At 62.7% G+C, this 112,811-nt stretch carries 117 protein-coding genes, 1 tRNA gene, 1 pseudogene and 1 riboswitch (2 of these 120 running past the window's edge); of the genes and pseudogenes, 45 read left to right on the forward strand and 74 right to left on the reverse strand.

What is annotated here, in order from left to right:
* On the reverse strand, positions 1–34 hold the 5' portion of the coding sequence (gene rfbF, locus FHS92_RS07445) for a glucose-1-phosphate cytidylyltransferase (protein WP_184079162.1). Its footprint begins 734 nt before the window's first position; only the first 34 of its 768 coding nucleotides appear in the window; its start codon is at positions 32–34; its stop codon lies off the left edge, out of view.
* 215 nt (positions 35–249) lie between these two features.
* Here rfbF and FHS92_RS07450 point away from each other — a divergent pair.
* A pseudogene (locus tag FHS92_RS07450) lies at positions 250–1,070 on the forward strand (transposase family protein).
* A gap of 83 nt (positions 1,071–1,153) precedes the next feature.
* Here FHS92_RS07450 and FHS92_RS07455 read toward each other — a convergent pair.
* The 5 genes from FHS92_RS07455 to FHS92_RS07475 form a co-directional block, all read right to left on the reverse strand.
* Entirely contained in the window at positions 1,154–5,065 is a 3,912-nt protein-coding gene (locus tag FHS92_RS07455; protein WP_184079165.1) for a rhamnan synthesis F family protein, read from the reverse strand.
* Entirely contained in the window at positions 5,062–6,009 is a 948-nt protein-coding gene (locus FHS92_RS07460) for a phytanoyl-CoA dioxygenase family protein (protein WP_184079167.1), read from the reverse strand. The genes FHS92_RS07455 and FHS92_RS07460 overlap by 4 nt, the downstream gene beginning before the upstream one ends.
* Positions 6,006–6,698, reverse strand: a complete 693-nt coding sequence (locus tag FHS92_RS07465; protein ID WP_246351861.1) for a DUF5672 family protein — start codon at positions 6,696–6,698, stop codon at positions 6,006–6,008. The genes FHS92_RS07460 and FHS92_RS07465 overlap by 4 nt, the downstream gene beginning before the upstream one ends.
* 113 nt (positions 6,699–6,811) lie before the next feature.
* Positions 6,812–8,218, reverse strand: coding sequence for a glycosyltransferase family 2 protein (locus FHS92_RS07470; RefSeq protein WP_343056691.1), 1,407 nt, complete (start codon positions 8,216–8,218; stop codon positions 6,812–6,814).
* A gap of 894 nt (positions 8,219–9,112) precedes the next feature.
* On the reverse strand, positions 9,113–9,706 hold the full coding sequence (locus FHS92_RS07475; protein WP_184079171.1) for a hypothetical protein: 594 nt from the start codon (positions 9,704–9,706) through the stop codon (positions 9,113–9,115).
* On the opposite strand from FHS92_RS07475, the gene FHS92_RS07480 reads away from it, so the two are divergent.
* Positions 9,705–10,157: a hypothetical protein gene (locus FHS92_RS07480; RefSeq protein ID WP_184079173.1), complete on the forward strand. Its 453-nt coding sequence runs from the start codon at positions 9,705–9,707 to the stop codon at positions 10,155–10,157. The genes FHS92_RS07475 and FHS92_RS07480 overlap by 2 nt on opposite strands.
* Before the next feature lie 51 nt (positions 10,158–10,208).
* On the opposite strand, the gene FHS92_RS07485 is transcribed toward FHS92_RS07480, so the two are convergent.
* Positions 10,209–10,853, reverse strand: coding sequence for a hypothetical protein (locus FHS92_RS07485; RefSeq protein ID WP_184079175.1), 645 nt, complete (start codon positions 10,851–10,853; stop codon positions 10,209–10,211).
* A 250-nt stretch (positions 10,854–11,103) separates the two neighbouring features.
* Here FHS92_RS07485 and FHS92_RS07490 point away from each other — a divergent pair.
* Positions 11,104–11,177, forward strand: a tRNA-Gly gene (locus tag FHS92_RS07490).
* A 46-nt stretch (positions 11,178–11,223) separates the two neighbouring features.
* Here FHS92_RS07490 and queE read toward each other — a convergent pair.
* From queE to FHS92_RS07620, 26 genes are all read right to left on the reverse strand, one after another.
* Positions 11,224–11,856 (reverse strand): 7-carboxy-7-deazaguanine synthase, encoded by a 633-nt coding sequence (gene queE / locus FHS92_RS07495; protein WP_184079177.1) that lies wholly within the window; start codon positions 11,854–11,856, stop codon positions 11,224–11,226.
* On the reverse strand, positions 11,853–12,548 hold the full coding sequence (queC, locus tag FHS92_RS07500) for a 7-cyano-7-deazaguanine synthase QueC (RefSeq protein WP_184079179.1): 696 nt from the start codon (positions 12,546–12,548) through the stop codon (positions 11,853–11,855). The genes queE and queC overlap by 4 nt, the downstream gene beginning before the upstream one ends.
* Positions 12,549–12,593: 45 nt before the next feature.
* Entirely contained in the window at positions 12,594–13,013 is a 420-nt protein-coding gene (locus FHS92_RS07505; RefSeq protein WP_184079181.1) for a DUF3617 domain-containing protein, read from the reverse strand.
* A gap of 159 nt (positions 13,014–13,172) precedes the next feature.
* Positions 13,173–14,081, reverse strand: coding sequence for an Hsp33 family molecular chaperone HslO (gene hslO, locus FHS92_RS07510; protein ID WP_246351906.1), 909 nt, complete (start codon positions 14,079–14,081; stop codon positions 13,173–13,175).
* A gap of 87 nt (positions 14,082–14,168) precedes the next feature.
* Positions 14,169–15,098: an ornithine carbamoyltransferase gene (gene argF / locus FHS92_RS07515; protein ID WP_184079185.1), complete on the reverse strand. Its 930-nt coding sequence runs from the start codon at positions 15,096–15,098 to the stop codon at positions 14,169–14,171.
* A 14-nt stretch (positions 15,099–15,112) separates the two neighbouring features.
* The gene (locus FHS92_RS07520) at positions 15,113–16,312 is read right to left on the reverse strand and encodes an aspartate aminotransferase family protein (protein WP_184079187.1); all 1,200 of its coding nucleotides are present in this window, start codon (positions 16,310–16,312) and stop codon (positions 15,113–15,115) included.
* Positions 16,313–16,449: 137 nt separating this feature from the next.
* Positions 16,450–16,845 carry a flagellar export chaperone FliS gene (locus tag FHS92_RS07525; RefSeq protein WP_184079189.1) on the reverse strand — a complete coding sequence of 132 codons (396 nt, stop codon included), beginning with the start codon at positions 16,843–16,845 and terminating at the stop codon, positions 16,450–16,452.
* A 23-nt stretch (positions 16,846–16,868) separates the two neighbouring features.
* Entirely contained in the window at positions 16,869–18,269 is a 1,401-nt protein-coding gene (gene fliD, locus FHS92_RS07530) for a flagellar filament capping protein FliD (RefSeq protein WP_184079191.1), read from the reverse strand.
* A gap of 89 nt (positions 18,270–18,358) precedes the next feature.
* Entirely contained in the window at positions 18,359–18,790 is a 432-nt protein-coding gene (locus FHS92_RS07535) for a hypothetical protein (RefSeq protein ID WP_184079193.1), read from the reverse strand.
* A gap of 214 nt (positions 18,791–19,004) precedes the next feature.
* Positions 19,005–19,478 carry an NUDIX domain-containing protein gene (locus tag FHS92_RS07540; protein WP_184079195.1) on the reverse strand — a complete coding sequence of 158 codons (474 nt, stop codon included), beginning with the start codon at positions 19,476–19,478 and terminating at the stop codon, positions 19,005–19,007.
* A 153-nt stretch (positions 19,479–19,631) separates the two neighbouring features.
* Positions 19,632–20,777, reverse strand: a complete 1,146-nt coding sequence (locus tag FHS92_RS07545) for an EscU/YscU/HrcU family type III secretion system export apparatus switch protein (RefSeq protein WP_184079197.1) — start codon at positions 20,775–20,777, stop codon at positions 19,632–19,634.
* Between the two features lie 3 nt (positions 20,778–20,780).
* Positions 20,781–21,563: a flagellar biosynthetic protein FliR gene (fliR, locus tag FHS92_RS07550; RefSeq protein ID WP_184079199.1), complete on the reverse strand. Its 783-nt coding sequence runs from the start codon at positions 21,561–21,563 to the stop codon at positions 20,781–20,783.
* A 17-nt stretch (positions 21,564–21,580) separates the two neighbouring features.
* Positions 21,581–21,856, reverse strand: a complete 276-nt coding sequence (gene fliQ / locus FHS92_RS07555) for a flagellar biosynthesis protein FliQ (RefSeq protein WP_184079201.1) — start codon at positions 21,854–21,856, stop codon at positions 21,581–21,583.
* Between the two features lie 10 nt (positions 21,857–21,866).
* Entirely contained in the window at positions 21,867–22,661 is a 795-nt protein-coding gene (fliP, locus tag FHS92_RS07560) for a flagellar type III secretion system pore protein FliP (protein ID WP_184079203.1), read from the reverse strand.
* Complete coding sequence (locus FHS92_RS07565) at positions 22,651–22,911, reverse strand: FliO/MopB family protein (protein ID WP_184079205.1); 261 nt, start codon at positions 22,909–22,911, stop codon at positions 22,651–22,653. Before FHS92_RS07565 ends, fliP begins: the two co-directional genes overlap by 11 nt.
* Complete coding sequence (gene fliN, locus FHS92_RS07570; RefSeq protein WP_184079207.1) at positions 22,911–23,237, reverse strand: flagellar motor switch protein FliN; 327 nt, start codon at positions 23,235–23,237, stop codon at positions 22,911–22,913. The genes FHS92_RS07565 and fliN overlap by 1 nt, the downstream gene beginning before the upstream one ends.
* A 10-nt stretch (positions 23,238–23,247) precedes the next feature.
* Positions 23,248–24,117, reverse strand: a complete 870-nt coding sequence (locus FHS92_RS07575; protein ID WP_184079209.1) for a flagellar motor switch protein FliM — start codon at positions 24,115–24,117, stop codon at positions 23,248–23,250.
* A 54-nt stretch (positions 24,118–24,171) separates the two neighbouring features.
* A complete protein-coding gene (locus tag FHS92_RS07580; RefSeq protein WP_184079211.1) occupies positions 24,172–24,816 on the reverse strand; it encodes a flagellar basal body-associated FliL family protein in 645 nt (214 codons plus the stop codon).
* A gap of 30 nt (positions 24,817–24,846) precedes the next feature.
* Positions 24,847–26,535, reverse strand: coding sequence for a hypothetical protein (locus tag FHS92_RS07585; protein WP_184079213.1), 1,689 nt, complete (start codon positions 26,533–26,535; stop codon positions 24,847–24,849).
* Positions 26,532–26,960, reverse strand: coding sequence for a hypothetical protein (locus tag FHS92_RS07590; protein WP_184079215.1), 429 nt, complete (start codon positions 26,958–26,960; stop codon positions 26,532–26,534). Before FHS92_RS07590 ends, FHS92_RS07585 begins: the two co-directional genes overlap by 4 nt.
* The gene (locus FHS92_RS07595) at positions 26,957–28,285 is read right to left on the reverse strand and encodes a FliI/YscN family ATPase (protein WP_184079218.1); all 1,329 of its coding nucleotides are present in this window, start codon (positions 28,283–28,285) and stop codon (positions 26,957–26,959) included. The genes FHS92_RS07590 and FHS92_RS07595 overlap by 4 nt, the downstream gene beginning before the upstream one ends.
* Positions 28,282–28,917, reverse strand: coding sequence for a FliH/SctL family protein (locus FHS92_RS07600; RefSeq protein ID WP_221230964.1), 636 nt, complete (start codon positions 28,915–28,917; stop codon positions 28,282–28,284). The genes FHS92_RS07595 and FHS92_RS07600 overlap by 4 nt, the downstream gene beginning before the upstream one ends.
* Positions 28,910–29,932, reverse strand: coding sequence for a flagellar motor switch protein FliG (gene fliG, locus FHS92_RS07605; RefSeq protein ID WP_184079220.1), 1,023 nt, complete (start codon positions 29,930–29,932; stop codon positions 28,910–28,912). The genes FHS92_RS07600 and fliG overlap by 8 nt, the downstream gene beginning before the upstream one ends.
* Before the next feature lies 1 nt (position 29,933).
* Positions 29,934–31,724, reverse strand: a complete 1,791-nt coding sequence (gene fliF / locus FHS92_RS07610; RefSeq protein WP_184079222.1) for a flagellar basal-body MS-ring/collar protein FliF — start codon at positions 31,722–31,724, stop codon at positions 29,934–29,936.
* 6 nt (positions 31,725–31,730) lie between these two features.
* Positions 31,731–32,087 (reverse strand): flagellar hook-basal body complex protein FliE, encoded by a 357-nt coding sequence (gene fliE, locus FHS92_RS07615; protein WP_184080235.1) that lies wholly within the window; start codon positions 32,085–32,087, stop codon positions 31,731–31,733.
* 25 nt (positions 32,088–32,112) lie between these two features.
* Positions 32,113–33,381, reverse strand: a complete 1,269-nt coding sequence (locus FHS92_RS07620) for a sigma 54-interacting transcriptional regulator (protein WP_184079224.1) — start codon at positions 33,379–33,381, stop codon at positions 32,113–32,115.
* 372 nt (positions 33,382–33,753) lie between these two features.
* Here FHS92_RS07620 and FHS92_RS07625 point away from each other — a divergent pair, with 372 nt between their 5' ends.
* Positions 33,754–34,629 carry a flagellin N-terminal helical domain-containing protein gene (locus tag FHS92_RS07625; RefSeq protein WP_184079226.1) on the forward strand — a complete coding sequence of 292 codons (876 nt, stop codon included), beginning with the start codon at positions 33,754–33,756 and terminating at the stop codon, positions 34,627–34,629.
* A 490-nt stretch (positions 34,630–35,119) separates the two neighbouring features.
* Here the strand turns inward: FHS92_RS07625 and FHS92_RS07635 are convergent, their stop codons facing one another.
* From FHS92_RS07635 to FHS92_RS07645, 3 genes are read right to left on the reverse strand one after another with little or no spacing between them, the layout of a single operon-like run.
* Positions 35,120–35,455, reverse strand: a complete 336-nt coding sequence (locus FHS92_RS07635; RefSeq protein ID WP_184079230.1) for a 2Fe-2S iron-sulfur cluster-binding protein — start codon at positions 35,453–35,455, stop codon at positions 35,120–35,122.
* A gap of 27 nt (positions 35,456–35,482) precedes the next feature.
* Positions 35,483–36,619 (reverse strand): cysteine desulfurase family protein, encoded by a 1,137-nt coding sequence (locus FHS92_RS07640; protein ID WP_184079232.1) that lies wholly within the window; start codon positions 36,617–36,619, stop codon positions 35,483–35,485.
* Positions 36,589–37,641: an aminotransferase class V-fold PLP-dependent enzyme gene (locus tag FHS92_RS07645; protein WP_184079234.1), complete on the reverse strand. Its 1,053-nt coding sequence runs from the start codon at positions 37,639–37,641 to the stop codon at positions 36,589–36,591. The genes FHS92_RS07640 and FHS92_RS07645 overlap by 31 nt, the downstream gene beginning before the upstream one ends.
* Positions 37,642–37,756: 115 nt before the next feature.
* Here FHS92_RS07645 and FHS92_RS07650 point away from each other — a divergent pair, with 115 nt between their 5' ends.
* Positions 37,757–38,413, forward strand: coding sequence for an alpha/beta hydrolase (locus FHS92_RS07650; RefSeq protein WP_184079236.1), 657 nt, complete (start codon positions 37,757–37,759; stop codon positions 38,411–38,413).
* A 91-nt stretch (positions 38,414–38,504) separates the two neighbouring features.
* Here FHS92_RS07650 and FHS92_RS07655 read toward each other — a convergent pair whose 3' ends face one another.
* The 5 genes from FHS92_RS07655 to FHS92_RS07675 are packed head-to-tail and all read right to left on the reverse strand — an operon-like array spanning position 38,505 to position 45,306.
* Entirely contained in the window at positions 38,505–40,148 is a 1,644-nt protein-coding gene (locus tag FHS92_RS07655) for a long-chain-fatty-acid--CoA ligase (RefSeq protein WP_184079238.1), read from the reverse strand.
* Positions 40,135–40,440, reverse strand: a complete 306-nt coding sequence (locus tag FHS92_RS07660; protein ID WP_184079240.1) for a DUF4387 domain-containing protein — start codon at positions 40,438–40,440, stop codon at positions 40,135–40,137. Before FHS92_RS07660 ends, FHS92_RS07655 begins: the two co-directional genes overlap by 14 nt.
* A complete protein-coding gene (locus tag FHS92_RS07665) occupies positions 40,433–41,815 on the reverse strand; it encodes an acyclic terpene utilization AtuA family protein (protein ID WP_184079242.1) in 1,383 nt (460 codons plus the stop codon). Before FHS92_RS07665 ends, FHS92_RS07660 begins: the two co-directional genes overlap by 8 nt.
* A 7-nt stretch (positions 41,816–41,822) precedes the next feature.
* On the reverse strand, positions 41,823–43,106 hold the full coding sequence (locus FHS92_RS07670) for a CitMHS family transporter (protein ID WP_184079243.1): 1,284 nt from the start codon (positions 43,104–43,106) through the stop codon (positions 41,823–41,825).
* Positions 43,107–43,140: 34 nt separating this feature from the next.
* The gene (locus tag FHS92_RS07675; protein ID WP_184079245.1) at positions 43,141–45,306 is read right to left on the reverse strand and encodes a TonB-dependent receptor; all 2,166 of its coding nucleotides are present in this window, start codon (positions 45,304–45,306) and stop codon (positions 43,141–43,143) included.
* Between the two features lie 103 nt (positions 45,307–45,409).
* Between FHS92_RS07675 and FHS92_RS07680 the strand changes: the two genes are divergently transcribed.
* Together FHS92_RS07680 and FHS92_RS07685 are read left to right on the forward strand one after the other, a co-directional pair.
* Positions 45,410–46,606 (forward strand): citrate synthase, encoded by a 1,197-nt coding sequence (locus FHS92_RS07680; protein ID WP_184079247.1) that lies wholly within the window; start codon positions 45,410–45,412, stop codon positions 46,604–46,606.
* Positions 46,607–46,705: 99 nt separating this feature from the next.
* Positions 46,706–47,050: a glycine zipper 2TM domain-containing protein gene (locus FHS92_RS07685; RefSeq protein ID WP_184079248.1), complete on the forward strand. Its 345-nt coding sequence runs from the start codon at positions 46,706–46,708 to the stop codon at positions 47,048–47,050.
* Between the two features lie 39 nt (positions 47,051–47,089).
* Here the strand turns inward: FHS92_RS07685 and FHS92_RS07690 are convergent, their stop codons facing one another.
* Positions 47,090–47,479, reverse strand: coding sequence for a cupredoxin domain-containing protein (locus tag FHS92_RS07690; RefSeq protein ID WP_184079250.1), 390 nt, complete (start codon positions 47,477–47,479; stop codon positions 47,090–47,092).
* 193 nt (positions 47,480–47,672) lie between these two features.
* Between FHS92_RS07690 and FHS92_RS07695 the strand changes: the two genes are divergently transcribed.
* Positions 47,673–48,137: an Hsp20 family protein gene (locus FHS92_RS07695; RefSeq protein WP_184079252.1), complete on the forward strand. Its 465-nt coding sequence runs from the start codon at positions 47,673–47,675 to the stop codon at positions 48,135–48,137.
* A gap of 175 nt (positions 48,138–48,312) precedes the next feature.
* Here FHS92_RS07695 and FHS92_RS07700 read toward each other — a convergent pair whose 3' ends face one another.
* The 8 genes from FHS92_RS07700 to FHS92_RS07735 all read right to left on the reverse strand — a co-directional run bounded on the left by FHS92_RS07700 (position 48,313) and on the right by FHS92_RS07735 (position 54,600).
* Positions 48,313–49,053: a FliA/WhiG family RNA polymerase sigma factor gene (locus FHS92_RS07700; RefSeq protein WP_184079254.1), complete on the reverse strand. Its 741-nt coding sequence runs from the start codon at positions 49,051–49,053 to the stop codon at positions 48,313–48,315.
* A gap of 15 nt (positions 49,054–49,068) precedes the next feature.
* Positions 49,069–51,225 carry a flagellar biosynthesis protein FlhA gene (gene flhA, locus FHS92_RS07705; protein ID WP_184079256.1) on the reverse strand — a complete coding sequence of 719 codons (2,157 nt, stop codon included), beginning with the start codon at positions 51,223–51,225 and terminating at the stop codon, positions 49,069–49,071.
* A 9-nt stretch (positions 51,226–51,234) separates the two neighbouring features.
* Positions 51,235–52,056, reverse strand: coding sequence for a lysozyme family protein (locus FHS92_RS07710; RefSeq protein WP_184079258.1), 822 nt, complete (start codon positions 52,054–52,056; stop codon positions 51,235–51,237).
* 119 nt (positions 52,057–52,175) lie between these two features.
* Complete coding sequence (locus tag FHS92_RS07715) at positions 52,176–52,484, reverse strand: hypothetical protein (RefSeq protein WP_184079259.1); 309 nt, start codon at positions 52,482–52,484, stop codon at positions 52,176–52,178.
* Entirely contained in the window at positions 52,484–52,777 is a 294-nt protein-coding gene (gene flgM, locus FHS92_RS07720; RefSeq protein WP_184079260.1) for a flagellar biosynthesis anti-sigma factor FlgM, read from the reverse strand. Before flgM ends, FHS92_RS07715 begins: the two co-directional genes overlap by 1 nt.
* A 44-nt stretch (positions 52,778–52,821) precedes the next feature.
* The gene (locus FHS92_RS07725; protein WP_246351863.1) at positions 52,822–53,364 is read right to left on the reverse strand and encodes a flagella basal body P-ring formation protein FlgA; all 543 of its coding nucleotides are present in this window, start codon (positions 53,362–53,364) and stop codon (positions 52,822–52,824) included.
* Positions 53,365–53,452: 88 nt separating this feature from the next.
* Positions 53,453–53,935 carry a flagellar motor protein MotB gene (locus tag FHS92_RS07730; protein WP_184079261.1) on the reverse strand — a complete coding sequence of 161 codons (483 nt, stop codon included), beginning with the start codon at positions 53,933–53,935 and terminating at the stop codon, positions 53,453–53,455.
* On the reverse strand, positions 53,932–54,600 hold the full coding sequence (locus FHS92_RS07735) for a motility protein A (RefSeq protein WP_184080237.1): 669 nt from the start codon (positions 54,598–54,600) through the stop codon (positions 53,932–53,934). Before FHS92_RS07735 ends, FHS92_RS07730 begins: the two co-directional genes overlap by 4 nt.
* 285 nt (positions 54,601–54,885) lie before the next feature.
* Here FHS92_RS07735 and flgB point away from each other — a divergent pair, with 285 nt between their 5' ends.
* The 14 genes from flgB to FHS92_RS07805 all read left to right on the forward strand — a co-directional run bounded on the left by flgB (position 54,886) and on the right by FHS92_RS07805 (position 65,960).
* On the forward strand, positions 54,886–55,242 hold the full coding sequence (flgB, locus tag FHS92_RS07740; RefSeq protein ID WP_184080238.1) for a flagellar basal body rod protein FlgB: 357 nt from the start codon (positions 54,886–54,888) through the stop codon (positions 55,240–55,242).
* A 17-nt stretch (positions 55,243–55,259) separates the two neighbouring features.
* Positions 55,260–55,652, forward strand: a complete 393-nt coding sequence (flgC, locus tag FHS92_RS07745) for a flagellar basal body rod protein FlgC (RefSeq protein WP_184080239.1) — start codon at positions 55,260–55,262, stop codon at positions 55,650–55,652.
* Entirely contained in the window at positions 55,649–56,287 is a 639-nt protein-coding gene (locus tag FHS92_RS07750) for a flagellar hook assembly protein FlgD (RefSeq protein ID WP_184079262.1), read from the forward strand. The genes flgC and FHS92_RS07750 overlap by 4 nt, the downstream gene beginning before the upstream one ends.
* A 28-nt stretch (positions 56,288–56,315) precedes the next feature.
* Positions 56,316–57,146, forward strand: coding sequence for a flagellar hook-basal body complex protein (locus tag FHS92_RS07755; protein WP_184079263.1), 831 nt, complete (start codon positions 56,316–56,318; stop codon positions 57,144–57,146).
* Positions 57,147–57,189: 43 nt separating this feature from the next.
* Positions 57,190–57,933: a flagellar basal-body rod protein FlgF gene (gene flgF / locus FHS92_RS07760; protein WP_184079264.1), complete on the forward strand. Its 744-nt coding sequence runs from the start codon at positions 57,190–57,192 to the stop codon at positions 57,931–57,933.
* Between the two features lie 25 nt (positions 57,934–57,958).
* Positions 57,959–58,747, forward strand: a complete 789-nt coding sequence (flgG, locus tag FHS92_RS07765) for a flagellar basal-body rod protein FlgG (protein ID WP_184079266.1) — start codon at positions 57,959–57,961, stop codon at positions 58,745–58,747.
* A gap of 8 nt (positions 58,748–58,755) precedes the next feature.
* The gene (locus tag FHS92_RS07770; RefSeq protein ID WP_184079268.1) at positions 58,756–59,433 is read left to right on the forward strand and encodes a flagellar basal body L-ring protein FlgH; all 678 of its coding nucleotides are present in this window, start codon (positions 58,756–58,758) and stop codon (positions 59,431–59,433) included.
* Positions 59,434–59,456: 23 nt separating this feature from the next.
* Entirely contained in the window at positions 59,457–60,569 is a 1,113-nt protein-coding gene (locus tag FHS92_RS07775) for a flagellar basal body P-ring protein FlgI (protein WP_246351908.1), read from the forward strand.
* Positions 60,566–60,919: a rod-binding protein gene (locus FHS92_RS07780; protein ID WP_184079272.1), complete on the forward strand. Its 354-nt coding sequence runs from the start codon at positions 60,566–60,568 to the stop codon at positions 60,917–60,919. Before FHS92_RS07775 ends, FHS92_RS07780 begins: the two co-directional genes overlap by 4 nt.
* Positions 60,916–62,253: a flagellar hook-associated protein FlgK gene (flgK, locus tag FHS92_RS07785; RefSeq protein ID WP_184079274.1), complete on the forward strand. Its 1,338-nt coding sequence runs from the start codon at positions 60,916–60,918 to the stop codon at positions 62,251–62,253. Before FHS92_RS07780 ends, flgK begins: the two co-directional genes overlap by 4 nt.
* A 17-nt stretch (positions 62,254–62,270) precedes the next feature.
* On the forward strand, positions 62,271–63,116 hold the full coding sequence (locus FHS92_RS07790) for a flagellin (RefSeq protein ID WP_184079276.1): 846 nt from the start codon (positions 62,271–62,273) through the stop codon (positions 63,114–63,116).
* A 198-nt stretch (positions 63,117–63,314) separates the two neighbouring features.
* The gene (gene motA / locus FHS92_RS07795; protein WP_184079278.1) at positions 63,315–64,178 is read left to right on the forward strand and encodes a flagellar motor stator protein MotA; all 864 of its coding nucleotides are present in this window, start codon (positions 63,315–63,317) and stop codon (positions 64,176–64,178) included.
* Between the two features lie 3 nt (positions 64,179–64,181).
* Positions 64,182–65,249, forward strand: coding sequence for a flagellar motor protein MotB (locus FHS92_RS07800; RefSeq protein ID WP_184079281.1), 1,068 nt, complete (start codon positions 64,182–64,184; stop codon positions 65,247–65,249).
* A gap of 96 nt (positions 65,250–65,345) precedes the next feature.
* The gene (locus FHS92_RS07805) at positions 65,346–65,960 is read left to right on the forward strand and encodes a murein L,D-transpeptidase catalytic domain-containing protein (protein ID WP_184079283.1); all 615 of its coding nucleotides are present in this window, start codon (positions 65,346–65,348) and stop codon (positions 65,958–65,960) included.
* A gap of 9 nt (positions 65,961–65,969) precedes the next feature.
* On the opposite strand, the gene ald is transcribed toward FHS92_RS07805, so the two are convergent.
* The gene (ald, locus tag FHS92_RS07810) at positions 65,970–67,085 is read right to left on the reverse strand and encodes an alanine dehydrogenase (RefSeq protein WP_184079285.1); all 1,116 of its coding nucleotides are present in this window, start codon (positions 67,083–67,085) and stop codon (positions 65,970–65,972) included.
* 62 nt (positions 67,086–67,147) lie between these two features.
* On the opposite strand from ald, the gene FHS92_RS07815 reads away from it, so the two are divergent.
* From FHS92_RS07815 to FHS92_RS07845, 6 genes are all read left to right on the forward strand, one after another.
* Positions 67,148–67,705, forward strand: coding sequence for an Lrp/AsnC family transcriptional regulator (locus tag FHS92_RS07815; RefSeq protein WP_221230965.1), 558 nt, complete (start codon positions 67,148–67,150; stop codon positions 67,703–67,705).
* Between the two features lie 48 nt (positions 67,706–67,753).
* Positions 67,754–68,950, forward strand: a complete 1,197-nt coding sequence (locus tag FHS92_RS07820; protein ID WP_184079287.1) for a glycosyltransferase family 4 protein — start codon at positions 67,754–67,756, stop codon at positions 68,948–68,950.
* Between the two features lie 241 nt (positions 68,951–69,191).
* Positions 69,192–69,539, forward strand: coding sequence for a DMT family protein (locus tag FHS92_RS07830; RefSeq protein WP_184079291.1), 348 nt, complete (start codon positions 69,192–69,194; stop codon positions 69,537–69,539).
* 184 nt (positions 69,540–69,723) lie between these two features.
* Complete coding sequence (locus FHS92_RS07835) at positions 69,724–70,116, forward strand: PRC-barrel domain-containing protein (RefSeq protein ID WP_184080243.1); 393 nt, start codon at positions 69,724–69,726, stop codon at positions 70,114–70,116.
* Between the two features lie 72 nt (positions 70,117–70,188).
* Entirely contained in the window at positions 70,189–70,527 is a 339-nt protein-coding gene (locus FHS92_RS07840) for a hypothetical protein (RefSeq protein WP_184079293.1), read from the forward strand.
* Positions 70,528–70,529: 2 nt separating this feature from the next.
* Entirely contained in the window at positions 70,530–71,132 is a 603-nt protein-coding gene (locus tag FHS92_RS07845; protein ID WP_184079295.1) for a type 1 glutamine amidotransferase domain-containing protein, read from the forward strand.
* Positions 71,133–71,150: 18 nt separating this feature from the next.
* Here FHS92_RS07845 and FHS92_RS07850 read toward each other — a convergent pair whose 3' ends face one another.
* Positions 71,151–71,471 (reverse strand): hypothetical protein, encoded by a 321-nt coding sequence (locus FHS92_RS07850; RefSeq protein ID WP_184079297.1) that lies wholly within the window; start codon positions 71,469–71,471, stop codon positions 71,151–71,153.
* 138 nt (positions 71,472–71,609) lie between these two features.
* Here FHS92_RS07850 and FHS92_RS18535 point away from each other — a divergent pair, with 138 nt between their 5' ends.
* Entirely contained in the window at positions 71,610–71,741 is a 132-nt protein-coding gene (locus FHS92_RS18535; protein WP_281377775.1) for a hypothetical protein, read from the forward strand.
* 27 nt (positions 71,742–71,768) lie between these two features.
* On the opposite strand, the gene FHS92_RS07855 is transcribed toward FHS92_RS18535, so the two are convergent.
* From FHS92_RS07855 to petA, 8 genes are all read right to left on the reverse strand, one after another.
* The gene (locus tag FHS92_RS07855) at positions 71,769–72,332 is read right to left on the reverse strand and encodes a hypothetical protein (RefSeq protein ID WP_221230966.1); all 564 of its coding nucleotides are present in this window, start codon (positions 72,330–72,332) and stop codon (positions 71,769–71,771) included.
* Positions 72,333–72,450: 118 nt separating this feature from the next.
* Positions 72,451–73,089: a hypothetical protein gene (locus FHS92_RS07860; protein ID WP_184079301.1), complete on the reverse strand. Its 639-nt coding sequence runs from the start codon at positions 73,087–73,089 to the stop codon at positions 72,451–72,453.
* A complete protein-coding gene (locus tag FHS92_RS07865) occupies positions 73,086–73,496 on the reverse strand; it encodes a RusA family crossover junction endodeoxyribonuclease (protein WP_184079303.1) in 411 nt (136 codons plus the stop codon). The genes FHS92_RS07860 and FHS92_RS07865 overlap by 4 nt, the downstream gene beginning before the upstream one ends.
* Before the next feature lie 43 nt (positions 73,497–73,539).
* On the reverse strand, positions 73,540–75,423 hold the full coding sequence (gene thiC, locus FHS92_RS07870) for a phosphomethylpyrimidine synthase ThiC (RefSeq protein WP_184079305.1): 1,884 nt from the start codon (positions 75,421–75,423) through the stop codon (positions 73,540–73,542).
* Positions 75,424–75,455: 32 nt separating this feature from the next.
* Positions 75,456–75,561: riboswitch (TPP riboswitch) on the reverse strand.
* A 47-nt stretch (positions 75,562–75,608) separates the two neighbouring features.
* A complete protein-coding gene (gene fghA / locus FHS92_RS07875; RefSeq protein WP_184079308.1) occupies positions 75,609–76,454 on the reverse strand; it encodes an S-formylglutathione hydrolase in 846 nt (281 codons plus the stop codon).
* A gap of 297 nt (positions 76,455–76,751) precedes the next feature.
* On the reverse strand, positions 76,752–77,594 hold the full coding sequence (locus tag FHS92_RS07885) for a cytochrome c1 (protein ID WP_184079312.1): 843 nt from the start codon (positions 77,592–77,594) through the stop codon (positions 76,752–76,754).
* 14 nt (positions 77,595–77,608) lie between these two features.
* A complete protein-coding gene (locus tag FHS92_RS07890; RefSeq protein ID WP_184079314.1) occupies positions 77,609–78,895 on the reverse strand; it encodes a cytochrome b in 1,287 nt (428 codons plus the stop codon).
* Positions 78,896–78,906: 11 nt separating this feature from the next.
* Positions 78,907–79,479, reverse strand: a complete 573-nt coding sequence (petA, locus tag FHS92_RS07895) for a ubiquinol-cytochrome c reductase iron-sulfur subunit (RefSeq protein ID WP_184079316.1) — start codon at positions 79,477–79,479, stop codon at positions 78,907–78,909.
* 204 nt (positions 79,480–79,683) lie between these two features.
* Between petA and FHS92_RS07900 the strand changes: the two genes are divergently transcribed.
* Genes FHS92_RS07900 through FHS92_RS07910 form a run of 3 tightly spaced genes read left to right on the forward strand, consistent with a single transcriptional unit; the run spans position 79,684 to position 81,638 of the window.
* A complete protein-coding gene (locus FHS92_RS07900) occupies positions 79,684–80,142 on the forward strand; it encodes a tRNA (cytidine(34)-2'-O)-methyltransferase (protein WP_184080245.1) in 459 nt (152 codons plus the stop codon).
* A gap of 7 nt (positions 80,143–80,149) precedes the next feature.
* Positions 80,150–81,001, forward strand: a complete 852-nt coding sequence (hemF, locus tag FHS92_RS07905) for an oxygen-dependent coproporphyrinogen oxidase (protein WP_184079318.1) — start codon at positions 80,150–80,152, stop codon at positions 80,999–81,001.
* 16 nt (positions 81,002–81,017) lie between these two features.
* Positions 81,018–81,638: a GNAT family N-acetyltransferase gene (locus FHS92_RS07910; RefSeq protein ID WP_184079320.1), complete on the forward strand. Its 621-nt coding sequence runs from the start codon at positions 81,018–81,020 to the stop codon at positions 81,636–81,638.
* Between the two features lie 117 nt (positions 81,639–81,755).
* Here FHS92_RS07910 and FHS92_RS07915 read toward each other — a convergent pair whose 3' ends face one another.
* The gene (locus FHS92_RS07915; RefSeq protein WP_184079322.1) at positions 81,756–82,496 is read right to left on the reverse strand and encodes a hypothetical protein; all 741 of its coding nucleotides are present in this window, start codon (positions 82,494–82,496) and stop codon (positions 81,756–81,758) included.
* Positions 82,497–82,578: 82 nt separating this feature from the next.
* On the opposite strand from FHS92_RS07915, the gene lipB reads away from it, so the two are divergent.
* The 3 genes from lipB (at position 82,579) to FHS92_RS07930 (ending at position 84,404) form a co-directional block, all read left to right on the forward strand.
* Complete coding sequence (gene lipB / locus FHS92_RS07920) at positions 82,579–83,271, forward strand: lipoyl(octanoyl) transferase LipB (protein WP_184079324.1); 693 nt, start codon at positions 82,579–82,581, stop codon at positions 83,269–83,271.
* Positions 83,272–83,389: 118 nt separating this feature from the next.
* Positions 83,390–83,695 carry a hypothetical protein gene (locus FHS92_RS18300; RefSeq protein ID WP_246351865.1) on the forward strand — a complete coding sequence of 102 codons (306 nt, stop codon included), beginning with the start codon at positions 83,390–83,392 and terminating at the stop codon, positions 83,693–83,695.
* Between the two features lies 1 nt (position 83,696).
* On the forward strand, positions 83,697–84,404 hold the full coding sequence (locus tag FHS92_RS07930; RefSeq protein ID WP_246351866.1) for a hypothetical protein: 708 nt from the start codon (positions 83,697–83,699) through the stop codon (positions 84,402–84,404).
* Positions 84,405–84,481: 77 nt separating this feature from the next.
* Here FHS92_RS07930 and FHS92_RS07935 read toward each other — a convergent pair whose 3' ends face one another.
* The 9 genes from FHS92_RS07935 to FHS92_RS07975 form a co-directional block, all read right to left on the reverse strand.
* Complete coding sequence (locus FHS92_RS07935) at positions 84,482–84,967, reverse strand: hemerythrin domain-containing protein (RefSeq protein ID WP_184079325.1); 486 nt, start codon at positions 84,965–84,967, stop codon at positions 84,482–84,484.
* 102 nt (positions 84,968–85,069) lie between these two features.
* Positions 85,070–85,357, reverse strand: a complete 288-nt coding sequence (locus FHS92_RS07940) for a hypothetical protein (protein WP_184079328.1) — start codon at positions 85,355–85,357, stop codon at positions 85,070–85,072.
* The gene (gene rimM / locus FHS92_RS07945) at positions 85,354–85,833 is read right to left on the reverse strand and encodes a ribosome maturation factor RimM (RefSeq protein WP_184079329.1); all 480 of its coding nucleotides are present in this window, start codon (positions 85,831–85,833) and stop codon (positions 85,354–85,356) included. The genes FHS92_RS07940 and rimM overlap by 4 nt, the downstream gene beginning before the upstream one ends.
* A gap of 2 nt (positions 85,834–85,835) precedes the next feature.
* On the reverse strand, positions 85,836–86,360 hold the full coding sequence (gene rpsP / locus FHS92_RS07950; protein ID WP_184079331.1) for a 30S ribosomal protein S16: 525 nt from the start codon (positions 86,358–86,360) through the stop codon (positions 85,836–85,838).
* A gap of 54 nt (positions 86,361–86,414) precedes the next feature.
* The gene (gene ffh / locus FHS92_RS07955) at positions 86,415–87,899 is read right to left on the reverse strand and encodes a signal recognition particle protein (protein WP_184079333.1); all 1,485 of its coding nucleotides are present in this window, start codon (positions 87,897–87,899) and stop codon (positions 86,415–86,417) included.
* A 265-nt stretch (positions 87,900–88,164) separates the two neighbouring features.
* The gene (locus FHS92_RS07960) at positions 88,165–88,854 is read right to left on the reverse strand and encodes a hypothetical protein (RefSeq protein ID WP_184079335.1); all 690 of its coding nucleotides are present in this window, start codon (positions 88,852–88,854) and stop codon (positions 88,165–88,167) included.
* A gap of 228 nt (positions 88,855–89,082) precedes the next feature.
* Positions 89,083–93,333, reverse strand: coding sequence for a DNA-directed RNA polymerase subunit beta' (gene rpoC, locus FHS92_RS07965; RefSeq protein WP_184079337.1), 4,251 nt, complete (start codon positions 93,331–93,333; stop codon positions 89,083–89,085).
* Positions 93,334–93,486: 153 nt separating this feature from the next.
* The gene (gene rpoB / locus FHS92_RS07970) at positions 93,487–97,644 is read right to left on the reverse strand and encodes a DNA-directed RNA polymerase subunit beta (protein WP_184079339.1); all 4,158 of its coding nucleotides are present in this window, start codon (positions 97,642–97,644) and stop codon (positions 93,487–93,489) included.
* 343 nt (positions 97,645–97,987) lie between these two features.
* Positions 97,988–99,685 (reverse strand): methyl-accepting chemotaxis protein, encoded by a 1,698-nt coding sequence (locus FHS92_RS07975; protein WP_184079341.1) that lies wholly within the window; start codon positions 99,683–99,685, stop codon positions 97,988–97,990.
* Positions 99,686–99,877: 192 nt separating this feature from the next.
* On the opposite strand from FHS92_RS07975, the gene wecB reads away from it, so the two are divergent.
* The 3 genes from wecB (at position 99,878) to FHS92_RS07990 (ending at position 103,176) form a co-directional block, all read left to right on the forward strand.
* A complete protein-coding gene (gene wecB, locus FHS92_RS07980) occupies positions 99,878–100,990 on the forward strand; it encodes a non-hydrolyzing UDP-N-acetylglucosamine 2-epimerase (protein WP_184079343.1) in 1,113 nt (370 codons plus the stop codon).
* Between the two features lie 75 nt (positions 100,991–101,065).
* Positions 101,066–102,364: a UDP-N-acetyl-D-mannosamine dehydrogenase gene (wecC, locus tag FHS92_RS07985; RefSeq protein ID WP_184079345.1), complete on the forward strand. Its 1,299-nt coding sequence runs from the start codon at positions 101,066–101,068 to the stop codon at positions 102,362–102,364.
* Positions 102,365–102,471: 107 nt separating this feature from the next.
* On the forward strand, positions 102,472–103,176 hold the full coding sequence (locus FHS92_RS07990) for a fatty acid desaturase CarF family protein (protein ID WP_184079348.1): 705 nt from the start codon (positions 102,472–102,474) through the stop codon (positions 103,174–103,176).
* Positions 103,177–103,256: 80 nt separating this feature from the next.
* Here the strand turns inward: FHS92_RS07990 and FHS92_RS07995 are convergent, their stop codons facing one another.
* Positions 103,257–103,574 (reverse strand): hypothetical protein, encoded by a 318-nt coding sequence (locus FHS92_RS07995; RefSeq protein WP_184079350.1) that lies wholly within the window; start codon positions 103,572–103,574, stop codon positions 103,257–103,259.
* A gap of 73 nt (positions 103,575–103,647) precedes the next feature.
* On the opposite strand from FHS92_RS07995, the gene FHS92_RS08000 reads away from it, so the two are divergent.
* On the forward strand, positions 103,648–104,781 hold the full coding sequence (locus FHS92_RS08000; RefSeq protein WP_184079352.1) for a serine hydrolase domain-containing protein: 1,134 nt from the start codon (positions 103,648–103,650) through the stop codon (positions 104,779–104,781).
* A gap of 145 nt (positions 104,782–104,926) precedes the next feature.
* Here the strand turns inward: FHS92_RS08000 and FHS92_RS08005 are convergent, their stop codons facing one another.
* From FHS92_RS08005 to pdxH, 3 genes are all read right to left on the reverse strand, one after another.
* Entirely contained in the window at positions 104,927–106,039 is a 1,113-nt protein-coding gene (locus tag FHS92_RS08005) for a glycosyltransferase (RefSeq protein WP_184079354.1), read from the reverse strand.
* A 69-nt stretch (positions 106,040–106,108) separates the two neighbouring features.
* The gene (locus FHS92_RS08010) at positions 106,109–107,086 is read right to left on the reverse strand and encodes a cation diffusion facilitator family transporter (RefSeq protein WP_184079356.1); all 978 of its coding nucleotides are present in this window, start codon (positions 107,084–107,086) and stop codon (positions 106,109–106,111) included.
* Positions 107,083–107,664, reverse strand: coding sequence for a pyridoxamine 5'-phosphate oxidase (gene pdxH, locus FHS92_RS08015; RefSeq protein WP_184079358.1), 582 nt, complete (start codon positions 107,662–107,664; stop codon positions 107,083–107,085). The genes FHS92_RS08010 and pdxH overlap by 4 nt, the downstream gene beginning before the upstream one ends.
* A gap of 112 nt (positions 107,665–107,776) precedes the next feature.
* Between pdxH and FHS92_RS08020 the strand changes: the two genes are divergently transcribed.
* The 6 genes from FHS92_RS08020 to FHS92_RS08045 form a co-directional block, all read left to right on the forward strand.
* The gene (locus FHS92_RS08020; RefSeq protein WP_184079359.1) at positions 107,777–108,721 is read left to right on the forward strand and encodes a DnaJ C-terminal domain-containing protein; all 945 of its coding nucleotides are present in this window, start codon (positions 107,777–107,779) and stop codon (positions 108,719–108,721) included.
* Between the two features lie 130 nt (positions 108,722–108,851).
* Entirely contained in the window at positions 108,852–109,712 is an 861-nt protein-coding gene (locus FHS92_RS08025; protein ID WP_425506241.1) for a YihY/virulence factor BrkB family protein, read from the forward strand.
* Entirely contained in the window at positions 109,709–110,515 is an 807-nt protein-coding gene (gene fabI / locus FHS92_RS08030) for an enoyl-ACP reductase FabI (RefSeq protein ID WP_184079363.1), read from the forward strand. The genes FHS92_RS08025 and fabI overlap by 4 nt, the downstream gene beginning before the upstream one ends.
* On the forward strand, positions 110,512–111,582 hold the full coding sequence (gene aroC, locus FHS92_RS08035; protein ID WP_184079365.1) for a chorismate synthase: 1,071 nt from the start codon (positions 110,512–110,514) through the stop codon (positions 111,580–111,582). The genes fabI and aroC overlap by 4 nt, the downstream gene beginning before the upstream one ends.
* 134 nt (positions 111,583–111,716) lie before the next feature.
* On the forward strand, positions 111,717–112,232 hold the full coding sequence (locus FHS92_RS08040) for a hypothetical protein (protein WP_184079367.1): 516 nt from the start codon (positions 111,717–111,719) through the stop codon (positions 112,230–112,232).
* A gap of 119 nt (positions 112,233–112,351) precedes the next feature.
* Positions 112,352–112,811, forward strand: partial view of a dicarboxylate/amino acid:cation symporter gene (locus FHS92_RS08045; protein WP_184079370.1) — the start only. It continues 872 nt past the right edge of the window; only the first 460 of its 1,332 coding nucleotides appear in the window; the start codon lies at positions 112,352–112,354; its stop codon lies beyond the right edge, outside the window.

The following is a 112,811-nucleotide window of genomic DNA, read 5'->3' on the forward strand; positions in this document are numbered from 1 at the left end:
TTCCCAGCCCGCCAGCCAACAAAACTACTTTCATACTCAAAATCACCTCAAACTCGATGCGCACGCAGTCGGCAACGGCGTGGAACCCTATGCTTCTTTAAACGCAGCGACCCATGATGCAATTGCTTTTTAGCCTGCTCTAGGTGTTTGGCCCTAGGACGCGATGGTGTTAATTTTTCATCATTGCAGCACGGGACCTATAGGACTGGTTTACTCGGCAGCACAAAAACACCCGCCATTTGAGAAGCGATACAGCAATCTCAAGCTTCGGTCGTGAGTCTTGCGAAGCAAAATGGAAACAACGAGAAGACTGCCCTGAAAAAGCGCAAGAAATAGTCGGTGGAAGACTTGCCGATGGGGCGGAAGGAGCGCCGCAGCACCGAGTTTTCGCCGATGGGTGCAGCCGTCATTATGGCACTATGCGTGCTGCCACGTCTTCCGCTGGACTGCGTCTGCAATGCCCGGAAGGACGTGATCTGGCAGTTGACGCACTCGTGGCTGCACCGCTACCTACCACGGCGCAGTATCGATCGATTGCCAAAATCAGGTCGCAAGAAACCCAAAAAGTTTGAGGATTACGCAATCGGCTATTTCCAAATTGACATTGACGAACTGCCCTAAGACGGCGAGAAAGGCTTTTCGTCCGTCACAGTGGATCACACTTCGAAGGTAGTCTTCGTTCGCGTATATCGCAAGGCGACAAGTTGGTCGTCTCCGCTTTCCTCAAAGCGCTGGACAAAACCGTGCCGTACAGGATCCGCACGGGCCTGACCGACGATGGGGTCCCATTCGTAGTTCGTTATCAGGAGATCTCGCAAACCTGGATCGGACGCATCTTCTGGCGCGCTTGCTAGAGAGCATCGCCTTACCAGGCCCTTTCATTCCTGGGCCGAGCCAAATGCATGGTGCGAACGATTAAGAACGACCGTCAAATCCTCTTGCCATGCTTCGATCCAGGAAGCACGGCAGCACGTCCGTGACTGCTGATCGCCCACAACTTTGCCAAGCAACTCGAGACTTTGAAGCTCACGATACTATACAAAGCCATTGAGGACCTCTGGAATTCATAACCAGATATCACTAGCGTCAAATCCAGCCCCCGTTTCTGAGAAAACACTTAAGAAAGGTTGGCAGCCATACAGCCCTTGGACCATCAGAGATACCACGCATTTTCCTTTGCCGTAGCTGCTATATCAAGCCTTTTTGTCGAGTAACCCGGATGCGAGGCAGGATCATTGTCCAACCATCGGCCCCAGCGTGAAAGGAACAGCGCCACTTCTTCACCAAGCTGAGGGGTTGATCCGCGAGAAGCTTTCTCCGCATGAGTGAACTGCGCATCTGGATTATAGACAATCTTATAGCCCATGTTGCGAATACGCAAACATAGATCGACATCGTTGAATTCCAAGCTGAACCTTTCGTCAAAACCGTTTATCCGCTTCAGGATAGACAGCCGGGTCGCAAAGACAGCGCCGGTGACGACTGACCATTCCCGTTGCGCAACGGCCCAGTCATTGTAGGTTTTCGCCTCATTCGGCCAGCCAAGCCAGGCATGGACGACCGTGCAAAATGCTGGAAACATGCCGACATGCTGTATGCTGCCGTCTGCATAATGGAGGCGAGCACCGACGCCACCGACGCTTTCATCAACCGCAAAACTCAGAAGGGCCTCCAGCCAGTTAGGCGTCGTTGGCAAGGCGTCATCGTTAAGGAAAATGATATGCTCGTCACTCGCTTCGCGCCAAAGCCTGTTCATTTTGGCTGAGTAGTTAAACGGTTCATCAAGTGGACGTGGCGTTTCGATCCTCTTGAGCTTGAATGGCCATGGGTGTTTGGCCCAATCCGGCACTCCCATAATGTCATCGCCCACCATCACAGTAATGCGATCCATTGGCCATGTCGCGCGCGCAATGTTCGTCAGCAGCGCCTCGATATAGGTTTCCGCCGATCTGGGCTGAAGCGTTCGCTGTGTGGGAATCACTATTGTGACGGTGGGATAACCTATGCTTGCGAATCTCCGTCGCTGTAGCAGTTGGCCGGGAACCCTTCCCTCAACCAGCGCAACATCAGCAAATCGCTTCTGAGACAAGAGGGCGGCATGGCGAGACCAAAGGTCAGGAACCGGGCGCTCCCCCGAATAGCCAATTAATACGTCTGCAATCCGTGAAATCACACCCCCTGCATCAGCTACACGCAATATCAGATCATATAGCACCGCTGTGCCGCACGATCTATTTAGGCCTTCAAGATCAGTCAGCATCTTCCGACGAACCGCAACCGGGGCGCCTATATAGTCCTGTGCAACTAGCAGCGTGTAATTGAAGTCCGGCTTAAGGTTGAGCCGATTGAGCATGTCTCCGCCCGCTGCAACGTCGTCGGCATAAAAGAGCGAAACGTCAGGTCTGTTTGTGGATGAAATGAGGAGCGAATAGTGGGCATCGGGAGAAATAAAAGCATTTCGCGGTGCGAATAAGAGCCAATCGTCCGGACTGCCTTCTGGGATTGCGTGACCGTCCCAAGACAGATCATTTTCCAGCGGCACCGGCACAATGCCCTCAGACCTCGGAAAATCGCAAAATCTTTTAGCGGATGAAAAATCGGGATTGACTTGGGGCGGCGGCTGAACATGGGCTATTTTCCTCTGCCCCCGCGTTAGGCCCTTCGGGACCCTGGAGTCTTCAATTGCTGCAGAAATACTTGCCTTAATCGTATCAGTTACGGCATCGTAGGATAGTCTATTGGTAATTTGGGTCTTTGCCGCCTTGCCGATGGAATAATCGCCGGACACTAACGCGTCTGCTGCTTTTACAAGCGCAGCGGCAAAGGCACCCTCATCCACCTTCGCCCAGCTATGGCCAATAAGATAATCTCCATAATTCCGATCCAGTGTCCACGTTGCTGCGGGGATAGGATAACCACATTTTTCGTCAAGAAAATCCCGAGTTCCAGAATAATCGGTCGCAACAACCGGCTTGCCAGCAGCCATAGCCTCAGCCACGGTCAGACCAAAGCCTTCGGAACAATGAGGCGATGCATAAATATCCGCTGCCGCCATCAAACTAATGATTTCGTCGGAATGGAATGACCCGTCAAGGATATGGACAGCAGGCGTTGCATCCGCAAGCTCGGCCAATGCTACCCCCGTTTCTGGCCGATCGTGAAGGTGCTTTGTCTTAAGAACCAGCGCCCAACCTCGTTCTGCCAAACCTGACATCGCAAAGGCCCGTATTAGTCCATCGGGATTCTTGCGAACGAGATTGCTGGCGCCATCAAAAATATAGAGAATTAGCCTCAGCTTCGGATCAATCCCGAACTGGTGCAATATGGCCTCCCGGTCTAAAATAGTTCTTGCGGGCACATGTACGGGATGCGGAACGACATCCACCGGCACGTTCATCTCGACGGAAAAGACACCTGCACAATAAGTGCTTGGCGCCCAAACCCTATCAACGGAGCGTAACTCTTGCTGCCAAGCTGGCGGCAACGTGTCCGTCTCCCAGACCCAATATCCGATCCGCTGCTTTGCAGAACGAATAATCGCGCGTTGTTCACTAGTTAGGAAGTTCCAGCAATCCGGATTTAGATGAACTATCGCAATATCGGGGCGGCCCCTGAAATCGATCGTTTCGACAGTGGGACATATCAGCCGATGAGTATGGAAAGGTTTGACAATAGGATAAGCATTTATACGCGCATCGAGGCGGTGGAGCGCACTGAGTATCTCACGACTAGCCGCCCCAAGTCCGTTTTCATAGTTCCATGGGCCGAAAAACGCGATCCGAAGCGGATGATCCTCAGTTATAGCGTCAAATTGCCGGATGTTGACTAGAAGCTCCCAATTCGGTCCGGGTGGGGCGGAGGAAAGTTCGGCGGCTCGAAGCGCGGAATGGACAAGCTCTACATCAAAACCAGCGTTCTTTAACACATGCGGCCATTGCTGCCTCACTTCTTTTAGGACCTCAGCCTGATCAGTGACTTTCTCAAATTTATCACGCAACATCAGAAGCTTGACGAAGGGAAAACCTTGCTCGATCAGCTCTCGCCAACTGAAGAATGTGGGGTTTGCCGAATAAGACCCCGCATACAAGGCTTGCACAGTAAGGCCGGCGGCTTGCATTTTAGTCGCGAAAGGCACCTCGTAGGTTCGGATTACCTCATCTTTGTCATCTATCCTGCGAAGTTCGCGCACGAAATGCTGAAATGCCCAAGAACTCAACGCCTTTGGTCTAAGTCCCAAGAAATAACTTTGCACATGCCAGCCATATTCATGACTGGCGGTGAGGGCTACAACGTCGGCGGTGCATTTTCGCACCCGAGTCATCATCGCCGCGAACAAATCGGTATCGACCGTGGGAACGACGCTGTCGTTCGTTATCACCAGCAAGCCTGCTCCAAAAAGCGCCGGAAAAATCTGCAAGGCATCTGTCCAAGCGCTAAAATCATATCCAGCATTATCACGTACTATGATGCCCGCAGCGACATTTATCTCCTTTTCAAGGAGTTCAAGCGGTTGATCGACAATCGCGACAAGCAGAACTTGAAGGCCTGCATTGGAAAGTTGTTCGATATACGGCAGAACATGCGGTTTCAGCCGACCTGTCGGCGCATGAGCGACAAGAACCGCTGCATCATTACCTGGAGTAAAAGCCAGTTCCTTTACGATAACTTGACGCGGCTCTTCCAGCTGCCCCCAATCAAAAGAGCCCTCCCTTCTGCACTGACGCCCCTCTGCACGCCCGTGCAAAATATAGTGCAAGAGGGGATTAAGGCCGGATGCGCCAACATCGGGATAGGTTGTTAAATAAAATCGCGTATCAAAGTTTGGCCCCGGATCGCGGCCTTCCTTATATCCGTGATGCAAGTAGTGATAAGTTGCAGTTTGCCCCTCAGAGACAACATCGGGATAGGTTTTCTCGTACCATTCCGCGTTGAACAAGCCATCTTGACGATTGGCAGGCGTAGCAATTAAAGCACTCAGCCTCTCAAAATCACGCTTGCTCCTTCTCAGTCTGACTTTTTTTATAAGAGCAAGGTAGAAGCTTCTGACGTTCTTTTTTTTGTTCATTTAATCAGATACTTTATTAATTTAGAAAAACGCGAGGGCTGAATGGCTTGGGGTCGTGGCGTTTTCGGTACTATCTCTCCCCTATGGCGGCATGGTCGGCTCAATCCATCCTGGATTGCCATCGGATTTCGCAAATGCAGTTCGCCTAATGCTTCGTCCGAAAATGCCGGCGTGTAGTAAATGCAATCATCAAAATAATAATGCGTCACCTGAGACCATCGGGTGAGGGTCAGATCGTTCTGGCGGCTGCCACCATGGAGAAGATTGGCGCACCAAATCAGCGCCTGCCCTTTGCGCGCAAGGAATGTCTCCGCTTGAGCATCATATGCTTCGCATAGCGCTTTCCAAGCCGGGCCATAGGGGTCCTGTGCTGATGAGAGATCACTGCCATAGCCCCGACGACCCACAAGCGCGTTGGTCATGATCGGCCAGCGATGTGAACCAGGATAATAGAACAGCGGACCAGCGTCAGCCCGAACATCTTCCAGCGCCACCCACACCCCACACATAAATCGCTCAGGCAGGCTGGAAAAATGCACGCAATCGGAATGCCCATCCTGCTGCGTGCCGACCGGAAAATTCAACGTTTGAAACGGAAACGCTGGGCGGCCATAAAATTTACCGAGCAGATCAAGCATTGTTCGATTGGCAGCAACCGCACGCACATCTTCGTCGAACTGCCAAGCGTCCTGTATGCGTCGCTCGCCATTCGTTTTATCGCTCTGCGGGTCTTCGAAATTGATCCCGTATCGTGGGCTCAGATGCGTTTTTATGCGCTCAATCCGTGCATCCAGCTCTGCATCAGGAAAATCGATTACCGCATAGCCTTTATCATGGAGGTTGTTGGCGACATGCTCCTCGTCTGCGGTCAGCCCCATCGCAGCTTTCAACTTAGGGAACAACGGGGACTCGATTAGCGGCAGACCGGGGAACGGATTATTCACAAGCAATCGCCCTTTCGATAACCAGAAGGCTTGAGACCGTCGATAATCATGCGACCTAAACGAGAAAAGCCATCTGATCCATGCCGGATATCTTTCGCAATAGCTCGAAAATCATGCCACACGGTTTTTCGGTCATCCAGCTCCAGGTAAACCTTCCAGAAATTGTCAATGCCAATTGCGCGGGGCATATTGAATACGCCATGATAGCCAAAGCTGACTGCCAGATCGCCTGCCCGTTCGACGGCAAACAGATCCGCGAGCGCCGGTGGGGCAAAGCGCATACCCTGACACTCCAGCCATGTTCGATTAGTCCGGCCAATAGCCGTATCCTCTGTATTGTCTTGCACGAATTCTGGCTGGCGGCACGCTTCCATCAGCCTGAGACTGCGCAGGGAGAAGCCGCCATTACCAACATCATGACCGTCGTCGAATTGCGGCCAGCGCGCGCCAATATAATCATAATCCAGAAATTCGGCGCGCCATCGACTAGCGTCGAGCACATGCCCGTCCCATTGCACAATCAAACAATGAGGGGTTGCCAAATGATCCACCAGCTGCTGCAGTAAGAACTGCGAATAGGCATTTGAAGAAACAAGGCGCGGAATGGGCACCACCTCTATCTTCGGATGTGACGGATGAACCTTAACATCCGTGAACAGCATACAAGCAAAAAAGTCGATCTGAGCCAAGCAAGTTTCCAACGCGCGCACCGTGGCGGCGACATTCACCGAGGTAGCCGCGCAAAGCGTAACCTGTGGCAGCGAGAGCCGTGTCCCAGACCTTGGCTGCCCTGTTTGCAATCTCAAAGCCTCACCACAAATTGCTCGCTTACTCTGCTAAGTTGCGGATGGTGATGCGGATCCGTCACCTCGTCAGTCCTCCACAACCTTTGTAACGCCGCCAGTTCCTTTTCAAAGCGAGCGGCTCCCACGGGGTCACGGTCCAGCCCACGGGATAATGACTCGTGATGGATGAGCTTCGCGCGCGGTTCGTAAAATGACTGCCAGCCCTTCTGGTTTAGCCGCATGCACAGATCGACGTCATTAAAGGCAACAGGAAAATTCTCCTCATCCAGCCCGCCTACTGCGAGGAAGCGCTCCCGCTCCACAACCAGACACGCCGCCGTCACCGCAGTTGTGAAATGTGGCAAGGCGTGCCGAAAGAAGTAGCCCTCCTCATTTGGGCGCACAAACCGATGAGCATGGCCTGCCGCATTGCCCATGCCGATCGCCACCCCCGCGTGCTGGATGCGTCCATCGGGATAGAGCAGTTGCGCGCCAACCGCGCCCACGTGATCGCGCTGCGCCTGTACAACCATGGTCTTTAGCCAGTCAGGCGTGATTATCTCAATGTCATTGTTAAGAAGGCAAACCAACTTGCCGTTCGCCTCGACCACCGCCCGATTGTTGATAGCGGAGAAGTTAAAGGCGCCACAATGATGTAACGTCCGATGACGCCTCGGATCTAACAAACTTAAATAATCGAGGGTTTCAGGATCGTCGCTATCATTATCGACAATAATAACCTCGATGTCGGGATAGTCGGTAGCTGCTACACCTTCGATGCAGGTCCGGAGCAGGTCGACCCGATTACGCGTCGGCACGATAATGGTAACGGGCGGCAAATTCTCTTCCACTATTTTCGGCATAGCAGGGAGGCGGGGCATCGGACGAGAACGCCGATGATGCAGCATGCGGCACAAATGCAGAGGCTTAGCCTCCTCAACCAGTGCGGCAGTCAGACTGCTCGCCCAATCAGTCTTAGCGGACACCGCTTCAAGATCTTCGCGATTGGCACGTAAAAGACAAGCGCCAGTCAGATAGTCAAAGTGGCGAAAAAGCTCACCGTTCCAATCAGGCTTGAAATGAGGCGTATGTGCCCGCCCCTTTCCATCAATGAGATCATCGTCCGCATATATTACTTTGGTTACACCTTCCGCATTCTCGATGGCCTTTTGATACGCTCCAACCGCACCCGGCGCGAGCGTGTCGCCTGCAGCAATCGGCATCAGCCAAGGTTGTCCATCCCAATTGATTAGCTTCGCTGCATCGGCCAGCGTCGGCACTTCAGGGGAGCCCACTTGTAAAACCGCTAGACCCTTCTCTCTCAGACTTCGCAACGTCTCTTCGAGCTCGCTAGCCTCCTTGGCAATTTCGACCAGTACAACCATCGGAGAAGCGATGACTTTCTTATCGATATCTTCGTCCACTGCGCCCGCTTGGAACAGCCACAGCCTATAGGCATTGGGGGCTCGACCGCACAACGACGCGAATTGATACTGAGACCGAAGTTTCTTTCGACACACCTTCCACCAGAACGCCGTCAGATAATTGTAAGGCTCCTTACGAAGCGCTTGCCAATGTACGGACGCTACAAGCAGCCTGCTCTCCCACTTTCTGTATCTGTTCACGGTTCGCGTCGATTGCATATGGAAGCGCGATAGCCGATGCTCGAGCACTGGCAAAGCAAAAGGCTATCAGTTCCCGAAATTCTTGCTGGGTCATTTTGGCTCGAGATTCAGCGCAAACGAATGAACTTCAGCAAAACTTCTGAACGTGTGTTGATTGGGCCAACAAGTCCGAGGTCGCCATGATCAAGGACACACTTCCCGTCACGCATATATCACCCTATGGATTTGCGCGGTCTAATGCGGCACCCCGCTTGCCACTCGCTATCGAGGCAAATAAAGCAGCTGTTGCTACCTTCCAAACACTCATCTCGGCATATCTCGCCTCGAAGGATTGGCGTAGCTCGCCGGCCGCACGCGTTGTGTCTAGGCATTCATAGTCGAAGCATCCGGGATCAATGGAGTGGTTTCCCCGTCAGTCTCTGGTCCGAACTGCTACACCTTCAGGCCATCCTCACTTGGCGCGATGAGCGCCTGTCTGCAGCACACTGCAGATCACAGCTTCACCTTGCTCCTGCAATGCAGCTCTCGACCGTCCAGTACGAAGCAATCGCAACGCGTATAGAATCTAATAAGCCCACTTCCACGTCTTCGCGGTTGTTTCAGACCGTTTTTGATAAGCTTGCGACCGGCCACTTTGTAATCGGCATACACAATGTTGGGCGATTGCTTCGCCAAGGGCTCAAGAAGGCCAGCTTATCCGTTAAAGGCGACATCTTCCGTCCAGCGAACTAGGATTGCAGCTTGCTCTTCCTTGCTATCCAGCGCCTCGCTGCGGGCCATGTCCTGGGCTGCTGCCATTATGTCGGCACTGGCCGACCCAGCCTGCCTATATTCGCCGCCTTCCGCCAAGCTGCTTGCCCAGGTACGGAACAATGCCCAGCTTCCGTCAGTGCGGCACGCAATGCCGGACGTAGTGCCTGACGCAAATCCGCGGCAATAGCGTCCACCATTGTCCTTAAAAGAGAGCAGGATTTTTACCGGTCGCCGATCCTCTGGGGCTGAGGTGGGCTGGGTGGTGAGCGCCGCGTCGAGTGCGCCGCTGGCAACAAGCTGCCCTCTCACGCTGCGCACCGGTGCGTCTGACGGAAGCTGTCCACCGATCACCAGTCCGGTCGCCAGCGACGCGGCGATGGCGCCACCCATCGCCCAGCGCGGCGTAACGACGGCTGTACGGCGGTGGCGCTCATCCCTCGCCGCGCGTTCGCCCAGTCCACGATCTTCCTGCTTGGAATCTGCCGCTCTTTCTGAAAGGTTAAGCCTGTATCGTTGCAGGATGGAGGGGCACATGGGTCAAGGGTTTATAAGGTCGGCCATCCTCGTTGGCAGCATGGTCGTTGGATCGACCGTGCAGGCACAGACCGTCAAGCTTCCGATATCGGAAGGCGTCTGGGTCAAGACCGATACGCAATGTGGCGCGGCCTACATGGTCCGCGTCTATGCCGCGGGCCGGTTCGGCGATGTCTATTTCTATGGCCCCAACCAGGCGATGGGACCGGCCAACGAAACGGAAGTTCTCATCAAGACGACGCCCGGCAAGAACGGATTTACTGTGGTCAACGAGGGGCCGCTCGAGGTTTCGGCACGTCCCAAAGGACAGGCGGTTGTCCGGGCGGTCTCGCTCAGCGAGGGCGTTCAGTGGAGCGAGCCCATGAAGCTCTGTGCTCCGAACGCGCTTTCGCCAAAGATGCGTGCTGCGCTCCTTCGTTTGCGGCTTCTGCCGACGCCAAAGCGGCCCTAGCCCACTGCCGTACTCGCGCGGCCGATGGCCAGTGCGCGGGCCGCGAGCCGGTTAATCCTCCCCTCGCCGGAAACGCATGTCCCCTTCCCGGCGATGCAGGATCACGCTGTCCTCTTTTGCTTCCAGGCACGCGGCCTCGAAATCGACGACGCCCAGATCATTGGGCGTGAGAACGACATGCATCATGCCGCGATCCGCCGTTTCGAAAGCGATTCGGGCCGACGCCAGCTGATGCATCGGAACGCTCAGTTCGACCCAGCGCGGCAATCGGGCGTCGCCTTCCGGCATCGACCAGCCATAGTCCTGGGTATAGCCTTCCAAAGGCTCGCCACTGTCAAAGCCCATGCGAAAATCCACACCTGCAATCCCTCGCCCATCAGGCCAGGTGACCAGCAGCGTCGGCACGGCCCCATCGACTGGGAGGATCGGAGCCTTGGCAAACACGGGTGCCAGCGGCTTGGGCTCGGTAAACAGACAGGCACGTCCGCCGATCATCTCCCAGCGCCCCTGCGCCCGCTCGTCGAGCGCACCTGCGGCGAGGCCATATTCGAACCGACCATCGCGTGTCAGCACGAGTTCGCCCGCTACATCCGGCCCTTCGGCAACACGATAATGACCGACGACAACCGACGAGGCGCACGCGAGGTGGGGCAGCAGCCCGAGTGTCGCACTCGCTATAAGAAGAATGGCCCGCATAAAGTTGGTTTAGGCCCAGCGGGGATCGTATGCGAGAAATTTTACGTCACCGTGACAGACGACCGCTGTGCGGCAGCCTGGGTGAGCGGCCGCCACCCTGACCACGACATTTCGAGTTTCATTGACGAAGAAAGGCCCGCCCGCTAATGCCGCGCAGCCTCGACACTCGGAACCATGTCAGACATCTGACATGACCAATGTCAGAACAAAATGAAGATGAACGCAATAAATCGTTTATTTTCAACACCTTGCGGGTGTAGCTCAATGGCAGAGCAGAAGCTTCCCAAGCTTACGACGAGGGTTCGATTCCCTTCACCCGCTCCAACTTTCCCAAAGAATGCCCGACCCTTTGTAGTCCCGCGCTCACATCCTACCGCAGGCCCAGCGCCTTGTGGTTTTGCAGGCTCAGCCGCCATTGCGGGTGTGCCATCACGAAATCGATGCACGCGCGGACATTCTCCTCGCCGCGCGCATCGTCCATAGGCTGGATGAGGTGGTGGTCGAATGCCCAGCTTTCCATCGCCGTGCTGTCGCTGCCCGGTTGCGGCCAGACGAGCTTGAGCTCGTTGCCGGACCGCTGCACCACGTCACTGGCCGCCTTGGGGCTGACGCAGATCCAGTCGATGCCAGGATGCGCGGGGAGCGTGCCGTTGGTCTCGATCGCGATTTCGAAGCCGCGCGCATGCAGCGCGTCGACCAGCGCATCGTCGACCTGCAGCATCGGCTCGCCCCCGGTGAGCACGACATAGCGCAGGCCGCGCTCCTCCCCCCAATGGCCCTCCGCCGCCCGGGCGAGCGCTTCGGCGTCGGCAAACTTGCCCCCGCCCGCGCCGTCGGTCCCCACGAAATCCGTGTCGCAAAAGCGGCAGATCGCGTGCGCGCGGTCCTGCTCCCGGCCGGACCACAGATTGCATCCGGCAAAGCGCACGAACACCGCGCGGCGCCCCGCACGCATCCCTTCGCCCTGCAACGTCAGGAACATCTCCTTGACGGCGTAGCTCATGCGTAGCGGGTCGGGTCGGGCAGACCGGCCTCGGCAAAACCCCGCGAGCGCAGGCGGCAGCTGTCGCACTGCCCGCAATGCAAGCCGTCCGGGGTCGGATCGTAGCAGGACCAGCTCAACCCCGCGTCCAGCCCCAGCCGCGCCGCTTCGCGCGCAATGTCCGCCTTGCTCATATCCTGAAGCGGCGTATTGATCCGCACCGGCGCGCCCTCCACACCCGCCTTGGTGGCGAGCGCAGCCATCGCCTGAAACGCCGCGATGAATTCGGCCCGGCAATCGGGATAGCCGGAATAATCGAGCGCATTGACGCCGATATAGATGTCGCGAGCGCCGGTCACCTCGGCAAAACCCAGTGTCAGCGAGAGGAAAATGGTGTTGCGCGCCGGAACATAGGTCACCGGGATCCCGCCATCCTCTTGTGTGCCCGCACCGTCCTTGGGCACGGCAATGCTGTCGGTCAGTGCCGATCCGCCGAACGCGGTCAGATCGAGCGGCAGCACGATATGGCGTTCCACGCCCAGCACCTGCGCGATGGCGCGCGCGGCGTTCAGTTCGACCCGGTGACGCTGGTTATAGTCGATGGTCAGCGCGTAGAGATCATGCCCCGCTTCCCGCGCGAGGGCCGCCGCGACGAAACTGTCCATGCCGCCGGACAGCAGCACCACCGCCCTTGATTGTGCCGAAACGCTCATGGAAGCGCGCTAGCGCCAACGCTGCCCTTGCGCAAGCGTCGCGGGTCAGGGGCAATTGCCGACGCGGCGCCCTTCCAGCGCGAGGGAAAAGGGAGCGCCATTTGCCACCCCCTGCGCGTCAATCTGTACCAGGCGCGATGTTTCCACGCGCAGATCGGTGCGGCCGCTGCCCGCGCCATTGCATTGGTAGGTGACGGCCGCCCGGCTGGCCTCGTCCGCCACCACGAAGCGCGAACAGCTGGCGCGCGGATGGCCGACCTGCATCAGTTGGGCAGGATCGCCGACACACACCTTGCGCGGCTGGCGTTCGGGCGGCGTACGACCGCGCTCGCGCAGTTCCCACTGCCCCTTTTCCAGGCCGTGGAGCGCCAGCATACCCGCCGCTTTGGGCGCAGATCCCCCGGGCGCCATCGCCGCGACGCATCCCAGCATCACGCCACCGAGTAACAGAATTCGCCATTTCATCTGGACCATTGCCCGCCAAATCCCCCGCATCCGCTCTGCCGTGACCGGCTTTCGAGCACACTCCACGCCCCTGTATGACAGAGTCTTATCAAAAAAATGCGGCAAATATGAGGGCAAAAGCGGACCCGCATCTGTCCCATTCAGGCGCACGGAACACGCCTATTGCGTGAGGCTCGCCAATGAGACCGGGAAAATGCGGGAGCAAAAGGCGCAGTCGACATTGATGTTGCCCGCCTCATCCGCCATGTCGGTCCGCTCGTCGGCGGGAAAGCGGCCCAGCACGTCGCGGATATGCGTAAGGTCGCACCGGCACCCCCGCGTCAGCACATGGTCGTCGTTGACGCGCACTTCCTCTTCCTCGTGGAACAGGCGCCACACGATGTCGGACAGGCCGAGCTCCGGGTTGGTCAGTTCGTCCGACTTTACCGTACTCGCCAGCGCCTGCACATGCTCCCACTCGGGATGGTCATGGCGCACATGCAGCCGTTCGCGCCCGACTTCGCCCTCGGGAAGATGCTGGATAAGGACGCCGCCCGCAATGCAGCCTCCATTGGGGCCATGGCGCACATCGATCTGCACGAAGCTCGGGATCTGTTCGGACTGGCTGAAATAATATTCCGCCGCCTTGCCCAGCGACTCGCCCTCCAGCGGGACGATGCCTTGATAACGCGTGGCCTCCGCTCCTGCGCTCGCCGCCTGGTCGAAGGTAATCGCCAGATAGCCCTTGCCGAACAGGCCGAAGAGGCTGGGATCGCTGCCCATTTCCGCCAGCCGGTCCGCGTCGAACTGCACATAGCCGCGCACCGCACCGGCCTTATAGTCCGCGACAAGCAGGCTGACGACGCCCGCCTCGGTCTGCGCCTGCAGCGTCATCTGCCCGGCATCATCCTTGAGCGTCGTCCCCAGCAGGGCGGCAAGCATCAACGCTTCGGCCAGCAGGCGTTCGATCGCCGGTGGATAGGCATGGGCGGAGAGCACCTCGTCGAGCACCGGGCCGAGCCGCGCGACCCGCCCCCGCACATGGCGGGACGGGATCGTAAAGCCCTGTACCCGGTCGATTTCGCTCATGGTCACGGATTGTCCTTCATTCTGCATGACCGGAAGATGGGGATGCCCACCATCACTTCCAACCCGCCGCCGGTCCCGCCGTGCGCGTCACCCCAATTTGCCGAGCGCCCATAGCAGCACCGATTTCTGGGCGTGAAGGCGGTTTTCCGCCTCGTCCCACACCAGCGATTGCGACCCGTCGATCACCGCGTCCACCACTTCCTCACCGCGATGGGCGGGCAGGCAGTGGAGGAACTTCGCGGTCGGTTTGGCGAGCGCCATCAGGCGTTCGGTCACCTGATAGGGCGCCATCGCCGCTAGCTTCTCTTCGGCATGGTCCTGCCCCATCGACACCCAGGTGTCGGTCACCACCACATCCGCATCCCGCACCGCTTCTTCCGGGTCCTGCGTCAGACCGATGTCGACGCCGAACTTCATCGCTTCGGCCGCAAACAGGGGGTTGGGTTCGAACCCTTCCGGGCACGCGACGGCGACATGGAAGCGCATCAGCCCCGCCGCCTCGATGATCGAGTGCAGGACATTATTCCCGTCGCCCAGCCACGCCCATTTCGATCCCGGCAGCGCCAGCCCATGCTCGATCACCGTCATCAGGTCCGCCATGATCTGACAGGGGTGCGACAGGTCGGTCAGGCCGTTGATGACCGGTACGCTCGAATGTGCAGCCATTTCCTCGACTTTGGCATGGTCGTCCGTCCGCACCATGACGGCGTCGCACATGCGCGCAAGGACGCGGGCGGTGTCCGCCACCGTTTCCCCACGCCCGAGCTGTGTGGTCCCGGCGTCAAGGATGACGCTGCTCCCGCCCAGCTGCCGGATCGCCATATCGAAGCTGACACGCGTGCGGGTCGAGTTCTTCTCGAACACCAGGGCGAGTGTGTGACCCGCCAGCGGCGCATCGGCGTCGACCGCACCCTTGGGCTTGCCCGCACGCGCTGCCTTCCGGTCCATCGCATCGTTCAGCATCGCCGCGATGGCATCGCCGCCCGCATCGGAGAGATTGAGAAAATGTCTCGTCATGGGCGCGCCTCCCGTCAGGCAGCAGCGGGCGGAACATAGTCCCGCGCGCCCGCCGACAGCTTTTCGATGCACTCCGCGATATGGCTCTCGTTGATGACGAGCGGCGGAAGGATGCGCACGACATTATCGCCCGCCGCCACAGTCAGCAGCCCATGCCGGTCGCGCAGATGGGCGACGAAGCCGCGGCTGTCGCTCTTGAGCTTGATACCGAGCATCAGACCCATGCCACGCACGCTCTCGAACAAGGCGTCATGATTGGGGATCATCTGCTCCAGAGCACCCCGCAGCCGTTCACCCATGGCACGCACATGCTCCAGAAACGCGGGCTCGGAAATGATACCCCACACCGTGCTGCCGACTGCCATCGCCAGCGGATTGCCACCATAGGTCGACCCGTGCGTGCCCGCGACCATGCCCTTGGCCGCTTCCTCGGTCGCGAGGCATGCGCCGAGCGGGAAACCCGCGCCGATGCCCTTGGCCACCGCCATGATGTCCGGCGTCACGCCATATTGCTCATGCGCGAACAGCGTTCCCGTCCGCCCGACGCCGCATTGTACCTCGTCGAGGATCAGCAGCAGGCCGTGCGCATCGCACAGCGCCCGGATACCCTGCAGGAACTCCTGCGTGGCGGGCAGGATACCGCCCTCACCCTGCACCGGCTCCAGCATGAAACCCGCCGTGTTCTCGTCGATCGCCGCTTCCGCCGCCGCAAGGTCGTTGAAAGCAAGCACTTCGAAGCCGGGCAAGAGGGGTTCGAACCCGTCGCGCATCTTGGGCTGATTGGTGGCCGAGATCGTGCCCAGCGTCCGCCCGTGAAAGGCGTTGGCGAACGTGATGATCTTGTGCCGATGGGCCTCGCCGTTGGCATAATGATAGCGCCGGGCGGTCTTGATCGCGCATTCGACCGCTTCCGCGCCCGAATTGGTGAAGAACACCGTATCGGCGAAGGTCGTATCGACGATCGTCTGCGCCAACTTCTCGCCCTGCGGACTGCCGTACAGGTTGGACACATGCATCAGCGTTGCCGCCTGGTCGGCGATCGCCTTGACCAGCCGCGCATCGCCATGGCCCAGCGCATTCACGGCAATGCCGCTCGCGAAGTCGAGATAGCGCTCGCCGCGCTCACCGAACAGATAGCACCCCTCGCCTCGCACCGGACGCACATCGCACCGGGGGTAAACGGGCATGAGCGGCGTGATCGAAGTCGACGACATGGGGCCTTCCCTTTCTGCTGTGCTGGATACGCTGATCCGGTCAAACGCAAAAAGGCGACCCCCGCCGGGCCGCCCTTCGCGAAGCGAGCCTATAGATTGGCCGCCTTCTTACGTCAACTCCGTGAGGGGACCGTCCCTTAGCCGATCTTCGCCCATGCGTCGGCGATTTCCCCAACGATCGCGCGCGCCTTGCGCGTTTCAGCCGAGGTGCGGTTCTGGACCGACAGCAGCATCAAACGCCGCGCTTCGCGGTAGATCTGCGCCAAGCCGATGGCGATATCCCCGCCCCGCTCAAAGTCCAGGCTGGTTTCGAGAGCGTGCACGATGGCCATGGCGCGCGCATGCTTGTCGTTGGCCTTCGCCTGATCCTGCTGGTCCTGCGCCAGCGCGGAAGCATCCATCGCCAGCAGCAGCTCGTCAAACAGGATCTTGACCAGTCCATGCGGAGTGGCGCTTTCGATCCGGCTTCCGGCATGAACGGCGGCGTAGCGGCGCCCTGCGGCCCCGGCGAATCCCTGTTGTGAATAGTACATAGGTCCTCTGGTCCTGTTTGGGGTCATTCTTTGCTGTTGGTCCACATCTTGACCTGCTGCTCAAGATAGCTCTGGGTTGCCTTGAAGGCCGAGAGCTGCGCGTCCATCTTGGTGTAGACGGTGTTCAGGCGCTCTTCGTAATCGGTCATGTCGGTGTTGAGCTTGTCGAGCTGCTTGGACAATTCGGTCTTCAGAGCCTCATATTTTGCCTGATCGGCCTTCAGTACGCCGCCGTCCTGTTCCAGATTGTCGACCACGGCTTTCACCGCACCGGCGATGCCGGGGTTGCTCGCCGTAGGTGCGGACGGGTTGAGAAGCTGCGTAACGGCAGTCGGATCAGCGGCGATCGCGGCGTCGAGCTTGGTGGTATCGACGAGCAGCGTGCCGTCCTGATAGGTCTTGATGCCCAGATCGCCAAGCGTCCGATAGGGGCCGCTTGTGGCAAGCGTCGTCGTTGTCAGGCGCGACAGCTGGTTCAGCATGGCCCGCGCTGCCGGATCGCCGGCGAGTGCCCCCGATTCAGACGGCGTCTTGCCGACTGCCGTCGCGCTGTTGAGCGCGCTGCGCAGCGTGTTGTAGGCGCTCACGAATTCGGTAACGAGGTCCTTCATCGTGCTGGTCGGCTCATTGCTGGCCAGTGTGACCAGCGTTCCGGGCGCCGCCTTGTTAAGGTCGATGCGGACATAGGGGATCGCGGTCTTCAGGACATTGCTGTCGTTCTGCATCTCGACATTGTCGATCATGACAATGCTGTCCAGCGCATCCTGCTTCTTCGTCATGCCGCCGGTCGTGCCGTCAAATGTAAAGCGCTGCAGGTCGACATCTGCCGTGCCGCTGTTGGTCAAGGTGAACGCGTTGGCGTCGCCTGTCTCCCCCTTCAGCACCAGCCGCGAGCCCCGGTTGTCGGTCACAACGGTGGCGGTTACGCCCGCTCCCGCATTATTGATCTCCGCGGCGAGACCGCTCAACGAATTGTTCAGGCCGGTGATGGTGATGGCATGCGGCCCCGACGCGGTCGTCAGCGTCAGCGTGCCCAGGCCAACCGCCGTCGCGGCATTGACCAGGGACGCGGACTCCAGCGTCTGCCCGGCCGCCAGCTGCTTCACTTCGATCTGCGCGGGAAGGCCCTTGGGCACACCACCCGCGATAAGGCTGACAGCGACAATGCTGGGATCGTTCGACACCGGCTGACCCGAAAAATCGCTTTGCTTGAGGGTATCGGTCAGCGTGGTCGAGAAGGCATCCAGCGCGCTCTTCGCCGACGCCAGCGCGGAAATCCGCGTGTCGTTGAGGGTGATGCGGTTGTTGAGGACCTTTTGCTTGGGATCGCGCGCCGCGCTGACCAGGCTGCTCACCAGCGCGGTAGTATCAATACCCGATCCAAACCCCAGAAGGTTGGAAATATTGCCACCAATGCTCGTCATGCGTGTCCCTTTCAAAGCAGGAGAACGGCGGCATGTGGGGAAAGTTTAGGGTGTCGGCGGTGTATTTTTTCGTGCCGAACGGATTAATGCTAGGCCAGTACCTGCTCGACGGTGCCGACGTTGACGTTGGCCTGCGCCGCCTGCGCGAGCATCGCCTGCTCAGCAATGTCGTGCGCGACCGCAAGGGCATGTTCGATCATTTCCCGGCTCGCCGGGAACAACGGCACAACCACCACCGGCGGAGGAATCATCGATCCGATCTGGGCGTCGGCCCGTTCGACGGACTCCGCAGAGGGCACCTTGTCCGCGTTCAGCCGCGACAGGATGTCGGCGACGCGCGCCTGGACCTTCGCATAGTCGGATGCGCTCGCCATATGTTCCTGGCGGGCCTGCTCGTTGCGCGCTTCGGTGTCCAGATCCTGTCCGGACTGGGCCGAGGCGCCACCCGCCTGCACAGATACAACCGGCGCGACAGTGCGCACGGCGCCGCGATCCGGCGCGATGGAATCGATTCGAGGCACGAAATCATTCATGGCACCACCATTAGACGGTGGACGTAAAGGGAGTGCGGACAGAGAGGATTAAAGAAAAATTCAGGATATTTGGGGCGGCGACGTCACTCAGCTGTTCCAAGCCCCGGCATAGCGTGGACAAATTTAGCCCTGAATGATGCCCGCTTTTGAAGAACATTCAGAGCCAGTTGCGTGTCGGAAGCGTTGTGGGAAACGGAAATTTCTACCATTGCCCAGCCCCGGTCAGGCCGGCCCGGTATTCGGCAATACGACGAGCAGTTGCTGGCGATAGCGAACTGGGAACCTGATCTAAAGCGAACCAACGTGCTTCTTCGATTTCGTTGACATCGACATTTGGAATGAGCTCATCACCATTTGACAGGACTCGTACGACAAAAATGATGATATGATCGTCTTTTGCTTCATTGCGGCTGTGATAAGCTCCTAGCACACGCTCAATGTGTGGATCTCGAAGCGCCAATTCTTCACTCAGCTCGCGCGTCAATGCAGCCGAAATACTTTCGCCTCGGTTCACCCCTCCACCAGGAAGATACCATTGGTCAATGTAGGTGTGGCGAACCAGCGCGATGCGATCCATGTGATCAAGAACTACGGCACGAACGCCGATTGTGCGCGGTCGCGTTATACGGAATGCTAAACGCATCACTGTGCCGATAAGGCGATGCCGCAAGGCCATCAATGCCGCTCACTTTTTAAAGCAACAGTATATTTTCACGATAGCAGAGATATGAGATTTGTCTGCAACGTTGTCGTGTCCCGAACAGCAACTTGGGGACGGAAACTCGCGGATAGCAGACATAAGGAGCGCAGTGGAATTTGGCCGCGCCGATTAAGCGCCCTCGACCTTGCCATCTGCGTTGAACCGCATTTCCGGCGGCAGCTCGATATGCGGGCGGTCCATCTCGCTCGCCATGCGGTTTTCGACGCGGAACAGGAAGGCCAGCACGGTCGCGACCGCCATATACAGCGCCTCGTTGACCACCTGTCCGTTACGTGATGTGAAGTAGACCGCGCGCGCCAGTTCCGGATATTGCAGCACCGGCACCTGGTTCTGGTCGGCCAGCTCGCGGATCGCGGCGGCGATCGCGTCGCAGCCCCGCGCCACCACCACCGGCGCCATGTCGCGGCCCGGCTGATAGCGCAGCGCGACGGCAAAATGGGTCGGGTTGGTCAGCACGACGGTCGCTTCCGCTACAGCCTTGCGCGCGCTGCCCTGCAACGTCTCATATTGCCGACGCCGCATCTGTCCCTTGACCTCGGGCGAGCCTTCGCTTTCCTTGTGCTCGTCCTTGATGTCCTGCTTGCTCATGCCGAGGCGCTTGGCGCGCTGGAAAAGCTGCGCGGGCACGTCGACACCAGCGATCAGCAGCAACGCGCCGCCCATCACGAGGCAGGCGAGCACGAACAGGCTGCCCAGCTCAGCGGTCGCGGTCTCCAGTCCGCGCGTGCCCATGACGGTGATTTCGGTGAGGCGGCTCCAGACCAGCCACACCCCGATCGCGCCCATCAGCGCCACCTTGGCCAGGGATTTGCCCAGCTCGATGAGCCCCTGCATCCCGAACATCCGCTTGAGGCCATTGGCGGGATTGATCTTCGACGCCTTGGGCATGAAGGCGTTCGAACGGAACCCCAGGGAGCCGAGCAGCGCGGGGGCGGCGATTGCCGCCACCACCGTCGCCAGCATCAGCCCCCCGACGGGCAGGAGCAACCCGGAGGCAAGGCCTGCGCCGCGCAGCGCCGGATCAAATTCCACCACGTCACGCTGATCGAACCGCAGGCCTTCCACCAGCATGGTGCGCAAGGCGTCAACCAGCATCGGTCCGGCAATCGCCAGCCATACCGCGCCCGCCATCACAACCAGACCCGTGCCCAGCTCACGCGACTGGAGGATATCGCCTTCCTTGGCGGCATCGGCCAGCTTCTTGGCTGTTGGCTTCTCGGTCTTTTCACCACCGCCGTTGCTCTGCTGCGCCATCGTCTAGTGCCCTTCCGCGATCAGCTGGACATGGTCCAGCCCCTGACGCAGCGCATCGGCGATGCCCTGCCCCATGACCGGCGCGGTCAGCGCGAGCAGCAGCAGCCCGGCGAACAGCGCGACCGGAATGCCTACGGAAAAGAGATTGAGCGCAGGTGCCGACCGGGCCAGCATCCCCATCACAAGCTGGATGAGGATCAGCGCGAAGCCGACCGGCAGCGCGATCGTCAGCCCCGCGCCCAGCAGCGCTCCGCCGAACAGCACGAGATTGTAGATCGCGTCGTTGGACAGCATCGCCCCGCCGGGCGGCAGCGCGGTATAGCTCTGGATGATATAGCGGATGAGCAGCAGATGCCCGTCCATGCCGAGCAGCAGAAAGGTCGACATAATGGACAAGAACTGTCCCACGACCTGCGTGGACTGTCCCGATTGCGGATCGACCATCGACGCGAAGCCCAGGCCCATCGCGTTGCCGATGGTTTCGCCCGCGACGAAGGTCGCCGAATAGGCGATCTGCAATGCGAACCCCATGGCGAGGCCAGCGAGCACTTCACCCGCCACCAGCGCGATCCCCGCGATGCTCGCCACGCCGTCAGGCGGCAGGGTAAACGTAACGCTGTTCATCGCGCCCATGCCCACGGCCAGCGACAGGATCAGCCGCAACTGGATCGGCACGGCGCGTGCACCGAAGATCGGCGCAGCGAGGAGAGCCGCGCCCGGGCGGATCATCGCCACGAGCCAGATCCACAGCTGCGCCTCGATGCCGTTGAAGCCGGGTGCAAACATCGCGCCGCCGCCCGCCGCTAGTTGCCGAGCATCTGGGGAATGCGGTCGAAAATCTCACGCGTGAAGTCGGCGATCAGCAGCATGATCGATCCGCCGAACAGCGCCAGCATTCCCGCCACGACGATCAGCTTGGGGACGAAGCTCAATGTCTGTTCGTTGATCGAGGTCGCTGCCTGAATCATGCCGAGTACCAGCCCCGCGATCAGCGCCGGCACCAGGATCGGTGTTGCGGCGAGCGCGGTAATCCACAAAGCCTGCTGCGCGATGCCGAGGAAGAAATCGGAGTTTTCCATATCCGGCCGCCTAGGTCGCGAAGGAGCCGGCGAGTGACCCCATGGTCAACGCCCAGCCGTCCACCATCACGAACAGCAACAGCTTGAACGGCATCGAGATGATCGTCGGGGACAGCATCATCATGCCCAGCGACATCAGCGTCGATGCCACCACAAGATCGATGATAAGGAACGGCAGGAAGATCATGAAGCCGATCTGGAACGCGGTCTTCAATTCGCTCGTCACGAAGGCGGGCAGCAGAATGGTGAAGGGAACGTCGTCCGGCGTGCGGAAGGCAGGCGCTTCGGCCAGTCCCGCAAACATCTTGAGATCGCTCTCGCGCGTCTGCTTCGCCATGAAGCTATGGAAGCTCTTGGCTGAGCGGCCGATCGCCTCCTCGATGGTGATCTGTCCGGCACCATATGGGGTAAAGGCCTGCGTGTTGATCTGGTCGATCGTCGGACGCATCACGAACAGGGAGAGGAACAGCGCCAGACCCACCAGCACCTGATTGGGCGGGGTCTGTTGCAATCCCAGCGCCTGCCGCAGCAGCGACAGCACGATGATGATGCGCGTGAAACTGGTCATCATCAGCACCAGCGACGGCAGCACCGTCAGCAGGCTCATGAGAATCAGGATCTGAAGGCTGAGCGACATCGGCGCGCCGTTGCCGGACACATCGCCCAGCGCGCGGGTCAATGCGCCGCCGGTATCGACCGGGGCGGGTGGTGTCGGCGGCACGACCGCTTGCGCAAAGGCCGGGTGGGCCAGCGCCAGCGTCGCGACCACGCCCAGTCCGGTTAGCAGGACGAACTTAGCGCGCACGCTGGTCCCCCTCGGCAATCTTGTCGATCCGTCCGCGCGTCACCGAGACGAGCAGGCGCTTGCCATCGAATTCCACCACGGCGAGCTTGCCGAACGTGCCCATCGGCAGCATCTCGACGACCTTCAATGCGCGATCGTTCTGCGCACCGATCATGCCGGGCTGATATTTCCGCCACATCCACAAGGCGCCATAAGCCATCGCGCCGACCATCGGCAGCAGCACGATCAGCTTGACGAAATACCACAGCATCAGGCGCGCCTCTCCAAGCCCGCCATGCGGGCTTCGGCGTTCGCGACCTCGACCACGCGGATGCCATAGCGCCCGTTGACCGTGACGACTTCACCGCGGGCGATGAGTGCGCCGTTAACCATGATATCGAGCAGGTCGTCGGCCTGCCGGTCAAGTTCCACCACGCTGCCTTCGGCCAGATCCATGATCTCCTGCAGGCGCAGGCTGGTCGATCCCACTTCCACCGTCAGGCGGACCGGAATGTTCGACAGCAACTGATATTGCGGGCTGTTGGTCAGACGGTTGACCGTGCTTTCCATTTTGGGTGCTTCTGTCATGTCGCTCATGTGTCTGGTCCTAACTCATTTTCTCGATCATGAAGGCCGCGTGGCCGTTCTGCTCACCGATCGTGCCTTGGGCGATGACCCGGTCGCCGACGATCAGCGGCAGATAACGGGCAATATTGACGGGGATGACATCGCCGGGCTTGAGGCTCAGCAATTCGGTAAGGGTCAGGTTGGGGCGCGCCAGCACCGATTTCGCGGGCAGGCGGATCGCGCCCATCTGCTGCGCGATGCGCGACTGCCACAGCGGGTCGCTCTTGCGCACGTCCTCGGCGGTATTGCCCGCCAGCAGCGGTTCCAGCTGGCGCAGCGCAACCAGCGGAATCAGCAGTTCGATCGTCCAGTTTTCGTTGCGTCCGGCATCGATGGTGAAACCCTGCATCAGCAACTGGTCGGTCGCGTCGGCGAAGGTCAGCGCCTGGGGATCATGCTCGCGGCCGATCAGGTGCGCTTCCAGGGGCAGTATATCGCCCCACAAACGGGCCAGCGCCTGCATGATCGCATCGGACAGGCGACCGATGACGCGGTTCTCGCTGGGCGTGAATTCGATGCGCGCGGCACCCGGCCGGTTGCCCGACCCGCCATAAAAGCGTTCGACGATGCCCGATATCATGGCGGGATCGACGCGTAGCAGCATCGCGCCTTTCAGCGGATGCAGGCGATAGGTGCTGAGCGCGGAAAAATTCGGCGCCATCGCCGCCCACAGGTCGTAATTGACCGTTTCGGCGGGCTGCACCACGATCTCGGGTTTGGTGCCCAGCATCGATTCCAGGATAGGGCGCACATGGCGCACGAGGCGCTCCCCCAGCCTGTCCACTCCGGACAGGTTGACGGGCACCTGCTGTTCGGATCGGCCGAACTGATAACTTTGTACATTGTCCATAAACCGGTCAGTCCCCAGCCCAAGGCCAGGGGACGTACCCGGCTTTGGACGTCCCTACTGAATAACGAAATTGGTAAAATAAACGTTATCAACCCCGCTGTAGCCCGTCTTTTCCCGCAGAACTCGGTTAATTATTTTTACAAGTTGCTTCTGAAGGGCTTCCTTGCCTTCCGGCGTGGAAAGCACCAGCTGCTGCTCCTGCGCGAGCATCATCAGGATTTCGGACCGGATGGGAAGGTCGTGCGCCTTCACCGCATCGATCACGCGGCCGTCATAATAGGTCGAGACGGCGATCGAGACCTGCACGAACGCATCGGTGTCAGCAAGGTTCGACGTGAACGGATTGGGCAACTGGAAATAGGTTGCCTGATAGTCCTCCGCGCGCTTGGGCCGGGGCAGATCGATGCCGCCCGCGGGCAGGCGGAAGCTGTGCCCGGCGGGCACGGCTTTCTCCGCACTCGCGCCTTCGCCCGCCTTCGTCGTGAACTCCTCGGCAATGGCGACCGGATCTTCGCCTTTCAGCACCAGGCGGGGCTTGTTAGGGTCTTCCTCGATTTTCTTGATTTCATGCGTGAACGCGCCAGCGGCATACAGACCACCGGCCGCACCCGCGCCGCACATCACGAGCACAATCATGATGATGAGAATGAGCTTGCTCTTCCCGCCCTTCTTTTTGGTTGGTTCGGCTTCTTCACTCATCCGACATGATCCCCATCATCCGTGCCATACTTAGGCGTAGCGTGCCTGCGGTCCGTTCATCTGGTCAGCGCGCGCGGAAACGTCCCCCCGGGCACTGTCACTAGAAACGGCACGAACCGGCGCGGATTTAGGCTGTGCGCCGTTGCCGCCGCCATTTTGTCCGAACGCGGCTTCCGCATTCTGGCGCGCGGACTGGCCATTGCCCTGCCCGGCGTTCTGCTGGGTCGCCGATTGCCCGCCGGTTTGGCTGCCACCGTTGCTGCCCTGCCCCTGCGATCCGTTGCCCAGATTGCCGCCCTGCGGTTCGCCAATGTGTGCGACACGGTCGATCCGGACCTCGCCGATACGGACAGCGGCGAGCTGCGCGTCCTGCACCAGCCGCCCGCGATCGGCATTGAGCGCCGCTTCCGCTGCCGCGTTGTCGACGGTCAGATGGATGTCCGTGCCGGACGTCCCGGGCGTCAGCTCGACCCGCATCTGGCCCAGCGTAATGCTGGCAAGCTGAAAACTGCCATGTCCATTGGATGTGCTGACACTAGCGATTTCGCGCGCGATGTCATCGATCCACTGGCCGCTGGTGCCTATGGCGATCGACTGCTGGCTGAGAGCGGAGCCGATGTCGCCCACGCCGGGCGTACCGGTCAGCGCGGCATTGACGATAATGTCGGACCGCAGACCGAACGGCGCAGCGCTCTCGGACGGGGCACGCACGGATTGCGGGGCGGATCGTCCGGACTCATCTCTGTCCTTCGGTTGATCGCCGTCACGGGTGTCGGATTTTGCAGGCATTGCCGTGGTCGTTGCCGCAGCCGGTGCCGACGCGGGGGCCGTTGCTGCGTCAGCGGTCGCAGCCGCTTTGCCCGTTGCCTTCTGTGCCGCGTTCGCCTGCGTCGCCGCGGCATTCGGGGCGATCGTGACGTCCCCGGCATCGGTCGTTTCCTTCGTCTCGACGGAAACGGCTTTGCCGGGCGTTTTGGCTACGGCGTCGAGAGCGACACTGGTGGCGGGGGCGTTGGCCGCGAGCCGAAGCAGCGCCGTCGCCTCACCGGGCGCGACAGGCGTGTCGGATGCTTTAACGGCGACCTGGCGATCCGGTTCGGGTGCGTCCGGGCGCACGGTTGCCGGATTGGCGCCATCAGCTGTCTTGCTATCGCTGCGCACATCGCGCCCTTGATGACCGATGGCCTGTCCGGGCGCAGCCATGGCCTGCGCGGGCAACGCGCCCTTGTTTTCCGGCTTGGCCGTGCCGGACGCTCCGGTTTCGGAAGAGGGTTCTACGGGTTGCACGCCTGCGGGTGCCGGAGCCTGGGCGGCGGCAACCTTTCCGGTCTTTCCACTCACGACCGCAAGATCCGGCGCTTTGTCCGATGCAGGGACTTCGCGGACAGGCGCGTCTGCAACGGCCGCGACTGCCGCGTTGGCATCCACGCTTTCGCTCTTTCGAATCTTCTTCTCCGGCTCGGCTTTTGCCGCCGCCTTCTTGTCCTTGGGTGCTTTCGCGACGCCAGCCGCCTCGGCTTCCGGGGCTGGCGCGACGGCTTCCGCCCCGGCTGTGGGGGCAGGCTTGGGCGCCTTGGCGTCCGCTGCCGCATCCGGCTGGACCGGCGCCTCTTTCAGCATTGCGGCGAAATCGGCGCCGCTCTTCTGTTCCCCCTTCACCGATGCCGCCCCACTCGGCGTAGGCGTCTGCACGGTCGTCAGGCTGTCGATGACACTCATGACTGGTCCCCCTTCATCTGCATGGTCCGATAGCGCGGCAGGGCGGCAAGCCGCGCCTCGCGCTGTTCTTCGACAACGGCCTTCGCGCGCTCCTTGAGGCGCTCGGCAATTTCCTTGTCGCGATTGGTTTCGATACGGACGCCGTGCGCCTCCTCGACGCGGCGCTGCGCATCGTAGAGCGCGCCATCAAGCTGCCGCCCTGCGCGCTCCAGCCGATCCGCCAGTTCGCGGTAAGCCGCAAAGCTCGCCCCGGTCGACACCGGCGGCGCGAGGAACAGTTCGCCCCGCACGCGCCGCAGACGCTCCGCGTTGTGGGCAATGGCTTTGGCTTCCTCCTGAACACGCACGCTCTCCGCGACGGCAAGCGCATGCTGCGCGCCGCGGACCCGGGCGATACGCTGGCGGCGGGCGACAAGCTTGCTCATGTGCCAAACTCCGCGACAAGCGCCGCAACGCTGCTACCGAGGCTGATCTGACTGCGCGCGTCCTGCCGCAGGAAATCGAGCACTTCCTGCCGCCGCGCCACAGCCTCATCGATCATCGGGTCGTTGCCGGGGCGATAGGCGCCCATCAGGATGAGATCGCGGTTCTCTTCATAGGCCGCCCACAGCGCGCGATAGGTCGCGGCGGTGCGCAGATGCTCGTCATCGACGATGTCGGCCATCACGCGCGACAAGGATTTGCCGATGTCGATGGCCGGAAAGATCGATTGTTCGGACAGGTGCCGAGACAGGATGATATGCCCGTCAACGATGGCGCGTGCCGCATCGACAATCGGATCGTCGGTGTCGTCGCCGTCCGCAAGTACCGTATAGAGCGCGGTGATCGATCCTCCCGAGCGCAAATCCACCCCCGCCCGCTCGACCAGACGCGGGATCAGCGACAGCGCGGAGGGCGGATAGCCCTTCATCGCCGGTGGTTCGCCCAGCGCCAGTCCGATCTCGCGCTGTGCATGGGCGCACCGCGTCAGGCTGTCGATCAGCAGCAGCACCTTCTTGCCGCGTGCCCGGAAATATTCAGCGATCGCCGTCGCCCGCGCCGCCGCACGCAGGCGCAGCACCGGGGGATGGTCGGCGGGAACGGCGACGACGATGCTTTTGCGCATCATCCCGCCTGCCAGCTTGGTTTCGATGAAATCGGTGACTTCGCGCCCGCGCTCGCCGATCAGGCCGGCGACAACAATGTCCGCCTCTGCACCCGCGATCATCTGTCCCATCAGGACGGATTTACCCACGCCGGACCCCGCGACGATGGCGATGCGCTGGCCGCGTCCGGCGGTCAGCAGCGCGTTGACCGCGCGCACGCCCAGATCGAACGGCTCGGTCACCCGGCCCCGGTCGAGCACGTTGCCGCGCACACCGTTGATCGGCCAGCTTCCCTGCGCGAGGATCGGTCCCTTGCGGTCTAGCGGCTGGCCCATCGCGTCGATGACCCGGCCGATCAGCCCTTCGCCGACCTGCACCATATTGGCGGCGCTGTCCGGTTCGACCCGCGCACCGCTTTCCAGCGGCGAGTCCACGTCAAGCGGTACGAGAATGGCATGATTGCCGCGAAAGCCGATGACCTCGGCCCGCGCGAAGCTGCCGTCCGACGCCGCGACGCGTGCGCCGGTGCCGATCGGGCGGTTGAAACCGGTGACTTCGAGCATCCCGCCATCATGGCTGACAAGGCGGCCGACATGACGCGGCACATCGTGCAGGGCGACATGATCGAAGAGGTTCCGGGCCTGCGTCAGGGTGGCGGAGATCATGGCCGCCCCTCCATATCGTCCAGCATCGCGCGCAGGCGGGAAAGCTGCATATCCGGCCCGTCCTCGATCCAGCCGTCAGCGGTGTCGAGACGGATGCACCCGCGCGACAGGCTGGCATCGTGAACCAGCGGCACGCCGAGCGTGAACCCTTCGATCAGCGGCGCATCATCGGGATGGATGGCAAGGCTGTTGCGCGCCTGGCTCTCGTCAATGAACGCCGCCACGCTCTCGCAGCGCTGGCGCAGCAGATCCGCGTCGACCGGTACATTGCCGACGATCTGGCTGACGAGCCGCATTACCGCGGCAGACAGCAGAGACGACAGTTCGCCATTGCTTGCCGGGGCAAGCTGTTCGAGCGCATGAACCAGCCGCTCGCGCGCATCGGCGTCCGCCGACAGGCTCTCGCTTGCCACCCGCACGCCCTCGTCGAACCCTTGTGCAAAGCCATCGGCCCGCGCCTGCTCGACCGGATCGGCACGCGCCGTTTCCTCCCGCGTGGCGGGGCGATAGCCCCCCGCATCGACCGCGCCGACGAAGCGGGCGCGAAACCCGGAGGCGGCCGGAGCATGAGCGAGCGAGCCGACCGTGACGGTCTGAAATTCCACGTTGTCGCCGGAAAGAAGGTTAGACAAAATCGTCGCCCTTTCCGCCCAGCATGATCGTGCCCTGCTCGGCCAGACGGCGCGCCTGCGCCACCACCTGCTTCTGCGCGTCGACCACTTCGGCGAGGCGCATCGGGCCTCGTTCTTCCATTTCGTCGACGATCGACTGCGCCGCGCGTTGCGACATGCAACCGAGCATCTTCGCCTTGAGCATTTCGTTCGCACCCTTGAGCGCCACGATGAGCAGTTCATTGTCGACGCCCCGCAGCAGCGCACCGAGGTTCTTCTCGTCGAGGTCGATGAGGTTGTCGAAGATGAACATCTCCTCCTCGATCGTCTGCGCGATAATCTTGTCCCGCTTCGTCAGCGCCTTGATGATGCGCTGCTCCATGTCCTTGCGGACGTTGTTCATGATCGCTGCTGCCTCGCTGGTGCCGCCGCGCTGCGACGTGGTGCCCTTCGTGGCGGTCGGCGACGAGGTCGAGAGCATCACCTCCAGCTCATCGAGCGCCTCGTTCGACACGGGGCCGAGCGTCGCCACGCGGTAGATCACGTCTTCCTGATATTCATTGGGGATCAGCCCCAGCACATCGGCGGCCACCGCCGGTTCCAGATGCGCGAGCACGATCGCCATGACCTGCGGATGTTCCTGCTGGATGATCCCGGCGATTTCCTTCGCCTCCATCCATTTAAGCATCTGCAGTTTGTTCGAGCGCGTTGGCGGGGTGATCCGCGCGAGCATGTTGTCGGCGCGTTCCGGCCCCAGCGCCTTGTGCATTGCGCCGCGGATGTGGCGGGTGGCGCCATAGCCGATGGTCGTGCGACGCTTTGCCTTCGACACGAACTGGTCGAGCGCCTGATTGACTTCCTCGATCGCCACGTCGGCGACGTCGTACATCGCGTAGCCGAGCTGGCGCACTTCGTCCGGTTCGAGGCGCGAGAGGATCTGCGCGGCCTCGTCCTCGTCGAACAGCATCAACAGGACAGCGGCCGCCGCGCTGCCGTGCAGCGGATTGGCGCTATCGGATTCCATCAGCTCGTCCATGTCAGGCGGCTTCCTTCGACTTGCTGTTTTCCTTCAGCAGATCGCGCACCACCAGGGCGGCACGGTCAGGGTCCTGCTTGACGAAGTTGCGGATGAGGTCAGCGCGCTGCGCGTAATCGGGCGTCGAGCTGATCATGTCGAGCGTCACCGTCTGGCCGGGATTGGCCATCGCCGTGCGGGCGAGTTCGGCGGACATTTCTCGGCCCAGACGCTGCCGCTTGGCGGCCAATTCAGCGGCAGATGCGGCGGATGAAGCGCCCGACGCGCCACCCTCAGCCCGCCTTTTGAGCAACGGACGACCGATGCCGAAGATCAGGATCGCGACGACGGCCAGTGCTGAGAGATTGCGTCCCACGCTCGACAGCCAGGCGGCTTCATACCATGGGGCGGCGGCCGCGTCCTCGACCTTGACGAAGCTGCGCGAGGACAGGGCGACAGTGTCGCCACGGGTCTGATCATAACCGACCGCGCCCTTCACCAGCGCTTCAAGCGCGGCGATTTCCTGCGGCGTACGTGGCTTGCCTCCGGGGCCGTTGTCGAGCGCCACCGCAACCGACACGCGCTTCACGGTGCCGACGGCATCGCGGGTCACGGAGATTTCACGGCCCAGCTCGAAACTGCGGTTGAAGCTTTCCTGCGTGCGCAGCGGAGCGAGCGCAGGCAAGCCCTGACCATTGGAGGCGGTGCCACCAGCAAGTTGCTGGCCCGGAGCGGGTGCGGCATTGGGATTGGTCGCGCTGCTGGTCGGCGGAGCCGGGGCCTGGTTGGACAGCGCGCCGGGGATGCCACCGGGTTCGTTGACGCCGGGGCCGCCATTTGGGTTGCCCGCCTGCCAGCTGCCCTGTTCGACGCGCAGCCGTGCTTCATCCTGCGGATAGGTTTCACGTGTGGCCTGCCGCTCGGCGAAATTCACCTCGGCATGGACTTCGGCGGAGAATTTGTCGGAGCCCAGGATCGGCGTCAGAAGAGCGACAACCGACTGGCGATAGCGTTCCTCGATCCGGGCCTGTACGGAAAGTTGACGATCGGCCTCGCCCTGCGCGCCATCCGGATTAGACAGCAGCCGCCCGTTCTGGTCGACGACCGAAATCGCTTCGGGGCTGAGATCGGAGACCGATGAGGCAACCAGATGGACGATCGCCTGCACCTGCGCATCGGACAAGGAGCGGCCCGGAGCGAGGCGCAGCATGACCGAAGCACCCGGCTTGCTGCGTTCGCGCAGGAAAATGCTGGGCGGTTCGATGGCGAGATGAACGCGCGCGGATTCAACCGCATCGATCGCCTCGATCGTGCGGGCCATGTCCATTTCCCGTGCGGAGCGGAGCTTTTCACCCTCCACCGCGCGGCTGGCGCCCATGGGCAGGCTGTCGATCATGCTGTTGCCGTCGGGCGCACTCTTGGGCAGCCCCTGCGACGCCAGCGTCATCTTCGCCTTGAAATAATCGTTTTCGCCGACCGTGATCGATCCCGTATCGCGATCGAACGCGTAAGGGACGCCGCTTTTTTCCAGCGCCTCGACCACCGCCGCCTTTTCGGCGTCCGGCAAACCACGAAACAGATCCCGTTGCGGATCAGTGCGCAGCGTCATCCACATAAGGGCGGCTGCGCCCACGACGCCGAGCAGGCCGAGCATCGGCAGGCTGCGCGCTATCGCAGGCTGGCCGAGTGCTTCGGCCAGACGATATTTGATCATCTCGAACCCGCTCGGGCGCGACGCTGTCTGCCCCGCCACGGCGGGAAGTGCAGCCGCGCTGCCAGTGGAACTGAAATCGTTCATGTTCGCCTCATTCATCGCTCATCACACCGGCATGCTCATGATGTCCTTGTATGCGGACAACAGCTTGTTGCGGACTTGCAGGGTTGCCTCGAACCCGATCGAGGCCTTTTGTTTCGCCAGCATCACGGCGGCGATATCGGTCGTTTCGCCGCGCTCGAATGCGGTCGCGGCGGCGCTGCTGTCGTTCTGAAGCTGGTTGACCTTCTCCAGCGCGCCTTTCAGCGCCTGTGTAAAATCGCCCGGTCGCGCACCACCGGGGCCGCTGACGCTGGGTGCTTCGGCACCGCTCGGCGTTGATGTGACATCGCGCAACGCCACATTCTTTTGCAGGATGGCGTTGCGAAGAGCCATCACGCTGTCGGGGGAAATGCCATTCACGGCCATGCTGCCCTCCTACTTCTGCTTACGCGACTGCCATCTCGCGCAACTCGGCAAGCCGGTAGCGCAAGGTGCGTTCGGAAATGCCGAGCTTGCGCGCGGCGAGGGCGCGGTGGCCGTCGGTCTCACGCAGGGCATGGCGGATCGCGTCGAGCTTGGACGCTTTCGCGATATCCTGAAGCCGGATCGGAGCCGACCGGTTGGCCGGGGCGGGAGCCGGTGCCGGAACGGGCGCGGTAACAGCGGCAATCGACAGGTCGTCCGCTTCAATCCGCTCGCCTTCCCGCAACACGATCGCGCGGTGCAGGACATTACCCAGCTCGCGTGCATTGCCCGGCCAGCGATGCGCGACCAGCCGGTCGAGCGCGCTTTTGGTCGGCCACGGGAACGCACCCATCGCCGGAGCCTTTTCGTGCAGGCCAATAAGCATCGCCGCGCTGATCGCCAGCACGTCACCCTTGCGGGTCGCGAGAGGATTAAGCGCCAGCGGCATGACGTTCAGCCGCCAGTAGAGGTCGGAGCGGAACCGCCCCCCATCACATTCGGCGGCCAGGTCGCGGTTGCATGCGGCGATCACGCGGACATTGACAGGCACCGGGTGGGTCGCGCCGACGGGAAGCACTTCACCTTCCTGCAAGGCACGCAGCAGCTTTGCCTGCAGGTTCAGGGGCAGCTCGGCAATCTCGTCGAGGAACAGGGTTCCGCCGTCCGCCGCGAGGAACAGGCCGTCCGAAGCGTTGGCCGCACCGGTAAAGCTGCCCTTCTTGTGACCGAACAGCATCGCTTCCATCATCGTTTCGGGCAGCGCGGCGCAGTTGACCGCGATAAAATCCTTTCCCGCCCGGCCGGACCGCGCGTGGAGGAACCGCGCCATGCCTTCCTTGCCGGTACCGGTGTCTCCCTGGATAAGGACGGTGGCGTCGCTCGCTGCGATCCGGCCCGCTAGCAACATCAACCGCGCGCTGCTCTCGTCACCAACGGCGGGCAAACCCGACGGCCGCAGCAGTTCGGCGATCAGCGCACAGGCGAAGTCGATATCCGCCGCGCCGAAGCCGACCCGCGCGGGCAGGCCGCTGGCGGCGCGTTCAAAACAGGGGGCGCCGTCACGATAGTCGACAAGAATGTCGCGATAGGTCGCGTGGGCGATCTCGCTTGCCAGCAGCACATGGACGCTGCCCCGATCCCGTGGCGCATCGGCCGCGACCGGGGCGATATCCAGGAACGCACGCTCCAGCCATTGTTGCAGCATTGGAACGCGGGCGCACAGCCCGTCGCTCATGCCAAAAGTCGACATATTTGGTCCCCAGTCCCATTCGCAGAGCCGGTGCCCCCGCACCAACCCAGCCTTTCGATGGGGATAAAATGCGCGTGAACGCTTAGGATATGGTTAATATCGCGTACCCCGGCAGAAAAACCGGCAATTTTTTTCCGCCTTGATGAAATCGGTTTAAGTCTTTGATTTCTTAGGGATTTCGTCGGTTAATATGGCGAAAATTCGACGTCACTCCTGCCGCAGGCTTCTTATAACGCACGCGCACGCCCCCGCGCGAGGAAGAAAAAAATCGTTCCGGCGCTTAAGGTTCCGGATGATCCGCCGTTCTCCTGCTTCGAGGCCGCAAGCACAGTTAGGCAAGCGACCTGATATTAGCGGGAAAGGAATTTTCACATGACTGTTATCGGAACCAACGTCGCCGCCATGCGCGCTCAGGCTGCTTCTTCTTCGGCCTCGAACCAGCTGCAGGCTTCCATGGAGCGTCTGTCTTCGGGCAAGCGCATCAACAGCGCGAAGGACGACGCTGCCGGCCTCGCCATCGCCACCAAGATGACTGCCCAGATCCGTGGCCTGAACGCCGCGGCTCGCAACGCCAACGACGGCATCTCCCTGGCGCAGACCGCGGAAGGCGCACTTGGCCAGATCAGCAACATCGTCCAGCGCGTTCGTGAACTGGCCGTCCAGTCGGCGAACGGCACCGTCACCAACGCAGACCGTCTGGGCCTCGACAACGAAAGCCGCGCGCTGCTCGACCAGATCGACCAGATCGCGACGAAGACCAACTTCAATGGCGTGAACCTGCTCGACGGTTCGGCGGCCAGCGTCAGCATCCAGACCGGGACCGGCGCGAGCGACACCGTCGCCATCAACCTCGCCGATGCCCGCGTCAATACGCTGAACATCAAGAAGGCTGCTACCCAAGCAGGCACGCCTGCTGCGGCCGCCGGTACACCCCCGGTCGGTGGTGAAATCGACCTTGCGACGGCCGCCAACGCTTCTGCGGCGCTCACGCAGATCGACACGGCTCTGTCCACCGTTGCTGCTGCCCGTGCGTCGCTCGGCGCCAGCCAGAACCGTCTGGCGGTCACTGTCGACAACATCACGTCGACCGTCACCAACCTGTCGGATGCCCGTTCGCGGATCGAAGACGTCGATTTCTCGGCGGAAACGACGAACCTCGCCAAGGCGCAGATCCTGAGCCAGGCTTCCACCGCGATGATCGCTCAGGCGAACCAGGCTCAGCAGGGTGTTCTCTCGCTGATCCGCTAAGCGGAAATGAATTGAACGGCTGAGGTACTGGTCCACCGACAGCCGCTCATAAGACCCCCGGCATCTAAAGGTCCCCACCGTGCCGGGGGTCCTCCCTTTCGATCAAACGGCCAATCTCGAAACCCTCGTCCCCCCGGGCGAGGGTTTTTTTGGTATGAGAAGTCACCCGTTCATCCTGAGTAGCGCTGAGCTTGCCGAAGACCCGTATCGAAGGATACTTCGATACGCCGCTTCGACTGGCTCAGCGGCTACTCAGCACGAACGGGGTAACTGTGACGGAATCCGCCAGACCCCCATTTGATCGAGATCAATGCGCCCAGCGCGCGTTACCGTCAGATCGTCCCACAATCTGAGGAGACGATCATGACCTACCTGACCCAGCCTTATGTGGTGATGGCTATTGTTGCCATCGCCATCTTTTCCGCCGTGTTGCTCGCGGTGTCCATTTCCGACGCCCGCCTGAACCGCTAGTTCCCCTATGCGGGGCGTTTCACACGCCCTGCATATTACGGCTTTCCGGCGGGATTTGCACGGTCAGGGTGTCCATATCCGCGGGTATGTCAATCTGACAGGAGAGGCGGCTGGTGCGCGTCGCGGCAGCGGCGAGATCGAGCATGTCTTCCTCGTCTTCGCTCGCGCGCGGTAATCGGGCAAAATCCTCGGCCGCTACGATGACGTGGCAGGTCGAACAGGCCATCTGTCCCTCGCACGTCCCTTCCAGCGGCTGGCCGCAGCCCTGCGCAATGTCGAGAAGATTGTCCCCCGCGCCCGCCCGCACCTCGCGAATCTGCTTCCCATCGGCGCTGATGAAACGGACCAGGGTCATGTCGTCGTCATCCTCTCTCCCCCCGCGTCACTGCTGTGACGCGGCGTGATTGATCGCCTCGGCCGCCTTCTCCAGTTCCTCGCACGTTGTATATCGACCGAATCCCAGCCGGACCGCGCTTTGTGCCTCTTTCTTCGACAATCCAATCGCGTGCAAGACATGACTGGGTCGGCCGGACCCGCTGGCGCATGCAGACCCCAGAGAAAAGGCGACGTTGCGACATTCTGACAACAGTCGGGCAGCATCGATCCCGTCGCGACGGATGTTGAGATTGCCGCAATAGCGCGCCTCGACGCTCCCGTTGATTGTCCAGTCCGCGAACAGATCCCGCGCGCGGTCCCATAAGGCTTGGACATGCCCGGCATCATCCGCCGCCCGCTCCGCCATCAGTGCGGCCGCCACTCCGAAACCCACACACAGCGCGGGCGATAGCGTGCCGGGTCGCAAGCCCGCCTCCTGCCCCCCGCCATGCAGCAGCGGCGGCAAATCCAGCCCATCGCGCAGCCACAGTCCGCCGATGCCTTTGGGACCATGAACCTTGTGGGCGCTCACCGCGATCAGGTCCGCGTTGCGGGGCAGCGGGACCCGTCCAAAGGCCTGCACCGCGTCGCACAGAAACAGCGCGCCCGCCGCCTGCGCCTGCGCCGCCAGCGCCTCGACCGGCTGGATCACGCCGATTTCGTTGTTGACCAGCATGACGGCGACGAGCGCCGTCCGGTCGTCCATCGCTGCTGCCGCCTCGGGCAGGTCCAGCAGTCCGTTAGCCCCCACCGGCAGCAGGATCGGTTCAAATCCCTCGCTCTCCAGCGCCAGTACCGTGTCACGCACAGCGGCATGTTCGGTCGCGACCGTCAGCACGCGGATCCGGCGCGGGTCTGCCCGGCGCATCCTTCGCGCCGCGCCGACGATGGCGATGTTGAGCGCCTCGGTCGCGCCCGATGTGAAGATCAGGCGGCCCGGCGGCAGATCGAGCGCCGCCATGACCCGCTCTCGCGCTACCTCCACCGCCGCCGCCGCCGCGCGCCCCGGCTTATGGGCACTGTGCGGGTTTGCGAAATGGTCGCGCAGCCACGGCACCATCGCCTCGAACACCTGCGGAGCGAGCGGGGTCGTCGCCTGATAGTCGAGGTAGATCACGCCGCGCCGCCCGCGAGGCTTTGCCATAGGTGAAGAAAGCGGTCGATGTCGCCCGCACTCGTCTGCGGACCGAAGCTGACGCGGATCACCTCGTCCGCATCCTCCGCGCGCCAGCCGATGGCGGAGAGCACCGGGCTGGTCTTGAGCGTGCCGGAGGAACAGGCCGCCCCCGCCGATACCGAGACGCCCGCCATGTCGAAGCGGATCAGCTGCACGCGCGCCGACACACCGGGCATGCGATAGCTGGCGATAGTCGCAATCCGCTCCGCCGCGTCGGCAACGACAATGCCGCCCGCCTCACGGATGCCGCTGTCGAGCAGGGTGCGCAGGCCCGCCACGCCCGCCATCCAGTCGCGGTTTTCTTCAAGCGCCGCAGCCATGCCGAGCACGCCCGGCACATTTTCCGTTCCCCCGCGATAGCCCCGTTCCTGCCCACCGACCGGGGAAAGCACGGCAAGATCCTTCACCAGCAGCGCACCCACACCCGGCGGTCCGCCGAATTTATGAGCGCTCAGCGCGATCATGTCCGCGTCCATCGGCAGCGCGATCTTGCCCGCACTCTGCGCGCAGTCGACGAACAGCGTACCGCCGGTGCCATGAATCTCCGCCGCCAGCGTGGCGACCGGCTGGATGACCCCCGTCTCGTTGTTCACATGCTGGATCGCGTGGAGCGCCCCCGCGACGGTTTCCCGCACGACGCCGTCGCCATCGACAGCGAGGCGCGTCGCGTCCGCCGTCATCCGCAGCACCGCGTCGTGCTCCACCGGCGACGTCACCACCCGCTCCGCGCGGGCGCGGCCCAGCCCCAGCGCGATCGCCTCGCTTGCACCAGACGTGAAGATGACCGCGCCGTCCCAGTCCAGCGCCCGGCATATCCGCGCCCGCGCATCTTCCAGCATCGCGCGCGCTGCCCGCCCGTCGGCATGCGGCGAAGATGGATTGGCCCAATGCTGAAATCCCTCTGCAACCGCCAGACGCGCTCCCTCGCACACGGGCGTGGTCGCCGCATGATCGAGATATAATCGTGGCAGGGGAACGGCTTCGGTCACAAACGACTCAATTGATTGCGAAAGGGACGCGATTTCCTATATAGGCGGCGTTTCTCCTGCAACCGGCCCTTATGCCGGAGCAGTTCCTTGTTCTTATGCCAGTCAGCCAGGTGCTATGCCAGACGTCATTTTCCCAGGGCCGGAAGGCCGCCTCGAGGGCCGTTTCAGCCCGCCCCCCCGCCCCCGCGCTCCCGTCGCGATGATCCTGCATCCCCACCCGCAGGGTGGCGGTACGATGAACGACCGGATTACGCAGGCGCTGTACAAGACCTTCGTGAAGCGCGGCTTCGCGGTACTCCGGTTCAACTTCCGGGGCGTAGGCCGCAGCCAGGGCACGTTCGACAATGGCGTGGGCGAACTGTCCGATGCCGCGGCCGCGCTCGACTGGGTGCAGAGTTTCCATCCCGAAGCGCAGACCACGTGGATCGCCGGATTCTCGTTCGGCGCATGGATCGCGATGCAGCTGCTGATGCGCCGACCGGAAGTGCGCGGGTTCATCTCCGTCGCGCCGCCCGCCAACATGTATGATTTCAGCTTCCTCGCGCCCTGTCCCGCATCCGGAATCATCGTGCAGGGCACCGCTGACGAAGTGGTGACCGCAGGCGCGGTGCAGAAGCTTGTCGACAAGCTGCGCACGCAAAAGGGCATCACCATCCATCACGACGAAATCCGTGGGGCCAACCACTTCTTCGAGCATGAGCTGGACCAGTTGATGATGTCCGTCGACAATTATCTCGACATGCGCCTCGCCCCGGATTCGCCCATCCGCTGAGCGGGGTGCGCGACATCCGATCGGAAGCATAGGGAGTTCCTGAAGGGCCGTTGGCCCATGCGGGCGGTGCGCACGCCTCCGGAATGTCCGGTCAATCGCCGCGCAATTCCTTTTTCGACAGCTTGCCGATCAGGGTCTTGGGCAGTTCGTCGCGAAATTCAATGTCGCGCGGCATTTCGATCTTGCTGATACGCGACGTGAGGAACGCGCGCAGATCATCGGCGGTCGCAGCGGAGCCGGGTCGCTTCCGGACGAACGCCTTGGGCGCCTCCCCGCGATAGGGGTCGGGCACGCCGATCACGGTCACCTCCAGCACGTCCTCATGCTCATAGAGCGCGTCCTCGATGACGCGCGGATAGACATTATATCCACCGCACAGGATCAGGTCCTTGATCCGGTCGACCAGAAAGAGGAAGCCGTCCGCGTCAAACCTGCCGACATCTCCGGTGCGCAGGAACCCGTCGCGAAGAACCTCGGCGCTCTCCTCCGGCCGGTTCCAGTACCCCCTCATCACTTGGGGACCCGACACCCACACCTCACCCGCCGCCCCGGCGGGAACCGTTCGTGACAAATCGTCGAGGTCACGCAGCTCGATGGTGGTGCGGGGGAAGGGTCTGCCGACGCTGCCTACACGACCCTTCTCCGTCAGCGAATTGGACGCCACGATCGGCGACGCCTCCGACAGACCATAGCCCTCACTGAGGACAATGCCCGTATGTCTCTCGAATTGCGCGAGCATCTCCGGCGGCAGGGGCGCACCCCCACTGATGCAACAGCGTAGCCGCTTGAAGCCGGGCGTATGGGGACCGATATGCTCGTTAAGCTTGCCGATCAGGGTCGGCACGGCGAACAATCGATGCGGCCGGGTACGCGCCATCGTTTTGAGGAAGCTGTCCAGTTCGAATCGGGGGAGCAGGACGATCTCCGCACCGGTCAGGATCGAATAATTGAGCACCGTGGTCAGCGCGAAGACATGGAACATCGGCAGCACGCCGATCACCCGTTCCGGCGTGGATGGCAGGCCCCTGTCATGGTCTCGCATCTGCAGCGCGTTGGCGATCAGGCTCGCGTGCGTCAGCATCGCACCCTTGGGCACGCCGGTCGTCCCGCCGGTATATTGCAGGACCGCGACATCACCCGGATCTCTGGCACGATCGGCGGGCCGCCCGGTCGCACGCTCCAGCATCCGGTAGGGAAGATGAAATTCGTCGTTCGGAACACGCAGGATGCTCCGGCGAGCCAGAAACCGGTAGGCGATGCCCTTGATGGGCGGCAGCGCGGCGGCAATCGGGCAGACGATGATGCGCCGCACACCTGCCGCACCCGCGGCGGCGCTGGCCTTGGCATGGATATCGCGATCGTCGGGGACGGCCAGCAGGCGCGCACCGGAGTCGGCCAGCACATGGCCCATTTCCCGCTCCGTGTAGAGCGGGTTCATCGCCACCACGATCCCGCCAGCGCGCAGCACGGCAAAATACAGGATCACGAAATAGGACGTGTTAGGTAGACAGAGGCACATGCGATCGCCCGGCGCGAGGCCGAGATCCTGCAGCGCGCGCGCCACCCGTTCCACCCTGGCCGCCAGACCAGCATAGGACATCGACCGGCCCATGAAATCAAGCGCAACGGACTCCGGGCTGCGACGGGCGGACTGCGCGAGAAGATCGGGCAGCAGGCGCGGCTCGCCCGGTTCCCGGGGATCGGAAACAGGGGCCGAGCGCTCAGACCTCGACATGGCACAGCCTTACATATTGCTGGCCGCCGTGCATGTCGCGCTCGTCCGGCCCACCTTGTGCAACCGCGCGGGGATAAGAGAATTTGACGACCGCCAGTTCGGGCACCACGAATTTGCGGACGCTCTCCGACGGCACGCCGTACAGGCGCGCAATGGCCTCGCTTGCCAGCGCAGGCGTGTGGGCATAACGCGCAAAGCGCTCCGCATCGGCGAAGAACAGGTCGATCGTGATCCAGAACGGTCCTGCATTTTTCGACCGGATGTGGCGGCAGACGTCGCTGAGTTTAGCCATGGGCCGCCTCCGGCATGCGCAATTCCATCCGCACCCGCTCCATGGGGTCGTCTACGCGAACCCGGTGATTGAGCCGGAAGGAATAGACCTCGCCCCGTTCGATTTCGGCGGGCGAGAAGGGAAACGCATAGCTTGGCAGCTCCATGTCGAGATCAAGCGGCATGTGAAAGAAATAGGGATTGCAGTTCTTGGCGATCTGTGTGGCAATCTCCTGCGTCTGCGCCGTTGCGACGAAGAGCAGGCCGATTTCCTGCGGCGGCGTCGCCGAAAGCGGCACGCCCGAAACCCCGCTCCAGCCATAAGGGCGCAGCGAGATCGTGAACGCCCCCGCCCGCTCGCCCATCGTCGCGTGGACCCGCTGTTCCAGGAGCATCTGCATCTGTCCGAGAAACCGTGGGAGCTCTGCCAGCACCTTCGGGTCCTGAATGCCGATGAGCATCAATGTCTGGAACCCGTCGCCCGACGCGCCCTCCAGCTTCATCGTATAGGGAGCGGGTTCGAAGAGCGATCCGGACACCTGAACCCGGCGATCGTCAAGCGCCCGATAGCGCGCGCTGCGCACGTCCAGAACGCCGCCCGGCTCATGCAGGAGATAGGGATCGCTGTTCTCATAGAGCATATGCGCCGATACCGACTCGACCGAACACCGGTTGGGGGACGCAAGCGGCTCCACGATGAAGCCATTGTCCCCCACCCGGATCATCACTCCGCCCTCGCGCGGGTTCACCGTGCACTGGCCGCCGCATTCGGAAATCTTGCCCGCGTGCCACGCCGCACCGGCATCACGTCCCCGCATCAAAGGTACAGCGGCGATCACAGCGGTATCGGTTGTTCGCCCGCCCAGCACGATATCGGCCCCCGCCTCCAGCGCAGCAATATAGGGCTCCGGCCCCATCAGTGCGACGATGTGACGGCAGTCGCGGAACACCGCCTTGTCGACCCCGGACATGGGGGCCAGGGGCTCGATCCGGTTCTCGTCCGCCGCGCGCTCCAGCGAGTCCGGGGTCTGCTCGGAATAGAGAAGCGCGATCCGCGGAGACAATTTCTCTTCGCGCGCGATTTCCAGCGCGATTGCGTGGGTCCAGTCGAGCGCCCCGTCGCAGCCCGATGTTCCGCAGGAGCCGATCAGCAGCGGAATGCCTGCGGCGGCCTGCGCGCGCATCAGAATTGCAAGATCCGCCTTCACCGAATCCCGCCCATATTTGGAAACACCCGTGGCGAGATAGGCGGGTCCGCTGTCCGTCGATCCTGCGTCGCAGGCTATGGCATGTGCGCCCGCGGCAATTCCCGCCGCGACATCGCTTTCCCGGATGCCGCCGCCAAGCGCGCCCACCGGCACCAGAACGTTCGTCGTGTCTTCACTATGCTCAGGCATGGTCTTCCTAGTATATGGCGCCAGAGAGGATCGCCGCGGCGATCATGACGAGGGTCAGCAATGCGGCCCATTTCAGGCCGAAACGCTGGAGCTCGCCCACGTCGCGATCCAGGAGACCCGCCACGAGATACACGGCGGGAACGAGCGGGCTCATGGCATGAATGGGCGCGCCCAGCAGGGATGCGCGGGCGATGTCCACCACGGGCACGCCATGTTCCGCGGCGGTGCGTGCGATGATCGGCACCACCCCAAAAAAATAGGCATCGGTCGACAGGATGAAGCTGAGCGGTGCAGCGGCCAACGCCGTCAGCGGCCCCATCCACGCGCCCGCCCCCTCCGGTATGGCCCGGAGCGGAAGCTGAGCCATCGCGTCAAGCATTCCGGTGCCGGAGAGGATACCGGTAAAAATGCCTGCCGCCAGAATCAGCAGGACGATCGGCAACGCATTTTCGGCGTGGCTGGCAAGGCGCGCCCGTTGATCGGTGAGACGCGGATAGTTGATCATCACAGCGAGCGCGAGCGCGATCATGAACAGCAGCGGCAAGGGCATCGCGTGCACGACTGCTCCCCCCACCACCGCAAGGGTGAGCGCGAGATTGACAGGCAGCATCCGGGGTCGCTTCAGGCTGTCATCCTGATCGGGACCACTCGGTGAACCCTGAGGCTCCAGCGCGACCACGCCAAGCCGACGACGTTCTTGGCTGCCCAGATACCAGGCAAAGGCCATGGTGGTCGCCAGCCCGGCCGCTATGGTGGGCAGGAGCGGGAGAAAAATGTCGGACGGGTCGACGCGCAGCGCGGCGGCAACCCGTCCGACCGGCCCGCCCCACGGAAACAGATTGAGGATGCTGTTCGCGCTGCCCAGCAGCACCGCGATGATAAGGGGGTTCATGCCCAGCCGCCGGTAGACGGGAAGGAAAGCGGTGATCGTCACCAGGGCGGTCGTGGTCCCGTCGCCATCCAGCGAAACGATGGTCGCAACCACCGCCGTGCCCATAGCCACTTTCAGGGGGTCGCCGCCCGCAAAGCGCATGACCCGTGTAACCAGCGGATCGAAAAGGCCCGCATCGATCATGATGCCGAAATACAGGATGGCGAAAAGCAGGAGGATGGCGGTCGGCGCAAGTTGCGTCACACCCTCGAGCGCCATCGGGCCAAGATCCGCGCCATGCCCGGCCAGCAGCCCGAAGAGGATCGGCAGGAGGATCAGCGCCACCAAAGCGGACAGCCGCCGCGTCATGATAAGCACCATGAACGCGACGACCATCGTGTAACCAAGCACCGTCAGCATCGAAGCGGCATCCCTCGCTGCGTCTTGCTGCCCATCAATAGCGCCATGTCAGCGTCGCGCCATAGGTGCGCGGCGGACCATAGGTGGCGAAATGCCCGCCCAGCAGCAGGAACTGGTGCGTAATATAGGTTTTGTCTCCTAGATTCTGCCCCCAGATCGAGAGGCTGAGCCCCTTGTCTGCATGGTCAATCACGATACGGGCATCCACCAGCGTCTTGGACGGCCGTATCGTCAGCGGATTGTTGTTGAAGTCGTCGTAGATCTTGCTTTCATATTGATAGTCCAACGTGGTCGTCACGGACAGGGCATCGCTGACATCGAACCGGAAGGACGGCGAGAGCACCAGCTTGTCGTGCGGCGAACGGGTCAACCGGTTGCCGGAATAATTCTGGCCGTTGTCGATAAGCTCGCGAAATTTGCCGTCGGTGAGGGCATAGCTGCCCGAAAGCGTAAAGCCACCAAATGGCCCAGCTGTCGCCTCGACCTCCAGTCCCTTGATGCGCGCGGACCCGGCATTGACCGTGAAGGTATCGAGACCGATCGTCCGGCGGACCTGAAGATCGGAATAGTCGATGCGGTACACACTGGTGTTGAGCAGCAGCTTCCGGTCGAACAGGCGGGTCTTGGCGCCAATCTCGAAGTTGGTGGCCGCTTCGGGCGAAAAGGGCGTTCGCGCCGATGTCGCACTGGCGGGCGTATCCTGAAACCCACCGCTCTTGAAGCCGCTCGACACCAGCGCGTAGACCATAATGTCCTTCGCTGGCCGATATTGCACGCCCGCGCGGTACGTCAGCTTGTCCCAGCCCTTGTCGGCTTCGATCGTGTAGCGTGCACCTGCCCGCAGCAACGCGGTGGAGTTCGCGTTGGTGAGGTCATAGTCCTTGTGGTCATAGGAATAGCGCACACCGCCGAAGACGGACACCGCATCGATCAGTGGCACCGTAACATCCGCAAAAACGGCATAGCTGTCGATCTTCGCGCGCTGGTCGAACTGGTCCCGCGCCAGGAACGTGCCGCTGGGCGCGGGCGGCGCATCGACGATCAGCGAGTCGGTACGGCGGGTGTTCTGGTGGTAATAATATGCACCGAGCACCCACTTCACCGCGCTGGAGGACGGAGCCGCAACCCGCAGTTCCTGGCTCCAAAAGCGGGATGTTTCAAAATTCCCGCCGCGCGCGTTGATCCGGTTGGTGGTGGGATTGCCGCCGTCGGCATCCTCGAATGCGGCATAATCGAGCCAGCGATAGGACGTGATCGACGAAATCGTGAACGGATCGAGTTCCCAGTCGATGCTGCCGCGCACACCATAGCTTTCGCGGTTCTGATAGCCGTTGGTATCCTGCCGGACATGGTCGGGAACGGTATCGATGGCGTTGGCCCACACCGGCGCGCGCGAACTGCTCGGGTCCACACCGACCGTATGCCGGTTGCTGCCCGCCATATGGTCCCGGCGATAATCGCCCGCCACGAGAACGGAGAGACGCTCGGTCGGCTCGACCAGCGCCTGCGCCCGGACGAACCGCGCATCCTCGTCGTCCACGCGGCCGCCGATCGCGATGTTGCGCGCAAAACCATCCCGGTTGCGCAATCCGCCCGTCACCCGCAGCGCCGCCGTGCCGGACAAGGGCACATTCACGAACGCGGCGACATCCTTCCGGTCGTAATTGCCGAGCGTCGTTTGGACGGATGCGCCGAAGTCACCCAGCGTCGGCCGCTGGTTGACGATGTGAATGAGGCCGCCGACGACATTCTTGCCCCACAGCGTCCCCTGCGGCCCCTTCAGTACCTCGATCCGCGCCACATCGAAGGCATCGAACGCAATGGCGCCCGGTCGTCCATAATAGACTTCGTCGACATAGACCGCGGTCGAGGGATCGCCCGCCGCGCCCCGGTCCGACGATCCAATGCCACGAATGGCCGGTCGGGGCTGGGTAACGGGGAAATTGTCAAACCCAAGACCGGGAACCCGGTTGGCGAGATCGCCGACCCGGTCGACCCGCGCCTCTTCGACCTGCCCGCCGCTAAGCACGCTGAGCGTCATCGGCACGTCCTGCACATTCTGAGCGCGCTTCTGCGCCGTAACGACGATCTCCTGGATCGCGCCGGTGTCGGATCCGGCATCCGGAGCCGGTACCGTCGTCTGCGCATGCGCACTGGCTGCAAGCCAAAGGCACGGGGCCACCATGTAATTCCTGTTCATCACACCCTCCCTACCGCCTTGATGGCGATTTATGAGCGCAACTTGACAACGCGACTCCATACATGTCAATCTTGATTGATTTTGTACATATGAAGCACTGTTGATGACTGACACGGATCTGTATATCGATGCCGCCGGGGCCGCGGACCTTCTCGGCATTTCTACCGCGACTCTCTACGCGTATGTGAGCCGCAAGGGCCTACGGTCTTTCCCCGTCCCCGGCACCAAAAAGCGCCGCTATTGGCGCGCGGATATAGAGGCGCTTCGCCACCCCTCCACCGCCACGGATCCGGTGACAACCCAGATGCTGGTCAAGTCGACAAGCCTGACCCTCCTGACGGAAACCGGGCTGTTTTATCGAGGCCAGAGCGCCATCGCTCTGGCCGACAGCGTGACACTCGAAGACGTCGCGATGCTCCTGTGGGGTGCATCAAGCGATAACTTCGGAGCTGTCCCGCCCGGCATTTTCAGCGACCTTCCCGATGTACACCATCCCGATGAACGGCTCCCGAAGATCGACCGCGCGCTTTCGATTCTGCCGATCATGGAATACGCCTATCCACAGGGCGCCGACCTGTCGCCGGAAGGCTTTTCGGCAACCAGCGCCCGGCTGGTCCGCTGGTTCGCATGCTTCATCAGCGACGCCGCGCCGCGCCATTCCGATCAGCCGGTGCACGTCACGATCAGCGGGCTTTCGCCGGCTCCCGCTCTCTTCGGGGACCTGATCCGCCGCGCCCTGGTGCTCGCGGCGGATCATGAGCTGGACCCCACGACTTACGCCGTGCGCGCGGCAGCCAACACCGGCATCACCCCGTTCGGCGCAGCTCTCGTCGGCCTGGTGGCGGCCCGGGGCCAACGGCTGCGCCGCGCAAGGGCGCTCACCACGGCGCGTTTCGTACAGCATCTCGTCAACAGCCGCGATCCGGCGGGGGAGATGGTGCGGCTGGTCCGGGCAGGCGAACCTATTCCCGGCTTCGTGTCGCGGGACGCGCCGGAGGGCCATGACCCGCGCGCCGCCGCGCTCACCGGTGCAATGCGTGAGCAACTGGCCGACGACAGCGATTTCCGCAGGCTCGATCACGCCATTACGGCTGCGATGGACCTGCGGCAGGCCACACCGGAATTCATTCTGCCGGTTGCATTCCTGGGGCTGAAGCTGGGATTTGAAGAAGAGCCGCTGCTGTTCTCCACTCCTGGCCGTCTCGTCGGCTGGCTGGCGCACGCGCAGGAACAATATACGGCCAGCGAATTCATCCGGCCCCGCGCCGCCTATACCGGGATATTGCCTGTCCGCGCGTAAGGCGCACCAGCCCGCCGCCATGTGACGATTGCGTTTCATGCAACTCCTCGCGTCGCAAATCGTTAACGCCTGACCCCCAACAAAAGAAGGTTCAGGCCCATGCGTACTCCCATCATTCTTGCCGCTTTGGCATCCATTCCCCTTGCCGCCTGCTCGTCCTATGACAACGGCCCTCGCTACGCGTCCGATGGACCGCGCCAATATCGACCGGGGGATAATTATTATCTGTCCGACAATGATCCCATCTATCGCGACAATGACGGACGCTATTATTGCAAGAAGCCCGATGGCACGACCGGCGCCATCGTCGGCGGCGTAGCGGGTGGCGTCCTCGGCAACATCATCGCGCCGGGCGGAAGCAAGACGCTTGGCACCATCCTTGGCGCTGCAGGCGGTGCGCTCGCCGGACAGGCGATCGATCGCAAAAACGTCCGCTGCGAATAAAACGGTTCCCCGCCGCCCGCATCCTGCCGGGCGGCGGATTCACCGGACGGCGATATCACCTTTCATGCCCAGGCCGCTGTGCAGAAAATGCGTGCAGCGCACCGGGTAATCCCCTCGCACCGGCGTCAGCACGACATCCGTGCTTTCGCCCTTGCGCAGTTCGACCTTCCCGTCCTTCAGCTTCCCCGGAGCATCGATCTGGGCTGCCGCGAAAAATTCCGGCGCCGCGAAATTGTGGCCGCCCGATCCCGCATTGACGAAATGCAGGTCGACCTTCTCCCCGGCCTTGAGCTGCACATGGTCTGGCGCGAACCGGAAATTGGAAAGCGTGATATCCACGCGCCGTTCGGGACCGGTCGCTCCCAGCACCCCGGGGACAATCATAGCGAAGATCGCGATCCCAAGACCTAAACGTCCTGTACGGGTCATACGGCATCTCCTCACAAGCGTTGCGGCCCGTGATAGCACTCTTGGCCCTCCACAGCCATCACCCTATGCCTCTTGAAATGCCTTTTTCCTGACATATCTCGATGCTGTCCGGGGACATGATGTGCCGGACAGCATATGTCCGGGCGCCGATGATCGGGTCCGGAGTTCAACTTGCTCTGATGAGGATTTGACCATGCGTAACTTTGACCTGACCCCCTATCGCCGTTCCACCGTCGGTTTCGATCGGCTGTTTGACCTGATCGAAAACAACGCCCGTGTGGCGCAGAGCGATAACTACCCCCCCTTCAACATCGAACGACTGAGCGAGGATCGCTACCGCGTGACGCTCGCCGTCGCCGGTTTCCGCGAGGATGAGCTGGATATCACCGCGCAACAGAATCTGTTGCAGGTCTCCGGCCGCAAGGCGGAACTCGCCAATGACGAGCGCGCCAAGTTCGTCCATGTCGGGATCGCCAACCGCAGTTTCGAGCGCCGCTTCGAGCTCGCCGATTTCGTGCGTGTGGACAATGCCGCGCTTGCTGACGGCCTGCTCGTGATAGAGCTGGTACGCGAAGTCCCCGAAGCCATGAAGCCCAAGAAGATCGCCATCAACGGTGGCCAGCTTGTGGAAATCAAGGGTGACCGCAACGCCGCATAATCGCGGAATGAATGATGAAACGCAGGGGAGCCGTGGCAACGCGGCTCCCTTTTTTACGCGCCAGAATGCCATTCATGGTGAGCTTGTCTGGCCGAAGGCGACCGAGGATCAACCCCAGTCCTTTTTCATAAGAGCGGCCGTTCGACAGGCCTAGCGAACGGATGGAGCGAAGTGTTTACCCGTCCCACTGCCCTAGCATGCCGCGCAATTTATCGAGCGCGGATTTCTTGATCTGGCACACCCGCGCCGCACCGATGTCCAGCGTTGCGCCAATTTCCTCCAGGTTCATTTCCTCGACGAAATAGAGTTGCAGCACGATCGCTTCCCTCTCGGGCAGCTTGGTGATGCATCCGGCCAGCGCCTTTTTCAGCGATTCCTTTTCCAGCACCGTGTCCGCACGGTCCTCGACATCGGCGAACCACATCGACTGGTCGGAATAGACCTCCTCGATGCTCTGTTCCTGCACCATTTCCGCGCTGTCGGCGAACTCGCGATAGTCGGACGGCGACAGGTTCATCTCGGCGCCCATCTCGGCTTCGGTAGGCGGCCGACCGAAGCGCTGTTCCAGCCGCTTGCGCACCGCGCCCAGTTCCTTGCGGCGGCCCATGGCCGACCGGCAGAGCGTCGCGTGGCGGCGGAGCGTGTCGATCATCGCTCCGCGAATGCGCATCTGCGCGTAGCTCGCAAAGCCGAAGCCACGATCCTCATAGCCATTGGCAGCTTCGACCAGCGCAACCATGCCGATCTGGAGCAGGTCCTCGATTTCGATGGCGCTCGACACCCGGCCGTGCACATGCCAGGCGACCTTGCGCACCAGCGGCATATATTGCCGCGCCAGTTGCTCGGGACGGAGGGCACCCGCCTTCTTGCCGTAGGTCAGGCTCTCGGAGCCGGGTTCCAGCTTGCTCATATACATTGCCTATGCGTCCCCTCAGCCGATACGCTCGCGCGATCCGCCGGAAATCTGGCCGTTGGGGATCTGTGCGGGAATCGGGTCATGGCGCGGCTGCGGCTTCTCGCCGCCAACGACCGCGACCACCTCGACAGGCTTGCCGTCGGGAATTTCCAGAAAGGACAGCACCGGCGTTTCCGGCAGATGCGGCTTGAACAGACGTGCGAGCGCACGGCGCGCGAGCGGCGACGTGACAATCGCGAAATTGCGCGCTTCGCCCATGATTGGCCGGGCGGCCTGCACCACCGTATCGACAATGCGGTTGGCAAGCGCGGGCTCGATCGGGTGCTTGGCGTCGCCCGCCACCCGCATCGCCTGCGCCAGCAATCCTTCGAGATCCCCGTCGAGCGTGATGACGGGCAGCGGCATTTTCACCGGCACCAAAGTCTGGATGATCAGCGAACCGATCCGCTGGCGCACCGCCTCGACCAGTTGCTCGTGGCTGAGATCCGGCTTCCACGCGTCGATCATCGCTTCGCACAGGCGACGGAAGTCCTTCAGGGGTACACCCTCGGCGAGTAGCGCGCGGGAGATCGCGGCGATCTGCGCCAGGCTCAGCATCGCAGGGGTCAGCCCGTCGACCAGTTGCGGCGAGGCTTCCTTCAGCGCGTCGAGCAACTTGCGTGCTTCGTCGAGGCCGAACATCTCGCTGGCGTTCATGGCGATCAGCTGGTTGAGGTGCGTCGCGACCACCGTCGCCGGGTCGACCACCGTATAGCCCGCGACCACCGCTTCGCTGCGTTTGTCGGGCGTGATCCACACCGCGTCCAACCCGAATGTTGGATCCTTTGCCGCGCGACCGTCCACAACACCGTCCAGCGCGCCGCTGTCGAGCGCCAGCAAATCGTCGGGCCAGATCTCGTCCTCGCCAACGATCACGCCACCGATGGTAATGCGATAGCAATTGGGTTCGAGAGCGAGATTGTCCTTTACGCGCACCAGCGGCACGACAAAGCCCAGCTCACGCGACAATTGACGACGGATACCCGTGATGCGCCCCATGAGCGGAGCGCCCTTGCGCTCATCGACCATCGCGATGAGGCCATAGCCGATTTCGAGGCCAAGCACCGCGCCATCGGACACATCGCCCCATTCGATGTTCGCCGGATTGGCGGGTTCTTCCGGAGCGGGAGCCGCAGCGGCCGTCGCCGCGTCTTTGGCGGATTGGCGTAACTTCCACGCGATAAACCCAGCAAGACCGGCAGCGGGCAGCACGATGAAATGCGGCATACCAGGCAGGAGCCCAAGAATGCCGAGAATCGCCGCGACCGGTACCCATGCCTTGCCAGCACCGAATTGCGACGCGATCTGGCCGGAAAGGTCATGCTCGCTGCTGACGCGCGTAACGATGCTCGCAGCAGCAATCGACAGCAGCAAGGCCGGAACCTGCGCGACTAGCGCATCGCCGATCGCGAGAATAATATATGTCTGCGCGGCCTGCGAGAGGCTTAGGCCGTGGCTGACCACGCCCAATATGATGCCACCCAGAATGTTGATGACGAGGATCAGCACGCCGGCAACAGCATCGCCCTTCACAAACTTCGACGCACCGTCCATCGACCCGTAGAAATCTGCCTCGGTGGCGACTTCCTGCCGCCGCGCCTTGGCTTCTTCCGGCGTCAGCAAACCCGCATTAAGGTCCGCGTCGATTGCCATCTGCTTGCCCGGCAATGCGTCGAGAGTAAAGCGCGCCGACACTTCGGACACGCGGCCCGCGCCCTTGGTGATGACGACGAGGTTGATGATCATCAGGATCGCGAACACGAACAGGCCAACGACATAATCGCCGCCGATCAGGAAATGACCGAAGGCTTCGATAACATGGCCTGCAGCGTCCGCGCCTTCATGCCCGTCGACCAGCACCACGCGCGTGGATGCAACGTTCAGCGCCAGCCGCAGCAACGTTGCAAACAGCAACACCGTCGGGAAGCTGGAAAAATCGAGCGGCTTGGCCGCGTTCAGCGCCACCATAAGTACCGCGAGGCTGATCATGATGTTTGTAATGAACCCGATATCGAGCATGATCGCAGGAACCGGCACGATCATGAACAGCACGAGCATCAGCGTCGCCATCGGCAGCACCGCGCCCTTCGCCGCGCTCATCCAGAGTTTACCGGTCACTTCCTGACGAGTCATCGCTGCGGTTTACCTTCCGAAGGTGGCGAGCATGAGATAGGCGAGACGCGCGGTCTCCGGCTGCGGCCGAATCATTGCGTCGGAGGATGTCTGCTGAGCGAGGCGAGCGGTTTCGACGCGCACATAATCGGCGGGCTGTACCGCCTGCGCAGGCGCGGGAAGATCGGGCGCAGACCTGTCGTTCATCGCCCATTGCGTGCCACGCGCCAACTTGTTCTGGAACCGGTCTCGAATATCCGCAAAGCTGCGGGCATTGCCCTGCTTGTCATAGAAAATGGAATGGTTTGCACGCGCCGCCGCCGGAAACAGCGCCGCCGCGTTTGCATCGGGCGACTGGTCGTAGGCGCGCAAAAACTTGCTCGCGCCGCCCACGCCCAGGAAGTGCGCGAGGTAGAGATCGACCGATTCGACCGGTCGGCCGAGCCGCTGCTCCAGATAGTTTTTGTTGTCGGCGGCGTGTTCTGCCGCCATGACAGAAGCGGTCTCGGGATGATTGCGCAGGTCGAGAATTTGCTGCCGCAATTCCGGGTCGGCGACATAATAGCGCCCATTCGCGCCCTGCCCGATCGCATCGGCAGCCCAACCCAACCCATATTCCGAGCCATGGTCGTGAACGACCGCAAGCCAGCTCTGGTCGACAAACTGATACAATCCGGTCGCTGACGACGTGCCCGCGCGCGCCGTGGGGTTGAGGCTGCTTTCGATCTTCGCCTGGCCGAGCAGATAACCGAAATCCATTCCGGTCCTGCGACTGGCAAGCGCAATGGCGTTGGTAACGCGATCGCGTCCCGCCGTGCTTCCCGAAATGAGCATGTCCGCGAACGCCGACATTGAAATTCCCTGTTTTTATGCAGGGTCATTTAAGCAAGCAGCATGCCAATATTTGGTTAACGCAGGAGAAGGAAATGTGATGTTCTGCAAAAAAGATCCGGAATGAACCCGATCTGCGTTCAACGGCCGTAAGTGAGTTTGGCGCCGTCGCTGCCATAATCAGCCAGCAGGGATATCCTCTGGCGGACATGGTCGGACGCCATGTTGACGCGCAACCGCGCCGAATCGATCATCGGCAGCAACGACTGGATCTTTTCGTGCAGTGCCGGATCCTGGCGCCATGCGCCCTGTGCGCGGATGTCACTGGTGATCGCGCGTACCTCGCTCGACGCGGCGAGAATCGCCGCCGGATCATTGGCATCAAGCGCGCTGCGCAACGTGCCAAACGCCCTGTGCAGACTGTCAATCGCGGCAGACCCAGTGGGCATTAGTGCGGTTCCCCGCTCTCGTCGGGCAGGTCGAGTGCGATCATGCGCTCGGCGATTTTCTCGGCATTGACCGGGTAATTGCCAGAAGCGATAGCTGACTTGATCGCCGCCACCCGGTCCATGTCGACCGGAGCGCCTTCCGCCGCCATCCGCGCGGCCGGTGTCGCAGATGCGCCGCTCGATGCCTCGGACAGGCTCGATCCCGCCGTGGAAGCGGCGCGGGCCTTGCTGCCCTCGCGCGACTTGGCAAGCTCTATCGGAGAGCTGATTGCCTGGCCTATCGACTTGATCATGAAACCGTCCTTTTCGTCATCTGCGCATCTATATACGGCAGCCCTCAGAAATCTTTAAATCCCGGCGCACGTACGATACCGATTTCCACGACCTGCGCCAGCACAGGGTCGCTTTTGCGGTCTTCACGAACGCGGATCATCTGTCCGGCGGCGCCGTCTTCATCGGCGATCATCATGCGCGACACCTGAAACGCGGCGCCGCCTGCCACCAATTGCACTGGATCGCCCTTTTTGACGACAATTTCGCGGCTGGCCGGAGCCACGGTGCGAGGCCGCATGTAGGAAGCCGGGGCGGCAGACGGCGTACCCGACCCCTGCAGACTCACACTCAGCGGCACACGAATACGCCAGCCCAGCGTTTTGCACTGCACGATGGCTGCACCGAATACAGGCCCCTGCACATCGGGTACTTCTGGGCAAGCCGCCAACCGCAGCCGACGATCGACAGGAGAGACAGGGCCACCCGGCTCCCCGAGATTGGCGCCGACGGTCATCGCCACCAAACCATCGATCCGGTCGAGATTCTCGAATTTTTGCTGGGCGAACACCGGGCTGGCACTCATTCCGACCAGCAGCACAGCGATCATCGTCACTTCGCGCACGTCGCATTCTCCTGTTTTGGGCCATCACGCACCCATCAGGATTATATAAGCAAGAACTGTGCCAATATGGGAATTAATGCGCGGGGCGGTAGCGGAAGGTAAATGTCTGCCCCTTGGCTGCGCTCGCCTGACTCTGGTCCAGCCCCCGGATCACGATACGGCGGGGCTCGATACCCGCATGGGTCAACGCGCGAGCCACCGAGCCAAGGCGCGCTGCCGAAAGATCCCAGCTATCGAAGCGCAACGTCGTTCCACCCTGCCCGACTGAATGGATCTCCACGATGTCGCTCGACCCCCTCATTTTTTGGGCGACCTTGACGATTTCCCCGTTGCCCTGCGGACCAATCATCGCCTCGCCCGGCGCGAACAGAGCATCGGCGCGCAGTACGTCAGATCCGGCGGTGGGCGCGCCGAACTCCCTCGCGATCTGGCCGACGATTTCCTGCTGCCGTCCCGCGTTGGCGTGTAGCAGCACGAAAAAGCCGAGCAGAAGCAGCGCCAAATCAGCAAAGCTGATCGCCCAGCGGTTACGCCGTGTGAGAGCGATTGCCTTCATGCGACTTCGCGGATCGAGGCGCGGCGCACTGGCGCGGTTTCCCGCCGCGCGACTACCAGCATGCGGCGGCACAGTTCGTGCTGCCACATCAGCTCGCGCTCGGACAGGTCAGTGAGGCGCGCGGCAATCGGGGCCGCCACGAAATTGGCAAGGATTACGCCGTACAGCGTCGTCAACAACGCCAGCGCCATCGACGGACCGATCTTCGCGGCGTCATCCATCCCGGCGAACATGCCGACGAGGCCGATGATCGTCCCAGCCATGCCCAATGCAGGCGCTGCGTCCGCCACAGCGTTCCAGAATTTGTGTGCCTGCCCATGGCGCGCGGTCCGGTCCGCGAGCGCCTGTTCCGCCCACATCTCGAACCGGTCGACATTCTCGGTATCGGCAAGCTTGCGCACCGCGAGCGCGAGAAAGGGATTGGCTGCCTTCACCCGGTCCGTGCAGGATAGGCCGCGCAGGTTGGCGAGGTGATCCACCTTGGTCATGGTCGCGCGCGCCAGCAGCATGTCGCGGTCCGGGTCGGCGCGCCAGAGGGCGCTCAGCGCGCGGAATGCCCGGCCCGCGCCCCGCGCGCCGTTCTGCATCGTCGCGACGGCGAAGCAGCCGCCCAGCATCACCGAAAATGTCACGGGGTTCAGCAGATTCCCCAGCATTGCGAGCATCACCATCTCCCCGGTGGCTTCGCGCCACGAATTCCGTTCCCCGGCCCCAGCCGAACCGCCCGCAGAGCGCATCGGCAAAGAATTGCCGCACACCGGCAACAAATTGCCGCGCGCGATCTGCCGCATACGGAAAGCCGCACGAATGCGCGGTTTTCGGAATATGTCATACAGCCACCGCACAATTGGCACGGCCCTTGCTAGATACAGATCGGATGATCCGCCCGCATGGTCCGCAAGGGTTATAACGGCGCCGGGTTCAAACATTTTAGGACGGTCGGAAGAAAAATGGCTTTGGAAGACAGTTTGTTCGGAGTGCACGGAAAGGCGCTGGAGCTTCGCTCGCAGCGACTGAACCTGCTTGCCTCCAACATCGCCAACGCTTCGACGCCGGGATACAAGGCCCGCGACCTCGATTTTGACGCCGCGCTCAAGACCGCCACGCAGGGTCAGACTTCAGTCGACAACGCCGCACAGGGCGCGATGGGTTATCGCATCCCGCTGCAGCCCAGCGTGGACGGCAACACGGTAGAGCTTTCGACCGAACAGACGTTGTTCGCAGAAAACGCCGTCAAATACCGCACCACGCTCTCCTTTCTGGAAAGCCGCATCAACACCATCAACCGCGCCTTGCGAGGAGAATGAGCATGGCCAACAACCCCATGAGCGTCTTCGACATCGCGGGCAGGGCAATGTCGGCCCAGCTCGTCCGCCTGAACGCCACAGCCTCCAATATGGCCAATGCCGGTAATGTCAGCGGCAGCGAGGCACAGGCCTACCGCGCAATCCGTCCGGTGTTCCGTTCCTCGACCGAGCGCCCCGGCGTCTCCACGGTCGATGTCGAGCAGGTCGTCACCACCAACGCCAAGCCCGTGAAGCGCCACGACCCGGCCCACCCGCTCGCCGACAAGAACGGCGATGTGTGGGAAGCCGCCGTCGATAGCAGCGCCGAGCTGGTCGATATGATCGAATCCTCCCGCAACTATCAGAACAATGTGCAGGTCCTCCAGACCGCAAAATCGCTGATGCTCGACACCATAAGGATGGGCAAATGACCACCATTGATACCAGCCTGACGACCGGCGGAACCGCCAGCACCCTCAAGCAGCAACAGCTTGGCCAGATGGATTTCCTCAAGCTGCTCACGGCGCAGCTCCAGACGCAAGATCCCTTCGAACCGATGGATAACTCTCAGATGGTCGCCCAGATGGCGACAATCACCAACGCCAGCGGCGTGGCGGAGATGAACCAGACGCTGTCCTCGATCAAGGATCAGCTCGCGGGCAATCGCCTTGGCGATGCGGCGAGCTGGATCGGCCGGTCGATGCTGGTCAAGAGCAATATCGCGGCTCCCGATGCATCGGGCCAGTATATCGGCCAGATCACCCTGCCAGAAGCCGCCGAAAATGTGAGCATCGAGCTGGTCGACGGCAGCGGCGGCGTGGTCCACACAATCGAGATGGGCGCGCGCGGCAAGGGCGACACGTCCTTCTACTGGGACGGCAAGGACGCCGACGGCAACCAGATCGGCACCCAGCCGCTGCAGGTCCGCGTCAAGGGCGTCACTCCCACGAGTGTCGCCACTTGGACACCGATCGCAGCGGTCCAATCACCCGGCGACGGCACCAACGCTAAACTCATTACTCCCTTGGGCAGCTACAGCCCGACCGACGCGCTGCGTCTTGCCTAATCCACAGATCACCACGAGGAGTTAGTCCATGTCCTTCTATATCTCGCTTTCCGGCCTCAAGGCGGCGCAGGCCGATCTTTCGACCATTTCGAACAACGTCGCCAACGTGAACGCGACCGCCTTCAAGAAGAGCCGCTCGAACTTCGGTGACATCTTCGCAGCCGCGCCGATGCAGACGACGACGCAGGTCGCCGGCCAGGGTACACGCATCAACGGCATCCAGCAGCAATTTACGCAGGGCACGATCGAAACGACCGACAAGACGCTCGACCTCGCGATCACCGGCGAATCGTTCTTCACCGTCCGCACGCCTCCGCCGACCGCGCAGATCAGCTACACGCGCAATGGCGCGTTCGAGCTGGACGAGAACCGCTATGTCGTCGACACCGTAGGCGGTCGTTTGCAAGTTCTACCGGTCGACGCAAACGGCGTGCCGACCAGCACCGCCGCAGGATCGCTGAGCGATCTCCAGATTCCCGTTTCCAAGCCTGGCGCACCCACGGTGCAGCTGTCGAGCGTCGGCGTATCGGTCGCCGGTCTGGTGACCGCCACGTTCGCGGACGGCACGACCCAGATGCTTGGTACGGTCGCCATGGCAGCCTTCCCCTCGCAGGAAGGCCTGCGTCAGCAGGGCGATGCGCACTGGCAGGCGACGTTGCAGAGCGGCGATGCCGTGTACGGTCAGGGCAATGCCGGTCTCTATGGCGCAGTTCGCTCGGGTGCGCTCGAACGTTCCAACGTCGACATTACGGAAGAACTCGTGGCGCTGATCTCCGCCCAGCGGAATTTCCAGGCGAACGCCAAGGCGATCGAATCCGCGTCGAACATGACGCAGGCGATCGTCAACCTGCGCTCTTAACGCGGGCTCCTATCTCGATTTGGGCACTTAACGGGGTTTCATCATGGATCGGTTGGTCATTACATCGCTTACGGCCATGCGGGGCGCGATGGCGCGTCAGGCAGCCATTGCGAACAATCTCGCCAATGTGAACACCACCGGCTTCCGCGCCGAAATCGCCAACGCCTCCACCCGTTGGGTCGATGGGCAGACGTTCAAGTCGCGCGCCCAGTCAGCCGAACAGGTGGTCGGCGCCAGCATGGCGCAGGGGTCGATCGTCCACACCGGCAATCCGCTGGATGTTGCGATCGATGGGGACTCTCTGCTGGCGGTACAAGCCACCGATGGCAGCGAAGCCTATACACGGCGCGGTGACTTCAAGTTAACCGACAGCGGACTGCTGACGACCGGCGATGGACTGCCGGTCATCGGCGAGGGCGGACCGATCACCCTGCCCGCAGCCGATAGCATCTCGATTGCCAAGGACGGCGGGATCTGGATCGTTCCGGCGGGCGGCGACGCCAACAACCCGCAGCGGATCGACGGCCTCAAGATCGCTAGCGCCACGGGGTCGGAAATCGCCAAGGGCCTCGACGGGCTGTTCCGCGAAAAGAACGGTGGCGTCCTTCCCAACGATCCATCTGGCGCGGTGATCGCCGGATCGATCGAAGGATCCAACGTCAATGCGACCGAAGCGCTCGTCCAGATGATCGAGGCGAGCCGCGCGTGGGAAACACAGATCAAGATGATTAACACCGCCAAGGATCTCGACGACAGCGGCGCCAGCCTGATGCGGATGCCGGATTAATACAAATACCTCAGGGGACTGAATCATGACCAACGCAGCCTTGCATGTCGCCCGCTCCGGGCTCGATGCGCAGAATACCAAGATGCAGGTGATCGCCAACAACCTGGCGAATGTGAACACGACCGGGTTCAAGAAGGACCGGGCCGATTTTCAGACCCTTGCCTATCAGCAGCTCATCGCCGCAGGCGCCGCTTCGGACGCAGAAAGCAAATTCGCCACCGGCCTCTCGCTGGGTACCGGCGTCATGCTCGCAGGCACCAGCCGCCAAGACAGTCAGGGCACACTCAACGTGACGGGCAACGCGCTCGATCTCGCGATCGAGGGCAATGGCTATTTCCAGATTCAGCGTTCGGATGGCACGACCGCCTATACCCGCGCTGGCAATTTCCAGCGCAGCGCTGAAGGAACTGTCGTCACCTCAGACGGGCTTCAGGTGCTGCCGCAAATCACCGTCCCCGATGGCGCGACATCCATCACCGTCGGCAATGACGGCACGGTGTCCGCAACCCTGCAGGGCCAGACCGCACCGGTCGAGGTCGGCAAGATCGAACTGGCGAGCTTTATGAACCCCGCCGGGCTGCAGTCGATCGGCAACAATCTGCTCGTCGAAACCGCCGCCAGTGGCGCGCCGCAGGTCGGGGCCGCCGGGCTCGACGGCCGCGGCGCCCTGCGTCAGGGTTCGCTCGAATCGTCGAACGTCAACGTGGTCGAGGAGCTGGTCGACATGATCGAGACCCAGCGCGCCTATGAGGTCAATTCCAAGATGATCAAGGCGACTGACGAAATGCTGCAATATGCGAACCAGCAGCTTTGAGGGGCCTGATGCGTAGCACCCTTCTCCTCGCCACCGGGGTTGTCGCGCTGGGCTTCGGCGCACCGCAGGCCGAAGCGCGCTCGCGCAAGGCTGATGCCATCACCTATGCGCCGACTTATGCGCCGTCGCCTGCCGAGCAGGTGCAGGCGAACGGCAGCATCTTTCAGCCTGCGTCGGGCTATGCCCCACTGACCAGCGGCGCACGTGCAGCTATGGTCGGCGACATCATCACGATTTCGCTTATCGAAAGCACTCAGGCCTCCAAGAGCAACGCCGCCGACACCAAGCGCGACGGCAGCATCGGCCTGACCCCACCGTCTACCGGTCCCCTGTCCAAGATTCTCAAGTCGACCGATGTCGCCGCAAGTGGCACGAACAGCTTCAAGGGTGCGGGCAACGCGACCCAATCCAACAGCCTTTCGGGCGAGATCACAGTCACTGTGGCACAGGTCTACCCCAACGGCACGATGCTCGTACGCGGACAGAAGGCACTGACGCTCAATCGCGGTGACGAGTTTATCCAGATCTCCGGACTTGTCCGTCCCGCCGACATCACACCCGATAACCGGGTTGCATCGACGCGCGTAGCCGACGCTCGCATTACCTACACCGGCAAGGGTGAAATCGCCCGCGCCAGCCGCCAAGGCTGGTTGCAGCGCTTCTTCACCATGGTCAGCCCATTCTGATGGAATTATTCCCAATGATCCGCATGTTCACATCGATTTTCGCGCGAGCTCTGGTTGCGCTGGCCCTCACGCTGTGCGTCGTCGCAGCGCCCGCCCACGCGGAGCGGATCAAGGATCTCGGGACGTTTCAAGGCGTGCGCCCGAACCAACTCACCGGATATGGTCTGGTCGTAGGCCTTGCCGGAACGGGTGACGACAGCCTCGATTATTCGACGCAGGGGATGAAGGGGGTCGTTTCCCGCTTCGGCCTTACGCTGCCTGCAGGCGTAAATCCGGCGCTCAAGAACGCAGCGGCCGTGCTGGTGACGGCGGATCTTCCTGCCTTCGCCAAGCCGGGCCAGCGTCTCGACGTGACCGTATCGGCGCTGGGCAAGGCCAAGTCGTTACGTGGCGGCACGCTCATCCTCACGCCGTTGCGCGGCGCGGACGGCCAGATTTACGGCATGGCGCAGGGCAACCTCGCTGTCGGCGGCCTGGGCGTATCCGGCGCGGACGGCAGCCAGGTTTCGGTCAACATCCCCTCCGCCGGGCGCATTCCGGGTGGGGCAACGGTCGAGCGAGCGGTTATCACCGGCTTCGACACCGCCCCCCAACTCACCTTTAACCTCGCCGAAGCGGACCTTACCACCGCCCTGCGCGTAGCCGATGGCATAAACCAGGCCTTCGGCGATCGCCGCGCCCGCGCGATGGATGCAGTCTCCGTCACCATCGACGCGCAGCAGGGCGCAGAACAGCGCATTCTGATGATGGGCCTTATCGAGAATATCGAGGTCCGGCCCGCCGACGCCCCCGCCAAGGTCATCGTCAACGCACGTACCGGCACGGTCGTCATCAACGGCGCAGTACGCATCGCTCCGGCGGCCATTGCCCACGGCAAGCTGACCGTCAGTGTGCAGGAAAGCCCGCGTGTTGTGCAGCCGCTTCCCTTCTCGAAGGGGGAGACGGCGGTCGAGCCCTCCAGCTCGATTTCGGTGCAGGAGGAAAAGAAGCCGGTAATAAATTTTAAAGGTGGGGCATCTTTGGCCGATATAGTCAAAGCGGTGAACGCGATTGGCGCGTCGCCAGCGGACATGGTCGCGATCCTCGAAGCGCTCAAGCAGGCGGGCGCGATGAAGGCGGAGCTGGTGGTATTATGACGCAGGTTTCCTCTCCTCTCTCCCCTTCGGCAACCGTCGCAGCCACCGCCGCGCCCGACCCGTCGCTGGTTAAGGCGGCCAAGGCGTTTGAGGCGATCTTCCTGCGCCAGATGATCAGCGCAATGCGCTCGTCGAGCCTGTCCGAAGGCCTAAACGACAGCAGCGCGGGCGAGCAGTTCCGCGACATGTCGGACGCCCGCACTGCGGATAACATGGCGGAAACCGGCAGCTTTGGCGTCGCCAACATGCTCATCCGCCAACTTTCTCGCCCACCCGCCACTCCGGGAACCGCAGCGGCGGGCTATGCGGCGGCCAATCCCGCGCCAGCAACTGAAAGCACCACGCCATGAGCAGCGCCGATCTCTTCGTCATCGGGTCGAGCGGCCTCAAGGGCTATCGCGCGCAGATGGGCGCGGTGTCGGAGAATATCGCTAACAGCGGCACACCCAACTACAACCGGCGTTCCGTCACGCTGGCGGAATCGTCGCTGGCCGCTTCGACCGAGCCGTTTTATGTTCCGCGCGCGAACTTTGGTGGTTCGGTAATCGTTGGGGTGCAACGCGCGAACGATCCCTATCTTGACGCCGCGGCACGGATGACGGGCATGTCCTTCGCGGGCGCCGATTCACGCCTACGCTGGCTCAGCGACACCGAAACCGCTCTAAACGATGATGCTTTGGGTGTCGGTTCCTCACTTGGCTACATGTACAGCGCGGTGGAAAAGCTCGCCGCCAGCCCGAGCGACACTTCGCTGCGGACCAACGTGCTTTACGGCGTTGAGCAGGTCGTTACCGCGTTCCAGCAAAGCTCCGCCGCGCTCAAATCGACACTCGACGGAACCTACGCCACCGCACAGGGCGATGTGAAGTTGCTCAACGACTCGCTGACCGAACTGGCACGGGTGAACGCAAGTCTGCTGCAGTCCGCGAACAATACCGCAAATCAGGCGCAATTGCTGGACAGCCGCGACGCGGAACTGTCGAAGATCACGCAGAAGCTGAACGTCACGATCACCTTCGGGCCGGGCGGAAGCGCCAGCGTGGCCTATGACGGCCAGAACGTGGTTCAGGGCAATGCCGCCGGAACTTTCTCCGTCACGCAGAACACTAACGGCACGATGAACCTGCTGCTTAACAACGCCGCTGTGGCCGGCGCGGCAGATGGCTCGCTAGGCGGCGCCTTCACGAGTGCATCCATCGTCAAGGACCGGATCGCGAGCCTGGATACGCTCGCGGTACAGTTCGCCACGGATATGAATGCCTGGCACGCGCAGGGTCTGACCGACACCGGTGCGGCGGGCGGCCCGCTGGTCAGCGTTGGAACCACCGCATCGAGCCTCTCCGTCGTCCTGACCGACATCACGAAGATCGCCGCGCGCTCGTCGGACGGGCGTCTCAACGGCAATCTCCTCAACATCTCGACGACGCGCAGCACGTCGGGTGTGGAACAGGGCTGGACTGCTCTCGTGGTCGCCCATGGCAACGTGCTCAACACCGTCAAACAGGAACAAGCTGCCTCGCAGACGCGCGATCAGAACGCCCGTTCGGCGCGGGAAAAGGTTAGCGGCGTCGACCTCGACATGGAAGCGGCCGATTTGTTGCGAATCCAGCAAGCCTATCAGGCGTGCGCCAAGGTCATTCAGGCTGCGCGCGAAACCATCGATTCCGTCCTGCGGATCACGTGAAGATGAGGAACTGAGACATGGTAGCAATCACTTCACAGACGATGGCCGATGAAATCGCGCGCCAGCAGCGTCTCGCGCGCAGCATCGCCGACGACCAGGCCTCGATATCGAGTGGTAAGAAGCTCAGCACACCATCACAGGATCCGCAGGCTTGGGTGCAGGTATCCGAGATTGGCCGGTCGCAGGCTCAGCAGGCAGCATGGACGGCCAACGCCAACTATGGTCAGGCCCGCGCTAACAAGGCATCGAGCAACCTGAACGAAATGAACACCCTGTTCTCGCGCGCGCGCGAACTGATGGTCAACGCATCATCCAATTCGATGGACCCGGCGGGCAAGGCTGCGACCATCGCCGATCTACAGGGCATCCGCGCCTCCCTTTCCGACCTTCTCAATGAGAAGGACTATCAAGGCACGCCCGTGTTCGACGACACGAACCCGACACAAGTGCCTGTCTCACGCGGACTGGCTCTCGATGTGGTAGGTACACGCCAAAGCATTGAAAGCGGCGTGACCGTCGGCGCGACGACAACCTCGCTCGACGCGATCCTAGTCGGCGCGATCAACGCAGTGACATCCGGCGTTCCCGCCGATATCCAGAATTCACTGACGGCTGTCGAGGCGGGCCTCAATCATGTGATCATCAATCAGTCGGTTCAGGGCATTCGCAGCGACCGTCTTTCGGCCGCCACCGATCGCTTGTCTGACACCAGTCTCAGCTTGTCGGAGCGGCGTTCCAAGCTGGAAGACACCGATCTGACGACGACGCTCGCCGGGTTGCAGTCCAAGCTGCTCACGCTCGAAGCTGCGCAATCGGCCTTTGCGCGGATAAACCGCCAGAGCCTGTGGGATCTGATCAGCTGATCTACCCCTGCCTTGGCCAATATGGGCGAAGCTGTTCTTCATTATCATATTTGGAGCCGACCCGGGCTTCTCCCCTGGTTTTTTGATCTGGTAAACAACGCGGTAACCATCACGTTAAACCATATCTGAAAGCCGTCGTTATAGGGAAAGGACAGACGCCGAAAACGCGTCCTACCGGATCAGCTTGCGGGGATTTTCATGTTTGCCATTATCGGCCTCGTTGTCCTGATCGCCATGGTGTTTGGCGGCTTCGTGTTCACCGGTGGCGACATCGAGCCGGTGCTCCACGCGCTCCCCCATGAAATGCTTATCATCGGCGGCGCAGCCGTCGGCGCGCTGATCATCGGCAACAGCGGCGCGGACCTTAAGGGGCTGGGCACCGGCCTGGGGAAGGTATTCAAGGGCACTCGCTACAAGAAACAGGATTTCCTCGACTGTATCTTTCTCGTCAGCCGGCTGATGAAGATGCTGCGCGTCGAAGGTCCGGTCGCGCTCGAACCACATATCGAGGATCCCAAGTCTTCCTCTGTCTTTGCGGAATATCCCCGTCTGGCAAGCGACCACACACTCATCAACCTGATCTGCGACACGCTGCGCCTAGTCGTGGTGTCGTCGGGCACGCTCGATCCGCATGCAGTGGAGGAGGTCATGGACAATGGCCTCAAGACCCACCACCATGAAGCGATTCGTCCCGCCGACACACTGCAGGGTCTGGCCGATGCCTTACCCGCGCTCGGCATCGTTGCCGCAGTTTTGGGCGTGGTGAAGACCATGGGCTCGATTGACCAGCCCCCCGCCATCCTTGGCGCGATGATCGGCTCGGCGCTGGTCGGAACCTTCCTTGGCGTTTTGCTGGCTTATGGTATGGTCGGCCCGTTCGCGACCCGCTGTCGCTCGGTGATCGAGGCAGACGGTGCGATTTATCACGTCGTCAAGCAGATCATCGTCGCCTCGCTCCACGGCCACCCGCAGCCTCTGGTGATCGAGGCCGCCCGTTCCAGCCTCACCCACGCCAACCAGCCGGCGTTCGCCGAAGTGTTCGACGGCATGAGGGGCAAATAACCCATGGCGGGCAACAGTAAGCGGTCGGCGAACGAGCCCGAACCGCGGCCTATCATCGTAAAGAAAATCATCGTCGAGGGTCATGGCGGCCATCACGGCGGCGCGTGGAAGGTTGCCTATGCCGACTTCGTGACCGCCATGATGGCATTTTTCCTGCTGATGTGGCTGCTCGGCGCAACCACGGAAAAGCAACGCAAGGGCTTGGCAGACTATTTCACGCCGACGCTGGTCGAGATGAAGCAGGGCAGTGCCGGATCCAACGGCATGTTCGGCGGCGACAGTTTTGACAAGAAGGAAAACTACCCGACAAGCGGCGGTCAAGGCAACCTTGCCATCACAATCCCGCGTGACGCCAAGGGCACGAAAGACGATGGCGCACGCGACCGCAAGAGCCGCGACAAGCAGAAATTCGACGAGATCAAGAAGAAGCTTGAAGCCAAGCTGAAGATGACGGCCGCGCTGCGCAAGCTGGCCCGCAACGTGCGCTTCTCCGAAACGCGCGAGGGGCTGCGCATCGACCTCGTCGATGAGGCGGATTTCGCGATGTTCGGCATGGGTACCGACCGGCTCGTACCTGCCGCCCGCACGCTTGTGGGCGAAGTGGCAAAGGTCGTCGCGGGCGTGCCCAACGACATCATTGTGCGCGGCCACACGGACGGTCTGCCCTATTCGTCGGGACGGACGATGAACAACTGGCTGCTCTCCTCTTCTCGCGCCGACGCGACACGGGAAGCCTTGGCGCAGTTCGGCACGCCTAATTCGCGCTTTGCCAAGATTGAGGGCGTGGCCGACCGTGAACCGTTTATCCCCGGCGACATCTACGATCCTCGCAACCGGCGCATGTCGATCATCCTTGCATGGAGCCATGGCGGGGAAAAGGCTTTGGCAGATGCGCCCGTTGTAGACCCGGCCACTAAGCAGGCCATCCGCGAACGCGATGATCCCAAACGCACGATCATGGCGGAAATCCGGGCGCGCGACATGGGCACCACTGGGCTACCCGCCGGGGCCGTGCTCATTAACGCGCAGCCTGCCGCGGCAAAATCGAAAGAGCATAAGCCCGGCAAGTAAGGCTATACCGGAACCTGACAGTCGACAAGGCTGCGGGGATGCGGTAATATCCTGCTATTGCTCACGCTTTTTGATCGTTGGATCCAAAGCCTACTCATGCATTTATCAAGACGACAGGCGTTGCTGGGACTGGGAGGAGCATTGGCGCTGCCCCGCGCAGTGTTTGCCGCATCCGGGACAACCGAAACGGCGGGACTCAATCCTGCACTGCACTCCCGCGCCATGGCCGCGCTGGCTGTGCACCGGTCGCGGGTCTCGTCTGGCAACCTGATCGGTATCGTCGATTTCGCAAAGACGTCACGCCTGCCACGTTTCCATTTGCTCAATGTCGAAACCGGAGCAAGCGAATCGCTTCTTGTCGCGCACGGCAAGGGATCTGACCCAGCTCACAGCGGATGGTTACACCGCTTTTCCAATGATCCGGGATCGGAAGCATCTTCGTCCGGGGCATATCTGGCAGGCGCGCTCTACGAAGGCCAGCATGGACGCTCGCGGCGCCTTATTGGGCTGGATACGAGCAACAGCAATGCCGAAGGTCGCGCCATCGTCATCCATGGCGCCGCCTATGTTAGTCCGCAAATCGCTCAGATACAGGGCAAGGTCGGCCGCAGCCAGGGGTGCCTCGCGGTGTCGCTGGACGACATTGATCGGGTGCTGCGCCGCCTCGCCCCCGGCACACTGATCTACGCCGACCGCATCACATCCAGCTGACCACCAGGTTCAGTTCACGATATCTGCCAACGGCACAAAGGGAAGGCCGAGCGCCTCGCCGACTTCAGGTTTAGTCAGCTTGCCTTCCGCAATGTTGAGGCCCTCACGCAAATTGGGATCATCACTCAGGGCGGCGCGCCACCCTTTATCCGCCAGTGCCAGCGCGAACGGCAAAGTCGCGTTGTTGAGCGCAAAGGTCGATGTGCGCGCTACTGCGCCCGGCATGTTCGCCACACAATAGTGGACCACGTCATCTACCATATAGGTCGGGTCGGCATGGGTGGTGGCGCGCGACGTTTCCGCGCAGCCGCCCTGGTCGATGGCGACGTCCACAATCACCGATCCCCGTTTCATGCGGGATACCAGGTCGCGCGTGATCAGCTTGGGTGCCGCGGCACCGGGCACCAGCACGCCGCAGATGACCAGATCTGCACCCAGCACATGCTCCTCGATCGATCCCACAGTGGAAAACACGGTGTTGATACGCGATCCGAACTGTAAATCGAGTTCCTGCAACCGCCTCAGCGACTTGTCGATGACGGTCACATTGGCTTCCAGGCCCATGGCCATGCGCGCGGCGTTGGTGCCAACAACGCCGCCGCCCAACACGACAACTTTTGCCGCCGCCACGCCCGGCACGCCGCCCAGCAGCATGCCCCGACCGCCCTGATTCATCTCCAGGCAATGAGCCCCCGCCTGGATAGACATCCGTCCGGCCACTTCGGACATCGGGGCGAGCAGCGGCAGACAGCCAAAGCGGTCGGTCACCGTTTCGTAGGCCACCGCAACGCAGCCCGACGCCAGCAGCGCCTTCGTCTGTTCCAGGTCAGGTGCAAGATGCAAATAGGTGAAGAGCAATTGGCCGGGGCGCAGCATTGCGCACTCCTGCGGCTGCGGCTCCTTGACCTTCACGATCATGTCGGCGCGGGCAAAAATTTCGACGGCGTCAACAGCAACCTCCGCGCCCACTGCTCGGTAATCCTCGTCCTCCAGACCAATCGCGTGTCCTGCCGCTGCCTGCACAATCACGGCATGACCATGATGTGTCATTTCCCGCACGGAGGCGGGCGTCAATCCCACCCGATATTCGTGTGTCTTGATCTCTTTGGGAACACCTACCAGCATGATTTATCCTCGCTCTTTACGACTACATCCTATTGGAACGTGGCTGACACGTCCTTGCAAACATGCTGGATGCTGCGTACGTAAATGGTACATTCGTGCATATGCCATTGCACGACTGCAACTTTGTGCCGGATTTTATGATAGACTCAAAAGATACCGCCATCCTTCGCGTTCTTCAGCGGAACGGTCGGCTTACTAACGTTGAATTGGCGGCAGAGGTATATCTTTCTCCGTCCTCGTGCCTGAGACGTGTCCAGAAGCTCGAACACGATGGACTGATCGAGGGCTATGTCGCCATTCTCAACCAAACGGTTATCGGCAAGCCGGGTACCGTTTTTGTGCAAGTGACCCTCGATAGCCAACAACAGGAATATCTCCATGAGTTCGAGGAAGGCGTCCGCGCCCTCGACGACGTGATGGATTGTCACCTGATGGCGGGCGACGCGGACTATATCCTTCGCGTCATCGTCGCCGACGCCAGCGATTATGAACGCATCCACGAACAGCTCACCCGTTTGCCCGGTGTCTCCCGGGTAAAATCCGCCTTTGCGCTGCGTACAGTGAAACGGACGACGCAATTGCCACTTAACGGTCCTGCCGTGCCTGACCGCCGCGCCTAAGACGAGCATTGGACAAGGGCATGTTCCAGAGCTAGGCCTGCATCCCCGATGACTGCGCACTCTCCCCCTCTTCTTCTCGATGTCAGCCGCCTGATCTGGCGAGGCTGGTCGGGTCGTCTGCCGACCGGCATCGACCGGACCTGCCTGGCCTATGCCGCGCATTATCGCGATCGCGCGTTGGCAGTGGTACAAAGGGGCGGGGCAACGGTAGTGCTTGACCGTGCGGCGTCCTCTGCTCTTTTCTATATTCTGCTTACTGATGGACCGTTGCAGCGCGCGCGCCTGTTGCGGCTGCTTCCCCGCGCGCTCCTCTCCCGCGTCCCGGCGCGGCGTCTGCACGGGGCGCTCTACCTCAACGTTGGGCATACCGGGCTCAACACAGCGGGGCACACACGGTGGATCGGAACGACCGGAGTAAAGCCGGTCTATTTCGTCCACGACCTTATCCCGCTTTCACATCCCGAATATTGTCGCCCCGGTGAGCCGGAAAAGCACAACCAGCGGATGCGCACGCTGCTCTCGCTCGGCACAGGGGTCATCGGCAACAGCGCGGAAACAATTTCCGTCCTCACCGGTCATGCGCAGTCCCAACGCCTGCCCATCCCCGCGACAGTGGTGGCGCCCCTTGGTGTTCCTCCTGTCGTGCCGGGTGCCTTTGCCAGCCTGCCGGAAAGTATTGGCACTCCTCCGCTCTCCCGCCCCTATTTCGTCATGCTGGGGACCATCGAGGGGCGCAAGAACCACGTCCTCATTCTCAATATCTGGCGCGAACTGGCGGAGCGCCACGGCATGGCAGCACCCCAACTTGTTATCATTGGCCAGCGCGGGTGGGAAAGCGAGCAGGCCGTCGACATGCTCGATCGATGCGAACCTCTGCGCCACCATGTGATCGAGCTCGGCCGATGCAATGACGCATTACTTGCCCGGTACATGCGCCATGCCCGCGCATTGCTGTTCCCTTCGTTCGTCGAAGGCTATGGACTGCCACTGGTCGAGGCGCTGGCGCTTGGTACGCCCGTCATCGCCAGCCGCCTCAGCGTATTCCAAGAGCTCGTCAAGGACATCCCCGATTATCTCAGCCCAATTGACGGATTGGGATGGATGGAACGGATCAAGGCGTACGCGGAGCCGGGCAGCTCCGCCCGCGCCGGGCAAATTGCACGCATGGAGGGTTATGCCGCACCCGGCTGGAACCAGCATTTCGTCAATGTCGATGGCTGGCTGGAAACCCTCGCCAAAAGTTAGAGCGCGTGGGCGATGAGCGCCGCCTGCTGGTTCGATGCGGCGTCCGCTTCTCCCTCGCCAGGTGCGTCACCGGCAAAGGAATAAGCCATCCACACAATACCCGCCGCCCACAATAGGGCAGCCCAGCGACTTTTGAACAGGCGGGGACCAATTCCGAACATGGGGGCATTGTGAGCGTACGGCCTTAAATATTTCTCAATGCCACCGTTGCGCGTACCCGATCTCGCGATACTGTTACGCCATGCCGACTATTGCCCTGCTCATCCTTTCGAACCTGTTCATGACCACGGCCTGGTACTGGCACCTGAAAGGTGGCCCCGCCGTGGCGGCGTCACGTCCCCTCCTCACAGTCATCGCGATCAGCTGGGGCTTGGCACTGTTCGAATATTGCCTTGCCGTGCCCGCTAACCGCATCGGGTTCGCGAGCGGATGGAGCGCGGGACAGCTCAAGATCGCGCAGGAGGCCATTGCCCTCATCATCTTCGGCGCGTTCATGGTCACCGTCCTTGGTGAGCCGCTGCACTGGCGTCACTTCGCCGCTTTTGGATGTATCATGGCAGCGGTCGGCTTCCTGTTCGTCGGGAAATAGCCGTATTCTCGGCGGAGCGGGGCGCGCATGCGCCCGGCCGTTATGAGTACCGCATCCTCTGGTTGAGCTGCCCGTTGATGGAGAGCGGACGGAGAGTGCCGATCCCCGGGCGATCTCCTTCCGCGCTTTTCCGGCCCAGCCGCACAACGGCTCCCCGGTTCCAACCAAGGACAGTGCGATGAACATGACAAGCAATGACGGCGATACCGCCTATGCCGACCAGAACATCGGCAGCGGAAACAACCTGATCGAGTCGGATCGCGTCGAAGGTACGGCGGTCTATAACCGGCAGGGTGACAGGCTGGGTACGGTCCGGCGCTTTCTCGTCGAGAAACAATCCGGCAAGGCGCGCTATGCCGAAATGGTGTTTGGCGGCTTTCTTGGCATCGGCGAAGATGTGCATCCCCTGCCGTGGGATGTGCTGACCTATGACGTCGACAAGAATGGCTATGTCGTCGATTTGACCAAGGAGCAGCTTGAGGGCGCGCCGCGCTACGGCATGCATGAAGATCGGCAGTTCGACGACGCCTATGACCGGGAAGTACGCGGCTATTACGGCCTTCCCGTTCTCGTATAATCCCAAGGGGCGGGGTGGTGGAGCGATCCGCCGCCCCGCTTGTTTTACCAGCCCTCTCATCGGGACATCACCATGATCGACGACACAGACGCGCGCCCGAACGACCTTCCCGATGTGGTGGAGGACAATGACGAGCAGCGCGACGAGGACAGCCAGGCGCAAACCGTTGCGGATGAGGTTATCGAACAGCGAAGCGGGACCAGCGGTGAGAGCGAGCGCGTGCCGGGCGACCGAACGCAGATTATTCCTGACGACGTGCCGGATCTGGTCGACACCATGGAACAGATGGTGTCGAGCGGCCGCATCGATACCGATGCCTTTGCGGGTGAGCCGGATGACGATGACGAGGAAGGGCGGCTTGGCCCGACGGAAACGACAGACGACGACCTCGACCAGCTGACGGAGCAATGACCATGGCACTCGACCCATCCAACGAAACGCGGCAGGACGACAGCGAACGCCGCATCGAAGGCGCGCGCATCCTTATCATCGCTACCCATGGCTTCGAGCAGTCGGAGCTGATGGTGCCGCTGCGCGCCCTGCGCGAACGGGGCGCGCGGGTGGACGTGGCAACACCCGATGCGGAGACGATCCGCGGGTGGAAGGACAAGAACTGGGGCGACCCGATCGACGCGGACCTCGCCATCGCGGATGCGCGCATGGCGGACTATGACGCGCTCGTCATTCCCGGCGGCCAGATGAACCCGGATATGCTGCGCATGAACACGCAGGCGGTCGAACTCGTGCGGGCGTGCGAGCGGGGCGGCAAGGTGCTCGCCGCGATCTGCCATGGCCCGTGGATGTTGGCCGAGGCCGATGTCATCGACGGCGTGCAGGTGACGAGCTGGCCGTCGCTGACGGTCGACCTGGAAAATGCCGGGGCGATCTGGACCGACGAGACGGTGGTGGTGGACGACAACATCATTACCAGCCGCAATCCGGGCGACCTCGATGCCTTTGTCGATGCGATCACCACGCTGGTGGCCGAGCAGCGCGCCGAATTGCCGGTCGCCTGACGCCGAACCATCCGCCCGTCAGCGGGCGCGATCGATGCTGCTGCTGACGGCCTGAAACTGCTGGTTGAGGTCGCGGCGTTCATCGACGGTCAGGACGTTGTCGGCGCGATAGCGGTCGAGCAGGCGACGCAGCCCGTCGATATTGGCCTTCACCCCGATGCGCCGCGCGTCGTTGAGCGCGCGGCCGGACCCGGAATTGGCGCGCTGGTCGAGGGTCGATAGGCGCGAGACATAATCCGGGATCCCCTCCCCCGCTCGGGGCGGCAGGGGGCGGGTTTCCGCCCAGGCGCTGGCGGACAGCATCAGGGCACCCAGGGCAATCAGGCGTGTCGCACTCATGAAACTTACAATCCTTCAGGCACCCTGCGGTTCCGATCCGGCTCCGCTTAGCCGATGCGCAGCGAAAGTACGGGTGCCCACCCCTTTTATGGCGTAGGCTGGCTGCGCGGTCGATCCGTCCGCGCGAAAGGAACAATCATGGCGAAGAGCCAGAAGAAATCCGGCAAGGAAATCCGCAAGCCCAAGGCCGAAAAACCGCCCAAGCAGAACGCGTCGCAGCCCAGCCAGAAGACAGGCGTCGTCAAGGGGCTGGACAATATGAAGAACTAGGCCGTCGGGCGCGGAAGGTCGCAAAGGTCACGCCCCGGGGGCGGGACTTTCGTCCGTGTCGTCGAGGGCGTCCGTCTCATCGAGGGCATCCGCACCGCCGAAGGCATCCGCATCGTCGAACGCGTCCGCGCCGTCCCGCTCCATCGACAGGATCGCGCGGGCGAGCGCGATGGCGTATTGGTGCGATTGGACGGGAATGGCGACGGCCTCGGCCGCGCGGCCGAAATAGGCGGGCTGGCGGGTGCGCAGCAGGAACTGCGCGAGCCGCTCGTCATAGCGGCGATGCTCGCCGACCTTCTTGCCCTGATAATAATGCGGGATCGGCACGCCCTTGATCGCGCGGGCAAAAACGGCGTCCTGCAACTGGAGGATCGCAAATTCGAGCGCATTGTCCCAGGCCAGCCTGAAGCTCCCCGCCTCGGGATGCGCACGCAGCCGATAGGCGCTGCGCGCCGACAGGCCCACCGCACGGGCCGCGTCGGTGACGCAGCCGCTCGCCGCCAGAGCATCGATAAAGGCAATCTGCCGATCGGCTGTCCACCCGTCATGCCGCTCGCGCAGCGGAATGGGGTTGAAGGGAAGATCCGGCATGGCCTTCGAAGCAGGGCGCTTGCGTTTGGGCATGGCGGGAGGTGTAGCGGACGGGAGGGGGTGTAGGACAGGGTGTTGGAAGGACAACGAGAGCGATCAGAGATAAGCAGCGGACACTCTATAACGTAACTTGGTCGCGCACCATTTTTAGCACTCTAATAAGTTCGAGCAGATCTTTGCGCCGGACGTCTGTTTGTAACTCGCCATGCACAATACGGTTGCGCTTAGAAATTAATTCTCTCATCTCATCCGCTTCAGAAGGGGACAGGACGCCCCGCGATGCGATATGTTCTATAAGCCTTGCTGGAGATTGTGGACGCGCCAGCGCTGTGGGAATTAAATTCCGACCTAGCGCCTCCAACGCCGCCCATCCAAGCATTAATGCTGGCCTATAATACCTAGACGACACTAATTTTTCTACTTCTTCGATAGTGTTATCTATGGAATCGGTCGAAGCTCTCTGAAGCGCGCGTGCATGTGCGCCGGGGGAAGACCATACTAACCGTAGACCCCATTCCGTTTGGTGAGCCATCTTTTCCCGCAAATCGCGTAGCCTCCGTTCAGTTGACGGACTCTGCGTTGCAATTTCCACCACAAGATTTTTATCGCTTCTGAATGCAAGCGCATCTGGACGAAAGGACCCCAAAAACGGCGGAACAAGTAATTTATTAGGATATATGACAACTTCATACCCTTCAGATATGAGGTTTTTCTGCACCTCTTCCAATATGGCCCGCTCACGATCTTGAGGACTCATTGGATTTCTCCGAACGGGTTGTCCGAGATGTGGATGTAGGTAACCGGCCTTATAGCTGTAAGAGCTGTCGTAAGCACTTCGCTAGGATCTGAAAATGAGGCCGGCTGGCCCTCTTCAAATTTTTGTGCGGTTACTCGGACCACTTGGTTATCGTCCTTTATTATATGTTCGCTTAAGGAATCGATTATAGGTTTAATAATATTATCGATATCCCCTATCATCTGACCTGGTGGAAAGTAAAAAATCTTTATTGCTACCGGGCCTTCGTACCAGATGTGCATTTGTGGTAATCCGCTGTAACTTGCTTCTTTTACTCGGAGCTTCCAGTCCTCTCGGGATTTTCCTCCCGCCTGTAGTGATACGGGCGTCCCTTGCACCACAAACTCAACGGGAAACTCTGGTTCCATCCGCAATCGCTCTTCAATATACCACGACTACTGCGTGAAGCTATCAATCCAGCTCCCGGTCCCCTGCCCCGATATACAGCTCGCGCCCCGTCTCGTTATAGAGCTTGCTCATCTCCTCCATGCCCTTCTCCGCGTCCACCGGGTCCGCCGCCGCGATGAAGGCGTCGGCGCTCTGGTTTTGCTTGGCGGCGAAGTCGCGCACTTCCTGCGTGATCTTCATCGAGCAGAATTTGGGGCCGCACATGGAGCAGAAATGCGCGGTCTTGGCGCCTTCGGCGGGGAGCGTCTGGTCGTGGTACTGCTCGGCCGTGTCGGGATCGAGCGAGAGGTTGAACTGGTCGCGCCAGCGGAACTCGAAGCGGGCGCGGCTCAAGGCGTCGTCGCGGACCTTGGCGGCGGGGTGGCCCTTGGCGAGATCGGCCGCGTGGGCGGCGAGCTTGTAGGTGACGACGCCGACCTTCACGTCATCGCGATCGGGCAGGCCCAGATGCTCCTTGGGCGTGACGTAGCAGAGCATCGCCGTGCCGTACCAGCCGATCATCGCCGCGCCGATGCCGCTCGTGATATGGTCGTAGCCCGGCGCGATGTCGGTCGTGAGGGGGCCGAGGGTGTAGAAGGGCGCCTCGCCGCAGGCTTCGAGCTGCTTGTCCATATTCTGCTTGATCTTGTGCATGGGCACATGGCCCGGCCCCTCGATCATCACCTGCACATCCTGTTCCCAGGCGCGCTTGGTCAGCTCGCCCAGCGTGTAGAGCTCGGCGAACTGCGCCTCATCATTCGCATCGGCGATGGAGCCGGGGCGCAGGCCGTCGCCCAGGCTGTAGGCAATGTCGTACGCCTTCATGATCTCGGTGATCTCGTCGAAATGCTCGTAGAGGAAGCTCTCCTTGTGGTGCGCGAGGCACCATTTCGCCATGATCGACCCGCCGCGCGAGACGATGCCGGTGACGCGCTTGGCGGTCATCGGGATGTAGGGCAGGCGCACGCCCGCATGGATGGTGAAATAGTCGACGCCCTGCTCGGCCTGCTCGATGAGGGTGTCGCGGAAGATCTCCCACGTCAGGTCCTCGGCGATGCCGCCGACCTTTTCGAGCGCCTGGTAGATCGGCACGGTGCCGATCGGGACGGGGCTGTTGCGGATGATCCATTCGCGTGTGTCGTGGATGTTGCGGCCGGTGGAGAGGTCCATCACGGTATCCGCGCCCCAGCGGATCGACCAGACCATCTTGTCGACTTCGCTCGCGACATTGGAGGCGACCGCGCTGTTGCCGATATTGGCGTTGATCTTCACGAGGAAGTTGCGGCCGATCGCCATCGGCTCGGACTCGGGGTGGTTGATGTTGCTGGGGATGATCGCGCGGCCGCGGGCGACTTCATCGCGCACGAATTCGGGGGTGACGTAGTCGGGGATCGACGCGCCGAAATCCTCGCCGTCGCGAACATAGGAGGCGAGGCGCGCGCGGCCGAGATTTTCGCGTGTCGCAACATATTCCATCTCGGGCGTGATGATGCCGCGGCGGGCGTAATGCATCTGGCTGACGTTGGCGCCGGGCCTGGCGCGCAGGGGACGCTGCACGACGTGGGGGAAGGGGCGCACGCCGCCGGACCGGTCGGGACCGAGCTGGCCGTTGTCTTCGGGCTTGAGGCCCCGGCCCTGATAGTCCTCGACATCGCCGCGCGCGAGGATCCACTCGCGGCGCAGCTGGGGCAGGCCGGCCATGATGTCGATCTGCGCTTCCGGATCGGTATAGGGGCCGGAGGTGTCGTAGACGCGCACCGGCGCTTCGCCGCAGCCGGGTTCCAGCGTGATCTCGCGCATCGCGACCTTGACCGCCGGGTTGCTCGCGGTGGGGACGTGGATCTTGCGGCTGCCGCGAATGGGGCCGGTGGTCACGCCGATTTCGGTGCGCGCGGGTAGATCTGCCATGGTCTCGTTCCTTTGCATGACGGAACGAGGGCGGGTCGAGACCGCTCCCTCCCTCCGCCAGTGTTAGCTGGATCAGGTTCGGCGGGTCGTATGGCGCTACCCATACCTCTCAGTCGCGTGACTCCCCGGGGATGGCGGGACGATAGGCGCGCGCGTCGTGCAGGTCCAGCGCCAATGTCGCGGGATCAGACAAGGCGTTCCGCGTGCCAGCGGATGTGATCGTCCATGAAGGTGGAGATGAAATAATAGCTGTGGTCATAGCCGGGCTGCATGCGCAGCATGAGCGGGATCCCGGCCTTCGCGCAGGCATCCACCAGCAACTGCGGGCGGAGCTGCTCTTCAAGGAAATTGTCGGCCGCGCCCTGATCGACGAGGATCTCGGGCACGCGTGCGCCATCCTCGATCAGCGCGCAGGCGTCATAGCGGCGCCCGGCCTGCTGCCAGTCGTTTCCCAGATATCCGGCGAGCGCCTTGTGCCCCCAGGGGCATTGCAGCGGCGCGACGATCGGGGCGAAGGCGGAGACCGACCGGAACAGTTCGGGATGCTTGAGGGCGAGCGTGAGCGCCCCATGCCCGCCCATCGAATGGCCGGTGATCCCCATACGCGACCGGTCCACCGGGAAGTGGTCGGCGATCAGGCCCGGCAATTCGTGCGCAACATAGCTGCCCATGCGGTAATGCCGGTCGAACGGGGCGTTTGTCGCGTCACAATAGAAGCCCGCGCCCAGCCCGAAATCATAGGCTCCGTCCGCATCGTCCGGGACGCCTTCGCCGCGCGGAGAGGTGTCCGGGCAGACGATGATCAGGCCGTGCTCGGCCGCAGCGCGACGGAATTCGCCCTTCTCCGTCACATTGGCGTGCGTGCAGGTCAGACCCGAGAGATAAAAGAGCACCGGCAGACGCGCGCCGTCGGCGTGGTCGGGCACGAAGACCGAAAAGGTCATGTCGGTGCCGGTCTCCCGGGACCGGTGCCGGTAGACGCCCTGGGTGCCGCCATGCGAGCGGTTAGCGGAAACGGTTTCCAGTGCCATCGGTCAGCCCATCATGCCCGTAAAGGCGCAGATCTTGTTCCCGGTCGGATCGCGCAGATAGGCGCCATAGGCGTTGTTCGGTGCAGCAACATCGTCGCACTCGAACAGGATATGGGTCAGCATGTCAGTCTCCGTGGAAAGGATCAATGCCGAACCATAAGGGCGTTTCTTCCCCGGCGAAAGAGGATCGACGCCCGATTGCCACAGATCCCCAGCGCCGTCCCCCATGCAAAAAGCGCGGGCGTTACCCCGCGCTTTCGCATTTTCCGATGGGGCATCAGCCCGTTTAGGCGTCGATCAGTGCTTCGTGTTCGCCCAGATGTTGCGATAGGACATATAGGCAAGGCCCGTCGCGATCAGCAGGAAGAACAGCGCCGCAACACCGGCCCGCTTGCGGTTTTCGAGCTTGGGTTCGGCCGTCCAGGTCAGGAACGCCGAAACGTCCTTCGCCATCTGGTCGACCGTCGGCTTGGTGCCATCGCCATAGGTCACCTGACCTTCGGCGGTCAGCGGAGGTGCCATCGCCAGGTTGAGGTTGGCGAAATAGGGGTTGTAGTGCAGCCCCGTTGGCGTCTTAGCATCCGGGAACTCCTTGAGAAGTTCGGCGGGCTGATCCTGGAAGCCGGTCAGCAGCGAATAGACGTATGCACTGCCGTCATGCCGGGCCTTGGTCATCAGCGACAAGTCTGGCGGAATGGCGTTGTTGTTCGCCGCCGCCGCCGCAACATTGTTGGCGAACGGCTTGGGGAAGTGATCGGACGGAACCGGTGCGCGGCCCGCCATTTCGCCCGTCTTGGGGTCGACGTCCGGCGTCTTGATCGCCCAGTTCTTGGCGATCGCCTTCACTTCGGCCTCGTTATAGCCCAACGCTTCCAGATCGCGGAACGCGACAAACTTCAGGCTGTGGCAGGCCGAGCAGACTTCCTTGAACACCTGGAAGCCACGCTGCAACTGTGCCTTGTCATAATGACCGAGCGGACCGTTGAAGGAATAGGAGACCTCCTTGGGGTGGAGGTGGAATTCATGCTCCGCCGTGGGAGCCGGTGGCTCCGACACGAACGAGACCGCACCCACCAGAAAGGTTACGAGCAGCCAGCCAGAAAAGAACAGGCCGACGAAGAATGCACCAATGCGAACCATCTATCTGGCCCCCCTTATTCGGCCGGAACAACGGCGGCGCCGTGTTCCCCATGTTTGGCCAGCACGGCTTCGGTGATCGAGCCCGGCAACGGCAGCGGCTTCTCGAACATCGCGATCAGCGGCAGGATGATAAGGAAGTGCGCGAAATAATAGGCCGCAGCCACCTGGCTGATCATCACGAAGGGTTCCGCCGCCGGAGCGCCACCGCAATAACCGAGCACCAGCACGTCTGCCACGAGGATCCAGAAGAACTTCTTGAACACCGGCCGATAGTTGCCCGAGCGCACCGGCGAGGTATCGAGCCAGGGCAGGAAGAAGAGCAGCAGGATCGATGCGAACATCGCGAGCACGCCAAGCAGCTTCGCCGGAATGAAGAAGAAGTCGAACGTGAAGGCGCGCAGAATCGCGTAGAAGGGCCAGAAATACCATTCCGGCACGATGTGCGCAGGCGTCGAAAGCGGGTTCGCCTCGATATAGTTATCGGGGTGGCCCAGGAAGTTCGGCGCGAAATAGAGCAGGATAGCGAACAGGATCAGGAACACGCCCGCTCCGAAGCCGTCCTTCGCGGTGTAATAGGGGTGGAACGGCACGGTGTCCTGCGGACCCTTGACCTCGACGCCCGTCGGGTTGCTCGAACCGGGAATGTGCAGCGCCCAGATGTGCAGGATGATGACACCCGCGATCACGAACGGCAGCAGATAGTGCAGCGAGAAGAAGCGGTTCAGTGCGGCGTTGCCGGGAGCGAAACCGCCCAGCAGCCACGTCTGGATCGGCTCACCCACCAGCGGGATCGCGCCGAACAGGCCGGTGATGACCTTTGCGCCCCAATAGCTCATCTGGCCCCAGGGAAGCACATAGCCCATGAACGCAGTCGCCATCATCAGAAGGAAGATGACCAGGCCGAGCAGCCAGACCATTTCGCGCGGCGCCTTGTAGGAACTGAAATACAGGCCGCGGAAGATGTGGAGATAGACCACGATGAAGAAGAAGCTTGCCCCGTTGGCGTGGGCGTAGCGCATCAGCCAGCCACCGTTCACGTCGCGCATGGTGTGCTCGATCGAGCTGAAGGCGACGAGCTCGTTCGCGCCGTAATGCATCGCCATGATGATGCCGGTCACGATCTGGATCATCAAGGCGAGGCCCGAAAGCACGCCGAAGTTCCAGAAATAGTTGAGGTTGCGCGGAACCGGATAGCCGGCGCCGACCGCGTTATAGACCAGACGCGGCAGCGGAAGACGCTGGTCGATCCACTGCATCAGCGGCGCTTTGGGGGTGTAATGCTGTGCCCAGGGAAAACTCATCGATTGCTTCCTCAGCCTACGAGAATGGCGGTGTCGGACGTGAACTTGTAGGCCGGAACCTCCAGGTTCTTGGGAGCCGGACCCTTGCGGATGCGGGCGGCGGTATCATAGGACGAACCGTGGCAGGGGCAGAAATAGCCGCCGAACTCGCCCCGGTTTTCACCCTCGCCCGCGCCCAGCGGAACGCAGCCCAGATGGGTGCAGACACCCATGGTGATGAGCCACTGCTTCTTGCCGTCGACGGTGCGTTCTTCCAGCGACTGCGGATCGCGCAGCGTAGAAGGATCGACCTTGTCGGCCTCGGCGATTTCCTTGGGGGTCAGCTGCCGCACGAACAGCGGTTGCGACCGGAATGTGGTCTTGATCGCCTGCCCCGGCTGGATCCCGGAAAGGTCCACTTCGGTGGTCGCCATCGCCAGAACGTCGGCGCTGGGGTTCATCTGGTTGATCAGCGGGAGAACGGCGACGACGCCGCCGACCCCGGCAAAGCTCACGGCCGCGATATTGATGAAATCACGGCGACGAACGCCCTCTTCACCGCTGGCCCCCGCATCGCTGGTTCCCGTCTCTTCTAGCGTCGCCATTCACATACCCTTGTCGTTCAGGACCACTACGCGCCGCCTTGCCCGCATCCCTTCGGTTTTACAAGAGATTCGACGGCCGTTGGACACGGCTCGCCTTAACCCCCCGGCGCTTTCGCGGGCCTGATAGCGCTCAAACCCCCGTTTTGCCAACATCAATTTGAAGGGGATGTGACAAAGATTGCATGGGCCATTATGGAGCGCGCGATGCGGCTCGCTCTCTATCAACCCGATATCGCCGGAAATGTCGGCACGATCATGCGGTTATGCGCCTGTTTCGCGGTGCCGCTCGACATCGTGATGCCGTGCGGCTTTCCCTTTTCCGACCGCCAGCTGAAGCGCGCGGCGATGGACTATGAGGGCCAGGCGGACGTGACGCGCCACGCCAATGCGGCGGAATTCTTCGATTCCCGCGCGGCCGCGCACAGCCGCATCGTGCTGCTGACCTCGCGCGGGACGATCACCCTGTCGGACGCGGCGCTGCGCGCGGACGACACGCTGCTGCTGGGATCGGAAAGCGCGGGCGTGCCGGACGATGTGCACAGCCGCGCCGATCTGGCGCTGCGCATTCCGATGGCGGCGGGCTTTCGATCCTTGAATATTGCCGTCGCGGCGGGCATCGCGCTGCACGAAGCGCTCCGCCAGACGGGCCAGACACCCAGCTAGGAACCTCATGATGATCGCCCTCGACCCGCAACAAGCCGCCGCCCGGACCTGGTTCGAATCGCTGCGCGACCGCATCTGCGCGGAATTCACCGCGATCGAGCGGGAGGCGGGCAGCGACGCGAATTTCGTTTACACGCCCTGGGAGCGCGAGGCCGAGGGGCTGGCGCCGGGCGAAGGCGGCGGCGGCGTGCGCGGCGTGATGAAGGGCAAGGTGTTCGAGAAGGTCGGCGTCAATGTCTCGACGGTCGGCGGGGCGTTCGCGCCCGAATTCGCCAAGACGATCCATGGCGCGGACGAAAATCCGCAGTTCTTTGCGACGGGCATCAGCCTTGTCGCGCATATGGCCAACCCGCATGTCCCGGCCGTCCACATGAACACCCGCTTCCTCGTCACCACCAAGCGCTGGTTCGGCGGCGGGGCGGACCTCAACCCGCCGCTCCCCTACGAAGAGGACACCGCGCAGTTTCACGACACGCTGAAAAGCGCGTGCGACGCGCATGACCCGGAGCATTACCCCCGGTTCAAGGCGTGGGCGGACGAGTATTTCTATATTCCCCATCGGCAGGTGCACCGGGGCGTCGGCGGCATTTTCTACGACCATCTGGAGGGCGACTTCGACGCGAATTTCGCCTTCACCCGGGCGGTCGGCGACACGTTTCTGGCCGCCTATCCGCCGATCGTGCGGCGGCGCATGGGCATGCCGTTTACAGAGGCCGACACCGCGCGGATGCTGGAATGGCGCGGGCGCTATGCCGAGTTCAACCTGGTGTATGACCGGGGCACATTGTTCGGGCTGAAGACCGGCGGCAATATCGACGCGATTCTGATGAGCCTGCCGCCGCTCGCGACATGGTCGTAATGCGCCGCCGCCCGGCATGAGCATCCAGCCCGTTCCGCCCGGACACCTCGCCGCCGTCGTCACGACGCTGGAGATGACGCAGCGCCCGGCGCCCGCGCCCTTGCCCTTTTCACCGCTGCGGCTGGTGCGGTGGAAGGCGCCGGAGCTGGAGAAATACCGCACCCTGTTCCGCCGGGTCGGGGCGCCGTGGCTGTGGTTTTCCCGTCTGGTGATGGACGACGCTGCGGTCCGGGCGATCATCGAAGATCCGGCGGTCGAGATCTACGCCATTACCGATCCGCACGGGATCGAGATCGGCCTGCTGGAACTCGATTTTCGGACGGAGGGGATCTGCATGATCGCGTTCCTCGGACTGGTGCCGCAGCTTGCCGGGCAGGGTCATGGCGTGTGGCTGATGGCGCACACCAGGATGCTCGCCTGGCGCAAGGGCGTCGAACGGGTGCGGGTGCGCACCTGCTCGCTCGATCACCCGGCCGCCCTGCCCTTTTACCGCAAGGCCGATTTCGTCGCGACCGGGCGGGAAATCGAGACCTTCGCCGATCCGCGCCTCTCCGGCATCCTCCCGCGCGAGGCGGGAGCGCATATTCCGTTATTGGAGACCTCTGAGAAGGATAACCCCGGAGCCCGTTCGCCCTGAGTGGAGACTGAGCTTGCCGAAGTCCCGTATCGAAGGGTGCTTCGATACGTCGTTTCGACTTCGCTCAACGACACTCAGCACGAACGGAACGGAAATGCCGACGGAGTTCTGTGCGCCCTAACTCACCTGCCGGTAAAATCGGGCGACCATCACGATGGTCAGCAACTGCACGCTCGCCATCACCAGTGCGACCGCGACATCGGCAAGGCCCCTCCCCAGCTCCGCGCCGCCGATAACGAAGCCCACTGTTCCGAACAGCATCTGGGCGACCACCTGCGCGAGGATGGCCGGAACCGCAATCATCACCAGAAACAGCGCCAGCCGCCAGAAATGACCCTTCGCGAGCCGCCAGCTTTCCACCAGCGCGCGAAAGGGGCCGACCGGACGTTCGACGATGACGGCGTTGATGAGCATCAGGCGCACGGACAGAAAAACGCCCGCGAGCCCGAGAAGGGTGCGGCCCAGCGCGGGGACCGCCAGTTCGACCGCCAGCAGCGGGATCGACAGACCGAACGCCATCAGCAGCGTTGCCGCAACGCTGATCGGCATGCGCCGCAGGCCGAGCTGGATCGCTTCGCCCACGCTGATCCCCGGGCGCAGCGCCAGCGCGTAGAGGGCCAGAGATCCCGCGATCGTGATCAGAACGCCGAGCAGGATGCCGAACAGATTACCGGCGGGAAGCACCGGCGGGTTCGTGGCCATATTCTGTGGCATCGAACGAAGGCTGGCGGGAATCAGCTGGAAAATCAGCGCCAACGGCACGCCGATCAGCAGCAGCGCGACGGGAAGAAGCAACACCCGCTCGCGCGCGATGAACGCCCGCGCCTCTTCCCAAGCCTTGCCGATCGACAGTGTCATGAAATGGTCGCCTATCCCGAAACCGCGGCACATCCGCCTTTTGACACTTGATCGCTGGCTTTCCCCAAGTCAAGGATCGGACATGGATGAAAAGCCGCACGACGGGGCGTCGCCCGCCGAAATCGAATGGCGGATCGAGCCGGATCCCCTGCCCTATCCGCAGGCGCTCGCCGATATGGAAGCGCGCGCCGCCGCCGTGGCCGCGGGGGAGGCGGGCGAGCGCGTCTGGCTGATCGAGCACCCGCCGCTCTACACGGCCGGTACGAGCGCCGACACGGCGGAGCTGCTCGACCCCCGTTTTCCGGTTTATGATGCCGGGCGTGGCGGGCGCTACACCTATCACGGGCCGGGGCAGCGGGTCGGCTATCTCACCATCGATCTGGCGCGGCGGGGCAAGGACATTCGCAATTTCGTGCACGGGCTGGAAGGCTGGGTCATCGCGACGCTGGGCGACTTCGGCGTGGAAGCGCGCCGGGCGGAAGGGCGCATCGGCATCTGGACCGACGATCGAAACGGGCGCGAGGCGAAAATCGGGGCGATCGGCGTGCGGGTCCGCCGCTGGGTGACGCTGCACGGGTTTTCGGTCAATATCGACCCCGACCTGACACATTTTTCGGGCATCGTGCCGTGCGGCATCAGCGAATTTCCCGTCACCAGCCTGGCGGCATTGGGCAAGACTGTGACGATGGCCGATTTCGACAATGCGCTGCGCGCGCGTTTTCCAGCGTTCATCGCCGGATTGCGCCGCTGCCCGCCAGCCGACTGTGCCGTCTGATGGAGGCGCGCCTATCCCCTTGATTATTCTTGAGCAGCACCACAGCCGACGATAAGGTCGCCCCCAATTGCCGCGCCGGAACGTTACTGGCGGGTTCGGTCGCCCAAAGGAGATGCCTATGCCGCTAGCCCGTTCCGTCCTTCGCCCCAGCATCGCCCTTGCGGTTTCGCTGGTCGCCTTGTCGCTCTCCGGCTGCGGAGACAAGGGCAGCGGGACATCCGGGACCGTCAAGATGAAGGACATGGACGTGGTCGACGGCACGATCAACGACGCGATGACCGACCTGGACGGCGTACAATCCGAAGCGGTGGCCATTGCCGACAGCGGCAACGCCACCGGCCCGGCGTCGAACAGCAGCGTACCCGCCCCCAAACCCCAGGATGCCGCGGTCGGCAACAGCGCCGAAACCGTGGCGGAGCAATGACATGATGACCTTCCGTATCTCCGGCCCTGCCCGTTTCCGTCGCGCGCTGAGTGTTGCTCTGCTCGGCGGGCTTGCCTGCATCGCGGCGCCCGCATCGGCGCAGTTTTTCTGGTCGCCGCCCAATCTCTCCACGCCGCCGGTGACCGGGGCGGAACCCGAACTGGGCCTCAACCTGCCCGGCGCCAATCCGAGCGAGCTGCGCTCGGCGCTGGTGTGGCATATGCGCTCGGCACTGAACGTCGCGGCGCTCCAGTGCGATTTCGAGCCGACGCTGCTGACCGTCAGCAATTACAACGCGATGCTCGCCCATCACAAATCGGAACTGGGCGCCGCGTTTGATGGCGTATCGGCCTATTTCAAGCGCACGCGCGGCAAGACCTGGCAGAAGGAACTCGACCAGTACGGGACGCGGATCTATTCGGGCTATTCGACGGTGCAGGCGCAGCGCGGTTTCTGCCAGACCATGGGATCGGTCGGTCGCGACGCGATCTTTGCGGAACGCGGGACGCTCTATCAACTGGCGCAGCGGCGCATGGGCGAGGTCCGCAAGTCCCTGGTGCTGAGCGGCGAGCAATATTTCAGCAACCCGGCCTACAGCTATCGCTCCGCCGTGCCCTCGATGGCGAAGCAGTGCTGGAAGAAAAACCAGCTGAGCGCCGCGTGCCGGGAGAGCTGGGAAAAGGATGTCGTCGCCCGGTCGGGAAGCTGACCAAGAGCGCGGAACAGGGACCGGAATGACGTCCGGGCGGGCCGTGGGTGGCCCGCCCGGACGGTGGTCGCTGTGGCCTATTCCTGATGTTCCTTTTCAGGGGTGATTTCCGCCTCGTCCTTCTCGATGGCCTTGCGGCGTTCGAACACGCTGCGCATATGACGCTCGTCCTCCTCCGACAGCACCTCCGTAGCGGCCGGGAAGACATCTTCTTCTTCCTCGTCGATATGGTGCAGATACTGGTGGCGCAGCTCGGCGTAGCTGTCCTCCCATTCGTCGGATTTCGGATCGGTCGCCGCAAGTTCGTTCAGCAGATCCTCGATCTCCTTGTGCTCGGACACCGAATGCCGCGTTTCCTCCGTCAGGGTCGGTTTGCGCATGATGGTCGAGTAGAACGCCTGCTCCTCGGCAGCCGCATGGGCTTTCACTTCGAGCGTGAATTCCTCGAACAACGCACGGTGGTGCGTCGATCCCGCCTCGGCCGCGTCGATCTGTTCGAGCAACGCGCGGTGCTTGCGGTGATCGGCGATGAGGGAATCGAAGATGGTATTGGCGTGCGCCATATTACGTCCTTCTGTGTCAGAGGGCCGCAGCGGGAGCCGCAGCGGCCCGGATGCAGATCGAACGGACGGATAAAGCAGATGGTTCCGCCGCGAGGCGTCCCGTTAGCGGCGCGTGCGGTCGCGCAGGCGGCGTAGCCAGACGGACCCGCCCCAGCCGAGCGCCACCGCCACCACGCCCCATACCAAGGCGGTGATCCCCACCGCGCGTTGCAGGCTGGCAAATTCATTGCCCGGATGAGTCAGCGTCGGAATAATGAACAGGGCGGGCACGCCCAGTACGCTGCCGATGGCGGCGAGCCATTTGCGCTCGCGCTTCCAGCGCACGAGCGACAGCACCCAGCCGAACAAGGTCAGCACCAGAATATAGAGAAACGGCAGAATCTCGGTCATTCGACGAACGCCCCATCTATCACGGCGCGGTCGTCGCCGATCTCCGCCGCCTTGATCGGCACCATGAAGCGCTTGCCGGTCGGCCGCGCGATCTCAAGAATGTCGCCCGCGCCGAAATTTTCCACCGCGACGATCCGGCCCAGATCCTCGCCGGTATCCGACACGCAGGGCAGGTCGATGATGTCGACATGATAATATTCGCCCTCGCCCAGCGGTGGCAGGGCAGAGCGGGGCACGGTGAGCGGCGTTCCGCGCAGAGCTTCGGCCGCGTTACGGTCCGTCACCTCGGCAAAGCGGGCGACCGCGCCATTGGGACCGGGACGCACCGACTTGAGCGTCAGCGTGCGTCCGGCCCCATCGAAGCTCTTATAGTGCTTCAGGCTATCCGGCCCTTCGCCGAACAGCTTCAGCCGGACCTCCCCCGTCACTCCGTGCGCACCGATGATGGCGGCCAGCGTGACGGGGCGGTCTTCCAAGATCAGCCCTCGGCCTGTTCCGGAGCGGCATCGCCTTCCGGGGCAGCAGCTTCTTCAGCAGGAGCCGCTTCTTCGACAGCAGGCGCTTCCTCGGCGACAACGTCCTCAGCGGGCGCTTCTTCGGCCGGAGCAGGCGCAGCGGCCGCTTCCGCAGCGGCGGCTTCAGCGGCGGCCTTCGCCTCTTCGGCCTCGGCGATCTTCGCGGCCTTGTCCTCGGCGCGATCCTTGGCCTTCTGGCCCGGCTCTGCCTTGTTGGGGTTGTTGCGGGCTGCGCGTTCCTTCACGCCCGCGGCGTCGAGGAAGCGGGCGACGCGATCGGTCGGCTGCGCGCCCACCGAAACCCAGTGCTTCGCACGCTCGACATCGAGCACGATGCGCTTCTCGTCACCCTTGGCGAGCAGCGGGTTGTAGCTGCCGATCCGCTCAATGAAGCGGCCGTCGCGCGGCGAACGGCTGTCCGACACCACGATCTTGTAATAGGGACGCTTTTTCGAGCCGCCACGCGACAGACGAATGGATGTTGCCATAGACCGAAACCTTACCTTTCTTGCATATTCAGATATTTGAAACGAAACCGAAAATCACTTCTTGAACTTGTCGAACCCGGGAGGAAGACCCCCGCCGCCGCCGGGAAGACCGGGCAGGCCACCGCCGCCCCCGCCGCCGAGCAAGCCGCCCAGACCACCGAGCGCGCCGCCACCGCCGCCGCCCAGACCCCCCAGGCCACCACCGGCGCCGAACATCTTTGCGAGGCCGCCCAATCCGCCCATCTTGCGGATCTTCTTCATCGCGCCTTCCATTTCCTGGTGCATCTTCAAGAGGCGGTTGACTTCCTGCACCGTGGTGCCCGATCCCTTGGCGATGCGGATCTTGCGCTTGGCGTTGATGATCGCGGGGCGCTCGCGCTCCTTGGCGGTCATCGATCCGATGATCGCGTCGAGATGGACCAGCGCCTTGTCGTTGGCGCCGCTCTGCGCCATCGCCTGTTGCGCCTTCTTGAGGCCGGGGATCATTCCGGCCAGCGCGCCGAGGCCGCCCATCTTCTGCATCTGGCGCAACTGCATGCGCAGGTCGTTGAGATCGAACTGGCCCTTCGCCATCTTCTTGGCGAGCTTGTCGGCTTCCTCGACATCGATCGCTTCGGCGGCGCGCTCGACCAGCGATACGACATCGCCCATACCCAGAATGCGCTGCGCGACGCGCTGCGGATGGAAGGGTTCGATCGCATCAAGCTTTTCGCCGGTCCCCGCAAACTTGATCGGCGATCCGGTGACCGCGCGCATCGACAGCGCCGCGCCGCCGCGCGCGTCGCCATCCATACGGGTGAGGACGACGCCGGTGAGCGGCACCTGCTCGGTGAAGTTCTTCGCGACGTTGACCGCGTCCTGCCCGGTCAGCGCGTCGACGACGAGAAGGATTTCCTGCGGGACAGAGGCGGCCGCGACAGCCTTCATCTCGTCCATCAGCGCCTGATCGACATGGAGGCGACCGGCGGTGTCGAGCATCACCACGTCGAAGCCCTGCAGCTTCGCGGACTGTAGGGCGCGGCGTGCGATGTCCACCGGCTGTTGCCCCGCGACGATCGGCAGGGTGGCAACGTCGATCTGCGTGCCGAGGATGGCGAGCTGTTCCTGCGCCGCCGGGCGGTTGACGTCGAGCGACGCCATCATCACCTTCTTGCGCTCTTTTTCCTTCAGCCGCTTGGCGATCTTGGCGGTGGTCGTCGTCTTGCCCGAGCCCTGCAGGCCGACCATCATGATGACGGCGGGCGGCGTGACATCGAGCAGCAGCTCGGACGAGTCCGCGCCGAGAAACTCAGTCAGCGTGTCGCTGACGATCTTGACCACCATCTGGCCCGGCGTGACCGAACGCAATACGTCCGATCCGACCGCGCGCTCGGTCGCCTTGTCGACGAATTCGCGCACCACGGGGAGGGCAACGTCGGCTTCGAGCAGCGCGACTCGCACCTCGCGCATCGCGGTGCGCACGTCGTCCTCGGTCAGCGCACCGCGCCCCCGAAGCTTGTCGAACACACCACTCAGGCGATCGCTCAATGACTCGAACATGCCAACCTCAATTGCGGAAACCCGCGGAAAACCGTGTCATCCCCAAACGACAAACACGCCGGTGGGCGAAACCTCGCCGACCAGCGTCGATCCTTGGACCCATTGGCTCCGTGGATGTCGTCAGGGGTCACGCACCTTGCGAGCGCGCGATATGGTGGGGTCACTAGCGGAAGTGGGGCGAGTTGGCAAGGTGGTGGGAGGGATCCCCGCTGTGCCAGTCAGTATTGGCTAAATTTGTGATCGCATTTTGAAAGGCCGACGATACTTACAAAATTTTTGAATTCATTGCCAAGGAACGCAAAATTTCGGGGTCTCCCGTCGCCCAAAGCTGAATGATCGCTAGTGCCGGTAATCCATGTTTGCGTCTCGCAACATTACGCATTTGACCAAGGTCATCCGTTTCCAACAACCCAAGTACCATATCACTGTCGAGGTTTGGATTATGCGCGACCTTGTATCGCACCTGCAGAACGGGATCTTTTGACAGCCGTTTTACAATTGATGGAGAGTAACGGACAATGCCAGCCAATCGCTTACGCCCTTTTTTTCCCAGTCGATCCACCAAGGACTCCATAATTATGGCCGGTGTATTCGGATTTTGCGCCAAGCCAAGATGAACTCCAGGATAAATATCGTTTACTAGCGCCTGTAACGAAAAAATCGGTGTATTTGGATTCATTGCCACTGCCCGGCGTACAAGATCGTGATGGTCGCTAGCCAGAAATTGCAATATCCATGCTGGAGTGTGCGATGCCATCGCAACTGCCATTCGAACCCCCGATCTCTTGTTCCGCGCAAAATCCGCCAATGTGTCTTCTGGGATACGGAAGTTAGAAATAATCGCTCTTTGCAGCCAAAAATTATGGCTTTTAGCTAGTTCGCGCAAAATTTCTGGCGACGTAGTCTCAGCCTGCGCCAACGCAAGCTTGACAGCAAGTGTTGTCCTTTTGACCATGACGCGCAACCTAATTTTTAGGGCGTTAATATTTTGTTGCCCCCAATATAATCCAACAAATTGTTGAATTATATTCTACTTACTTCTGAATATAACGATATTGCAAGCTATAACTACGCATGAGCAAGTATGATCGACGAGCTGTGATTACAACACCCAACAAAAAAGCCCCGCCGAACTTGCATCCGGCGGGGCTTCCAATTTCTGCGTAACTTGCGCCCTAAGCGATCAATCCAGATCGCTCGTGGTGAAGTCTTCGCCCTGCACAGCGCCAAGCGGATCGTCGCCGATGGCGGCTTCCGGACCCTGGGCCAGTTCGGCTTCATGCTCTTCGGCCGCGGTCTGCGGCGCGATGAGATGCGCTTCCAGTCCACGCAGCGAAGCGCGCAACGCTGCGTCGCGGCTGTTGGCCGTGACGCGCAGGCGGTTCATGCCCGCGCCCGTGCCCGCCGGGATCAGGCGGCCGACGATGACGTTCTCCTTGAGACCGACCAGCGTGTCCTTCTTGCCCTGAACCGCCGCCTCGGTGAGGACGCGGGTGGTTTCCTGGAACGAGGCCGCCGAGATGAACGAGCGGGTCTGCAGCGACGCCTTGGTGATGCCGAGCAGCACCGGCTTGCCTTCCGCCGGGGTCTGACCCGGCGCCAGCTTGGCGTTGATCTCGTGCATTTCCTCATGGTCGATCTGCTCGCCCACCAGCAGCGTGGTGTCGCCCGACACGGTGATCTCGACCTTTTGCAGCATCTGACGAACGATCGTTTCGATGTGCTTGTCGTTGATCTTCACGCCCTGCAAGCGATAGACTTCCTGAATTTCGCTGACCAGATATTCGGCCAGCGGCTCGATGCCGAGCACTTCGAGGATGTCGTGCGGATCGGGCGAGCCGCCGATCAGGTTGTCGCCGCGCTTCACGAAGTCGCCTTCCTGCACGTCGATCACCTTGCTCTTGGGGATCAGATACTCGACCGGTTCGCTGCCGTCCTCGGGCTGGATGGCGATCTTGCGCTTCGCCTTATAGTCCTTGAGGAACTGCACGCGGCCCGAGACCTTCGCGATGATCGCGTTGTCCTTGGGCTTGCGCGCTTCGAACAGCTCGGCAACACGCGGCAGACCGCCGGTGATGTCGCGCGTCTTGGCGGCTTCGCGGCTGACACGGGCAAGCACGTCACCGGCCTGCACGGCCTGACCATCCTCGACCGACAGCGTCGCGCCGATGGCCAGCATGTACCGGGCCGCTTCGCCGCTGCCGTCGTCGAGCAGGGTGAGACGCGGGCGAAGATCTTCCTTCGTCCGGGCCGAGCCACGGTGCTCGGTCACGACGCGCTGGGCGATGCCGGTGGCTTCGTCGACCTGCTCGGCGAGCGTCTTGCCGTCGATCAGGTCGACATATTTGACGATACCCGGACGTTCGGTGATCACCGGCATGGTGAACGGATCCCACTCGGCGATCCGGTCGCCCTTGCTCACCGCTTCGCCATTGGAGAACAGGATCTGCGCACCATAAGGCAGGCGATGGACCGCGCGTTCGCGGCCTTCGCTGTCGATGATCGCCAGTTCGCCGTTGCGGGCGAGCGACAGGCGGCGGCCACGGCTGTCCGTGATCGTCGGCATGTCGCGCAGTTCCAGCGTGCCGTCGGCGACCGCTTCGAGGTTCGACTGCTCGTTGAAGTTCGCCGCGCCGCCGATGTGGAAGGTCCGCATGGTGAGCTGCGTGCCGGGTTCACCGATCGACTGGGCGGCGATGACGCCGACCGCTTCACCGATGTTGACCGGCGTACCACGGGCGAGGTCACGGCCGTAGCACTTGGCGCACACGCCCATCTTGCTCTCGCAGATGAGCGGCGAGCGGATCTTGACCGCCTGCACGCCGATCGCCTCGATCTGCGCGATCAAAGCTTCGTCGAGCAGCGTGCCTTCGGGGACGAGGACGCTGTTGTCCTTGCTGTCGACGATGTCCTCGGCAACGGTCCGGCCCAGAACGCGTTCGCCCAGCGAAGCGATAACGCTACCGCCCTGAACGATCGCCTTCATTTCGAGCGCGCGGTCGGTTCCGCAATCTTCCTCGACGATCGTGCAATCCTGCGACACATCGACCAGACGGCGGGTCAGGTAACCCGAGTTCGCCGTCTTGAGCGCGGTGTCGGCCAGACCCTTGCGGGCGCCGTGGGTGGAGTTGAAGTATTCAAGGACGGTCAGGCCTTCCTTGAAGTTCGAGATGATCGGCGTTTCGATGATCTCGCCCGAAGGCTTGGCCATCAGGCCGCGCATGCCGGCAAGCTGCTTCATCTGCGCCTGCGAACCACGGGCACCCGAGTGCGCCATCATGTAGATGGAGTTGATCGGGGCCATGCGGCCGTTCTCGTCCTTGGGCTGGGCACGGATCTCGTCCATCATGGCGTTCGCCACCACGTCGCCGCAGCGCGACCAGGCGTCGATCACCTTGTTGTACTTTTCCTGCTGGGTGATGAGACCATCCTGATATTGCTGTTCATAATCAGCAACCATTGCCTTGGTCTCATCGACCGTCCCGACCTTGGAATCGGGGATCACCATGTCGTCCTTGCCGAACGAGATGCCCGCCTGGAACGCGTGGCGGAAGCCCAGCGCCATGATGGCGTCGGCGAACAGCACGGTGTCCTTCTGGCCGGTGTGGCGGTAGACCTGATCGATCACGTCGCCGATTTCCTTCTTGGTGAGAAGGCGGTTGACGACGTCGAAGGGCACCTTGTGGCTCTGCGGCAGGCATTCGCCCAGCAGCATGCGACCCGGCGTGGTTTCGAACCGCTTCATATACTGCTTACCGGCCTCGTCCGTCTGCGGAACGCGGCTGGTGATCTTGCTGTGCAGCGTCACGGCACCGGCGAACAGCGCCTGATGCACTTCCTGCATGTCGCTGAGCAGCATCCCCTCGCCCGGCTCGCCTTCGCGCTCCATGGAGAGATAATAGATGCCCAGCACCATGTCCTGCGACGGCACGATGATCGGCTTGCCGTTCGCAGGGCTCAGGATGTTGTTGGTCGACATCATGAGGACGCGCGCTTCCAGCTGCGCCTCAAGGCTCAGGGGCACGTGGACAGCCATCTGGTCACCGTCGAAGTCGGCGTTGAACGCCGAGCAGACGAGCGGGTGAAGCTGGATCGCCTTGCCCTCGATCAGCACGGGTTCGAACGCCTGGATGCCCAGACGGTGAAGCGTCGGCGCGCGGTTCAGCATGACGGGATGCTCGCGGATCACCTCGTCGAGGATGTCCCAGACTTCCTTGCGCTCTTTCTCGACCCACTTCTTCGCCTGCTTGAGGGTCATGGAGAGACCCTTGGCGTCGAGGCGGGCGTAGATGAACGGCTTGAACAGTTCGAGCGCCATCTTCTTGGGCAGGCCGCACTGGTGCAGCTTGAGTTCCGGGCCGGTCACGATGACCGAACGGCCGGAATAGTCGACGCGCTTGCCGAGCAGGTTCTGGCGGAAGCGGCCCTGCTTGCCCTTGAGCATGTCGGAGAGCGACTTCAGCGGACGCTTGTTGGCACCGGTGATGACGCGGCCGCGGCGGCCGTTATCGAACAGGGCGTCGACGGCTTCCTGCAGCATGCGCTTTTCGTTGCGGACGATGATGTCCGGCGCACGCAGCTCCATCAGGCGCTTCAGGCGGTTGTTGCGGTTGATGACGCGGCGGTAGAGATCGTTCAAATCCGACGTCGCGAAACGGCCGCCGTCGAGCGGAACGAGCGGGCGCAGTTCGGGCGGGATGACCGGAACGACGTCGAGGATCATCCATTCCGGGCGGTTGCCGGATTCGAGGAAGCTCTCGACGACCTTCAGACGCTTGATGATCTTCTTGGGCTTGAGTTCCGACTTGGTGACGGCCAGCTCGTCGAGCAGCGCCTGCTTCTCGCCCTCCAGGTCAAGGTCGATGAGCATCTGCTTGACCGCTTCGGCGCCGATACCGGCCGAGAAGGCGTCCTCGCCATATTCATCCTGCGCGTCGAGCAGTTCGTCCTCGGTCAGCAGCTGATATTTGTCGAGCGGGGTCAGGCCCGGCTCGATGACGATATAGCTTTCGAAGTAGAGAACGCGCTCCAGCTGCTTGAGCTGCATGTCGAGCAGCAGGCCGATGCGCGAGGGAAGCGACTTCAGAAACCAGATGTGCGCGACCGGGGCAGCCAGCTCGATATGGCCCATGCGCTCACGGCGGACCTTCGACACGGTGACTTCGACGCCGCACTTTTCGCAGACGATGCCCTTGTACTTCATGCGCTTGTACTTGCCGCACAGGCATTCGTAATCCTTGATCGGGCCAAAGATGCGCGCGCAGAACAGGCCGTCACGCTCGGGCTTGAACGTGCGGTAGTTGATGGTTTCGGGCTTCTTGATCTCACCGAAGGACCACGACCGGATGCGCTCTGGCGAGGCAAGGCCGATCTGGATCTGGTCGAAGGTATCCGGCTTGGCCACCGGGTTCGCGAAGTTGGTCAGTTCGTTCATGTCGTATGCTCCTAAGCACGTGGCTTCAGGGATAAATCTACTTCCGTTCGCCCTGAGTGGGACCGAGCTTGTCGAGGGTCTGTATCGAAGGGCCCTTCGATACGCCGCTTCGGCTTCGCTCAGCGGCTACTCAGGACGAACGGCAATGGCATGTTACTCCGCGGCCTGCGGGAAGCCTTCGTCGCCCTCGTCGATCTCGTCCAGCGTGGCGAGTTCGACGTTGAGGCCGAGCGAGCGCATTTCCTTGACCAGCACGTTGAAGGACTCGGGGATACCAGCCTCGAACGTGTCGTCGCCCTTGACGATCGCCTCGTACACCTTGGTCCGGCCCACCACGTCGTCCGACTTGACGGTGAGCATTTCCTGCAATGTGTAGGCGGCGCCATAGGCCTGCAAGGCCCAGACCTCCATTTCCCCGAAGCGCTGGCCACCGAACTGCGCCTTACCACCCAGCGGCTGCTGCGTGACGAGGCTGTAGGGGCCGATCGAGCGGGCGTGGATCTTGTCGTCGACAAGGTGATGCAGCTTGAGCATGTAGATGTAGCCCACCGTCACCTTGCGGTCGAACCGGTCGCCGGTCCGGCCGTCGTAGAGATCGACCTGGCCGCTCTCGTCCAGTCCGGCGAGACGCAGCATGTCCGCCACGTCCGCTTCGCGGGCGCCGTCGAACACCGGCGTCGCCATCGGCACACCGTTGAACAGGTTCGATGCCAGTTCGACGACCTGCTCGTTCGTGCAGTCGTTGATCTCCTCGACATAGCGCTCGCCATAGACCGTCCGCAGCCGATCGCGCACCGCCTCGGGCGGGGCCGCCGTTTCCGGATTGGGATTGGCTTCGCGCCAGTCTTCGAGCGCCGTGCGGATCTGCTGTCCGAGACCGCGCGCGGCCCAGCCCAGATGCGTTTCGAAGATCTGCCCGACGTTCATGCGCGAGGGCACGCCCAGCGGGTTGAGCACGATGTCGACATGCGTGCCGTCCGCAAGGAACGGCATGTCCTCCACGGGGAGGATCCGCGAGATGACACCCTTGTTGCCGTGACGGCCGGCCATCTTGTCACCCGGCTGCAGCTTGCGCTTCACCGCGACGAAGACCTTGACCATCTTGAGCACGCCCGGGGGCAGCTCGTCCCCGCGCTGCAGCTTGTCGACGCGGTCCTCGAACTTGTCGACGATCAGCTTCACGGCTTCGTCATACTGGGTCTTGATCGCCTCGATCGACGTCTGGACGCTGTCATCGGCGACGGCAAACTTCCACCATTCGTAACGCTCGACCTCTTCGAGCAGCGCGGCGTCGATCTCGATGCCCTTCTTCACGCCCTTGGGCGCGGCGGTGGCGGTCTGACCGATCAGCAGCTCGCGCAGACGATTGAACGTGGCACGGTTCAAGATGCCGCGCTCGTCCTCGCGGTCCTTGGCGAGACGGTCGATTTCCTCCCGCTCGATCGCCATGGCGCGCTCGTCCTTGTCGATGCCGTGGCGGTTGAACACGCGCACTTCCACGATCGTCCCGGCAACGCCCGGCGGCAGGCGGAGCGACGTGTCGCGCACGTCCGACGCCTTTTCACCGAAGATGGCGCGGAGGAGCTTTTCTTCCGGCGTCATCGGGCTTTCGCCCTTGGGCGTGATCTTGCCAACGAGGATGTCGCCCGGCTCGACCTCGGCCCCGATGTAGACGATGCCCGCCTCGTCGAGGTTGCGCAGGGCTTCCTCGCCGACGTTGGGGATGTCACGGGTGATGTCTTCCGGCCCCAGCTTGGTGTCGCGGGCCATGACTTCGAACTCCTCGATATGGATCGAGGTGAACACGTCATCCTTCACGATCCGTTCGGAGATCAGGATCGAGTCTTCGTAGTTGTAGCCATTCCACGGCATGAACGCGACGAGGGTGTTGCGACCCAGCGCCAGTTCACCCATTTCGGTCGACGGACCGTCGGCGATGACTTCGCCCTGCGCGACCTGATCGCCCACCTTCACCAGCGGGCGCTGGTTGATGCAGGTATCCTGGTTGGAGCGCTGGAACTTCATCAGCGTGTAGATGTCGACGCCCGACTTGCCGGGTTCGATGCCTTCGGTGGCGCGGATCACGATACGGGTCGCGTCGACCTGATCGACGATGCCCGCGCGCTTGGCGGCGATCGCCGCGCCGGAATCGCGCGCGACGGTCTCTTCCATGCCGGTGCCGACGAACGGCGCTTCGGCGCGCACCAGCGGCACGGCCTGACGCTGCATGTTCGATCCCATGAGCGCGCGGTTGGCGTCATCGTTTTCCAGGAACGGAATGAGCGAGGCGGCGACCGACACGAGCTGCTTCGGGCTGACGTCCATCAGCGTGATGTGATCGCGCGGGGCCATCAGGAATTCGCCCGCTTCACGCGCCGAGATCAGATCCTCGGCAAAGCTGCCATCGGCGTTCAGTTCGGCGTTCGCCTGCGCGATGGTGTGCTTGGCTTCTTCCATGGCCGACAGATAGACGACCTCGTCGGTGACCTGATGGTCGACGACCTTGCGATAGGGCGTTTCGATGAAGCCGTACTTGTTGACGCGGCTGAAAGTCGCGAGCGAGTTGATCAGACCGATGTTCGGGCCTTCCGGCGTTTCGATCGGGCAGATGCGGCCATAATGGGTCGGGTGAACGTCGCGGACTTCGAAGCCCGCACGTTCGCGCGTCAGACCGCCCGGCCCAAGCGCCGACACGCGGCGCTTGTGGGTGACTTCCGACAGCGGGTTGGTCTGGTCCATGAACTGCGAGAGCTGGCTGGAACCGAAGAACTCGCGCACGGCGGCCACGGCGGGCTTCGCGTTGATGAGGTCATTGGGCATGACGGTCGAGACATCGACCGACGACATGCGCTCCTTGACCGCGCGCTCCATGCGGAGCAGGCCGACGCGATACTGGTTTTCCAGAAGTTCGCCGACCGAACGCACACGGCGGTTGCCGAGATTGTCGATATCGTCGATTTCGCCCTTGCCGTCCTTGAGGTTCACCAGTTCCTTGACGACGGCGAGAATGTCCTCGCGGCGCAGGGTGGTGATGGTGTCCTCGGCGTCGAGGCCGAGACGCATGTTGAGCTTGACGCGGCCCACGGCGGACAGGTCATAGCGTTCCGGATCGAAGAACAGGCCTTCGAACAGCGCTTCGGCGGTTTCGCGCGTCGGCGGTTCGCCGGGGCGCATGACGCGGTAGATGTCGGACAGCGCCTGATCGCGCTCTTCGGCCTTGTCGGCCTTCAGCGTGTTGCGGATCCACGGACCGGTGGTGACATGGTCGATATCGAGCAGTTCGAGCGTCTCGATGCCCGCCTTGTCCAGCTTTTCGAGGTTTTCCGGCGACACTTCGTCACCGGCTTCGATGTAGATTTCGCCGGTCGCGTCGTTGACGAGATCATAGGCCGAATAGCGGCCGAAGATTTCCTCCGTCGGGATCAGCAGCGTTTCGAGGCCGTCTTTGCCCGCCTTGTTGGCGGCGCGCGGCGAGATCTTCTGACCCGCCGGGAACACGACTTCGCCGGTCTTGGCGTCGACGATGTCGAACGCGGGCTTCTGGCCGCGCCATGCCTCGACCGTGAACGGGATCTTCCACCCGCCCTCGCCGCGCACGAACGTCACCTTGTTGTAGAATTCGCCGAGGATTTCTTCGGGGTTGAGGCCGAGTGCGAACAGCAGCGCCGTCACCGGCAGCTTGCGCTTGCGGTCGATACGGACGTTGACGATGTCCTTCGCGTCGAACTCGAAATCGAGCCACGAGCCGCGATAGGGAATGACGCGCGCGGCGAAGAGATATTTGCCGGACGAGTGGGTCTTGCCGCGATCATGATCGAACAGCACACCGGGCGAACGGTGCATCTGGCTGACGATCACGCGCTCGGTGCCATTGATGAAGAAGGTGCCGTTCTTGGTCATGAGCGGCATGTCGCCCATGTAGACGTCCTGCTCCTTGATATCGAGGACGGAGCGCGTGTCGCTGTCCTGATCGACCTCGAACACGATGAGACGGAGGGTCACGCGCATCGGCGCGGCATAGGTGATGCCCCGCTGGCGGCATTCCTCGACGTCGTATTTGGGATCTTCGAGAACATAGTTCACGAAATCCATTTCGGCGGTACCCGCGAAATCACGAATGGGGAACACGCTGCGCAGCGTCTTTTCCAGGCCGGAGACATAGCCAATGGACGGATCGGACCGCAGGAACTGTTCGTAGCTTTCCCGCTGCACCTCGATCAGGTTCGGCATCTGCACCACTTCGTGGATGTTGCCGAATACCTTGCGGATGCGCTTTTTCGTGGTGGGGTTCGTTACCGCCTTGGTCGCCATAGTCATCTGCCTTCCGGGCTGTGAGCCGAAATAAATCACATTTTTTCCGCATCGCAGCAGAATTTCAGCCGATTCGCGTGAGGGCAACCCACGCAAAAAAGTGCGGGCCGGGGCTGTCCGATCCGCACTGTCAGCGTATGAAAATCCTCTGCAAAAGCCCCATTCGTCGCGGTTCGATCGCCATCAAACCCGGTCCCGGACAGTCGAGAGGAGGGCAGCATCACGCGTGTATTGCCCGCATCATGCCGTCCGTCGAGGTCGCTATATAGTCATGCTGTTGGATCTTGAGAAGGGCAAAACGGCTGGTGCCGGTGTTTTGCGACGAGCAGACCCGAAAAGATCGTTACGCGGCGCGGGACTGTGCGCCGGAACCCGCCGCGCGATCGACCCCAGCCCGTCCCTGTCGCAGAAACGCAAGGAATTCGTCGCTGGATTGCCGCAGAGTGTCCGAGCGGGTGCGCAGCGACTGGACGATACCGCGCATATCCTCCGCAAGCGCGTCGGCCTGACGCGCGTCGAGCACCACGGCCTGCGCGTTTTCCTGCACGCGATGGGCGGCGTCGGCGGTCCGCGTGGCGGCGTCGACAATGTCTTCGGTCGCTTCGCGCTGCCCCACGGCGGCTTCGGCGATGCTGGCGGCGTGGGTCGAGACGAGGCCGATGGTCTCGGCGACCGAGCGCATCGCGCCTTCGGTCTGGACCATGCGGGCGTGCGTTTCGGTGATGATGGCGCCGATCCGCGACACGGCGTTCTGGGTCTGGTTGGCGAGCTGCTTCACTTCATTGGCGACGATCGCGAAGCCGCGACCCGATTCCCCGGCACGCGCGGCCTCGATCGTGGCGTTGAGCGAGAGCAGCGAGGTCTGGCTCGCCAGATCCTGGATCAGCGCGACGATGTCGCCGATGCTGCCGGTCTGCGACCCCAGCGCGGTCAGACTGTGGAGCCCCGTCTCGCCTGCTCCCTGGGCTGCGGCGCCGCTCGCGACCTGCTTGTCCGCTTCGGCGGAGATGCTGGCGGCGGAGATATTAAGGGCTTCGGTCGATTCGGCCACGGATTGGATCGCGTGGGTGGTGCTGCTGGCGAGGTCGAGCACATGTTGCGCCTTGGTGCGGGCGCGGGCGTTGATACCGCTGATATCGTCCGTGGCCAGCGCCAGCGCGTTGAGCGCCTCGTCGAGCTGCTCGGCGACCGCCGCGACGGATTGTTCGTACTGGTGGGCAAGGGTCAGCATCGCCGCCTGCTGGGCGGCCTCGGCGCTTTGCCGGTCGCGTTCCCGCTGCCGCTGCGCTTCGGCCCGCGCCTGTTCCGCGCGCTCGATCTCCGCGCGTTCGTTTTCCGCCATCTGGCGTATATTCTCCGCCATCCGCCGCTCGCTTTCCAGCAGATCCGCATCGGCGCGCATCCGCTGAACGAACTGCCCAGACATCTGCAGATAGGCCTGCGCCAGCATCACCGCGAAGAGCACGACGGCGGCATACAACAGCCAGGAAATCGGGTTCTGCTGCACGGCGATGTTCAGTTCGCACAGCAGGGTGAGGTTGAAGATATAGAGCAAGGACGCCGCCGGGATCATCGCAAAGGTCAGACCGCCCACGCAGATCACGCCGATATGGATGCCGAGCAGCATCGTCTGGCTCGCCGGGTCGGACCCCGCCGCCGCTGAGACCATCAGCCCGCCCCAGCCCAGCGAAATGGCGCCGGTGTAAAGGATCGTCACCCGGTGGCAGGCCGCCACGCTGTCGTAGTTCACGCGGCAGAAGCGCGTAAAGGGCATGAAGAACTGGGCGAGCACCGCCACGGCGATCTGCCACGCGGTAAACAGCAGCACGAGACCGCCATGCGGCGCGTTGCGGAACGTGAAGCCGATCGTCAGGGCCAGGATCATCACCGGAATGCAGGTACGCATGACGCCCCGCCCGACCCGCCGGGCCTGTTCCATCCCGATCTGCTTCAGAAGAGGGTCGCTGTCCGCTTCAAGCGCAAGCGCGACCCGCGCCCGTCGCCGCACGGCATCCACGATCGGTCCACCGGAATTCGTCATTTTTTCTGTCGCAAACCCATAACATCCAACTGCCCCACTTTAGGACTGCATCCTTAACGAACGTTTACGATGCAGGCGCAGGGGCGTTTAATCGTCCACATTCGCGTCGCGTGTCTTTTTCAGACAATCTATACCTCTTCATGCGATAGCGGGCGGCGCGCAGGGGGCGCGGCAGCAAGAATGACAGGTGCCATGAAGATATTGCTGGTGTTCGGGACGCGGCCGGAGGCGATCAAGCTGTTTCCCGTGGTGCATGCGTTGCGCGCGCATCCCCATATCGACACGCGCGTGTGCGTGACGGCGCAGCATCGCGGCCTGCTCGACCAGGTGCTGGAGATCAGCGGGATCGTGCCCGACATCGACCTCGACGTGATGCAGGAGAACCAGACGCTCGACGGGCTGACGGCGCGGCTGATCGTCGAGCTGGGCAAGACCTTCGACGTCGAGAAACCCGACCGGGTCATCGTGCATGGCGATACGCTGACGACGATGGTCGCGAGCCTTGCCGCCTATTACCGCAAGATCCCGGTCGCCCATGTCGAGGCGGGGCTACGCAGCGGCGACATCCACCACCCCTGGCCCGAAGAGGTCAACCGGCGGGTGGTCGCGTGCATCGCCGACATGAACTTCGCGCCGACGCAGGCAGCCGCCGACGCTCTGCACGCCGAGAACCGCGACGCGCGGGGCATTCATATCACGGGCAACACGGTGATCGACGCGCTGTTGGCCACCAAAAAGCGCATTGATGCCGATCCCGCGCTGGCGGCGGGACTGGACGGGCTGGCGGCGCGCTTCGCGGGCAAGCGGATCGTCGCCGTCACATCCCACCGGCGCGAGAATTTCGGCGGGGGGATGGAGGCGATCGCGGGCGCGATCCGCGACATCGCCGCGCGCGACGACGTGGCGCTGATCTTCCCCGTTCACCCCAATCCCAATGTGCGCAGCGTGATGGACGCCCAGCTCGCTGGCCTTAATAATGTCGCGATGATCGATCCGCTCGACTATCCGCATTTCGTGCGGCTTCTCGCCATGAGCACGCTGGTGCTGACCGACAGCGGCGGGGTGCAAGAAGAAGCCCCCTCGCTCGGCAAGCCGGTGCTGGTGATGCGCGAGACCACCGAGCGCCCCGAAGGCGTCACGGCTGGCACGGCGCGGCTGGTCGGCACCGACCGGGCACGGATCGTAAGCGCAGTGTGCGGGTTGCTGGATGATGCAGAGGCGTACGCCGCCATGGCGCGGGCGCATAATCCGTTCGGCGATGGCAAGGCGGCGGAGCGGATCGCCGGAGTGATTGCCGCGGGCTGACACCCGCTACTCACCAAATCTTCAGCTTTCTGCGCGACAAGCGACCCTGAAGTTTCGCCATCAGGATTGTCGTGCATGCCCATGGATGTTGAGCAACAGGTTTCCGTTATCGGCCTTGGTTATATCGGCCTGCCCACCGCCGCCCTGATCGCGCGGTCGGGGGCGAAGGTGCTGGGCATCGATGTGTCCGCCCATGTCGTCGACACGGTTAACAGCGGCAGGGTGCATATCGAGGAGGTCGATCTCGACGGGCTGGTACAGGGCGTCGTGTCGCGCGGGCTGCTGCGCGCGTCGCTCACCGTCGAGCCGAGCGACGTGTTCGTCATCGCCGTGCCGACGCCGGTGTCGGAGGACAATGCGCCGGACATTTCCTATGTGCTGAACGCCGCGCGGACGATCGCGCCGGTGCTGAAGGCGGGCGACACGGTGATCCTCGAATCGACGTCGCCGGTCGGCACGACCGATGCGATGCGCGACCTACTGCGCACGCTGCGGCCGGACCTGAAAATGCCCGGAGCGGGGGTCGGAAGCGCGGACATCGCGATCGCCTATTGCCCGGAACGGGTGCTTCCGGGGCGCATCCTTGTCGAGCTGATCGACAATGACCGCTGCATCGGCGGGATCACGCCGCGCTGCGCCCGCAAGGCGCTGGGCTTTTACCGCCAGTTCGTGCGCGGCGCGTGCATCACGACGAGCGCGCGGGCGGCGGAGATGGTGAAGCTGGTCGAGAACAGCTTCCGCGATGTCAACATCGCCTTCGCCAACGAGCTTTCGGTGATCGCCGAGCGCGCCGGGATCGACGTGTGGGAGGTCATTCGCCTCGCCAACCGGCATCCGCGCGTCAACATCCTGCAGCCCGGCCCGGGCGTCGGCGGGCATTGCATCGCGGTCGACCCGTGGTTCATCGTGCACAGCGACCCGGAAAACGCGCGCCTGATCCGCACCGCGCGGGAGGTCAACGATCACAAGACCGATCATGTCGTCGCCAAGGCATCCGACCTGATCGACCTGTTCCCAGGCGAGGACGTCGCCTGCCTCGGCCTGGCGTTCAAGGCGAATATCGACGATTTCCGCGAAAGCCCGGCGGTGAAGGTCGCGGCGCGGCTGGCACGCCGCTATGGCCGCCGCATCAAGCTGGTCGAGCCTTATGCGCGCGAACTGCCGGTGGATTTTGTCGGCACCGGCGCGGAGCTGATCGACCTCGACAGCGCGCTGGAGCGGTGCGGGGTGTTCGTGCTGCTGGTCGACCATGACATGTTCAAGTCCGTCCCCGCCGACGAGCGGGTCGGCAAGGCGGTCTATGACACGCGCGGTATCTGGCCCGACCAGCCGGTGCGCGTGCCGGAGAGTGGATTGCGAGCGGTGGGGGGGTAGGCTCGCCTCCTCCCTTAACCGTCACCCCAGCGAAGGCTGGGGTCTCGTGCGGTGGCATGACGATAAGGGAGATTGGCCCATAGCGCGCGCGCTGCTACATAGCCGCCATGGCCCTGCGTTTCGTCCTTGTCCTCTTTGCCCTGTCGCTTGCCGTGAATATCGCGCTGGTGGTGGCGGACCCGAGCTGGTGGATCATCCCCGCGCTGTTCGTCGGGTGGTTCGCGGCGGACGCGCTGTCGGGCGTCGTGCATATGGTGATGGACTATCACCCGTGCCGCCCCGGAATGGGGCTGGACCGCATCTATTTCTACACCGGGTCGCGCGAATCGGAGGAGTATCAGGCGCTGTTCCGCGCGGCGATGGCGCGGCTCAATCCGCTCGAACGGCTGGTCTACGACTTCAAGAACCACCATCCGCGTCCCGATGCGCTGGGACGTCGCACGATGCTGCGGCAGATCGGATCGAGCGTGGTGGCGGGTTCGCTGCCGCTCTCGCTGATGCTTAACCTCGCGGCGCTGCTCCTTCCCGTGCCGGGATGGGCGATGGCAGCGATGGTATCGCTGCTGATCGGCGGGACCTTCGCGCAATATTTCCATGGCTCGCTGCACCGGGCCGACAATCCGTGGATCATCACCGCGATGCGGCGTGTCGGCCTGCTGATGACTCCGGCGGCGCACCAGTTGCACCATGACAGCCTGCGCCGCGATTTCAGCACCAATTGCGGGTGGAGCAATGGCGTGCTTAACCGGGTGTTCGCGCTGGCGTATCGGCGCGGTTGGCTGACGGATGCGGGGCTGGAGCCTGCGGGGTAAATAGCTCCGCTCGCCCTGAGCGTGTCGAAAGGCCGTGGAGAAGAACGGGGCTTCGACAGGCCCAGCCCGAACGGATTTACCTATTCCTTCACCATCAAACAGCCATAGCCCGCCTTGTACTGCGCCGAGGCCCGGCCGAGCAGCGGCACGCGGCCGACGATCGTCTGATGTTCCGGAATTTCCGTCAGGCTGACCGCGCCCGCATCCAGCGCGACATCGCCCTGGCAGCTGTCCATCGTGCGTCCCTCGACATAACGGCAGGAGCAGGTGATCCGCGCGGCATAGGCCGATCCAGCCTGCGCCTTCGCCCGCCACGCGCCCCAGTTCCAGGCCACGAACGCCGCCAGGATGACAAGGATCACGCCTGCGCCCTTGATCAGGGTCTGCCGCTTTGCCATGACTGCCTTTCCGCCGAACCGTAAGTCTGTAACAGGCTGGCCACGGCTCTGCCGCCATGACCAAGAGGGCCTCATGAATAGCAAAAGACCCCAAGTTGCAAGCGTCAGACGCTGGCTGTTGCCGCTCGTCGCGCTGGGCGCGCTCGGTACGGCGCAGCCGGGGCCAGCCGTGCCGGGGGACGCGGACGCCGACTATACGGTGATCAGCGGCAGTGGAAATGTCAGTGCACAGACGCTGCGCACCGCGATCGCGCCGCTGTTCACCGACGAGGCACTGGGTACGACGCAGTCGCTGCTGGTGATGCGCGACGGGGCGGTGATCGCGGAACGCTATGGCGAGGGGATTGCGCCCGGCACACCGCTGCTGTCGCGCTCGGTCGGCAAGTGCGTGACGGCGGCGCTCGTCGGGCTGATGGTGTCCGATGGGCGGCTGGCGCTCGATTCGCCGGTGCCGGTGGGCGCGTGGGACCAGCCGGGCGATCCGCGCGGCGGCATCACGCTGCGCCACCTGCTGACGATGACGTCGGGTCTGGAGCATCGTGAGGCGGGCGATCCGCTCGCGTCTTCCGACACGGTACGGATGCTGTTCACCGACGGCGCACACGACATGGCGGCCTTTGCCGAAGCCAAGCCGATCGCCGCGAAGCCTGGGACGCAGTTCAACTACAGCACCGCCGACACACAGATATTGTCGGACCTCCTCACGCGCATGCTGACCGACAGCACCGATCCCGATGTGCGCCGCGCGGCGATGATGGACTTCGTGCGCGGGCGACTGATCGAGCCGGTGGGCCTCAAGAGCCTGACGCCGGAATTCGACGCGCGCGGGACGATGATCGGCGGGGCGATGCTGCACATGACGACGCGCGATTATGGCAGGCTGGGCGAGTTTCTGCGCCAGAAGGGCCGCGCGGGCGGGCGGCAGATCCTGTCGGCGCGCTGGGTCGATTTCATGACCCATGCGTCCGCGCGCAACCCGGCTTATGGCGGGCATCTGTGGGTGAACCGCGAGGGGACCGGCAACCCGCTATTCCCGGGGCGCGGATCGCGCGGGCTGTTCGCCTGCGTCGGCCATCATGGGCAATATGTGATCGTATCCCCGGCGCAGCGGCTGGTGGTGGTGCGCATGGGCCTGACCGCCGAGGAGCAGATGGGCGCGTTGCGCGGGGCGCTGGCGGGGTTGGTCGAGCAGTTCCCGGCAGGTTAGGCCGGATCGACATTCAGCCCTGATGGCCTGCAAATGGCAACTTTCCGTGCTTCCGGTGCTCACGTACTGTAAGTACGCTGCGCTCCGGGTCACGAAAACTTGCCATTTTCGACACATCATCATCTGAATGTCGATCCGGCCTAGCTCAACCCGCCCGCCCCTTCGCGGTCGCCGCGTCGCAGAGCGCCTGCCACAATCGGGCGAGGCCTTCGTCCGCCTCGTCCGCCATGTCGGAGGGCACGCGCGAGACCAAATTGCACCCGCCATCGGCAAGCGCGCGCAGCATCGCTTTCATGCCGTCCAATGTCGGTTCGAACGCATGGCCCAGCCCGCCGCCCGCCTCGACCATCGAGGCATGGTTGCCGTGGAGCACGGGCGCGCCGCACATCTGCGCTTCGAGGATCGGCATGCCGAAGCCTTCGTAGATCGACGGCATGCAGAAGGCGGTACACGCGCCGTAGAGGGGGGGCAGATCCTCCGACGGGACATAGCCCAGCCGCCGGAGCATGCCCGAGGCTTCCCCCTCGGCAACGACCTGCTCGATCTCCGCGCTGAGCCAGCCGGTGCCGCCCGCATGGACGATCAGCGGCAGATCCACCCCGGCCTTGCGCACCTCCGCCGCGGCCTGCAGGAAGAGCGGGATGTTCTTGCGCGGCTCCAGCGTGCCGACCACGAGGAGGAAATCGTCCGGCAGGGCATAGGCGTCCCGCACCCGAGCGACATCCTGCGCATCGGGCAGGTGGTAGCGGGGCGGAACGCGCGGGCGGACGGTGTAGCGCGACGGCACGCGATAATAACGCTCGACATCCCGCGCGGTGGCGTCGGAATTGCTGGTGACGACATCGGACCGGCGCGCCGAGAGCGGCTGGAACAGGCGGCGGCTCCAGCGCACCATGCCGACCTGCGTTTCCGGCGCGAAGCGGTAGACGAGATCGTGGAAGGTGACGACCCGCGCCATCGCGCCAAGCGGCCCGATCGGTACGAACCCGTTCGTCCCCCAATAGATGTCGCAACCGTCCGCGCGCAGCGGCCCGGGAAGCTGGAGGTTCTGCCAGAAGACGCCGCGCCATCCGCCCAGATTGGGCCGAAGCTCGACATTGGGAAGGTCCGGGAAATGGATGTCGGTGTTGCTGTAGAGGATCCAGCGCACTTCGGGGTGCTGCTGGCACAAGGGCAGCAGCAGGTCGTAGACATAATTGCCGACGCCGGTCCTGTGCCGGGTCAGGCAGCATGCATCCACGCCTATTGTGCTGATCACGCTGTTCGCCTCCGTCGTGTGTGTCAAAGCGGATCCCGGTCGGGATGCCTCCAGTGTCTGCCGGTTCGATCAGGCCTGCTGGTCGTCGCCCTCGCCCATTTCCTCGGCCAGCACCTCGAACGCGTCACGCCCGCGCAGCGCGCCGGGATCCTTCCGTTCGACATGGCCGTCCGGATCGGGATGAATAAGGATCTCGACGCCGGGAAAGGCGGCGTGCAGCTGTTCCTCGACATCGTCCATCACGTCGTGAACGCGGCGCACGGTCATATCGGGATCGACCCAGACGTGAAACTGCGCAAAGCGGTGCGATCCGCTGGTCCGCGTGCGCATGTCATGCAATCCCCGCACCTCGGGGTGCGCCGAGGCGATGGCAATCAGGCGTTCGCGATCTTCGATCGGCCATTCCTGATCCATCAGATGCTCCATCGCCGACTGGCCGGACCGCCACGCTCCCCAGCCGAGCCACAGCGCGATCCCAAAGCCGAACAGCGTATCCGCGCCCTGAATGCCCATGACATGATCGAGCACCAGCGCCACGATGACAGACAGGTTCAGGAAGAAGTCGGACTTGTAATGCAGGCTGTCCGTGCTGATCGCGAGCGAACCGGTCTGCGCGATGACCCGGCGCTGATAGGCGATCAACACGAAGCTCAGCAGGATCGCGGCGATCGACACGCCGATGCCCAGCGTAGCGGACTCGACCGGATGCGGGTTGCCGATCCGGCGGAAGGACTCGACGGCAAGGCCCACGGCGGCGAGCGTGATGAGCGTGACCTGGAACAAGGCGGCGAGCGCCTCGGCCTTCCCATGGCCGAAGCGGTGCTGGGTATCGGCCGGTGTCGCCGCGACGTGCACCCCGCACAGGGTGACGAGGCTGGCGACGAGATCGAGCGCCGTGTCCGCCACCGACCCGAGCATCGCGACCGAGCGCGTGCTCCAAAGCGCAGCGATCTTCAAACCCAGCAGGATGACCGCGACCGCGACGCTGGCCAGCGCGGCCTTGCGGGTCAGCGCGCCCTGGGCAAGCGCGTGCGCATCGGCGTTCATGGATAGAGCATCCCTTCATCCCAGCCCCCATCGGCGGCGGGCGTGAAGAGGCGGCGCTCGTGCAGGCGATGCTCGCGATCCTGCCAGAACTCGATGCGGTCCGGGCGCAGGCGAAAGCCCGACCAGTGCGGCGGGCGGGGCACATCCTGCCCATCGAACCGGGCGCGCATTTCCTCGTACCGCTGCATGAACACATCGCGCGAGGCGAGCGGGCGGGACTGGTCCGACGCCCAGGCGCCGAGCTGCGAATCCCGGCTGCGCGTCGCGAAATAAGCATCCGCCGTGGCATCGTCGACGCGGCCCACGACGCCTTCGATCCGGATCTGGCGGCGCAGCGACTTCCAGTGGAACAGCAGGGCGGCGTTGGGGTTGGCGAGCAGGTCGCTGGCCTTGCGCCCCTCGAAATTGGTGTAGAAGATGAACCCGTCCGGGCCATGCCCCTTCAGCAGGACCATCCGCACGGACGGACGCCCGTCCCCATCCACCGTGGCCAGCGCCATGGCGTTGCTGTCGTTGACTTCACTGGTGCGGGCCTGCGCGAACCAGTCGTCGAAAAGCAGGAAGGGGTCTGTGCGCATATAATGCTATGCTGTAGACGGCTTGTGGCTGTACCTCAACAGCAGGGTTGAACGCACGGCTTTCCCGCGCCACATGGGTGCGCGTTGAACGTCTAGAGTGATCAGGAGCAGAATGGCCGATCCGTACAGCGTATTGGGGGTACAGCGCGGGGCAACCGACGCGGAGATCAAGTCCGCCTATCGCAAGCTTGCCAAGGAACTGCACCCCGACAAGAACAAGGACAACCCGAAAGCCAGCGAACGCTTCGCGCAGGCAACGAACGCCTATGACCTGCTGAGCGACAAGGACAAGCGCGGGCGGTTCGACCGGGGCGAGATCGACGGAGACGGCAATCCCACGGCGCCGTTCGGCTTTGGCGGGGGGCATCCTGGCGGGGGCGGCGGCTTCCGCGGCGGGCACCCGGGCGGCCAGGGCGGCGGCTTCGACTTCGGGGGCGGTGGCGGCGGCGATTTCAGCGACATTTTCGAGGGACTGTTCGGTGGGCGTCAGGCGGGTGGCGGCGGACCGTTCGGGCGCGGGCAGCGGGCAGCGCCGCCCAAGGGCGCGAACGTCAATTACCGGCTGGCGGTCGATTTTGCCGATGCCGCGACCCGCGCGCCGCAGCGTATCACCCTGCAGGACGGCAAGCCGCTCGACGTCAAGCTTCCCGCCGGGGTCGAGCATGGCATGCAGATGCGCCTGTCGGGCAAGGGACAGCCCGGCCCGGGCGGGGCGGGCGACGCGATCATCACGATCGAGATCCGGTCGCATCCCTTTTTCGTGCGCGACGGCGACGCGGTCCGCATCGACCTGCCCATCACGCTCGCCGAAGCGGTGGCGGGCGCCAAGGTCCGCGTGCCGACCGTCGACGGGCCGGTGATGCTCGCCATTCCGCCGGGCAGCAGTTCGGGCAAGACGCTGCGCCTCAAGGGCAAGGGATTCACGACCAAGTCCGGCGAGCGCGGCGACCAGTATGTCCGGCTGATGGTCGAGGTGCCGGCCGACGACGCCGCGCTGAAGGCATTTGTGGAAAATTGGCACGACGATCGATCCGTACGCGGACACATGGGCGTCTGACCCGCGTTTCGCCGCTATGCAGGACGTCTCCCCCCAATCTCCCGAGCAGCGGCGCAAACGATCCACCCTCCAGCGCTTTTCCGGCCGGGAACGCGATGCGAACGGGCGGCTGCTGTCGGCGACCTATGCGATGGAGGTCGGCAAACGGGTCGCGATCGGCGTCTATAACGACGGCTTCATCCATGCGGGCAACCTTGCCTATCTCTCGCTGGTCGCGCTGTTTCCCTTCTTCATCGTGGCGGCGACGATCGCCAGCATCTTCGGGCGAACGCAGGACGGGGTGGCGGCGGTCAACGCCTTCCTGCTCGCCGTGCCGCCCGATGTCGCCGATGTGCTGCGCGCTCCGATCGAGGGCGTTCTCAACGCGCGGGCGGCGAGTGGCGTGCTCTGGCTGGGCGCGATCGTCGGGCTGTGGACAACCGGGAGCCTGATCGAGACGATCCGCGATATCCTGCGCCGCGCCTATGGCACGAAGGGCGGTCTGCCGTTCTGGCAGTACAGGCTGCGGGCGATCGGCATCATCGTATTGAGCGTCATCGCCACGATGTTCGCCTTCTCCGCGCAGGTGGCGATGACCGGCGCGGATGAATTTCTCCATCGCCTGCTGCCCTTTGCGGACGAGGCGATCCAGATCGTGTCGGCCACGAAGCTGGTGCCGCTGCTCGTGCTGATGGCCGCGCTCTATGCCCTGTTCTATTCGCTGACGCCGGGGCGCTATCGGGACCGGCGCTTTCCCAAATGGCCCGGCGCGGTGCTGACGGCCCTGTGGTGGTACGGCACGCTGGTGCTGCTACCCTGGGCGCTGTCGCATCTGGCGAGTTACGATCTGACCTATGGCAGCCTCGCCGGTGTGATGATTACGCTCATTTTTTTCTTTCTCGTCGGGCTGGGCGTGGTAATTGGCGCCGAACTGAATGCGGCTCTGGCGGAATTTCCCGACGACGCAGCGCCGCCGATCGAAGAACCAAAGCGGGAGGGTGCTGGCTTATGACGGGTTTGATGGCAGGCAAGCGGGGGCTGATCATGGGCCTTGCCAACGACAAGTCGCTGGCCTGGGGCATATCGAAGGCGCTGTACGCGCAGGGCGCGGAACTTGCCTTTTCCTATCAGGGCGAGGCACTCGAAAAACGCGTCCGTCCGCTGGCCGCCGAAGTGGGGTCCGACTTCCTGATCCCGTGCGACGTGACCGACATGGCCTTGCTCGACGCGACCTTCGATGCGGTGAAGGAGCGCTGGGGCGGGCTGGATTTCGTTGTTCACGCCATCGGCTTTTCCGACAAGAACGAACTGCGCGGCGGCTATGTCGACACCACGCTGGAGAATTTCCTGCTGACGATGAACGTGTCCGCCTACAGCTTCGTCGCGGTGGCCAAGCGCGCCCGTCCGCTGATGCCCGAGGGCGGATCGCTGCTGACGCTGAGCTATTATGGCGCGGAAAAGGTCATCCCGCATTACAATGTGATGGGCGTGGCCAAGGCGGCACTGGAAACGAGCGTCAAATATCTCGCTATGGATCTGGGGCCGGAGAATATCCGGGTAAACGCGATCTCCGCCGGGCCGATCAAGACGCTGGCGGCGAGCGGGATCGGCGATTTCCGCTACATCCTCAAGTGGAACGAGCTGAACTCGCCGCTGCGCCGCAACGTCACGATCGAGGATGTCGGCGGGGCTGGCCTCTATTTGCTGTCCGACCTGGCGAGCGGCGTGACCGGCGAGATCCACCATGTCGACGCAGGCTACAACGTCATCGGCATGAAAGCAGAGGACGCGCCCGACATCGCGCTGGAGAAATGAGCTTCAACAGCTTCGGCCGCGTTTTTCGTTTCTCCACCTGGGGGGAAAGTCACGGTCCGGCAATCGGGGCGATGGTCGACGGCTGTCCTCCGGGACTGGCGCTGTCGGAAGCCGATGTGCAGCCGTTCCTCGACAAGCGCCGTCCGGGCACATCCAAATTCACGACGCAGCGGCAGGAGCCGGATCAGGTCCGTATCCTCTCTGGCGTATTCGAAGGCAAGACGACCGGCACGCCGATCAGCCTGATGATCGAGAATGTCGACCAGCGATCGAAGGATTATGGCGACGTCGCCAAGGCCTATCGCCCCGGCCATGCCGATTACGCCTACGACGCGAAATACGGGTTCCGCGATTATCGGGGCGGCGGGCGGTCGTCAGCGCGGGAAACCGCGTCGCGCGTGGCGGCGGGCGCGGTGGCGCGGCTGGTGATCCCGGAGGTCACCATCCTCGGCTATGTCAGCGCGATCGGCGGCGACGCGATCGACCCCGCGCACTTCGATGCAGCGGAGATCGGCAACAATCCGTTCTTCTGCCCGGATGCCAAGGCAGCGGCGCGCTGGGAGAAACTGGTTGATGACGCGCGGCTCGCCGGATCGTCGCTGGGTGCAGTGGTGGAATGCGTCGCGACCGGCGTTCCCGCAGGCTGGGGCGCCCCGCTCTACGCCAAGCTCGACGCCGAACTCGCCAGCGCGATGATGAGCATCAACGCGGTCAAGGGCGTGGAAATCGGCGACGGCTTTGCCGCGGCCGCCCTGCGCGGCGAGGAAAATGCCGATCCGATGCGACCGGGTGACGCGGGAGCGCCGGCATTTCTGGCAAACCACGCGGGTGGAATTGCGGGTGGCATTTCCACCGGCCAGCCGGTGCGCGTGCGCGTGGCGTTCAAGCCGACCAGCTCGATCCTCATCCCGGTCGAGACGGTGACCCGCGAGGGGCAGGCGAGCGACATCATCACCAAGGGCCGCCACGACCCCTGTGTCGGTATTCGCGGCGTTCCGGTCGTCGAGGCGATGATGGCGCTGGTTTTGGCCGATCACAAACTGCTGCATCGCGCGCAATGCGGCTGAGCATGCCCTAAACGCCTTTTGTAAGCTGAGGTTCATCCTGCTGCGGTGAACGGCCTCCTGATCCGGTCGAACACCGGAACAAGCGGAGCGGCGGCTGGTTCTCTTCCCGACAGAATATGTCGAGGAGAAAGAACATGTTGAAAACAACCATTTCGCTGGCAGCGCTCGCGCTCGCCCTTCCCGCAGCGCATGCCCAGTTGGGCGGTGGCGTCGGCGGAACCGTTGGCGGTACGGTCGGCGGCGCAGGCAGCACGGTCAATGGGACGCTGGGCGGAACGGGCGGCGTGGCCGCTGACACCGGCGTGGTCGATCAGACCACCGACACGGCACAGCATACGACCGGTCATGTGAAGCACAAAGCCGACGCTACGGGTGACACCGTACGCACCACGGCCGAGAAAAACGCCGAACGGGCCAAGGAGCGCGGCGCAGCCGTGTCCGAACAGGCGCGTAACAAGACGACCAATACGGGCAATGCCGTGGCGGACACCGCCAAGGATGCGACCACATCCAGTGCGAGCGGTTCGGCCGGGACGACCGGATCGGTCGGGTCTGACGGCGCTAGCGTCGGCGCTTCGGGTTCCGGTAGCGGATCGGTTGGCGGCACATCGACCAGCGGTTCGATGAGCGGCGGCGCTACCGCCCGCTAATCGACCTGTATCGTTACCAAGGAGAGAGGACCGGAGGCTTGGCTTCCGGTCCTCTTTTCTTTGGCAAAGGGCACGCAGCTATGCCAGTGTCGGCATCTCAACCCTGATGTGGAGTGCGCATGGCACAGGTGAAGACCCGGCGGCTGACCCAGTTTATCCTGTTCGGAATGGTTGCCGGGCTGATCACCGGCACGGTGGCGAACCAGATGATCGGCGGCGATGCCGAGCAGGCCAAGAATGTCGCGGATTATTTCCACCTGCTCGCCGATATCTTCCTGCATCTCATCAAGATGATTATCGCGCCCCTGGTGTTCGGCACGCTGGTGACCGGCATCGCGCATATGGGCGACAGCGCGGCGCTGGGGCGGATCGGCGGCCGGGCGATCGGCTGGTTCGTCATCGCCAGCCTGATCTCGCTCAGTATCGGGCTGATCTTCGTCAACCTGTTCCAGCCCGGCGTCGGCCTCAACATGGCCCTGGCGACACCGGACGCGGCGGTGGATACCAAGGCGCTCAATTTCCGGGACTTCGTGCTGCACATCTTCCCGACGTCGATCATCGACGCGATGGCGAGCAATT

It is taken from the genome of Sphingobium subterraneum, assembly GCF_014199435.1.
GTDB lineage: Bacteria > Pseudomonadota > Alphaproteobacteria > Sphingomonadales > Sphingomonadaceae > Sphingobium > Sphingobium subterraneum.

Coding starts and splice junctions, on each gene's coding strand:
- FHS92_RS07640 (WP_184079232.1), bottom strand. CDS start 36,619: ATGGCAAAGCCTCGCGGGCGGCGCGGCGTGATCTACCTCGACTATCAG.
- FHS92_RS07475 (WP_184079171.1), bottom strand. CDS start 9,706: ATGTGCCCCTCCATCCTGCAACGATACAGGCTTAACCTTTCAGAAAGA.
- FHS92_RS07860 (WP_184079301.1), bottom strand. CDS start 73,089: ATGAGTCCTCAAGATCGTGAGCGGGCCATATTGGAAGAGGTGCAGAAA.
- FHS92_RS07930 (WP_246351866.1), top strand. CDS start 83,697: ATGATGACCTTCCGTATCTCCGGCCCTGCCCGTTTCCGTCGCGCGCTG.
- FHS92_RS07715 (WP_184079259.1), bottom strand. CDS start 52,484: ATGCCCACTGGGTCTGCCGCGATTGACAGTCTGCACAGGGCGTTTGGC.
- FHS92_RS07800 (WP_184079281.1), top strand. CDS start 64,182: ATGGCGGGCAACAGTAAGCGGTCGGCGAACGAGCCCGAACCGCGGCCT.
- flgC (WP_184080239.1), top strand. CDS start 55,260: ATGAGCGTCTTCGACATCGCGGGCAGGGCAATGTCGGCCCAGCTCGTC.
- aroC (WP_184079365.1), top strand. CDS start 110,512: ATGAGCTTCAACAGCTTCGGCCGCGTTTTTCGTTTCTCCACCTGGGGG.
- FHS92_RS07835 (WP_184080243.1), top strand. CDS start 69,724: ATGACAAGCAATGACGGCGATACCGCCTATGCCGACCAGAACATCGGC.
- FHS92_RS08010 (WP_184079356.1), bottom strand. CDS start 107,086: ATGAACGCCGATGCGCACGCGCTTGCCCAGGGCGCGCTGACCCGCAAG.
- FHS92_RS18535 (WP_281377775.1), top strand. CDS start 71,610: ATGGCGAAGAGCCAGAAGAAATCCGGCAAGGAAATCCGCAAGCCCAAG.
- rpsP (WP_184079331.1), bottom strand. CDS start 86,360: ATGGCAACATCCATTCGTCTGTCGCGTGGCGGCTCGAAAAAGCGTCCC.
- fabI (WP_184079363.1), top strand. CDS start 109,709: ATGACGGGTTTGATGGCAGGCAAGCGGGGGCTGATCATGGGCCTTGCC.
- flgK (WP_184079274.1), top strand. CDS start 60,916: ATGAGCAGCGCCGATCTCTTCGTCATCGGGTCGAGCGGCCTCAAGGGC.
- FHS92_RS07505 (WP_184079181.1), bottom strand. CDS start 13,013: ATGAAATGGCGAATTCTGTTACTCGGTGGCGTGATGCTGGGATGCGTC.
- FHS92_RS07960 (WP_184079335.1), bottom strand. CDS start 88,854: ATGGTCAAAAGGACAACACTTGCTGTCAAGCTTGCGTTGGCGCAGGCT.
- FHS92_RS07575 (WP_184079209.1), bottom strand. CDS start 24,117: ATGGACAATGTACAAAGTTATCAGTTCGGCCGATCCGAACAGCAGGTG.
- FHS92_RS07655 (WP_184079238.1), bottom strand. CDS start 40,148: ATGTCGAGGTCTGAGCGCTCGGCCCCTGTTTCCGATCCCCGGGAACCG.
- FHS92_RS07480 (WP_184079173.1), top strand. CDS start 9,705: ATGGGTCAAGGGTTTATAAGGTCGGCCATCCTCGTTGGCAGCATGGTC.
- FHS92_RS07755 (WP_184079263.1), top strand. CDS start 56,316: ATGTCCTTCTATATCTCGCTTTCCGGCCTCAAGGCGGCGCAGGCCGAT.
- FHS92_RS07485 (WP_184079175.1), bottom strand. CDS start 10,853: ATGCGGGCCATTCTTCTTATAGCGAGTGCGACACTCGGGCTGCTGCCC.
- FHS92_RS07700 (WP_184079254.1), bottom strand. CDS start 49,053: ATGTATATGAGCAAGCTGGAACCCGGCTCCGAGAGCCTGACCTACGGC.
- FHS92_RS07625 (WP_184079226.1), top strand. CDS start 33,754: ATGACTGTTATCGGAACCAACGTCGCCGCCATGCGCGCTCAGGCTGCT.
- FHS92_RS07540 (WP_184079195.1), bottom strand. CDS start 19,478: ATGGCCTTGCGGCATCGCCTTATCGGCACAGTGATGCGTTTAGCATTC.
- queC (WP_184079179.1), bottom strand. CDS start 12,548: ATGAGCGTTTCGGCACAATCAAGGGCGGTGGTGCTGCTGTCCGGCGGC.
- FHS92_RS07710 (WP_184079258.1), bottom strand. CDS start 52,056: ATGTCGGCGTTCGCGGACATGCTCATTTCGGGAAGCACGGCGGGACGC.
- FHS92_RS07680 (WP_184079247.1), top strand. CDS start 45,410: ATGACTGACACGGATCTGTATATCGATGCCGCCGGGGCCGCGGACCTT.
- queE (WP_184079177.1), bottom strand. CDS start 11,856: ATGAGCTACGCCGTCAAGGAGATGTTCCTGACGTTGCAGGGCGAAGGG.
- rpoB (WP_184079339.1), bottom strand. CDS start 97,644: ATGGCGACCAAGGCGGTAACGAACCCCACCACGAAAAAGCGCATCCGC.
- FHS92_RS07520 (WP_184079187.1), bottom strand. CDS start 16,312: ATGTCGTCGACTTCGATCACGCCGCTCATGCCCGTTTACCCCCGGTGC.
- FHS92_RS07695 (WP_184079252.1), top strand. CDS start 47,673: ATGCGTAACTTTGACCTGACCCCCTATCGCCGTTCCACCGTCGGTTTC.
- FHS92_RS07815 (WP_221230965.1), top strand. CDS start 67,148: ATGCTGGATGCTGCGTACGTAAATGGTACATTCGTGCATATGCCATTG.
- FHS92_RS07855 (WP_221230966.1), bottom strand. CDS start 72,332: ATGCCGGATCTTCCCTTCAACCCCATTCCGCTGCGCGAGCGGCATGAC.
- FHS92_RS07595 (WP_184079218.1), bottom strand. CDS start 28,285: ATGATCTCCGCCACCCTGACGCAGGCCCGGAACCTCTTCGATCATGTC.
- FHS92_RS07840 (WP_184079293.1), top strand. CDS start 70,189: ATGATCGACGACACAGACGCGCGCCCGAACGACCTTCCCGATGTGGTG.
- FHS92_RS07830 (WP_184079291.1), top strand. CDS start 69,192: ATGCCGACTATTGCCCTGCTCATCCTTTCGAACCTGTTCATGACCACG.
- FHS92_RS07775 (WP_246351908.1), top strand. CDS start 59,457: ATGTTCACATCGATTTTCGCGCGAGCTCTGGTTGCGCTGGCCCTCACG.
- FHS92_RS07915 (WP_184079322.1), bottom strand. CDS start 82,496: ATGACACTGTCGATCGGCAAGGCTTGGGAAGAGGCGCGGGCGTTCATC.
- FHS92_RS08040 (WP_184079367.1), top strand. CDS start 111,717: ATGTTGAAAACAACCATTTCGCTGGCAGCGCTCGCGCTCGCCCTTCCC.
- flgG (WP_184079266.1), top strand. CDS start 57,959: ATGACCAACGCAGCCTTGCATGTCGCCCGCTCCGGGCTCGATGCGCAG.
- FHS92_RS07750 (WP_184079262.1), top strand. CDS start 55,649: ATGACCACCATTGATACCAGCCTGACGACCGGCGGAACCGCCAGCACC.
- thiC (WP_184079305.1), bottom strand. CDS start 75,423: ATGGCAGATCTACCCGCGCGCACCGAAATCGGCGTGACCACCGGCCCC.
- FHS92_RS07865 (WP_184079303.1), bottom strand. CDS start 73,496: ATGGAACCAGAGTTTCCCGTTGAGTTTGTGGTGCAAGGGACGCCCGTA.
- ffh (WP_184079333.1), bottom strand. CDS start 87,899: ATGTTCGAGTCATTGAGCGATCGCCTGAGTGGTGTGTTCGACAAGCTT.
- FHS92_RS07545 (WP_184079197.1), bottom strand. CDS start 20,777: ATGGCGCAGCAGAGCAACGGCGGTGGTGAAAAGACCGAGAAGCCAACA.
- FHS92_RS07565 (WP_184079205.1), bottom strand. CDS start 22,911: ATGCTGTGGTATTTCGTCAAGCTGATCGTGCTGCTGCCGATGGTCGGC.
- FHS92_RS07675 (WP_184079245.1), bottom strand. CDS start 45,306: ATGAACAGGAATTACATGGTGGCCCCGTGCCTTTGGCTTGCAGCCAGT.
- FHS92_RS07820 (WP_184079287.1), top strand. CDS start 67,754: ATGACTGCGCACTCTCCCCCTCTTCTTCTCGATGTCAGCCGCCTGATC.
- ald (WP_184079285.1), bottom strand. CDS start 67,085: ATGCTGGTAGGTGTTCCCAAAGAGATCAAGACACACGAATATCGGGTG.
- FHS92_RS07685 (WP_184079248.1), top strand. CDS start 46,706: ATGCGTACTCCCATCATTCTTGCCGCTTTGGCATCCATTCCCCTTGCC.
- petA (WP_184079316.1), bottom strand. CDS start 79,479: ATGGCGACGCTAGAAGAGACGGGAACCAGCGATGCGGGGGCCAGCGGT.
- argF (WP_184079185.1), bottom strand. CDS start 15,098: ATGACGAGACATTTTCTCAATCTCTCCGATGCGGGCGGCGATGCCATC.
- FHS92_RS07805 (WP_184079283.1), top strand. CDS start 65,346: ATGCATTTATCAAGACGACAGGCGTTGCTGGGACTGGGAGGAGCATTG.
- FHS92_RS07635 (WP_184079230.1), bottom strand. CDS start 35,455: ATGACCCTGGTCCGTTTCATCAGCGCCGATGGGAAGCAGATTCGCGAG.
- FHS92_RS08025 (WP_425506241.1), top strand. CDS start 108,852: ATGGAGGTCGGCAAACGGGTCGCGATCGGCGTCTATAACGACGGCTTC.
- flgB (WP_184080238.1), top strand. CDS start 54,886: ATGGCTTTGGAAGACAGTTTGTTCGGAGTGCACGGAAAGGCGCTGGAG.
- wecC (WP_184079345.1), top strand. CDS start 101,066: ATGCCCATGGATGTTGAGCAACAGGTTTCCGTTATCGGCCTTGGTTAT.
- fliR (WP_184079199.1), bottom strand. CDS start 21,563: ATGTTTGCACCCGGCTTCAACGGCATCGAGGCGCAGCTGTGGATCTGG.
- FHS92_RS07780 (WP_184079272.1), top strand. CDS start 60,566: ATGACGCAGGTTTCCTCTCCTCTCTCCCCTTCGGCAACCGTCGCAGCC.
- FHS92_RS07995 (WP_184079350.1), bottom strand. CDS start 103,574: ATGGCAAAGCGGCAGACCCTGATCAAGGGCGCAGGCGTGATCCTTGTC.
- FHS92_RS07935 (WP_184079325.1), bottom strand. CDS start 84,967: ATGGCGCACGCCAATACCATCTTCGATTCCCTCATCGCCGATCACCGC.
- FHS92_RS07665 (WP_184079242.1), bottom strand. CDS start 41,815: ATGCCTGAGCATAGTGAAGACACGACGAACGTTCTGGTGCCGGTGGGC.
- pdxH (WP_184079358.1), bottom strand. CDS start 107,664: ATGCGCACAGACCCCTTCCTGCTTTTCGACGACTGGTTCGCGCAGGCC.
- fliQ (WP_184079201.1), bottom strand. CDS start 21,856: ATGGAAAACTCCGATTTCTTCCTCGGCATCGCGCAGCAGGCTTTGTGG.
- FHS92_RS07885 (WP_184079312.1), bottom strand. CDS start 77,594: ATGGTTCGCATTGGTGCATTCTTCGTCGGCCTGTTCTTTTCTGGCTGG.
- FHS92_RS07770 (WP_184079268.1), top strand. CDS start 58,756: ATGCGTAGCACCCTTCTCCTCGCCACCGGGGTTGTCGCGCTGGGCTTC.
- fliN (WP_184079207.1), bottom strand. CDS start 23,237: ATGAGCGACATGACAGAAGCACCCAAAATGGAAAGCACGGTCAACCGT.
- FHS92_RS07670 (WP_184079243.1), bottom strand. CDS start 43,106: ATGCTGACGGTGCTTGGTTACACGATGGTCGTCGCGTTCATGGTGCTT.
- fliG (WP_184079220.1), bottom strand. CDS start 29,932: ATGGACGAGCTGATGGAATCCGATAGCGCCAATCCGCTGCACGGCAGC.
- FHS92_RS07975 (WP_184079341.1), bottom strand. CDS start 99,685: ATGACGAATTCCGGTGGACCGATCGTGGATGCCGTGCGGCGACGGGCG.
- FHS92_RS07730 (WP_184079261.1), bottom strand. CDS start 53,935: ATGAAGGCAATCGCTCTCACACGGCGTAACCGCTGGGCGATCAGCTTT.
- FHS92_RS07790 (WP_184079276.1), top strand. CDS start 62,271: ATGGTAGCAATCACTTCACAGACGATGGCCGATGAAATCGCGCGCCAG.
- FHS92_RS07590 (WP_184079215.1), bottom strand. CDS start 26,960: ATGAGCAAGCTTGTCGCCCGCCGCCAGCGTATCGCCCGGGTCCGCGGC.
- FHS92_RS07900 (WP_184080245.1), top strand. CDS start 79,684: ATGCGGCTCGCTCTCTATCAACCCGATATCGCCGGAAATGTCGGCACG.
- fghA (WP_184079308.1), bottom strand. CDS start 76,454: ATGGCACTGGAAACCGTTTCCGCTAACCGCTCGCATGGCGGCACCCAG.
- FHS92_RS07735 (WP_184080237.1), bottom strand. CDS start 54,600: ATGCTCGCAATGCTGGGGAATCTGCTGAACCCCGTGACATTTTCGGTG.
- fliF (WP_184079222.1), bottom strand. CDS start 31,724: ATGAATGAGGCGAACATGAACGATTTCAGTTCCACTGGCAGCGCGGCT.
- flhA (WP_184079256.1), bottom strand. CDS start 51,225: ATGACTCGTCAGGAAGTGACCGGTAAACTCTGGATGAGCGCGGCGAAG.
- FHS92_RS08000 (WP_184079352.1), top strand. CDS start 103,648: ATGAATAGCAAAAGACCCCAAGTTGCAAGCGTCAGACGCTGGCTGTTG.
- FHS92_RS08020 (WP_184079359.1), top strand. CDS start 107,777: ATGGCCGATCCGTACAGCGTATTGGGGGTACAGCGCGGGGCAACCGAC.
- FHS92_RS07690 (WP_184079250.1), bottom strand. CDS start 47,479: ATGACCCGTACAGGACGTTTAGGTCTTGGGATCGCGATCTTCGCTATG.
- FHS92_RS07725 (WP_246351863.1), bottom strand. CDS start 53,364: ATGATCGCTGTGCTGCTGGTCGGAATGAGTGCCAGCCCGGTGTTCGCC.
- hslO (WP_246351906.1), bottom strand. CDS start 14,081: ATGAGCGAAATCGACCGGGTACAGGGCTTTACGATCCCGTCCCGCCAT.
- FHS92_RS07990 (WP_184079348.1), top strand. CDS start 102,472: ATGGCCCTGCGTTTCGTCCTTGTCCTCTTTGCCCTGTCGCTTGCCGTG.
- FHS92_RS07910 (WP_184079320.1), top strand. CDS start 81,018: ATGAGCATCCAGCCCGTTCCGCCCGGACACCTCGCCGCCGTCGTCACG.
- lipB (WP_184079324.1), top strand. CDS start 82,579: ATGGATGAAAAGCCGCACGACGGGGCGTCGCCCGCCGAAATCGAATGG.
- fliD (WP_184079191.1), bottom strand. CDS start 18,269: ATGACGAGCATTGGTGGCAATATTTCCAACCTTCTGGGGTTTGGATCG.
- FHS92_RS18300 (WP_246351865.1), top strand. CDS start 83,390: ATGCCGCTAGCCCGTTCCGTCCTTCGCCCCAGCATCGCCCTTGCGGTT.
- FHS92_RS07940 (WP_184079328.1), bottom strand. CDS start 85,357: ATGACCGAGATTCTGCCGTTTCTCTATATTCTGGTGCTGACCTTGTTC.
- flgM (WP_184079260.1), bottom strand. CDS start 52,777: ATGATCAAGTCGATAGGCCAGGCAATCAGCTCTCCGATAGAGCTTGCC.
- FHS92_RS07660 (WP_184079240.1), bottom strand. CDS start 40,440: ATGGCTAAACTCAGCGACGTCTGCCGCCACATCCGGTCGAAAAATGCA.
- FHS92_RS07890 (WP_184079314.1), bottom strand. CDS start 78,895: ATGAGTTTTCCCTGGGCACAGCATTACACCCCCAAAGCGCCGCTGATG.
- FHS92_RS07620 (WP_184079224.1), bottom strand. CDS start 33,381: ATGTCGACTTTTGGCATGAGCGACGGGCTGTGCGCCCGCGTTCCAATG.
- FHS92_RS07525 (WP_184079189.1), bottom strand. CDS start 16,845: ATGTACTATTCACAACAGGGATTCGCCGGGGCCGCAGGGCGCCGCTAC.
- rpoC (WP_184079337.1), bottom strand. CDS start 93,333: ATGAACGAACTGACCAACTTCGCGAACCCGGTGGCCAAGCCGGATACC.
- FHS92_RS07455 (WP_184079165.1), bottom strand. CDS start 5,065: ATGAACAAAAAAAAGAACGTCAGAAGCTTCTACCTTGCTCTTATAAAA.
- FHS92_RS07650 (WP_184079236.1), top strand. CDS start 37,757: ATGCCAGACGTCATTTTCCCAGGGCCGGAAGGCCGCCTCGAGGGCCGT.
- FHS92_RS07845 (WP_184079295.1), top strand. CDS start 70,530: ATGGCACTCGACCCATCCAACGAAACGCGGCAGGACGACAGCGAACGC.
- FHS92_RS07850 (WP_184079297.1), bottom strand. CDS start 71,471: ATGAGTGCGACACGCCTGATTGCCCTGGGTGCCCTGATGCTGTCCGCC.
- FHS92_RS07585 (WP_184079213.1), bottom strand. CDS start 26,535: ATGAGTGTCATCGACAGCCTGACGACCGTGCAGACGCCTACGCCGAGT.
- wecB (WP_184079343.1), top strand. CDS start 99,878: ATGAAGATATTGCTGGTGTTCGGGACGCGGCCGGAGGCGATCAAGCTG.
- hemF (WP_184079318.1), top strand. CDS start 80,150: ATGATGATCGCCCTCGACCCGCAACAAGCCGCCGCCCGGACCTGGTTC.
- motA (WP_184079278.1), top strand. CDS start 63,315: ATGTTTGCCATTATCGGCCTCGTTGTCCTGATCGCCATGGTGTTTGGC.
- FHS92_RS07580 (WP_184079211.1), bottom strand. CDS start 24,816: ATGAGTGAAGAAGCCGAACCAACCAAAAAGAAGGGCGGGAAGAGCAAG.
- flgF (WP_184079264.1), top strand. CDS start 57,190: ATGGATCGGTTGGTCATTACATCGCTTACGGCCATGCGGGGCGCGATG.